At 62.7% G+C, this 112,727-nt stretch carries 113 protein-coding genes, 1 tRNA gene and 3 pseudogenes (2 of these 117 cut by a window edge); 54 read left to right on the forward strand and 63 right to left on the reverse strand.

Features of this window, described 5'->3' with window-relative positions:
- Together BQ7471_RS08130 and BQ7471_RS08135 are read right to left on the reverse strand one after the other, a co-directional pair.
- Positions 1–519 carry the 5' portion of a Fic family protein gene (locus BQ7471_RS08130; RefSeq protein WP_076466294.1) on the reverse strand. It extends 687 nt beyond the left edge of the window, so only the first 519 of its 1,206 coding nucleotides appear in the window; its start codon is at positions 517–519; its stop codon lies beyond the left edge, outside the window.
- A 141-nt stretch (positions 520–660) separates the two neighbouring features.
- On the reverse strand, positions 661–1,575 hold the full coding sequence (locus BQ7471_RS08135; RefSeq protein ID WP_235821273.1) for a patatin-like phospholipase family protein: 915 nt from the start codon (positions 1,573–1,575) through the stop codon (positions 661–663).
- A gap of 153 nt (positions 1,576–1,728) precedes the next feature.
- On the opposite strand from BQ7471_RS08135, the gene BQ7471_RS08140 reads away from it, so the two are divergent.
- Positions 1,729–4,020, forward strand: a complete 2,292-nt coding sequence (locus tag BQ7471_RS08140) for a S9 family peptidase (protein WP_076465471.1) — start codon at positions 1,729–1,731, stop codon at positions 4,018–4,020.
- A gap of 100 nt (positions 4,021–4,120) precedes the next feature.
- Here the strand turns inward: BQ7471_RS08140 and BQ7471_RS08145 are convergent, their stop codons facing one another.
- The 6 genes from BQ7471_RS08145 to BQ7471_RS08170 all read right to left on the reverse strand — a co-directional run bounded on the left by BQ7471_RS08145 (position 4,121) and on the right by BQ7471_RS08170 (position 8,990).
- Positions 4,121–4,855, reverse strand: a complete 735-nt coding sequence (locus BQ7471_RS08145) for a DNA alkylation repair protein (RefSeq protein WP_076465473.1) — start codon at positions 4,853–4,855, stop codon at positions 4,121–4,123.
- Positions 4,856–4,868: 13 nt separating this feature from the next.
- Positions 4,869–5,306 carry a hypothetical protein gene (locus tag BQ7471_RS08150; RefSeq protein ID WP_129583391.1) on the reverse strand — a complete coding sequence of 146 codons (438 nt, stop codon included), beginning with the start codon at positions 5,304–5,306 and terminating at the stop codon, positions 4,869–4,871.
- 75 nt (positions 5,307–5,381) lie between these two features.
- Positions 5,382–6,938, reverse strand: coding sequence for an alpha/beta hydrolase family protein (locus BQ7471_RS08155; protein WP_076465476.1), 1,557 nt, complete (start codon positions 6,936–6,938; stop codon positions 5,382–5,384).
- A 1-nt stretch (position 6,939) separates the two neighbouring features.
- On the reverse strand, positions 6,940–7,770 hold the full coding sequence (locus BQ7471_RS08160) for a hypothetical protein (protein ID WP_129583392.1): 831 nt from the start codon (positions 7,768–7,770) through the stop codon (positions 6,940–6,942).
- Between the two features lie 111 nt (positions 7,771–7,881).
- A complete protein-coding gene (locus BQ7471_RS08165) occupies positions 7,882–8,118 on the reverse strand; it encodes a YdeI/OmpD-associated family protein (protein WP_129583393.1) in 237 nt (78 codons plus the stop codon).
- A complete protein-coding gene (locus BQ7471_RS08170; RefSeq protein WP_076465479.1) occupies positions 8,115–8,990 on the reverse strand; it encodes a ribonuclease H family protein in 876 nt (291 codons plus the stop codon). The genes BQ7471_RS08165 and BQ7471_RS08170 overlap by 4 nt, the downstream gene beginning before the upstream one ends.
- 128 nt (positions 8,991–9,118) lie before the next feature.
- Between BQ7471_RS08170 and BQ7471_RS08175 the strand changes: the two genes are divergently transcribed.
- From BQ7471_RS08175 to nrdF, 5 genes are all read left to right on the forward strand, one after another.
- On the forward strand, positions 9,119–9,922 hold the full coding sequence (locus BQ7471_RS08175; protein ID WP_083663403.1) for an AzlC family ABC transporter permease: 804 nt from the start codon (positions 9,119–9,121) through the stop codon (positions 9,920–9,922).
- Positions 9,919–10,245, forward strand: coding sequence for a branched-chain amino acid transporter permease (locus BQ7471_RS08180; RefSeq protein WP_076465480.1), 327 nt, complete (start codon positions 9,919–9,921; stop codon positions 10,243–10,245). The genes BQ7471_RS08175 and BQ7471_RS08180 overlap by 4 nt, the downstream gene beginning before the upstream one ends.
- A 101-nt stretch (positions 10,246–10,346) precedes the next feature.
- Complete coding sequence (locus BQ7471_RS08185; protein WP_076465482.1) at positions 10,347–11,558, forward strand: ATP-binding protein; 1,212 nt, start codon at positions 10,347–10,349, stop codon at positions 11,556–11,558.
- A gap of 30 nt (positions 11,559–11,588) precedes the next feature.
- Positions 11,589–12,926, forward strand: coding sequence for an alpha/beta fold hydrolase (locus tag BQ7471_RS08190; protein ID WP_076465483.1), 1,338 nt, complete (start codon positions 11,589–11,591; stop codon positions 12,924–12,926).
- A 468-nt stretch (positions 12,927–13,394) separates the two neighbouring features.
- Positions 13,395–14,357, forward strand: coding sequence for a class 1b ribonucleoside-diphosphate reductase subunit beta (gene nrdF, locus BQ7471_RS08195; protein WP_076465485.1), 963 nt, complete (start codon positions 13,395–13,397; stop codon positions 14,355–14,357).
- Between the two features lie 504 nt (positions 14,358–14,861).
- Here nrdF and BQ7471_RS08200 read toward each other — a convergent pair.
- The 6 genes from BQ7471_RS08200 to BQ7471_RS11695 form a co-directional block, all read right to left on the reverse strand.
- Complete coding sequence (locus tag BQ7471_RS08200) at positions 14,862–16,475, reverse strand: glycoside hydrolase family 36 protein (RefSeq protein WP_076465486.1); 1,614 nt, start codon at positions 16,473–16,475, stop codon at positions 14,862–14,864.
- 117 nt (positions 16,476–16,592) lie between these two features.
- A complete protein-coding gene (locus BQ7471_RS11685) occupies positions 16,593–16,850 on the reverse strand; it encodes a hypothetical protein (RefSeq protein WP_083663321.1) in 258 nt (85 codons plus the stop codon).
- Between the two features lie 121 nt (positions 16,851–16,971).
- Positions 16,972–17,955 (reverse strand): ABC transporter substrate-binding protein, encoded by a 984-nt coding sequence (locus BQ7471_RS08205; protein WP_083663322.1) that lies wholly within the window; start codon positions 17,953–17,955, stop codon positions 16,972–16,974.
- A gap of 46 nt (positions 17,956–18,001) precedes the next feature.
- The gene (locus BQ7471_RS08210) at positions 18,002–18,904 is read right to left on the reverse strand and encodes a carbohydrate ABC transporter permease (protein ID WP_076465488.1); all 903 of its coding nucleotides are present in this window, start codon (positions 18,902–18,904) and stop codon (positions 18,002–18,004) included.
- A 2-nt stretch (positions 18,905–18,906) separates the two neighbouring features.
- On the reverse strand, positions 18,907–19,449 hold the full coding sequence (locus tag BQ7471_RS11690; protein WP_235821274.1) for a carbohydrate ABC transporter permease: 543 nt from the start codon (positions 19,447–19,449) through the stop codon (positions 18,907–18,909).
- Positions 19,450–19,452: 3 nt separating this feature from the next.
- Positions 19,453–19,785, reverse strand: a complete 333-nt coding sequence (locus BQ7471_RS11695; RefSeq protein ID WP_235821275.1) for a carbohydrate ABC transporter permease — start codon at positions 19,783–19,785, stop codon at positions 19,453–19,455.
- Between the two features lie 154 nt (positions 19,786–19,939).
- Here BQ7471_RS11695 and BQ7471_RS08220 point away from each other — a divergent pair, with 154 nt between their 5' ends.
- The 8 genes from BQ7471_RS08220 (at position 19,940) to pknB (ending at position 30,466) form a co-directional block, all read left to right on the forward strand.
- Positions 19,940–21,097, forward strand: a complete 1,158-nt coding sequence (locus BQ7471_RS08220; protein ID WP_076465490.1) for an ROK family protein — start codon at positions 19,940–19,942, stop codon at positions 21,095–21,097.
- Between the two features lie 154 nt (positions 21,098–21,251).
- A complete protein-coding gene (locus BQ7471_RS08225; RefSeq protein WP_076465491.1) occupies positions 21,252–21,953 on the forward strand; it encodes an FhaA domain-containing protein in 702 nt (233 codons plus the stop codon).
- Positions 21,950–22,450, forward strand: coding sequence for an FHA domain-containing protein FhaB/FipA (locus BQ7471_RS08230; RefSeq protein WP_076465493.1), 501 nt, complete (start codon positions 21,950–21,952; stop codon positions 22,448–22,450). The genes BQ7471_RS08225 and BQ7471_RS08230 overlap by 4 nt, the downstream gene beginning before the upstream one ends.
- A 1-nt stretch (position 22,451) precedes the next feature.
- On the forward strand, positions 22,452–23,738 hold the full coding sequence (locus BQ7471_RS08235) for a PP2C family protein-serine/threonine phosphatase (RefSeq protein ID WP_076465494.1): 1,287 nt from the start codon (positions 22,452–22,454) through the stop codon (positions 23,736–23,738).
- Positions 23,738–25,126, forward strand: a complete 1,389-nt coding sequence (locus BQ7471_RS08240) for an FtsW/RodA/SpoVE family cell cycle protein (protein WP_076465496.1) — start codon at positions 23,738–23,740, stop codon at positions 25,124–25,126. Before BQ7471_RS08235 ends, BQ7471_RS08240 begins: the two co-directional genes overlap by 1 nt.
- Positions 25,123–26,577: a peptidoglycan D,D-transpeptidase FtsI family protein gene (locus BQ7471_RS08245; protein ID WP_076465497.1), complete on the forward strand. Its 1,455-nt coding sequence runs from the start codon at positions 25,123–25,125 to the stop codon at positions 26,575–26,577. The genes BQ7471_RS08240 and BQ7471_RS08245 overlap by 4 nt, the downstream gene beginning before the upstream one ends.
- Entirely contained in the window at positions 26,574–28,484 is a 1,911-nt protein-coding gene (locus BQ7471_RS08250) for a serine/threonine-protein kinase (RefSeq protein WP_083663324.1), read from the forward strand. Before BQ7471_RS08245 ends, BQ7471_RS08250 begins: the two co-directional genes overlap by 4 nt.
- Positions 28,460–30,466 carry a Stk1 family PASTA domain-containing Ser/Thr kinase gene (gene pknB, locus BQ7471_RS08255; RefSeq protein ID WP_076465499.1) on the forward strand — a complete coding sequence of 669 codons (2,007 nt, stop codon included), beginning with the start codon at positions 28,460–28,462 and terminating at the stop codon, positions 30,464–30,466. Before BQ7471_RS08250 ends, pknB begins: the two co-directional genes overlap by 25 nt.
- Before the next feature lie 105 nt (positions 30,467–30,571).
- On the opposite strand, the gene BQ7471_RS11420 is transcribed toward pknB, so the two are convergent.
- From BQ7471_RS11420 to BQ7471_RS08265, 3 genes are read right to left on the reverse strand one after another with little or no spacing between them, the layout of a single operon-like run.
- Positions 30,572–30,724 (reverse strand): hypothetical protein, encoded by a 153-nt coding sequence (locus BQ7471_RS11420; RefSeq protein WP_162841041.1) that lies wholly within the window; start codon positions 30,722–30,724, stop codon positions 30,572–30,574.
- An 18-nt stretch (positions 30,725–30,742) separates the two neighbouring features.
- Positions 30,743–31,507 carry a class E sortase gene (locus BQ7471_RS08260; protein WP_083663325.1) on the reverse strand — a complete coding sequence of 255 codons (765 nt, stop codon included), beginning with the start codon at positions 31,505–31,507 and terminating at the stop codon, positions 30,743–30,745.
- Positions 31,500–32,249: a DUF881 domain-containing protein gene (locus BQ7471_RS08265; RefSeq protein ID WP_235821276.1), complete on the reverse strand. Its 750-nt coding sequence runs from the start codon at positions 32,247–32,249 to the stop codon at positions 31,500–31,502. The genes BQ7471_RS08260 and BQ7471_RS08265 overlap by 8 nt, the downstream gene beginning before the upstream one ends.
- 121 nt (positions 32,250–32,370) lie before the next feature.
- On the opposite strand from BQ7471_RS08265, the gene BQ7471_RS08270 reads away from it, so the two are divergent.
- Positions 32,371–32,634 (forward strand): cell division protein CrgA, encoded by a 264-nt coding sequence (locus tag BQ7471_RS08270; RefSeq protein WP_076465501.1) that lies wholly within the window; start codon positions 32,371–32,373, stop codon positions 32,632–32,634.
- 73 nt (positions 32,635–32,707) lie between these two features.
- Here BQ7471_RS08270 and BQ7471_RS08275 read toward each other — a convergent pair whose 3' ends face one another.
- Positions 32,708–33,328 (reverse strand): hypothetical protein, encoded by a 621-nt coding sequence (locus BQ7471_RS08275; protein WP_076465502.1) that lies wholly within the window; start codon positions 33,326–33,328, stop codon positions 32,708–32,710.
- 151 nt (positions 33,329–33,479) lie between these two features.
- Between BQ7471_RS08275 and BQ7471_RS08280 the strand changes: the two genes are divergently transcribed.
- Positions 33,480–34,001 (forward strand): peptidylprolyl isomerase, encoded by a 522-nt coding sequence (locus BQ7471_RS08280; protein ID WP_076465504.1) that lies wholly within the window; start codon positions 33,480–33,482, stop codon positions 33,999–34,001.
- Positions 34,002–34,100: 99 nt separating this feature from the next.
- Positions 34,101–34,955, forward strand: coding sequence for a rhomboid family intramembrane serine protease (locus BQ7471_RS08285; RefSeq protein WP_076465505.1), 855 nt, complete (start codon positions 34,101–34,103; stop codon positions 34,953–34,955).
- Positions 34,956–35,115: 160 nt separating this feature from the next.
- Here the strand turns inward: BQ7471_RS08285 and BQ7471_RS08290 are convergent, their stop codons facing one another.
- Together BQ7471_RS08290 and BQ7471_RS08295 are read right to left on the reverse strand one after the other, a co-directional pair.
- The gene (locus BQ7471_RS08290; protein ID WP_076465507.1) at positions 35,116–35,988 is read right to left on the reverse strand and encodes an HAD hydrolase family protein; all 873 of its coding nucleotides are present in this window, start codon (positions 35,986–35,988) and stop codon (positions 35,116–35,118) included.
- Positions 35,989–36,055: 67 nt separating this feature from the next.
- Positions 36,056–39,088 (reverse strand): type I restriction endonuclease subunit R, encoded by a 3,033-nt coding sequence (locus BQ7471_RS08295; protein WP_076465508.1) that lies wholly within the window; start codon positions 39,086–39,088, stop codon positions 36,056–36,058.
- A gap of 165 nt (positions 39,089–39,253) precedes the next feature.
- Between BQ7471_RS08295 and BQ7471_RS08300 the strand changes: the two genes are divergently transcribed.
- On the forward strand, positions 39,254–39,508 hold the full coding sequence (locus tag BQ7471_RS08300; RefSeq protein ID WP_076465510.1) for a type II toxin-antitoxin system Phd/YefM family antitoxin: 255 nt from the start codon (positions 39,254–39,256) through the stop codon (positions 39,506–39,508).
- Positions 39,505–39,891 (forward strand): type II toxin-antitoxin system VapC family toxin, encoded by a 387-nt coding sequence (locus tag BQ7471_RS08305; RefSeq protein WP_076465511.1) that lies wholly within the window; start codon positions 39,505–39,507, stop codon positions 39,889–39,891. The genes BQ7471_RS08300 and BQ7471_RS08305 overlap by 4 nt, the downstream gene beginning before the upstream one ends.
- Here BQ7471_RS08305 and BQ7471_RS11800 read toward each other — a convergent pair.
- The 5 genes from BQ7471_RS11800 to BQ7471_RS08325 all read right to left on the reverse strand — a co-directional run bounded on the left by BQ7471_RS11800 (position 39,875) and on the right by BQ7471_RS08325 (position 44,933).
- Complete coding sequence (locus BQ7471_RS11800) at positions 39,875–39,997, reverse strand: hypothetical protein (protein ID WP_268874468.1); 123 nt, start codon at positions 39,995–39,997, stop codon at positions 39,875–39,877. The two genes, BQ7471_RS08305 and BQ7471_RS11800, sit on opposite strands and share 17 nt — an antisense overlap.
- A complete protein-coding gene (locus BQ7471_RS08310; RefSeq protein ID WP_076465513.1) occupies positions 39,994–40,986 on the reverse strand; it encodes a GIY-YIG nuclease family protein in 993 nt (330 codons plus the stop codon). Before BQ7471_RS08310 ends, BQ7471_RS11800 begins: the two co-directional genes overlap by 4 nt.
- Before the next feature lie 5 nt (positions 40,987–40,991).
- Positions 40,992–42,188, reverse strand: a complete 1,197-nt coding sequence (locus BQ7471_RS08315) for a restriction endonuclease subunit S (protein ID WP_076465514.1) — start codon at positions 42,186–42,188, stop codon at positions 40,992–40,994.
- Positions 42,185–43,747, reverse strand: a complete 1,563-nt coding sequence (locus tag BQ7471_RS08320) for a type I restriction-modification system subunit M (protein ID WP_076465516.1) — start codon at positions 43,745–43,747, stop codon at positions 42,185–42,187. The genes BQ7471_RS08315 and BQ7471_RS08320 overlap by 4 nt, the downstream gene beginning before the upstream one ends.
- A gap of 217 nt (positions 43,748–43,964) precedes the next feature.
- Entirely contained in the window at positions 43,965–44,933 is a 969-nt protein-coding gene (locus tag BQ7471_RS08325; protein WP_076465517.1) for a nucleoside hydrolase, read from the reverse strand.
- A gap of 176 nt (positions 44,934–45,109) precedes the next feature.
- Between BQ7471_RS08325 and BQ7471_RS08330 the strand changes: the two genes are divergently transcribed.
- The gene (locus BQ7471_RS08330) at positions 45,110–46,366 is read left to right on the forward strand and encodes an ATP-binding protein (protein ID WP_076465519.1); all 1,257 of its coding nucleotides are present in this window, start codon (positions 45,110–45,112) and stop codon (positions 46,364–46,366) included.
- 87 nt (positions 46,367–46,453) lie between these two features.
- Here the strand turns inward: BQ7471_RS08330 and BQ7471_RS08335 are convergent, their stop codons facing one another.
- The 3 genes from BQ7471_RS08335 to BQ7471_RS08345 form a co-directional block, all read right to left on the reverse strand.
- Positions 46,454–46,873 (reverse strand): hypothetical protein, encoded by a 420-nt coding sequence (locus tag BQ7471_RS08335; RefSeq protein WP_076465520.1) that lies wholly within the window; start codon positions 46,871–46,873, stop codon positions 46,454–46,456.
- 85 nt (positions 46,874–46,958) lie between these two features.
- Positions 46,959–48,296 carry an FtsX-like permease family protein gene (locus BQ7471_RS08340; protein ID WP_076465521.1) on the reverse strand — a complete coding sequence of 446 codons (1,338 nt, stop codon included), beginning with the start codon at positions 48,294–48,296 and terminating at the stop codon, positions 46,959–46,961.
- Positions 48,293–49,060 carry an ABC transporter ATP-binding protein gene (locus BQ7471_RS08345; protein ID WP_076465523.1) on the reverse strand — a complete coding sequence of 256 codons (768 nt, stop codon included), beginning with the start codon at positions 49,058–49,060 and terminating at the stop codon, positions 48,293–48,295. The genes BQ7471_RS08340 and BQ7471_RS08345 overlap by 4 nt, the downstream gene beginning before the upstream one ends.
- Positions 49,061–49,250: 190 nt before the next feature.
- Between BQ7471_RS08345 and BQ7471_RS08350 the strand changes: the two genes are divergently transcribed.
- Positions 49,251–50,003 (forward strand): NADPH-dependent oxidoreductase, encoded by a 753-nt coding sequence (locus BQ7471_RS08350; RefSeq protein ID WP_083663405.1) that lies wholly within the window; start codon positions 49,251–49,253, stop codon positions 50,001–50,003.
- Between the two features lie 20 nt (positions 50,004–50,023).
- On the forward strand, positions 50,024–50,662 hold the full coding sequence (locus BQ7471_RS08355) for a hypothetical protein (protein ID WP_076466306.1): 639 nt from the start codon (positions 50,024–50,026) through the stop codon (positions 50,660–50,662).
- 16 nt (positions 50,663–50,678) lie between these two features.
- On the opposite strand, the gene BQ7471_RS08360 is transcribed toward BQ7471_RS08355, so the two are convergent.
- Genes BQ7471_RS08360 through BQ7471_RS08375 form a run of 4 tightly spaced genes read right to left on the reverse strand, consistent with a single transcriptional unit; the run spans position 50,679 to position 57,492 of the window.
- Positions 50,679–53,489 carry a cation-translocating P-type ATPase gene (locus tag BQ7471_RS08360; protein ID WP_235821277.1) on the reverse strand — a complete coding sequence of 937 codons (2,811 nt, stop codon included), beginning with the start codon at positions 53,487–53,489 and terminating at the stop codon, positions 50,679–50,681.
- Positions 53,490–53,544: 55 nt separating this feature from the next.
- Positions 53,545–54,015 (reverse strand): response regulator, encoded by a 471-nt coding sequence (locus BQ7471_RS08365; protein ID WP_076465529.1) that lies wholly within the window; start codon positions 54,013–54,015, stop codon positions 53,545–53,547.
- Positions 54,012–56,087: a sensor histidine kinase gene (locus BQ7471_RS08370; RefSeq protein ID WP_076465530.1), complete on the reverse strand. Its 2,076-nt coding sequence runs from the start codon at positions 56,085–56,087 to the stop codon at positions 54,012–54,014. Before BQ7471_RS08370 ends, BQ7471_RS08365 begins: the two co-directional genes overlap by 4 nt.
- A gap of 1 nt (position 56,088) precedes the next feature.
- Positions 56,089–57,492, reverse strand: coding sequence for an SLC13 family permease (locus BQ7471_RS08375; RefSeq protein WP_076466309.1), 1,404 nt, complete (start codon positions 57,490–57,492; stop codon positions 56,089–56,091).
- A 251-nt stretch (positions 57,493–57,743) separates the two neighbouring features.
- On the opposite strand from BQ7471_RS08375, the gene BQ7471_RS08380 reads away from it, so the two are divergent.
- Positions 57,744–57,830: transfer RNA gene (locus tag BQ7471_RS08380), tRNA-Leu, on the forward strand.
- A gap of 180 nt (positions 57,831–58,010) precedes the next feature.
- Here the strand turns inward: BQ7471_RS08380 and BQ7471_RS08385 are convergent.
- The 5 genes from BQ7471_RS08385 to BQ7471_RS08405 form a co-directional block, all read right to left on the reverse strand.
- Positions 58,011–58,217 (reverse strand): hypothetical protein, encoded by a 207-nt coding sequence (locus BQ7471_RS08385; RefSeq protein WP_076465532.1) that lies wholly within the window; start codon positions 58,215–58,217, stop codon positions 58,011–58,013.
- A 208-nt stretch (positions 58,218–58,425) separates the two neighbouring features.
- Complete coding sequence (locus tag BQ7471_RS08390) at positions 58,426–58,815, reverse strand: sigma factor-like helix-turn-helix DNA-binding protein (protein WP_129583396.1); 390 nt, start codon at positions 58,813–58,815, stop codon at positions 58,426–58,428.
- A complete protein-coding gene (locus tag BQ7471_RS11170) occupies positions 58,812–58,997 on the reverse strand; it encodes a hypothetical protein (RefSeq protein ID WP_129583397.1) in 186 nt (61 codons plus the stop codon). The genes BQ7471_RS08390 and BQ7471_RS11170 overlap by 4 nt, the downstream gene beginning before the upstream one ends.
- A 363-nt stretch (positions 58,998–59,360) precedes the next feature.
- Positions 59,361–61,046, reverse strand: coding sequence for a hypothetical protein (locus BQ7471_RS08400; protein ID WP_076465536.1), 1,686 nt, complete (start codon positions 61,044–61,046; stop codon positions 59,361–59,363).
- Positions 61,031–61,795: an ABC transporter ATP-binding protein gene (locus BQ7471_RS08405; RefSeq protein WP_076465538.1), complete on the reverse strand. Its 765-nt coding sequence runs from the start codon at positions 61,793–61,795 to the stop codon at positions 61,031–61,033. Before BQ7471_RS08405 ends, BQ7471_RS08400 begins: the two co-directional genes overlap by 16 nt.
- Positions 61,796–62,167: 372 nt before the next feature.
- On the opposite strand from BQ7471_RS08405, the gene BQ7471_RS08410 reads away from it, so the two are divergent.
- Complete coding sequence (locus tag BQ7471_RS08410) at positions 62,168–62,377, forward strand: cold-shock protein (protein ID WP_076465540.1); 210 nt, start codon at positions 62,168–62,170, stop codon at positions 62,375–62,377.
- Between the two features lie 354 nt (positions 62,378–62,731).
- Positions 62,732–62,953: a hypothetical protein gene (locus BQ7471_RS08415; protein WP_076465542.1), complete on the forward strand. Its 222-nt coding sequence runs from the start codon at positions 62,732–62,734 to the stop codon at positions 62,951–62,953.
- 256 nt (positions 62,954–63,209) lie between these two features.
- Here BQ7471_RS08415 and dnaB read toward each other — a convergent pair whose 3' ends face one another.
- Positions 63,210–64,574: a replicative DNA helicase gene (gene dnaB / locus BQ7471_RS08420; protein WP_076465543.1), complete on the reverse strand. Its 1,365-nt coding sequence runs from the start codon at positions 64,572–64,574 to the stop codon at positions 63,210–63,212.
- A 295-nt stretch (positions 64,575–64,869) separates the two neighbouring features.
- Here dnaB and BQ7471_RS08425 point away from each other — a divergent pair, with 295 nt between their 5' ends.
- The 5 genes from BQ7471_RS08425 to rplI all read left to right on the forward strand — a co-directional run bounded on the left by BQ7471_RS08425 (position 64,870) and on the right by rplI (position 68,240).
- Positions 64,870–66,282 (forward strand): MATE family efflux transporter, encoded by a 1,413-nt coding sequence (locus BQ7471_RS08425; RefSeq protein WP_076465545.1) that lies wholly within the window; start codon positions 64,870–64,872, stop codon positions 66,280–66,282.
- Positions 66,283–66,510: 228 nt separating this feature from the next.
- Complete coding sequence (gene rpsF, locus BQ7471_RS08430) at positions 66,511–66,801, forward strand: 30S ribosomal protein S6 (protein ID WP_076466310.1); 291 nt, start codon at positions 66,511–66,513, stop codon at positions 66,799–66,801.
- A gap of 50 nt (positions 66,802–66,851) precedes the next feature.
- Complete coding sequence (locus BQ7471_RS08435) at positions 66,852–67,433, forward strand: single-stranded DNA-binding protein (RefSeq protein ID WP_076465547.1); 582 nt, start codon at positions 66,852–66,854, stop codon at positions 67,431–67,433.
- 83 nt (positions 67,434–67,516) lie between these two features.
- The gene (rpsR, locus tag BQ7471_RS08440; RefSeq protein ID WP_006680614.1) at positions 67,517–67,759 is read left to right on the forward strand and encodes a 30S ribosomal protein S18; all 243 of its coding nucleotides are present in this window, start codon (positions 67,517–67,519) and stop codon (positions 67,757–67,759) included.
- A gap of 19 nt (positions 67,760–67,778) precedes the next feature.
- Positions 67,779–68,240, forward strand: a complete 462-nt coding sequence (gene rplI, locus BQ7471_RS08445) for a 50S ribosomal protein L9 (protein ID WP_076465548.1) — start codon at positions 67,779–67,781, stop codon at positions 68,238–68,240.
- Between the two features lie 92 nt (positions 68,241–68,332).
- Here rplI and BQ7471_RS08450 read toward each other — a convergent pair whose 3' ends face one another.
- Complete coding sequence (locus tag BQ7471_RS08450; protein ID WP_076465550.1) at positions 68,333–70,735, reverse strand: transglycosylase domain-containing protein; 2,403 nt, start codon at positions 70,733–70,735, stop codon at positions 68,333–68,335.
- A gap of 78 nt (positions 70,736–70,813) precedes the next feature.
- On the reverse strand, positions 70,814–72,346 hold the full coding sequence (locus tag BQ7471_RS08455; RefSeq protein WP_076466312.1) for a CCA tRNA nucleotidyltransferase: 1,533 nt from the start codon (positions 72,344–72,346) through the stop codon (positions 70,814–70,816).
- A gap of 230 nt (positions 72,347–72,576) precedes the next feature.
- On the opposite strand from BQ7471_RS08455, the gene BQ7471_RS08460 reads away from it, so the two are divergent.
- Genes BQ7471_RS08460 through BQ7471_RS08485 form a run of 6 tightly spaced genes read left to right on the forward strand, consistent with a single transcriptional unit; the run spans position 72,577 to position 80,599 of the window.
- Positions 72,577–73,113 carry an NUDIX hydrolase gene (locus BQ7471_RS08460; RefSeq protein WP_083663328.1) on the forward strand — a complete coding sequence of 179 codons (537 nt, stop codon included), beginning with the start codon at positions 72,577–72,579 and terminating at the stop codon, positions 73,111–73,113.
- Complete coding sequence (locus tag BQ7471_RS08465) at positions 73,114–75,423, forward strand: DUF6049 family protein (RefSeq protein ID WP_076465553.1); 2,310 nt, start codon at positions 73,114–73,116, stop codon at positions 75,421–75,423.
- The gene (locus tag BQ7471_RS08470) at positions 75,420–78,482 is read left to right on the forward strand and encodes a lipid II flippase MurJ (protein WP_076465555.1); all 3,063 of its coding nucleotides are present in this window, start codon (positions 75,420–75,422) and stop codon (positions 78,480–78,482) included. Before BQ7471_RS08465 ends, BQ7471_RS08470 begins: the two co-directional genes overlap by 4 nt.
- 41 nt (positions 78,483–78,523) lie before the next feature.
- Complete coding sequence (trxB, locus tag BQ7471_RS08475) at positions 78,524–79,564, forward strand: thioredoxin-disulfide reductase (protein WP_076465557.1); 1,041 nt, start codon at positions 78,524–78,526, stop codon at positions 79,562–79,564.
- Entirely contained in the window at positions 79,561–80,112 is a 552-nt protein-coding gene (locus tag BQ7471_RS11925) for an AAA family ATPase (protein ID WP_407922696.1), read from the forward strand. The genes trxB and BQ7471_RS11925 overlap by 4 nt, the downstream gene beginning before the upstream one ends.
- A 4-nt stretch (positions 80,113–80,116) precedes the next feature.
- The gene (locus BQ7471_RS08485; RefSeq protein WP_076466314.1) at positions 80,117–80,599 is read left to right on the forward strand and encodes a glutathione peroxidase; all 483 of its coding nucleotides are present in this window, start codon (positions 80,117–80,119) and stop codon (positions 80,597–80,599) included.
- Between the two features lie 7 nt (positions 80,600–80,606).
- On the opposite strand, the gene BQ7471_RS08490 is transcribed toward BQ7471_RS08485, so the two are convergent.
- From BQ7471_RS08490 to BQ7471_RS08500, 3 genes are all read right to left on the reverse strand, one after another.
- Complete coding sequence (locus tag BQ7471_RS08490) at positions 80,607–81,473, reverse strand: SDR family oxidoreductase (RefSeq protein ID WP_076465561.1); 867 nt, start codon at positions 81,471–81,473, stop codon at positions 80,607–80,609.
- Positions 81,474–81,555: 82 nt separating this feature from the next.
- Positions 81,556–81,873, reverse strand: coding sequence for a type II toxin-antitoxin system PemK/MazF family toxin (locus BQ7471_RS08495; RefSeq protein WP_076465563.1), 318 nt, complete (start codon positions 81,871–81,873; stop codon positions 81,556–81,558).
- Between the two features lie 2 nt (positions 81,874–81,875).
- A complete protein-coding gene (locus BQ7471_RS08500; protein ID WP_076465565.1) occupies positions 81,876–82,109 on the reverse strand; it encodes a YlcI/YnfO family protein in 234 nt (77 codons plus the stop codon).
- A gap of 111 nt (positions 82,110–82,220) precedes the next feature.
- Between BQ7471_RS08500 and BQ7471_RS11930 the strand changes: the two genes are divergently transcribed.
- The 3 genes from BQ7471_RS11930 to BQ7471_RS08510 are packed head-to-tail and all read left to right on the forward strand — an operon-like array spanning position 82,221 to position 84,222.
- The gene (locus BQ7471_RS11930) at positions 82,221–82,361 is read left to right on the forward strand and encodes an SEC-C metal-binding domain-containing protein (protein WP_129583398.1); all 141 of its coding nucleotides are present in this window, start codon (positions 82,221–82,223) and stop codon (positions 82,359–82,361) included.
- Positions 82,354–83,055, forward strand: coding sequence for a phosphatase PAP2 family protein (locus BQ7471_RS08505; protein WP_159438528.1), 702 nt, complete (start codon positions 82,354–82,356; stop codon positions 83,053–83,055). Before BQ7471_RS11930 ends, BQ7471_RS08505 begins: the two co-directional genes overlap by 8 nt.
- Before the next feature lie 48 nt (positions 83,056–83,103).
- On the forward strand, positions 83,104–84,222 hold the full coding sequence (locus BQ7471_RS08510; protein ID WP_076465569.1) for a DUF2974 domain-containing protein: 1,119 nt from the start codon (positions 83,104–83,106) through the stop codon (positions 84,220–84,222).
- Positions 84,223–84,335: 113 nt separating this feature from the next.
- Here the strand turns inward: BQ7471_RS08510 and BQ7471_RS10850 are convergent, their stop codons facing one another.
- Complete coding sequence (locus BQ7471_RS10850) at positions 84,336–84,641, reverse strand: MerR family DNA-binding protein (RefSeq protein WP_159438529.1); 306 nt, start codon at positions 84,639–84,641, stop codon at positions 84,336–84,338.
- Between the two features lie 49 nt (positions 84,642–84,690).
- Between BQ7471_RS10850 and BQ7471_RS08520 the strand changes: the two genes are divergently transcribed.
- The 4 genes from BQ7471_RS08520 to BQ7471_RS08535 are packed head-to-tail and all read left to right on the forward strand — an operon-like array spanning position 84,691 to position 87,884.
- Positions 84,691–85,653 carry an alpha/beta hydrolase gene (locus BQ7471_RS08520; protein ID WP_235821278.1) on the forward strand — a complete coding sequence of 321 codons (963 nt, stop codon included), beginning with the start codon at positions 84,691–84,693 and terminating at the stop codon, positions 85,651–85,653.
- Positions 85,650–86,183: a cyclophilin-like fold protein gene (locus BQ7471_RS08525; RefSeq protein WP_205408275.1), complete on the forward strand. Its 534-nt coding sequence runs from the start codon at positions 85,650–85,652 to the stop codon at positions 86,181–86,183. Before BQ7471_RS08520 ends, BQ7471_RS08525 begins: the two co-directional genes overlap by 4 nt.
- A 37-nt stretch (positions 86,184–86,220) precedes the next feature.
- Positions 86,221–86,712, forward strand: a complete 492-nt coding sequence (locus BQ7471_RS11935) for an Mbeg1-like protein (protein WP_407922697.1) — start codon at positions 86,221–86,223, stop codon at positions 86,710–86,712.
- Positions 86,643–87,884 (forward strand): ATP-binding protein, encoded by a 1,242-nt coding sequence (locus BQ7471_RS08535; RefSeq protein ID WP_076465573.1) that lies wholly within the window; start codon positions 86,643–86,645, stop codon positions 87,882–87,884. Before BQ7471_RS11935 ends, BQ7471_RS08535 begins: the two co-directional genes overlap by 70 nt.
- Positions 87,885–88,003: 119 nt before the next feature.
- On the opposite strand, the gene BQ7471_RS08540 is transcribed toward BQ7471_RS08535, so the two are convergent.
- From BQ7471_RS08540 to BQ7471_RS08585, 11 genes and pseudogenes are all read right to left on the reverse strand, one after another.
- Complete coding sequence (locus BQ7471_RS08540) at positions 88,004–88,423, reverse strand: hypothetical protein (protein ID WP_076465575.1); 420 nt, start codon at positions 88,421–88,423, stop codon at positions 88,004–88,006.
- A complete protein-coding gene (locus tag BQ7471_RS08545; RefSeq protein ID WP_129583400.1) occupies positions 88,420–88,860 on the reverse strand; it encodes a hypothetical protein in 441 nt (146 codons plus the stop codon). Before BQ7471_RS08545 ends, BQ7471_RS08540 begins: the two co-directional genes overlap by 4 nt.
- A gap of 158 nt (positions 88,861–89,018) precedes the next feature.
- A complete protein-coding gene (locus BQ7471_RS08550; RefSeq protein WP_076465578.1) occupies positions 89,019–90,704 on the reverse strand; it encodes an ABC-F family ATP-binding cassette domain-containing protein in 1,686 nt (561 codons plus the stop codon).
- Positions 90,705–90,891: 187 nt separating this feature from the next.
- Positions 90,892–91,182 (reverse strand): type II toxin-antitoxin system RelE/ParE family toxin, encoded by a 291-nt coding sequence (locus tag BQ7471_RS08555; protein ID WP_076465580.1) that lies wholly within the window; start codon positions 91,180–91,182, stop codon positions 90,892–90,894.
- A gap of 8 nt (positions 91,183–91,190) precedes the next feature.
- Positions 91,191–91,454: a type II toxin-antitoxin system RelB/DinJ family antitoxin gene (locus BQ7471_RS08560; protein ID WP_076465582.1), complete on the reverse strand. Its 264-nt coding sequence runs from the start codon at positions 91,452–91,454 to the stop codon at positions 91,191–91,193.
- A gap of 240 nt (positions 91,455–91,694) precedes the next feature.
- The gene (locus BQ7471_RS11365; RefSeq protein ID WP_159438530.1) at positions 91,695–91,838 is read right to left on the reverse strand and encodes a hypothetical protein; all 144 of its coding nucleotides are present in this window, start codon (positions 91,836–91,838) and stop codon (positions 91,695–91,697) included.
- A 349-nt stretch (positions 91,839–92,187) separates the two neighbouring features.
- Positions 92,188–92,391, reverse strand: a complete 204-nt coding sequence (locus BQ7471_RS08565) for a hypothetical protein (RefSeq protein ID WP_076463513.1) — start codon at positions 92,389–92,391, stop codon at positions 92,188–92,190.
- Positions 92,366–92,629 (reverse strand): DDE-type integrase/transposase/recombinase, encoded by a 264-nt coding sequence (locus BQ7471_RS11940; protein ID WP_407922686.1) that lies wholly within the window; start codon positions 92,627–92,629, stop codon positions 92,366–92,368. Before BQ7471_RS11940 ends, BQ7471_RS08565 begins: the two co-directional genes overlap by 26 nt.
- Positions 92,630–92,676: 47 nt before the next feature.
- Positions 92,677–94,110 (reverse strand): annotated as a pseudogene (locus BQ7471_RS11945) (IS110 family RNA-guided transposase).
- Between the two features lie 1,128 nt (positions 94,111–95,238).
- Entirely contained in the window at positions 95,239–95,604 is a 366-nt protein-coding gene (locus tag BQ7471_RS11190; RefSeq protein ID WP_076465583.1) for a recombinase zinc beta ribbon domain-containing protein, read from the reverse strand.
- Between the two features lie 63 nt (positions 95,605–95,667).
- Entirely contained in the window at positions 95,668–96,015 is a 348-nt protein-coding gene (locus BQ7471_RS08585; protein WP_456236391.1) for a hypothetical protein, read from the reverse strand.
- A gap of 233 nt (positions 96,016–96,248) precedes the next feature.
- On the opposite strand from BQ7471_RS08585, the gene BQ7471_RS11200 reads away from it, so the two are divergent.
- Complete coding sequence (locus BQ7471_RS11200) at positions 96,249–96,827, forward strand: hypothetical protein (protein ID WP_129583402.1); 579 nt, start codon at positions 96,249–96,251, stop codon at positions 96,825–96,827.
- Here the strand turns inward: BQ7471_RS11200 and BQ7471_RS08595 are convergent.
- Positions 96,824–97,189: a head-tail adaptor protein gene (locus tag BQ7471_RS08595; RefSeq protein ID WP_076465588.1), complete on the reverse strand. Its 366-nt coding sequence runs from the start codon at positions 97,187–97,189 to the stop codon at positions 96,824–96,826. The genes BQ7471_RS11200 and BQ7471_RS08595 overlap by 4 nt on opposite strands.
- 52 nt (positions 97,190–97,241) lie before the next feature.
- Here BQ7471_RS08595 and BQ7471_RS11495 point away from each other — a divergent pair, with 52 nt between their 5' ends.
- The 9 genes from BQ7471_RS11495 to BQ7471_RS10860 all read left to right on the forward strand — a co-directional run bounded on the left by BQ7471_RS11495 (position 97,242) and on the right by BQ7471_RS10860 (position 105,153).
- Positions 97,242–97,535 (forward strand): transposase, encoded by a 294-nt coding sequence (locus BQ7471_RS11495; RefSeq protein WP_205408276.1) that lies wholly within the window; start codon positions 97,242–97,244, stop codon positions 97,533–97,535.
- 48 nt (positions 97,536–97,583) lie between these two features.
- Positions 97,584–98,003, forward strand: coding sequence for a transposase (locus BQ7471_RS11500; protein ID WP_205408277.1), 420 nt, complete (start codon positions 97,584–97,586; stop codon positions 98,001–98,003).
- Entirely contained in the window at positions 98,000–98,155 is a 156-nt protein-coding gene (locus tag BQ7471_RS11950; protein ID WP_407922698.1) for a transposase, read from the forward strand. The genes BQ7471_RS11500 and BQ7471_RS11950 overlap by 4 nt, the downstream gene beginning before the upstream one ends.
- A gap of 149 nt (positions 98,156–98,304) precedes the next feature.
- Positions 98,305–100,161 carry an ATP-dependent nuclease gene (locus BQ7471_RS08605; protein WP_076465590.1) on the forward strand — a complete coding sequence of 619 codons (1,857 nt, stop codon included), beginning with the start codon at positions 98,305–98,307 and terminating at the stop codon, positions 100,159–100,161.
- A gap of 5 nt (positions 100,162–100,166) precedes the next feature.
- Entirely contained in the window at positions 100,167–101,894 is a 1,728-nt protein-coding gene (locus tag BQ7471_RS08610; protein ID WP_076465591.1) for a UvrD-helicase domain-containing protein, read from the forward strand.
- Between the two features lie 99 nt (positions 101,895–101,993).
- Complete coding sequence (locus BQ7471_RS08615) at positions 101,994–102,791, forward strand: hypothetical protein (RefSeq protein ID WP_076465593.1); 798 nt, start codon at positions 101,994–101,996, stop codon at positions 102,789–102,791.
- Positions 102,784–103,893, forward strand: a complete 1,110-nt coding sequence (locus tag BQ7471_RS08620; RefSeq protein WP_076465595.1) for a helix-turn-helix domain-containing protein — start codon at positions 102,784–102,786, stop codon at positions 103,891–103,893. The genes BQ7471_RS08615 and BQ7471_RS08620 overlap by 8 nt, the downstream gene beginning before the upstream one ends.
- 347 nt (positions 103,894–104,240) lie before the next feature.
- Entirely contained in the window at positions 104,241–104,723 is a 483-nt protein-coding gene (locus tag BQ7471_RS10855; protein WP_159438531.1) for a leucine zipper domain-containing protein, read from the forward strand.
- 76 nt (positions 104,724–104,799) lie between these two features.
- Positions 104,800–105,153 (forward strand): DDE-type integrase/transposase/recombinase, encoded by a 354-nt coding sequence (locus BQ7471_RS10860; RefSeq protein ID WP_083663333.1) that lies wholly within the window; start codon positions 104,800–104,802, stop codon positions 105,151–105,153.
- A 681-nt stretch (positions 105,154–105,834) separates the two neighbouring features.
- Here BQ7471_RS10860 and BQ7471_RS11370 read toward each other — a convergent pair.
- From BQ7471_RS11370 to BQ7471_RS08660, 4 genes and pseudogenes are all read right to left on the reverse strand, one after another.
- Positions 105,835–105,981 carry a hypothetical protein gene (locus BQ7471_RS11370; protein WP_159438532.1) on the reverse strand — a complete coding sequence of 49 codons (147 nt, stop codon included), beginning with the start codon at positions 105,979–105,981 and terminating at the stop codon, positions 105,835–105,837.
- A 955-nt stretch (positions 105,982–106,936) separates the two neighbouring features.
- Positions 106,937–107,379 (reverse strand): annotated as a pseudogene (locus tag BQ7471_RS11995) (IS1634 family transposase); the annotation flags it as partial.
- Between the two features lie 43 nt (positions 107,380–107,422).
- A pseudogene (locus tag BQ7471_RS10870) lies at positions 107,423–108,716 on the reverse strand (ISL3 family transposase); the annotation flags it as partial.
- Between the two features lie 689 nt (positions 108,717–109,405).
- Entirely contained in the window at positions 109,406–109,921 is a 516-nt protein-coding gene (locus tag BQ7471_RS08660; RefSeq protein WP_076465602.1) for a hypothetical protein, read from the reverse strand.
- Between the two features lie 291 nt (positions 109,922–110,212).
- On the opposite strand from BQ7471_RS08660, the gene BQ7471_RS11210 reads away from it, so the two are divergent.
- On the forward strand, positions 110,213–110,356 hold the full coding sequence (locus BQ7471_RS11210) for a hypothetical protein (protein WP_162493633.1): 144 nt from the start codon (positions 110,213–110,215) through the stop codon (positions 110,354–110,356).
- 26 nt (positions 110,357–110,382) lie between these two features.
- On the opposite strand, the gene BQ7471_RS08670 is transcribed toward BQ7471_RS11210, so the two are convergent.
- The 3 genes in view from BQ7471_RS08670 to BQ7471_RS08680 are tightly spaced (at most 16 nt apart) and all read right to left on the reverse strand, a layout consistent with a single transcriptional unit that may run on beyond the window.
- Entirely contained in the window at positions 110,383–111,309 is a 927-nt protein-coding gene (locus tag BQ7471_RS08670) for a PDDEXK family nuclease (protein ID WP_235821282.1), read from the reverse strand.
- A 16-nt stretch (positions 111,310–111,325) separates the two neighbouring features.
- Entirely contained in the window at positions 111,326–112,351 is a 1,026-nt protein-coding gene (locus BQ7471_RS08675; protein WP_083663336.1) for a ParB/RepB/Spo0J family partition protein, read from the reverse strand.
- Positions 112,335–112,727, reverse strand: partial view of a DNA adenine methylase gene (locus BQ7471_RS08680; protein ID WP_076465605.1) — the end only. 810 nt of this gene lie beyond the right edge of the window; 393 of the gene's 1,203 nt are visible here — the last part of the coding sequence; its start codon lies beyond the right edge, outside the window; it ends in the stop codon at positions 112,335–112,337. Before BQ7471_RS08680 ends, BQ7471_RS08675 begins: the two co-directional genes overlap by 17 nt.

Below are 112,727 nucleotides of genomic sequence, written 5' to 3' on the forward strand. Positions count from 1 at the left end.
AACATCCCGTCGGCCGATGACTACTTGCGTGTCTCGAAGACGACCGGACTCCGACTCCAGGGCGGTCCCCCGCATGAGAGCGCCCTGCAGATCCTCAAGCAGGCCACGAGTGATGTGCCGCCCCTCCGAGACCCATGAGTAACCTTTCTCAGCCATATTCACGTAATTGAGGATCTCCCTCATCTGCACAGTCGTAGTGGTGTCCTCATCAGCGGTGAGAACAGCATCGAGTGGCGCATAGGTTCCTTCAAGGGCCGAGGTCGACTGCGCTTCGGTTCGCAGTGAGGGCATGCGGAGGAGACGAGGATTGGGGAGTCGACGCGCGGTCGCATCGAGGGCGGCCAGCTCTCGCCCTGCTGCCGCAATGTCCCGGTAGGCGGCTCCGGACAGCGCGGGCTCATGCTCGGTCAACGGCGCAGGGATGAAAGCCTTGTGGGTCCATGCGCCGCGGATCGGGTCCGAACCGCTGATGTCGACGAGTTCTCCCATGTCCGCGTTTGTGAACATCACGAGATCCATGATGTTCATCATATACTCATTGTTAGACATGACGACTATGTGCTTTACACACAAAAGTCCCTTGTGTGCAAAGCTGCGTGCCACTATGCGCATTCTCAGTCATCCCGATGCGCGGAGTACTGTTCGTCGAGGAGTGACGCGTCAGAGCCCCAGGAACGCCTTGATGGCAGGCATTTCGCGGCGGATCTGAGTCTCGCCGGCCCTGAAGGCGGTTTCGAGGCGGTCGCGGCGCAGCTCCGTGTTGGAGATCGGCGCATCCTCGGGGAAGTAGAGGTAGGCGCGCCCCCGTTCCTCAAGTTCGAACATCTTCGCCCTCGTCGCGTTGTAACGCGCGGGTCTGGCGGCGACGCCCTCGTAGACGGCGGGCAGGTCCGCGAACTTCGCTTTGAGCATGGCGCCGACGGCGGGGCGCAGCGGGCCTTTGACGTAGTCGCGGGGCCGGGTCGCGATGATGAGGAACTTCTTGTATCCGTCGCGGATCGCCACATCGAGGGGGATGCCGCCGGAGGGACCGAGCGCGCCATCGACGTAGGTTTCTCCGTCGATGACGACCGGGGGCATGAGGATCGGCAGCGTGGAGGAGGCGCGTGCCCTCGGACCGAGGGTCTCAAGGGTGGACATCTCGTCCTTGGAGAACCATCGCATCTGCCCGCGGGTGGCGTTGAAGGAGCCAACGCGGGTGGTCGCCGGGTTCGCGGCGAAAGTGTCGATGTCGAAGGGGATCGCTCCGTCGGGGTAGCAGATGTCCTCATACAGATAGGCCGCGTTGAAGAAGCCCCTGCCTTTGAGGAAGTGTCCGAGTCCGGCGAATTGCGGGTCGTCAACGATATCGACGAATGTCGCGTAGGAGCGAGCGGGATCGCGGGAGACGTAATTGCACAGATGAGAGGTTCCGGCGGATATTCCCGAGACGTAATCGAAGTACAGTCCTTGTGCCAGCAGCTCGTTGACGACGGCAGCCGTGTAGGCGTTGCGCATCCCGCCGCCCTCGAAGACGAGGGCGGTGTCGGTGATATTCGACGTCAGGATTAGAGAGTTCAGTGCTGACTCAGCCACGCATCGAGCATATTCCCGCTTGCTGAAATTCCGCTCGTCGAGATCGCGAAATGAGTCGCGGACGACTGAGGGTTTCCACACATTCACCCCGCTGCGCATAGATCCGCCCCTACTCAGCTGCTCGTCCCGGTGCCGCCGGGTAGGCTCACACCCATGACTGACATGCTCGTTCCCCCCGTCGCGCCCAAGCGATTCGGCGTCCGCGTCCGCTCGATCCACGGCGACTACATCGACGACGGGTGGGACTGGCTGCGCGATGAGACCGATCCCGCGGCGATCGCTCACCTTCGCGCCGAAAACGAGTGGGCCGACCACATCTGCGCGCCGACCCGGGGCCTCGCCGACCGGATCGAGGCCGATGTGAAGGCGCGAGCCGCCCTCTTCGACGTCTCGGCCCCCGTGCGCAACGGCGACTACTGGTACTACTGCCGCTTCGAGGAGGGCAAGTCCTACGCGATCCACTGCCGTCTCCGAGCGGCCCACGGCCCGCTCGACTTCAACGACCCGGTCCCCTCCCCCGATCCCCGCATCCCCCTCGACGGGGAGAGCGTCCTCGTCGATGAGAATGCGCTCGCTGAAGGAGAGGAGTTCTTCCGCCTCGCCGATCTCGTCCCGAGCCCCGATGGGCGCCTCATCGCATGGGCGCGCGACACCGCAGGCGATGAGCGCTACACATGGGTGATCCAGGAGGCGTCCACCGGGCGCGTCATTGATGAGGCGGTGTGCGACGCGGGCTACGGGCTCGCATGGTCGGCCGACTCCGCATGGGTCCTCTACACGGGTCTGGACACTGCATGGCGCCAGTGCGAAGTGTGGGCGCACCGTCTCGGCACTCCGATGTCGGAAGACCTTCTCCTCCTCACCGAGCCCGATGGGCGCTTCGACCTGTGGTTCGACACCAGCGCCGACCCCGATCACGTCGTCATCCATTCGACGTCGACGACATCGGGCCGGGCGTGGCTCTGGCTGCCCGCCTCCCCCACGATGATTCCCCTTCCTCTCGTCGACCTCGTCGAGGGCCGACAAGTGGGGGTGGAGCCCGCAGGCGATCACCTCCTCATTGTGCACACCGCGACATCCAAGGAGGGGTCGCTCGCTGCGGCTCCTCTCCCCGTAGCCCCTTCCCCTCGCATGACGGCGGGACCGGAGCGCAGGCGCGCCCTCGTCGACCCGGCATCTGTCGGCGGGCTTGACCGCGCCCCTCTCGCGCCGAGCAGCGCGTGGGTGTCGATCCGCGAGGCGCAGCCGGGCGAGCGCATCGTCTCCGTCGCAGCCCACGAGCACTTCTGCGCGGTGTCGATGCGTTCGGGCTCTCTCACCCAGGTGGAGTACCGCGAACGCGTGCTCGCGCTGCAGCGCGACGACGCCGGAATGATCCTCGCCCTCGATGCGGCGCACCTGGGATGCGCGTGGGGGCCGGGTCGCTTCGTCGACGTGGAGTCGCCGACGAGGACGATTCAGGTCGCTCCCGGTTCGCGCTTCGAAGACCGTCAACTCCGCGTGTCCTACCAGAGCACGATCGTGCCCGAGACGACACTCGTCGTCGACCCTGCGAGCGGCGAGCGGCGGGTCCTCCACGTCCAAGACGCCCCCGGGTGGGACCCGAGCGTCTTCGTCGAAGAGCGCGTGTGGGTGACGGCCCGCGATGGCCGGACGCAAATCCCGGTCACTCTAGTGCACCGGGCGGACGCGACTGCGGACGGGTCGAATGCGGGGTGGCAGATCGGATACGGCTCCTATGAGATCTCCTACGATCCCCAGTTCGAGATTCTGCGCCTGCCGATCCTCGAGCGCGGAGTCGTCATGGCGATCGCGCATATCCGCGGCGGCGGGGAAATGGGGCGCGCCTGGTACGAGGCCGGAAAGGAGCGCGTCAAAGTCACCACATTCACGGATTTCATCGACGTGGCGCATTGGCTGGTGGAATCGGGGTGGGTGGCGACAGACCGCCTCGTCGCTGAGGGGCGCAGTGCCGGCGGCCTGCTCATGGGGGCGGTGCTCAATATGGCGCCCGAGTCGTTCCGCGTCATTGTCGCGGGCGTGCCCTTCGTCGACGCGTTGACGACGATCCTCGACCCGAGTCTTCCGCTGACGGTCGGCGAGTGGGAGGAGTGGGGTAATCCGATTGACGATCCTGAGATCTTCGCAATCATGAAGTCGTATACCCCGTACGAGAATGTCCCCGAAGGAGTGCGCCTCCCAGCGGTGATGGCGACAACCTCTGTCAATGACACGCGAGTCGGGTTCGTCGAGCCGACGAAGTGGGTGCAGCGCCTGCGCGAGGCCTCTGGGCACAATGACGACGAAGACGCGGCCCACGCCCGTCCGATCGTGCTGCGCACACAGATGGTGGCGGGGCATGCGGGCCCGTCGGGCCGACAGGCGAAGTGGACGGCTCGGGCCGAGGAGTTCGCCTTCGCCCTCGCGCAGGTCACCACCTGTTAAGCGACGGCCCACCCGCACGCACTACCCGCCAAAACGCACACAGTTTCTCACTGCTGTCATTCTCGGAGACACCGCGCTGCGCCTCTGACCTGGTCGGATATTATTCGGACTGTGCTGGGGCACCGCGATTGGACCGAGACTGTGTGCGTTTCAGCGTCGGAATGGTGGTTCTCACGCTGCGCAGCAGATCCTTCGTCTCGTCGGAGACACGGTAGGAGTCGATGCACTTGCCGATCGCCTTCCGACGGATCGGCGCCGCAAGCCGGTCCTCGACCAGCCACGCCAATGCATCGTCGGGCCGCTTAGTGATGGCGGTGGCGAAGTACCACGCGATCATCATCTGAAGGTAGTACTCCTCGGTGTCAATGCCTCCCACGAGCTCGAGGAATTCCTCTTTGAAAGCGCCTGTGAGGAAATGCTCCATGAGCACCCCGATGCCGAAGCGCCTGGTGTAGAGGTGGTCACTGTCGATCCATCGCCGGGCGGCGGCTTCAAGGGCGGAAAGGTCGGTGCCGAGCGCCTTGGGATTCATGGAGTCGCATACGGCCCAGTTGTCCACATAGGGCAGAAAATCGTCAACGGCCGCCAGGCACGCGGCGAAATCCTTCTCCTGGGTGATGAGCAGACCGTGAAGCATATTCTCATCGAAGAGGCGATGAGGAGTCGCCGCCATGAATGCGCGGGCCTCCTCATTCCGGGTGCGCCACAGCGTTTTGGCGAATGCGCGCAACTGCGGCGTCCGGGCCCCGAGGATCGTCGACGCATCGACTCCGGGAACGAGGCGGGCGACGAAGGCGGCGTTCTTCGGATCTGCGAGATGGTCGATGGTGATCATCCTCTATGCCCCTCTATTTCCCATACGCCTCGATGACTTCGTGGAACGTCGGGCTCGGGTTGGCGAACCCGAGATCGCTCTCCTCAAAGCGGAAGTACTCGTCGTCGTCGGCGACGACGTACATGTTGACATAGGCGTTGTCGCGGTCGGGGAGGACGGCCGCCGCAATGCGGTGCAATTCTTCGAAGGCGGCACGGGCGGCCGAGGGGTCGGCTGACGCGATGGAGATGCGGCCGTCGAGGTTGAGCGCCCCGGTCGGCCCCTTCCTTCCGCAGGTCAGGCGCACGTCGGTGACTCCTGGGATGGCGCGGGCGCCGTCGACGATGACAGTCTCCATCTGCGTGATCTCCTCATCAGAGACGTCTCGGTGGGGGGCGCACGCGGCGATCCACAACGACAGGACTCCTGCGAGGAGTGCGTACAGCGTGCGGATCATTCGCCGTCTCCCCATGACGAGCCTCCTCTCGATGCCGCCGCCGCGCTGTCCGCGACAACAGTCGCCCGGCGAACGCCCCCGATCCCATTATCAGTCGACGACACGGCCGAAAGGCACATTATACTGCTCCGTCCTCCTCGGGTCATTCGTGAAGAACTCGTCGATCTGCGGGTTCTCCCGCTGCCACTGGGTCATGAGGTCGCCGCCCGGAGTCCCGGGTCTCACCGAGTTCACGTAGGCGTTCTGATCATGGTTGTCGAATCCTGAGGCTGGGGATTCGAGATAGCCGTGAGTGATATTGTCGGCCGATCCGGGCCAACCGCCGAGGTCGAGCCGGGGAACGGGATCGCCGAAGTCTCTCAAGGGGTTCGACGCCCCGTGCTGCAGTGCGAGAACGGGGACATCGGACGGTATTTCCGCGCAGTCGATCGGGGAGCCGTAGGTCACCATGCCCTGGATGTTGTAGCGCGAGGAGAAGCCCTTGTCCGCGGCCATATTCGACGTGATGATGCCGCCTTGCGAGTGACCGGTCATAAGAAGCTGGGGGTGCTCGCCGATATTCGCATCCGGGTGCTCCAAGCGGTACTGCTCGATGGCATGGTCCACGGCCTGTTGCGCTGCTTGCGTGCCCGAACTCGTCCCATTCGCCATCCCCCACACATTCGCCGGCCAGTCGCGCCCGTTCGGGTGCCCGGTCCACCCCTCCCAGGTGTCGATCGCCGGTTCGGTTCCGGCAACTGCAACGATGAATCGGGTGGTCCCATCAGATCCTTCGACTGCCACGACCTGCACGCCGTCGTGGTTATAAGCCGAATTACCGAGGGCGAGAAGGTCCTGGATGGTCTGCGGTTCGACGGCGTCCCTCTGAGAGACGGGCTCGGGCTGCCCGGCCCACGGTTTTCCATCGTCGAAGAAGTTGAGGTCGCGTCCGGCGACGACATTGCCGACAGTTCCCGCACCTGTTGCCAGGACAAGACCGACCGAGGCGAGGATCTCCGCCGGCTGGGGGATACGACCCTCGGTGAAGATGCGCGTGAACTGACTGTTCAGCGACTGCCATGCCCTCGCATGCACAGCCATGCCGGCCGTGAATGCGTTCCATCGGTTCGCCAGATCGGTGGTGACGGAGTGGAAGAGGCTCTTGCCGTCGTCGATGCGATCGCGGGTCCACTCGATACCGTCCCGGACCCGGTCGCCGATCCAGCGAAGCCCATCGCGCGCCCGGTCACCGACCCACTCGATGCCGTCGGAGACGGCATCGATACCGTGGTAGAACCAGTCATCCCAGGCGCCCGGCAGGCCGGGATCACGGTCGGAGGATCCGCCACCGCCGTGTCGCGAGCCTGCCGGTGAACCGCCGGATGAGCCCGTGCCGACCCCGAGATCATTGGACGTGTCCTCCTGCGCGGACGCATTGGCACGAAGGGTCGCCCCGGCCTGGCGGATCGCGCGCGCCGAATCAATCATGGTGCGCTGGTGCCGACTGGTCCACATCGCGCGGAAGGCATCGGCATCGGAGCCGTCCCATGTCGTCGACCTCAGTAGATTGGACACCTCAGCGCGGATCGCGTCAAGAGAATCCGCACTCCTGTCGAACGCCAGCGCGGCTTGGCGCGCAGCGGCAACGTCCATTCCCAGGAGCACCATGTCATGCCTCCTCGTTCGCGCGCGCCGAGCCTTCGCGCGCGCCGCGCTCCATGATGTCGAAGCCGCCGAGGGCGAGCCATGTGACCGTGAAGCCGATGTCGCCCGGCGATACCTTCGTCACACATGCCGTGTCCTTCTTGCGCTCGAGGGAGTACAGGCCGTCCTCGCCGAGGACCCATGCCGTAAAAGCGATGCCCGATGAACCGTCGGGAGCGCCCGGCGCTTCAACGAGGGTCATGAGTGTGACGGTCGCCTTGGGCGTAAACGCATCGAAGACACTCGGGGACAGTCCCGGGACATCGAGTCCCTCACGAATCGTCATGAGGACGTCGGCGTCGACCGGCTGTTCGATGCGTTCGACGGCGCGCGTCTGCCGAGGAGCCGCCCGCAGGTCGTCCACGGGGGGAAGCGCGCGCCGGATGAGCTCCCACGGTCGACCGGGCGTGGTGACGGCGAACTCCATTTCCGGGTCGGCGCCCGTGGGCTCCAGTGAGCCGTCCTCGCCCTCGGCCACGCTGAGGCGGCGCGTGAGGCACGTGGTGACGTTCTCACCGAGGGACACATCCGCGATATACGCCAAGCCGTTGTAGGTCGATGCGACGCGGAAGGCGATCGGCGCGGTGAGGGTCTGGGAGAAAACGGTCCTCCACATCGGGTCGAGCACACCCGCCTCGACGGCGATGCCCGCGTCGACGAGTTCCTTCCACGAAGCGTCATCCGCTCGATCCGTCGGCCGCCCGATCTGGTCCTGCGCGGCCTGCGCAGCGACATTCCACGTCTGGGGCGTCACCATCCAGATTTTCATGGGGGGCTGCTGGGGGGAGTCATTCATGAGCGGCAGCCTAGTGAGAACCCGTCGGGCACGGCAATGGGGACTCCTCCCCGCGCCCGCGTCGATGCGTCCCACGGGTGGCGGTGCTAGGAGCGGACGCACGGGGAGCGCTCAGTGAGCGGAGGGAGCGTGCCTCATCTTCATGTAGACGCCGCCCACTTCCAGTTCGTTGAGCATCTGGTCGATGCGCTTCATCCGAGTTTCGGGGCGCTTGGCGCGTCCGATCCACGCGAGGTAGTCATTGCGCTGGTAGGCGGGCCGGGCGTCGTAGTCCTCACGCAGACCCCGCTCGTTGAGCAGGCGGGCGATGTCCTCGGGCATCTCCTGCAGGGGGCGCATCAGTGTCATTGGGACCTCCCGGAGACGAGTGTCGACTGGTGCAGGAGGATCTTCAGCCCGGCGTCAGTGGGGGTCCACACGGATGTTTCAGTGCTGGAGCCGCCCTCGAAACGCATCGTGTAGCGCACGCACCAGGCGCCCCCCGCTTCGACGGCGTTCATGGCGCTGATCGTCATGCCCGCGGGAGCGGGGCCTGCCATACCGCGCGCCGCGCGTCCATTCGGCCAAATCCGCGTCGCCCCATCGGCTTCGAGATCGACCAGGGCGTCGGCGTCGCCCGCCGCCCATGCGCGGATCATGTTCTTTTCGAGGGCGCTCACCGCTCGGGCGCCCTCGTCTGCGCGAACCGAGTCGCCCGCATCCAGCGTCGCTTCTCGACCGGGGGTGTCGCCCTCGTCGATCGCCCGCCTATTCGAAAAGCCGGGGCCGCGGGCGGGGACCCTGCCCGCCTGATACTCCTCGGCGCAACCTCGGGCGCGCTCGTCGGCCAGTTCGTTGAGCGCGTGCCCGGCGTGGCCCTTCACCCATTCGAAAGTGACGCGGCGCCCCTCAATGGCGCGGTCGATCTGTTGGATGAGTTCGAGATTCTTGATCGGCTTCTTATCGGTCTTGACCCACCCGCGCCGCTTCCAGCTGATCCTCCATTTCGACACGACATTGATCGCGTACTGGGAGTCGCACAGGATGTGCAGCTCTTCACCGCCGAGGCCCGCGGCTTCGGTCGCCTTGAGCAGTTCGAGGACGGCGGTGAGCTCCCCGAGGTTGTTCGTTCCCTCCGGCCAGCCGCCCGCGTCCCAGCAGTCCTCGTTGATGACCCATGCCCATCCTGCGGGTCCGGGGTTTCCGAGTGAGGAGCCGTCGGCGGCTGCGATGATCGTCATGGGGTCATGGTAGACGAGGGCGCCCGCACTGCAGCGAGTGGAGCACTGCGCCCGATGAGCGGGTGTTGACAAGGTCCATATGACGACGCCGGTGGTCCGACCGAATGTTGCGCGGACACAATGGGGCCATGTCCATCTCCGCCACTCCCCCTATCGATCCTGCCCACGGCGCGCCCGCCACCGGGCCGACGCCCGCAGTATCGACACGTCGTGAGATCGTCGAGGGCGTGCGGATCACCGCTCCCGTCGCCCTGGGGTACATCCCCTTGGGCATCGCCTACGGCCTGTTGATCTCTCAGACGAGCCTGCCCTGGTGGATCGGGGTCGCCCTCAATATCGCGGCGTTCTCCGGATCAGCAGAGCTCCTCCTCGTCTCCCTCATCGCCTCGGCGACGCCGGTCGCCTCCATCGCGGTGACGATCTTCCTCGTGAATTCGCGATACCTGTTCTACGCCTTCTCCTTCCCAATCTCGCTGGTGCACACGAAGCTCGGGCGCTTCTACTCGGCGTACGCACTCGTCGACGAGGCCTACGCCCTGTCCCTGTCGCGCCCCGGGTGGACGCACACCCGCATCCTCACGATGCAGCTGTTCCTGCAGGGGCTGTGGATGTGCTCGGGGCTGACGGGGCTGACGCTCGGCTCTCTCATCCCCGCGTCCATCGAGGGCTTCGACTTCGCTCTCGTCGCCATGTTCATCGCCCTCACTTTGGAGGCGGCGCGCTCACTGTCGGACATCCCCTCCGTCCTCTTAGCGAGTCTCGCCCTCACCCTCGCGTGGTTCATCGCTCCGAGTCAGTGGCTCATCACGGCACTGCTGATCTTCGTGGGACTCTTGGCCGCGCGCTTCGTGTGGCTGAATATGCGCGAGGCTCTTCCCTCGCTCGACGAGGGCGGCGCCGGATCTCCGGACCAGTCGGGGGCGGCGTCATGACTCCGACACTCGGCTACATCCTCACGGTCCTCATCGCGGTGTTCCTCGTCGACCTGGGGCTGCGGGGCATTCCCTTCCTCATTCTGGAGCCGCTGCGCGAGTCCCGTTTCGTTCAGACGATGGGAGTGTGGATGCCCGCGGGGATCCTCTTCGTCCTCGCCATCGTCTCCGTCCGGTCCAGCCTCGTCTCCATTCCGGGCAAGGCCTGGGCGACGATTGCGGCGAGCGCCATCACGGTGGCGGCGCACCTGCTGGGCGGGCGTCGCATGATGGTGAGCATCGCAGCGGGGACCCTGTCCTACGTGCTTTTCATCAACATCTAAACAGACCTGTTCTTGTCGATCATGATCGACAAACATGTCACAGTCATCGACTTTGTCGACTATGATCGACAGAGCGCGAGTACATCTGAATGGAGGCATCCATGGACAGACTCATCGATCGCCCGCGGTACCTCTCACGGATCCGCCCTTTCGTCGGCATCCCCGTCATCAAGATCCTCACAGGGGTGCGGCGAAGCGGAAAATCGACACTGCTGCAGATGCTCTCGGCGGAGATCTCCCAGTCGCATCCCGACGCGGTTGTCGTTCATCTCAACCTCGAGTCAGAAGCGGGCTTGTCGATTCGCACTCCGCAGAACCTGCTCGATGCTCTCCGTCACTGCGGCGCAGACTCCCACTCCCGGTCCTACATCTTCCTCGATGAAGTCCAGCGGCTCGAATCCTGGGAGGATGCGATCAACGCGATCCGAGTCGATTGGGACTGCGACCTCTATCTGACTGGATCGAACTCAACAATGCTGTCGAGTGAACTCGCGACTAATCTCGCCGGCCGCTACACAGAGTTCTCGATCCGCCCATTGGCGTTCGCAGAGTTCGCGGAACTCTATCCGAATGAGGCGGACCGGCACGCGCTATTCGAGGACTATGTCAGCGTCGGCGGATTCCCCCTCCTCAAGTACTTCAATCGTTCACTCGCCCCTTCCCTGCAGTATCTCCAAAGCGTTGTCGACACCGTCGTCGTGCGCGATGTCATCGAACATCGGAACATCCGCGACGTTGATCTCTTCCAGCGGATACTCCGATACTGCGTCGGCAATATCGGACGAACCTTCTCGGCACATTCCATCGTCCGATACCTCAAGAGCGAAGGGCGCACTGTCAGCGTCGACACGGTCCTCTCATACCTCGACTACTGCACCCAGGCCTTCCTCATCGAGAGGGTCCCCCGCTTCGACATTACGGGCAAGACGGTACTGCGCGCCGACGAGAAGTACTACGCCGTCGACCACGGCATCCGGTCGGCGATGGGATTCGACAACCGTACTGATATCGAACTCGTGCTTGAGAACATCGTCTACTCGGACCTGCGATCGCGCGGCTACGACGTTCACGTCGGATGTCGGGGCAATAAGGAAGTTGATTTCGTCGCTGTGAATGGTTCGAGCCGCCTCTACATCCAGGTGTCCTACCTCATTGCCCCGGAGCAGACTCGCGACAGGGAGTTCGGGGCGCTGGAAGCGATCGCGGACAACTACCCGAAACTCGTGCTCAGCATGGATCCCATGACGCAATCGCGCAACGGCATCGAACATCTCAATATCGTCGACTTCCTCCTCGACGAGGGCGCCGCCTGAGCCGATGCGCGTCGCGATAGGCTGAGTACCATGCGCACCGCCTCGTACATCCAGCACTCCTGCACCATCACCGAGCACCGCTTCGAGGTGCCCCTCGACCACCGCACCTCCTCACCGGGGGCGCCGACGATCGAGATCTTCGCCCGCGAGGTCGTGCGCCCCGGAGGAGAGAGCCTCCCCTACCTCGTCTACCTGCAGGGCGGTCCCGGATACGGGGCGCCCAGAGTCCAAGACTTCCGCGAATCCTGGCTCGGACGGCTCCTTGAAGACCACCGTCTCGTCCTCCTCGACCAGCGCGGCACCGGCCAATCCGGACGCCTGGACGCGCGCTCCCTCATCGAGGAGTCACGATTCCGCTCTGCCGACGGCGCCCTCGACGCCCAGCGCCTCGCCGACTACCTCATGTTCTTCCGCCAAGATCAGATCGTCTTCGACGCCGAATTCGTGCGCCGCGAGCTCGCGGGCGACGAACCGTGGTCGACGCTCGGGCAGAGCTTCGGCGGCTTCATCACGACCTCCTACCTGTCTCTCGCCCCCGAAGGACTGAAGAAATCCCTCATCACGGGTGGACTGCCCGGCCTCGTCCATGTCGACGACATCTACCGGCGCACCTATGCGGCCACAGCCGCCCGCAACCGCGCCTACTTCTCCCGTTACACGGGCGACGAGCAGACGGTGCGCGAGGTCGCGGCGCACCTGGCGGACACGGAGGAGACGCTTCCGACGGGCGAGAGGCTCTCCCCCGCCCGCTTCCGCATGATCGGCATGGGCCTGGGCACGACCACGAGGACGGATCTGCTCCACTACCTCCTCGAAGGGCCGTGGGTGAGCGTCAATGGGAGCCGTCGTCTGTCCTCACAATTTCTGGAGGCGGTCGGCGCTGAGATCGGAGTCGCTCCGATGTATGCGGTCCTCCAAGAGGCGATCTACGCCGGTGCGACCCCGGGGCTCGCGGGCACGGCGACCGCGTGGTGTGCGGATCGCCTCGCCGAGGAGGTCCCCGGGTTCGCGAAGGACGCCGACCCCCTTGACTCCTCCCAGCCCTACTATCTGACGGGCGAGCACATGATGCGCCGGATCTTCGACGAGGACCCCGCCCTCGTCCCCTTCGCCGGGGTCTGCGACATCCTCGCCGCCCGCACCGACTGGCCCACCGTGTATCTTCCCGAGGTTCTCGCGCATAACAGCGTGCCCGTCGCAGCATCCGTGTACTACGACGACATGTTCGTCCCGCGCGACCTGTCCGTGGAGACAGCTGAAGCGATCCGGGGCGCGCGCACGTGGGTGACGAACGAGTATCAGCACGACGGACTGCGCGCCTCGGGTACTGCGGTCGTGTCTCACCTGCTCGGCCTCGTCGCCGACTGAGCGGGCGCAGCGCAGGAGGGCTGTACGGGCGGGGCTGGTGCAGGTTTTGGTGACACTTGATGTGAGTTCAGGTGGTGCGTTTGTGGGAGGGATGTTGATCATGTTGAAGGTCTTGTCTTAGGGAGTTGTGTGGGTGGCTTGCGCGAGTGGTGAACCGCTCTGGCGGGTCGCGAAGGGATGTCGGTATCGCCGAGTCGTGTGTGCGCCGCTGGTTGCGCGCGACCGAACAAGGCGATGCCCTTTGGCTCGCCATGAGATCACCACACGAATTCGAAACCCTTGCCGCCTCAACCGCTGAAGCTGCATGATTCAACCAAGCAAACCGGACCAGAATAAAACCCACGAGGCTTCAGGACGATGAAGCACCGTCAGGAGCTTCACCCGTCCCGCCCTCGTCCATCGGGCAGATGCCGGGTACGCTTGACGTCGATCCGCTTTGTGGGCGGCGGTTATTTGTCAGGAGGACGCGTGAGCACGGAGCCGGTTTTCGAGGCCATCAACTGGAACCACATCGAGGACGAGAAAGACCTCGAGGTCTGGGATCGACTCACCGGTAATTTCTGGCTGCCCGAGAAGATCCCGCTGTCGAATGACATCCCCTCGTGGAACACCCTCCACGCCGATGAACAGCTCATGACGAACCGCGTCTTCACCGGCCTCACCCTGCTCGACACCCTCCAGGGCACGATCGGCGCGGTGTCCCTCATCCCTGATGCCCGCACGCCCCACGAGGAAGCGGTCCTGACGAATATCGCCTTCATGGAGTCCGTTCACGCCAAGTCGTACTCGTCGATCTTCTCTACCCTGTTGTCGACGGAGGATATCAACGCATCCTTCCGCTGGTCGGAGGAGAACGTTGCCCTGCAGAAGAAAGCGGAGATCATCAAGGGCTACTACGAGGGCGACGACCCGGCCAAGCGCAAGGTCGCCTCGACGATGCTCGAATCCTTCCTCTTCTACTCCGGTTTCTACGCCCCCATGTACTGGAGTGCGCATGCCAAGCTGACGAACACCGCCGACCTCATCCGCCTCATCATCCGCGACGAGGCCGTCCACGGCTACTACATCGGCTACAAGTACCAGCTCGCCGTCGCCGAATCCACGCAGGAGCGGCGCGACGAGCTCAAGGACTACACGTACTCCCTGCTCTACGAACTCTACGAGAACGAGGAACAGTACACCGAGGACCTCTACGATCCGCTCGGCCTGACCGAGGACGTGAAAAAGTTCTTGCGTTACAACGCGAACAAGGCGCTCATGAACCTGGGCTACGAGGCGCTGTTCCCCGCAGATGAAACCAATGTCAACCCTGCGATCCTCGCAGCCCTGTCCCCGAACGCGGACGAGAACCACGACTTCTTCTCGGGTTCGGGCTCCTCCTACGTCATCGGGGAGATCGTCGACACCGAGGATGACGACTGGGACTTTTGAACCTCCCCTTTCCCTACGGTGCGGCCTTGGTAACCGTGAGGGATATCAGGTCCGGTGCTGGTGCGGAGTCGTTGCCCAGAGTAATCGTGTGAATTCTGCGAGTCAGGGGGATCGAGATGGTCCGGATGGCTCGTTGCGACCAGCTTCCCGTCTAGATAGAGCCGCATCTTCCCTGGAGCCATTCAAAACCGTAGGTGTGCCCATTGGGCGCTGAGATCGCTTCCGTAGTTCCACTACGCCTCAGGATCTCGAAAATATCGACCTCGCCGGATTGACGCGCCTGCGTATTGGCATTCTCGGGCTGATCCTGATCAATCCATAGTTTCAGGCTCCCCTCAGACACCCGGTACCGAGCCTGCGTCCCCTCCGATGTCGACTAGTGCGGCAGGTAGTCACTCGTGAAGAGTTGATGTCGTCGCCGTTGAACTCTTCCGATGCCGCGAGAACATAGCCGCTGCGTTCGGAAGAGCCGGGATCGATGAGCCCCGTGGAAGCATCCATCAGTCACTTGACGAGGAGACGGTCCGAGATTCGTCCACGCGGATCGATCCACGGCTCGAAATCAATCCGCATCCCGTTAATGGTGAACACGTAGCGAGAGTCCTGGATGACCGTGGGCCGTCGCGCGCGGGTGCCCATTTCTGCGCAGGTCTGTCGCACCGATGCCCGCTCCTCATCGGTGAGCCACGCATCGGGGTCGGAGCATGAGAAATCGTCGCAGACGATCGACAGGTACCGCGTCATGGCGTTGGCCTGCGGGGATAGGAGCGAACCCCGAGTGCGCGCATACGCGACATCCGGGTCGATGCCCACCAGGGATTTCAACCAGGTTCTCGCCAGAGAATTGCGCAGCGCGTTACGCATCGCGGGGCCGCTCGGATCACGATGCCTGTCGGTGTTATCCCAGTAGGGGGCGGTATCCGGACCGACACGGATCGAGTCGACGAGCCCGAGAGAGGGCGCGACGACGGCGCCGGAGGCGAGGATGAACGCGTCTGCGGCTGCGGATCGAATGAGTTGGAGGGCCGTGCGATAGGCCACTTCGCGCGGAATATCCAGGTGGCGCACTCCCTCGATCGCCCCGGCATTGAGGAAGTCGAGCTTGAGATGCGCGTACCCCCACCCGTTGACCCGGGTGATCGTGTCCATCAGCCACCGGCGGGCACCGGGGTGTGTGACATCAAGGGAGAAATAATGCTGCCCCCAGTTGTGGCCCGCAACCGCGAGGCGTCCGTCCCGCGTATGCACGAAATATTCGGGATGTTCGGAGACGATAGGGGTACCACGAGTGGCGATCAGCGGCGCGATCCACAGCCCCGGTGTCATTCCCGCACCTCGGATGCTCGTCGCGAGTGATGCCATTCCTGCGGGGAAGTCGCCGTTCGGTTCCCACCATCCCACCGCTTTTTCCCAGCCATCATCGATTTGAATGACGTCGTAGCCGTTGCGGGCTGCGGGCTGCGGGCTGCGGGCTGCGGGCTGCGGGCTGCGGGCTGCGGGCATGATCTCATCTTCGATGGTGCGTTGGGTGATCTCTTCGAACCACGAGTACCACGATGACCACACGGCACTCGACGGATGGGGCTGATGGAACGCGTCGTCTGCCGTTGATCCCGCAAGGGCCTCAGCATACGCGTCCCAGCATTCGCGCTCGGGGCCGATCATCAAGAACCATCCGCTCACCCGGCCTGATTCCCCACAGTCGCGCGTATCGGCGTGGTCGGTGGACTCCTGGTCGAGCGGCGTTCCACGGATCTGGCCGGGCAGGAACGTGAGGAGTCCCGAATAATGTCCGAGTGATCCGATCAGGAGGCTCACGTCCTCACTCACACTCAGACAGGTCACCATATACGATCGGTGGAGTTCCTCGGAGTCGGTGACGGCGTCTTCGGCCGTCAGCGTTCGTTCCGGGTTGTTCCATACGCGCCACGGATCACGGTTGAGACGCCACCATGCGGTCGGGGACCATGACGTCCACCCGTGTCGGTAGTACTCCGTGTCAGCGGGCAGATCGTGTGCCACTGAGATCGTTGAGGATCCGCTCGTTACCGTGCGGCTCGTTGTCCCGTCGTGGAGAATCGCCCACTCCCCGTCATTACAGACAATGCGTATATCCATGCTGCCCTTACGTGAACTTGGCGCGGCGCCATTCATTGACCCCGGGGGTCCGGGCCGGTTGGGCGCTGTCATCCGTCACGCCCAGTCGCCCCGATTCCGCTGCGGATCGGCCCTGGTCTACTTGCTTGACAGGATCGAGTTGATCTTGTCGTTCAGGGGCGGAAGCACCTGTGAGGGCGCTGCTGTTCCGCGCTCGATCTGCTCAATGACCAGGTCGGCCTCCGTGTTGATCTCATCGGCCTTGAACGTGATCGGGTAGTAGGCCAAGGAGTCCGGCTGCTGCGCAATGTCCCAGTAGGCAGACACGTCGACTCCCTTGGCCTTGTGCGCGTCTGCGGCTGCCTGCGACTGCGCTTTGATCGAGGGGAAGACCACGGCTTCCTTCGCGACAATGGACTGGCACTTGTCGGAGGTGAGGAACTTGACCCACTTCCAGGACTCTTCGGGGTGCTTCGTATCCTTTGAGATCGAAGGGGCGATTCCGTTGATGATCGTCTTACGGCCCGCGGGACCGGCGGGCAGGGGGGGCGAATCCGAACTTCTGGGCGGTGGAGGAGGCCCACGTGTTGATGCGCCATGAGCCGTCAGGGACCAGGGCCGCCTTGTTCTGCTCCATCATCGGTTGCAGACCCAGGTTCCCAGCCTGTTCGACGGGGGTGACGTATCCGGCTTGGATCTGCTTTTGCCACCAGGTGAGGGCCTCGGCGAGCTTGGGATCGTCCAGTTGGTATTTGGTTCCGAAGGGGTTTTCGTCGAGGTAGTTGAATCCGTTGGACAGGGCGAGCCACGACCAGGGTCCCTGTCCGACGACGCCCCCGCCGCTTTCGAGGCCCCATCCGTAGGTTTCGACATTATTCTTGTCGAAGCCCTCCTCATCGCCCCGCACGCCATTCTTATCGATGGTCAGGTGCGCGATCAGTTTGCCGAAAGAGCCGCCGTCCTGCGGGTTCCAGTCGAGGTTTTTCAGGGAGGCGGGGTCAACGCCGCCGTCTTGGATGTCTTTGACGTTGTACACCAGACCGATCGTGTCCCAATCCTGCGGGATTCCGTAGCGTTTGCCGTCGTGTTCCCACAGGGACGCGAGGTTTCCCGTGTATTGGCTGAAGTCCACCGGATCGTTCGCGAGGTGGGGATTGAGGTCCGCCAGGACCCCCTTGCTGGCGAGTTCCGGATAGTGTGCGACGTGATTGGTGAATACGTCGGGCGCCGTCCCGCCGTTGAAGGCGAGGGATAGGTTCTGCCAGTAGTCGTCCCATCCGGACTGCTCGATCTTGACGTCAATCCCCGTCTCTTCTTTGAATTGTGCCGCGCATTTCTCGTAGACGGGCTTCTGGTTGGGATCCCAGAGGGCGTAGGTGATCGTCGTCCCTCCCGCTGATGGCTGGCTTCCCTCGGTGAGTTCGCTGGGGGTGCAGGCGGCGAGCGACAGTATCATCACCGCACTGGTGAGCACGACCGTGCTCTTGAACGGGGTTTTCATTGTGTTCTCTCTCCTTCGAGTAGAATTGTTCGCAGGATGGGGACTTCTATTTCGCCGATGTGAGCCCGATCGAACTCACGAGCTTACGGCCGAAGACCAGCAGCAGGAGCAGCATGGGGAGTGTCTGGAGTGCCGCGGCGGCTATCAGGCCTGCCCAGTCGGGCCGTGTCGAGGGTGACGCCTGCTGGAAGACGGCCAATGCCACGTTCAGCAGGCGCACTGCGTGTTCCTTGCCGATGAGCTGGGGCCAGAGGTATTCATTCCAGGCGAATACGGCCTGAATGATTCCGACTGTTGTGATCGGGGTCGCGCTCATGGGGACGATAATGCGCGCGAATGTGCGCCAATACCCCGCGCCGTCGATTTTTGCTGCTTCCTCAACCTCTTTGGGGATCGACAAGAAGAATTGTCGCAGGAAGAAGATGGCGAAGGGGCTGACGAAGAAGTAGGGGGCGAGGAGGCCAGGGAAAGTGTTGAGGAGATTGGCGTTCTTGATCAGAACGAAGTTCGGCAAAACGATGAAGATGGGCGGAATCATCATTCCGGTCAGGAGGATCGTGAAGATGATGTCTCTGCCCGGGAACCTCAGGCGCGCGAAAGCGTAGGCCGCCATTGTCGACGTGACCAGCTGGCCGAGTACGAGCAGTGACGTGAAGACCAGCGTGTTGCGCAGGTAGAGCCAGAAGTACATCTTGGCCCCTGCTCCGCCTGCGGCCAAGTCTTCTTCGGGTGACACGAGTCCCAGGACCCGCTTGAAGTTGATGAACGAGGCGTTGCGCGGAATGAGCGAGTAGTCGCCGTCGAAGATGTCGGCATTGGGCGTGAAGGCCGTCCTCAAGGCCCACACGAACGGCAAGAGTGTGACGATCAATAGGAGGATCAGCGCCATCCATCCCACGATCCTTCCCGGCCGGATCCGCCAGCGCTTCTTCTGTGTCAGGGTAGCCATAGTCAGTCCAAGTCCGTTTCGGTTGCTCGCGTCATTTTCAGCTGGAGAACGGTCATCACCAGGATGATCAGGAGGAGGACGACCGCCATCGCCGCCGCGTACCCCATTTGCCCCTGCTGGAAGGCTTTCTCGTAGATGTAGAAGTAGATGACCCGGGTTTTCCCGATCGGCCCGCCCTTCGTCGCGACCGCAACGGTATCGAAGATCTGGAACGAGCCGATCATCGAGACGACGATGACCATGACCAGGATCGGGCGGATCAGCGGCAGCGTGATCGAGCGGAATGTTCGCCATATCGACGCCCCGTCGAGCTCCGCGGCCTCGTACACCATTGCGGGGACAGTCTGCATTCCGGCGAAAATGAGGAGGGCGGTATAGCCCATGTTCCGCCACGAATTGACCAGTGCGACGGTGAAGATCGCCAGATGCGGATCGCCGTAGAACGCAATCGGTCTCGTGCCGATCATCGAGAGGAGGTGGTTGACGAGTCCGACATTCGGGTCCAGAACGAAGAGGGTGATCACCGCGACGGTGACGTTCGGCACGAGTCAAGGCACGAGGAGCAGGGATCTGATCACCATCGACTGGCTGATGCGCTGCATGAGGACTGCGATGCCGAGTCCGGCGACCGTCTGAGTCGCGATGTTCACAATGACGTAGATCAAGGTCGTGACCAGCGCGTTCCCGAAGTGCTCATCGCTGAGGAGCGCCCGGTAGTTGTCCAGTCCGATCCACCGTGCGGGGGGCAGTAAATCCCAATCAGTGAAACTGATCTGCACCCCGCGGATCATGGGGACAAGGTAAAAGACGATGAAACCTGCACAGGCCGGGACGATGAAGAGGTACGCGACTCGTCGCTCGGTCCTGCGTTGGCGGCTCATCCTTGAGGACTGTTCCACAGTTCCCTTCCCGCTCCTCGTGAGAGATGGGGCGTCATCGACCGTCTCACGCGAGCTCAACTACGCACATAGTTATAATATTATATTTATTAATGTGCAAGTGATTCACCCCTCAAAGCAGACAAGGCGGCCCGAGATGGCGCAGAAACGGCGCATCCAACGCAGGCACAACATGTTCACGGTCATCACCCGATGCGGCAGCGGCCCCCACACAATGGCGGAACTCGCCGCGAAAGCCGGAGTCACCCGCCCGGCGATCGAAGCCGTGATCGCGGACCTCACAGCCCTGGAGTGGCTCGAACCCACAGACGCCCCCAGCCAACGCGCCATCGGACGCCCCGCCGCCTACTTCCGCCTCAAACCCTCAACGACCTCGATCCTCGCCCTCGACATCGGGGCGCACCACATCAGCGCGATGCGCGCGACATACTCGGGGGATATCCTCGCCGAGGACTCGATGCCCATTGACGAACAGGTCCCCGCTTCGCAGCGACTACGCGTAGCGGCACGCCTCGCCCGCGATTTGACGGCGCACGCGCACAAACCGCTCGTGTGCGCGGTCGCCTCGCCGGGAATCATTGACGACAACACCGTTACATACTTCGGAGGCCGGGGCATGCCCGGATGGCAGGGACTCAACCTCGCCGACAGCCTCGGCCCCTCGCTCAACACCAGGGTCATCTCCTCGGGGGACTGCGCCCTCGGGGCGCGCGGGGAATCCTGGAAGGGCGCCGCCGCGAATGTCAGCGACGTCCTCTACATCCTCGCGGGACAGCGCACGGGGGCCGCTTCAGTGATCGACGGGCGGGTCCACGCGGGGCACGCGGGAAGCGCGGGCCTCATCGGAGAATTCCCCGAACTAAAGTGGCGCGAGCTCGAGGAAGAAACCTTCGCCTCGGCGCTCTACCCCGACGGGCAGCCCGTACGAGACGCGCTTTTCCCCCTCGCGGCGGGCGGCGACACCACGGCTCTGCGAGCCGTGCAAGAATACGCCGACCGATTGGCCCTGGGGATTGACGCCATGATTCTCGCAACAGCGCCCGAGTGCGTCGTCATCGGAGGACGATTCGCCGCCCACGCCGACCTATTCCTACCACGATTGATCGAGCGATCCGCGCAGGTGTGCCCCTTCCCCCCGAAGATCACCGCCTCGTCCCTGGGCGGACGCGAAGTGATCCTCGGCGCGATCCGCTACGCGATTGACGCCGTCACCGATCGGTTGGGTGAAATGGTCAGGGACTCCGACCGGTTCCCCCACGCCTCGCCGGACAGCCTATGGGAGGCTACTCACTAAAGGTCGATTCCCGCTGCTTCAAGGCCCAATTATCGATCCGCCGGTTAGCCAGCAACCCTCAAGGTCACAACAATGGTTAGACTATGGCTGGACGTGTGCGCCCACTAGGAAGGTACGTCGCGCGAAGCGCGCGGGGGAATGGGAAGAGACGACTATGAGCATCTTCGACCGTTTTGAGAACGCCGTCGAACGAGGCGTCAACGACGCCTTCTCTCGCGTCTTCAAGTCGGGGATCAAGCCCGTCGACGTGAACTCCGCTATTCGCCGCTCCATGGACGATTCCGCTCACGAACTCTCCTCGGATCGCACCATTGCCGCGAATCGCTTCGTCGTCCACGCCGCACAATCCGACCTCGACTCCCTTGAGGCGAGCCTCGACGTCCTCGCGGATGAATTCGCCCAACAGGCCACCGAATACGCGACATCGTGCGGCTATGCCCTCCTGGGCCCCGTCACCGTCGAATTCGTCGTCGACCCCCAGGAGATGACCGGTCAGCTCAGCGTCCAGTCCTCGAACCGGCGGGGCGCGGCAGCACCCGCGACCGCTTCCTCCCCCTCGCCCAAGCATCCGATCATCGACATTGACGGCGAGAAGTGGCTGTTGACGGAGCCCGTCACCGTCATCGGGCGCGGCTCCGAAGCCGATATCGTCGTCTCCGACTCGGGGGTCTCCCGGCGCCACCTCGAACTGAGGATCACTCCGACCGGAGTCATCGCCACTGACCTCGGCTCCACGAACGGGACCTTCGTCGAAGGGCACAAGGTCGAGGCGGCGACCCTCCTCGACGGGAATCGGATCGTCATCGGACGCACCACGATCTTCTTCTGGACGCACCCGGAGGACGGTGATCAATGACCACGGATCTCGCGTTCACAGTCTTTCGGATCGGCTACCTCATTCTCCTATGGATCTTCGTCCTCGGAGCGGTCAATACGCTGCGCCGCGACGTCTTCGGCACTGTCGTCACCCCACGCGGCAAGGGCCGCAAAGAGGCCGATCAGCGGCGCAGGGAGAGTCGGAAGTCCCGCCTCGCCGACCGCGCCTCGGGTGCGATGGACGAAGCGCCGCACAACATCCTCCTCACCGGCGGCCCCCTTGTCGGCACCGTCATGCCCCTGACGGGGTCTCCTCTCATCATTGGCCGCTCGCCCGCCTCGACGCTCGTCCTCGAAGACGAGTACGCGTCGAGCCGCCATGCGCGCCTGGCGCCCTCCGATGAGGGCTGGTGGATCGAGGACCTGGGCTCGCGCAACGGCACCTTCGTTGACGATGAGCGTTTGAGCGAGCCGCGCCTGCTCAAAGCCGGTGATGTCGTTCGCATCGGTCAGACGACTCTTGAACTGGTGAGGTGACATGCCGATCCAGCCCGTCGAGTTCCACTGCGCCGCCCGATCCGATGTCGGCCTGGTCCGATCGAATAACCAGGATTCCGGATATGCGGGGGCCAATCTCCTCGTCCTCGCCGACGGCATGGGCGGGCCCGCGGGCGGTGATATCGCCTCCTCTGTAGCGATCGCGCACCTCGTTCCCCTCGACACCGATTCTCATCCGGCCGAGTCGATGCTGCCCCTGTTGCGCGAGGCCCTCATGGATGCGCACGACGAATTGTCGGATCGCTCCTCGCGAGACAAGGACCTGAGGGGCCTCGGGACGACGTGCATCGCCCTCATGAGGTCGGGCAATAAACTCGCGATGGTCCACATCGGGGACTCGCGCGCCTATGTGCTGCGCGGAACGACCCTCACGCAAGTGACAACGGACCACTCCTTCGTCCAATACCTCGTCGAAACGGGGCAGATCACGCCTGAAGAGGCCGAGCACCACCCAAATCGCAATGTCGTCCTGAAGATCCTCGGCGACGCCCAAGCCGATGTCAGCCCCGATGAGACGATGCGCGAAGCGATTCTGGGAGACCGCTGGCTCCTCTGTTCGGACGGATTGTCCGGCGTCGTCTCCCCCGACACGATCGGCAACGTCCTCGCAGAGGTGACAGACCCCGGTGAGTGTGCCGAGGCTCTCACCCGTCTCGCCCTGCGCGCAGGCGGCCCCGACAACATCACCTGTATCGTCTGCGACATCGTCGCATCCGGCTCCTTCCCCCCGTCGACGCCGCAGATCGTCGGCGCCGCGGCGATCGATCGCCATGCTGAGAGCCGCGGAGGGGGCGGAGCCGCGGCCCGCGCCGCCGCACTGCGCAGGACGCGCCCCCTCGACCCCGATGATGACGAGGACGACCCGCAACCCGCATTCAGGCGGTGGCTCGCCCCGCTCGTCGTCCTCATCACTTCCCTGCTCATCATCGGCGCCGGGTGGCTCGGCTGGGCATGGACCCAGACCCAGTACTACGCCATCGGAGAGGACGGTTACGTCGTCATCTACCAGGGGATCCCCCAATCCCTCGGGTCCTGGCAGCTATCCCACGCCGTTGAGGTGACCAACCTGCCCCTCGCCCAGCTGTCGGCCGTGGACCGCGACCGACTCAAAGACCCGGTGATCCGTTCATCGCGCAACGAGATCGACACCTATGTCGAACAGCTCCGCGTCGCGGCTGCGAGGCGCTCCGCGGTCCTCCAGCCCTTGCAGAACCAGTCGGGATCAGCGCCCCAATCCGGCAGCGAATCCCAATCGGGGGCGGACTGATGGCCACAGTCTCCATCGCGCCCGCAAGGCCCAAGCGCCTCCTCGAGATCATCCTCATGATCCTCGCACTGGCCATCGGCATCGGCGGCTACGTCCTCACCAGCATTAACCGGACGGGGCACTTCCCCGGCAACCTCCTGCAGCACATCGCCGTCCTCCTGGCCCTCGCCCTCGTCGCCGAACTCGGCATGCACATCCTCGCGCCCTTCGCCGACCCCGTGATCCTCCCGATCGCCGTCGCACTATCGGGGTTGGGACTGGCGATGATCTACCGGCTCGACATGTCGTACGAGCTGCTCGAACAGGCAACGGTGGGGATGCGCCAACTGATGTTCGTCGGCATTGCAATAGCGGCGGCCGCTTTGACTCTCGTCCTCCTGCGCGATCACCGGATCCTCCGCCGCTACACCTACACCTTCGGCGTCATCTCACTCATCCTTCTGCTCCTGCCGATGATCCCCGGGCTCGGTCAGGAGACCTTCGGCGCCCGCGTGTGGATCCGCGTCGGGCCGATGTCATTCCAGCCCGGTGAACTCGTCAAGATCACGCTCGCGCTGTTCTTCGCCGGATATCTCGTCACCAATCGCGACAATCTCGCGATCGGAGGGCGCAAACTCCTCGGGATCCGCCTGCCACGCGCACGCGACCTCGGACCGATCCTCGTGGTGTGGATGATCGGCGTGGCGATCCTCGTTCTCCAGCGGGACCTGGGCACGTCGCTGCTTTTCTTCAGCCTCTTCGTCGCAATACTGTACGTGGCGACGAATAGGGTCTCCTGGCTCATCATCGGCTTCGTCATGTTCGTTCCCGCAGTGCTCGTGACGATCAGGGCATTCCCGCATGTCGCGAACCGCTTCACCGTGTGGATCAACGCCCTCGACAATGACGTGTACGAGAAGATCGGAGGCTCTTACCAACTCGTCCAGTCCCTCTTCGGCCAGGCGTCAGGCGGCCTCATGGGGACCGGCTGGGGCCGCGGATACCCGCAGCTCGTGCCGCTGGCGAACTCCGACTTCATTCTCTCCTCGCTCGCCGAAGAACTGGGGATGACCGGGCTCGCGGCAATCCTGCTGCTCTACCTCGTCCTCATCGAACGGGGCCTGCGCGCCGCGATCTCGGTGCGAGACGGCTTCGGCAAACTCCTCGCAACGGGTTTGAGCTTCTCCCTGGCAATCCAACTCTTCGTCGTCCTTGGCGGCATCACCCGCCTCATCCCCCTGACGGGTCTCACTGCGCCATTCCTGGCCGCCGGAGGCTCATCAATGGTGTCCTCGTGGCTCACCGTCGCACTCCTCATCCGGATCTCCGACGCCGCCCGTAGGCCTGCCGCGACCCCCTCCCCGTGGAACTCGGGAATCCACCCCGACGGTTTGGAGCGGACGCTATGAACCGTCAGATCCGCCGACTCTTCATCGTCATCCTCGCCATGTTCGCGATGCTCGGACTGGCCGTGACGAATAACCAGTTCCTCCAGACGCCCTCGCTCAACGCCGATTCGCGCAACGAACGCACGATCCTGCACGCCGCAGAAACAGACCGCGGGCCCATCATCGTCGGGGAGAGTGCCGTCGCCTCGTCGACGAAACTCGAAGGATCGACGCGCTTTCAGCGCTCCTACTCGCAAGGCCCCCTCTACGCCTCCGTCACCGGTTATTTCTCAGCAGCGTTCTCACAGGCGACTGGCCTTGAGGCGGCGGCCGAGTCCGTCCTCGACGGCCAATCCGATGCACTCCTCGCCCAGCGACTGCGCAACCTGTTCACGGGGGCGAATCGCCAGGGCGGCGGCATCGTGCTCACGCTGGACTCGACTCTCCAACAGATCGCAGCCGAACAATTGGGCGACCGAAAGGGGGCCGTCGTCGTCCTCAATGCGAAAACGGGAGCGATCCTGGCGCTGTACTCATCGCCGAGCTACGACCCCAATGCGCTCACCGCCTTCGACTCCGCTGCAGTCAATGACGCCTACGAAGCATTGGCGGTGGACCCCTCAGATCCCCTGTCGAATCGGGCGATTGCGGGCAACCGTTACGCCCCGGGTTCCACCTTCAAGATCCTCACGACGATCGCTCTCCTTGAAAACGGGGTGGCGACGGCGACGACGAATCTCGAATCCCCCGTGTCGACGGTCTTGCCCGGCACACAGACGACGGTGTCGAATATCGATTCGGCGACCTGCGGGGACGGCAATCCGACGCTGGAGGAGGCCTTCGCCCGCTCCTGCAACACCACCTTCCTCATCGCCTCGCAGAATCTCACCCACGATCAACTATCCGGTGTTGCCAAGCGCTTCGGTTTCGGCACCGCTTCTGCGATTCCCCTATCTGTCACCCCCTCCACCTTCCCCGACCAGACGGATCCCGCTCAGCTCGCAATGACCTCCATCGGGCAGTTCTCCGTCCAAGCCACACCTTTGCAGATGGCGCAGATCGCCCAAGCGATCGGCAATGACGGGACGATGATGACGCCCTACCTCATCGACAGGATCGTCGACGCCGACCTGCAGGTCCAGTCTGAAACCACGCCGAAGGCGCTATCCACCCCCGTATCCGCCGATGTGGCGAATCAGGTGACGGAGATGATGAAGTCCGTCGTCTCCGCGCCCTACGGCTCGGGAACGTCAATGGCCCTCGACGGCGTGTCCGTCGCCGCGAAGACGGGCACCGCCGAGACCGGGGTCGATGGTTTCGCCAACGCCTGGGCGGTCGGGTTCGCACCCGCGGACGACCCTCAGATCGCCTTCGCGGTCATCGTCGAGGGCGACGAGTCCGATCCTGCGCCCCATGGCGGCATCGTCGCCGGCCCGATCGCCCGTGCTCTCCTGGAAGCAGGTGTCAAATGAGCCCACAGCGCATCAAGAACTCAGCCGGTCACGTCCTCGGCGGACGCTATACACTGCTCGCTCCCATCGCTCAGGGCGGTATGGGTGAGGTGTGGAAGGCGCGCGACCGCGAAACCGGTCAACTCGTCGCCGCGAAGGTCCTCAAGTCGGAGCTGTCCGGAGAAGAACTCTCCTTGTCGCGGCTGCGCCTCGAGGCCCGCAATGCGATGAGCATCCAGCACCCCAATATCGCCAACGTTCAGGATTCTGGCGAAGAGGACGGGCGCGGCTGGATCATCATGGAGCTCGTTGAGGGCAAGCCCCTCACCCACTACCTGCGGGGCGGTTCGCGTATTGAACCCGTGGACTTGCTGCCGATCCTCATGCAGATCGCCATGGCGTTGGGGGCTGCCGCACAGGCGGGTGTCGTCCACCGCGATATTAAGCCCGCGAACGTCCTCGTCCGCTCCGATGGAATGGTGAAACTGACGGACTTCGGGATCTCACGAGCCTCCGACCAGGTGGATCTGACCGCCGCCGGGATGGTCATGGGAACGGCGCAGTACCTGCCCCCCGAGCAGGCGATGGGAGAGGAGGCGACCTCTATCGGCGACCTCTACGCCCTCGGAATCATCGCCTACGAGGCCGCTTCCGGTCGGCGCCCCTTCACCGGCAACACCCAGGTCGATATCGCATTCGCGCACGTCAACGACCCTGTTCCGCCCCTGCCGTCGGATGTTCCACAGCCTTTCGCGGATGTCGTGCTGCACCTGTTGGAGAAGGATCCCTCCAAGAGGCCGGAATCCGGAGTCGCCGTCGTGCGCGAATTGTCAGCTGCCGCAAGGGCGATGGGCATCCCCGTGAGCGCACACCCCCTTCCCGAGCCCAAAGCTTCGGGGGAAGTGGACGATCCCGTGTCCGCGGCGCTGTCCTCGCTGCCACCGGTGCGCCATGTGCGCAAGCGCCAACTCCCCGATTCGATGCTGCAAGAGCCCGCGGGCCTGCGCGATGAGCACCCGGCCGCCCCTTCAGTCGTCCCCGCCGAGACGAGCGCGCCCGAAGCCGCCGCGCCTGCCGTGTCAGCACCTGTTACCGCGTCTCCCGCTGCGTCAGCGCCCGTTGCCCCGGCGCCCGACGCTGCGAAGTCCCACGTTCACTCCGATGAGGCCGCCGCCAAGGCGCCTGCTCCCGAAGCGGGTCCCACACCCAATGACACCGCGGGGGGCGACCCGAACGCCCAGCGTCGCAATGCCCTCGTCGCCCGCCTGCGCGAGCGCGCACGGGCACGTGAAGAAGCCCGACGCGAAGAGGCCCCTCGCCCCCCCGCACCCCGCGAATCTGCGGCGGAGCCGCAAGTCACCCACCTGACGGGACTGGCGGCGGCCAGATTGCACGCCTCCGACGTCAAGCAGCCGCTGGAACGCACCCTTGACATGCCCCCCGAACTGCTGCCCGTGGCCGCGCGCAAGGGCCGTCTGCCCGAACCCGAGCTCACAATGCCGTGGCAGCCGACGCGCTCATCGTCCACCGTGTCGAAGCGTTCACAATCATCCAATCGGCGCAAGCACTCCGACGCGACCACAGCCTCCACGCACAGTGCATTGCCGCAGGGATTCCCAGAGCCCAGGAGTGGGACCCCGCGGCCCCTGCCGCAAGGAATGTGGTACGCGGTGTCGGAAAAAGCAGCAGGGCTGGCTCACGAGACCCCCATCGCGCCGACCGCCTATAATCGTTCGGTCGTCGCACCGCCCGTACCCCTGGGCAAGCGGTTCCTTCGGGGCATGCTCATCGCCCTCATTATCTGTGTCATGATCGCGATCGCCGCGTATTTCGTCCATAACAAGTTAGGCTCTCTCACGTCCATCATCGGACAGGGTTCACACGTTCACGAGGAGGTTCGGACATGGCTGACTCCGCTCGCCGTCTAGCAGGCAGGTATGAGGTGCGCTCACTCATCGGGCGCGGCGGCATGGCCGAAGTGCATCTGGGGTTCGACTGGCGACTCTCGCGCACAGTCGCGATCAAAATGCTGAGGAGCGACCTCGCACAAGACTCCGTGTTCCTTGCTCGTTTCCGCAGGGAGGCACAATCCGCTGCCTCCCTCAACCATCCGAATATCGTCGCCGTCTACGACACCGGCGAAGAGATCGTCACAGGAGCCAATGGGCGGGCCCTCTCCGTCCCCTACATCGTGATGGAATACGTCGAAGGGCACACCGTCAAAGAACTGCTCTCGGACGGCACCCCCGTGCCGATCAATGAAGCCATCCAGATCGTTTCCGGCGTCCTGTCCGCCCTCGAATACTCCCATGCCCAGCACCTCGTCCACCGCGATATCAAGCCGGGCAACATCATGTTGACCAACACCGGCAAGGTGAAGGTCATGGACTTCGGCATCGCCCGAGCCCTGACCGACTCCCAGGCGACGATGACTCAGACGAATGCCGTCGTCGGCACCGCCCAGTACCTCTCCCCCGAACAGGCGCGCGGCGAGCAGGTCGATGCGCGTTCGGACTTATACTCGACCGGCGTCGTCCTCTTCGAACTGCTCACGGGCCGCCCGCCATTCATCGGCGATTCAGCGGTGTCGGTGGCGTACCAGCATGTCCAGCAGCTCGCACCGACGCCCTCGTCGATCACCCCGGACGTGCCCGAGGCTCTGGACCGCGTCGTCATGAAGGCCCTCGCGAAGGATCGCGACGAGCGCTACACCTCGGCGGGCTCCATGATGGCCGACCTCATGCGCGCCTCCCATGACGGGCGGGTCAGTGCACCCGATGTCGCCGTGTGGGAGCAGCAGACGACGAAACTACCGCCAACGGAGGAAGTAGGACCCACCCAGACTCTTCCCGCTGCCGCTCTCAGCCCCTCCACTGCGACCTCGACGATCGCCGCGATCAATGGCGAAAAGGAGCAGAAGAAGAAGCACACCGGCGCCATTGTCGGCGTCATCGTCATCGCGGTCCTTCTCATTGCGGGCATCTGGTATGCGCTGACCAACACCGGCGGGCAGCAGACGGAGACGGTCGCCGTTCCCGCCAACCTCGTCGGCATGACTCAAGCAGAAGCGAAGTCGGCGATCGAGGCCGCAGGCCTCGTCTTCGCGATCTCGAGCGAAACGGTCTCCTCTGAGGAGGTCCCCGAGGGGAATGTTGCCGAGACGAACCCCGCGTCGGGGACCTCCGCTGAAAAGGGCTCAACAGTCGAAGTGAAACTGTCGAGCGGATCCGCGTCGGTAACGATCCCGGATAACCTCATCGGCATGAAGCCCGAAGAGGCCCAGGCGGCGATTGAGGCCCTTGGGCTGAAGTGGCGCACCTCATCAGAAAGGGTCGCATCGGAAAGTGTCAGCGAGGGCAGCGTCGCTGAACTCAACCCGTCTGCGGGATCCAAGGTGAAGAAGGGTGAGACTGTCACCGGCAAGCTCTCCTCGGGTTCGGATAATGTGACGATCCCTGACATCATCGGCATGACGCAGGATCAGGCTCGCGAGAAGCTCGCCGACGTGGGCCTGCAGGTCGGCTCCGTCGAAACCGCCGACGACCCCTCCCAGGAGCAGAACCACGTGACTACGACAGTCCCCGCCATTGGTGAAAGAGCGAAGAAGGGCGATTCGGTGACGCTGACACTCGCCTCGGGCAAGGTCGTCATCCAGTCCGGCATCGTCGGTATGGAGCAGGCCGCCGTGTCTGCGGCGCTGTCGAATCTGACGCTGTCGGCAACCGTGGAGGAGCAGTACTCAGACACGGTTGAGAAGGGATACGTCATTTCTGTCAGCCCCGGCGAGGGCTCGATCGTGCCTCAGCGGTCGACGGTGATAGTCACCGTGTCCAAGGGTAAAAAACCCGCATCGAATACCGGAGGCACGTCGAATACGGGGCAGACCGGGGGGACGAACTCCGGGCACTGACGCCGCGACTGAGAGGGAGGGAATACGCCCCCGCCCTCTCTCCATGAACCCGCTCGCCAGCCTGTACTCGCCTCCGATGGCAGCACGCGCGCGTTCCGCGAGCGCTCAGACGGCGGCGGATCCCAACTCGAAGTACTCCTGCGCCCAGGGGTACACCCAGGTGAACAGCACCCACACGGCAACCCCGACAAGGGCGGCGAATTCAATGACCTTCAGCCACACCGGGCCGGGCAGGTGCCGGAAAATCCATGCGTACACGCGTCGCTCCTTTCGAGATCAGCTAGCGGGTTCGTCGACGAGCTCGAGTGGAACGCCCGTGTCCTTCGGCGTCCACGACGCCAACTGGAGGTGGACGATGTAGCGCTCCGAATTGCCGTACTCGGGGTGACACGTCGTCATCGTCATCCAGCGCTCCGTGGGGGCCTGACTGAAGGTGATGTCCCCGATGACGGGGGCGACGACGCGGATATTCTCAGGGTCGTCGGCTGCGACGATCTCGTGGCTGCGCATCGTGTACACGAGGTAGTGCGTGTCGAGTTCGACGATGACCGAATCGCCGTCGGTGAGCCGGTCGATCCAGCGGAAGTTATTGCCGTAGGTGCGCCGATGGCCGGCGACGGAGAAGTTGCCGATTTGGCCGGCTTGCGCGGTCTCTTTGTAGTGGCCCGCGAATCCCTGGTCGAGGACGTAGGAGGAGGTCCCCTCGGCGAGCGGGATCTTCATCCAGTCCCACGAGGGGACGTGGATGAGGCCGTAGATCTCATTGTCGGCGATTTCCCTGTCGAATGGGGGCGGGTCGTCTGTGCGCACCTCTCCGGCATTCGTCGTCGTGGGCCGGTGCTCTTGGGAGTACTTCTCGATGGCGGCGGCCCGGGGTCCCTCGACCTGGTAGGACGTCCAGTACAGCTGCCAGAATGCGAATCCGGCGAGGACGAGGGCGGCGGTGATGAGCAGTTCACCGATGACCCCGAGGATGTTGGAGACAATGCTCGATGAGCGCGATGACCTCCCGGCGTGCGCCGCCCCTCGGCGTCTACTCATCATGGTCCACCACCTGTGCGTATGAATTCGTCGTCTTCGTGTTCGCGGCCGGGAAGGAGAGGTCGTCCGAGCTCTCCATTGTCCAGCCCAACCCGTAGAGTGTCACATATTCCTTGTAGTTGACGATACGAGGGTTGGAATTCACAGCATTCTTCAAGGAGTCGATGTCGCCGATCGCCTCGATGACATAGGGCGGGGCGTAGGACTCCCCATCGACGAGGATGACATTGCCGATGCATCGGATGACGGTTCTGCCGGTGACGCGCACCCCCTGAACGGTCATCGCTTCTGCCCCGCCGTTCCACAGGGCGTTCATGACGTCCTCGATGTCCTGCTGGTGGATGACGAGGTCGTTCGCGGTCGCACCCTCGGGGATCGAATCGAGGTTCGCGTCGGTGAGGGTGATGCGCACGCCCGGGCCGCTCACCGTGCGCGTCGAAATGCCGGGCACAGTTGTCGAGGCGGCCGGTTCGGCGTCGACGGAGTAGGCGGCGAGGTCGGCGCGCAGGCCCGATACTTGGGCGTCGAGGTCGGCGACGCCCTCTTGGGTGGACTTGACGAGGGCGACGAGGCTCGCGTCATTCGCCTCGGTGTCGCGGTTGGTCGAAGCGGAGACGGCGAAGAGCATGCCGGAGGCGATGGTGACGATGAGGATGGAGGCCGCTGAGCGCGCTGAGAGTCGTCGCGATGAGCCCGCGGCCATCTTTCCCGTGTCGGAGTGCGACGATGACGGGTCGGTCATTGCACCCTCCTCCGTGTCGAACTTTTGCTAGCCGTTACTGGAAGACTACGCTACGAATGGTGTCGTTTCCGCGACACGACCCGGTAATCAATACCATCGGATACAAGTGTCAAGGAGTGACGTGGCTGAGTCGAAGAAGCGTAAGAAGAACGGCAGGGAAGCCGCAGACGATACCGAGCTCCATGCATGGACCGAGGGCATTCCGCTGAGCCCACGCTGGTGGGCGCCCGCATTCGTCACCCTGCTGATCCTCGGCCTGGTGTGGCTGATGGTGTACTACATTTCCGGCGGCGCCTACCCGATCCCCACCATCTCCTGGTGGAATATGGTGATCGGCCTGGCCATCATGTTGGTCGGCTTCCTCATGACCCTGCGCTGGCGCTGACGCGCCCGCAATAAGAGGGGCTCGGACGGATTCTCATCCGTCCGAGCCCCTCTTGTCAGTGAGCTGTCAGGCGTCAGTCCTCATCGAGGGCGGCCTGTGCAACGCCCTCGACCTTCTCGGCCTCGGTGGCGGGGACGAAGGAATCGGTCTCGAGATCGGCCCAGTACTCCTCCGCCCAGGGATCCTCAATGGGCTGGCTGCGCTTCCACAGGATGTAGCCCGCTCCGGCGATGGTCCCCGCCAGGGCGGTCCACCCGATGGCGCGCAGGAAGCGGCGCTTCTTGCGGACCTTGCGGGTAGGAGTGGTCAGTGCGACCTGGGAGAGTTCGCCGGCACGGCGCGCGCGGGCGGCGAGAGTGCCGTCGCTGGTGAGGGCGGCCCCGCCCTCGGCGACTGCGCGGTTGATGCGGGGCAGATAGTCGTCGACGACGACGACCCGCGCCTGCTCAATGGCGGGCTTCGCCCTGTCGAGGGCGGCCTGCGCACGCACCGCCGCATCATCAACGGCAGGGGTGGCGCGTTCGATCGCATGAGCGAGGGCGGCCTGTGCGCGCGGCGCCGCCCAGTCGATTCCCTGTTCAGCGAGGTCGGTGGCCTTGACGGCCACTCGGCCGGCGTGCAGTGCGACGGCGTCGCGCAGCTGCAGAGCCTCTAAGCGAAGCTTGTCCGTGTCGAAGTTCGGCGTATTGGCCATGATGTCTCCGAATCTGTCTGGAGTGGTGGAGGCGCCGCCAGACGCCACTTCCCTCTATTGTGCTACGAAGTGATGTGATCTGCAGCCCACGGGAGGACTTCTTTTCGACGCTCGTCATGCTTGCCGCCCTCGTTTCTGGAACGATGGAGCCATGGAAGCAACACTGCACACCTCAATGGGTGACATCACCCTGGAACTGTTCCCCAACCACGCGCCGAACACGGTGAACAACTTCGTGTCCCTCGCACGCGGCGAGCGCGAGTGGGTCGACCCGTCGACCGGCCAGAAGACGACCCGCCCCCTCTACGACGGCACGATCTTCCACCGCGTCATCTCGGGCTTCATGATCCAGGGCGGAGATCCGCTTGGCACCGGAACCGGAGGCCCCGGATACCAGTTCAATGATGAGATTCACCCCGAGTTGAACTTCAACGAGCCCTACCTGCTCGCCATGGCGAATGCGGGCAAGCGCATGGGCAAGGGGACGAACGGCTCCCAGTTCTTCATCACCGTCGCCGCGACGCCCTGGCTGCTCGGTAACCACACGATCTTCGGGAAGGTCACCGACCAGGCCTCGAAGGATGTCGTCGACGCGATCGCGACGACTGCGACCGGTCGCAATGACCGCCCCGTCCAGGATGTCGTCATCGAGTCGGTCACCATCACCGACTGATCGCCTGTGAGTATGCGCCGGGGCGGGGCCGTCGGCTCCGCCCCGCGGCGTCTCACCCGGCGTCCACACCGACCTCGTCACCACCGCTGAGGAGCCCCCATGTCGATGCCCACCTACGGACAGCGCTCGAACCCGAATGCTGCGCCGGACTGCCCGCGCCATCCCGGCGCCCGTTCCATCGACTACTGCAAGCGCTGCAATCGCCCCATGTGCATCGACTGCGCGATCCGCACCGAAGTGCGCTCCATCTGCGTCGACTGTGCGGGCAGGTCGAAGCGCCGACTGTCGGCGCGCGGCCCCGTCGTCACGAACGCGATCATCGCGGTGTGCGTGGCCCTCTTCGCCCTCGGCTTCATCGCCCCCGCCATTGACAGACTCCTGCTGTTCACCCCGGGCTCGGCCTACCTCCAGCCGTGGCGCTTCCTCACAACGGCATTCCTGCACTCCGGCCTCTTCCACATCGCCTTCAATATGCTCGCCCTGTTCTGGGTGGGCAGGCCTCTGGAAGCGGCGTTGGGGCATTGGCGCTTCGCCGCCCTCTACATTCTCAGTGCGATCGGCGGCTCGTGGGCGGTCCTCGCCTGGGGAGTCGTTCAGCCCTCTACTCTGCTCGCCGCCACCGTCGGCGCTTCGGGCGCAGTCTTCGGGCTCTTCGGAGCCGTATTCCTGCTTCAGCGAGAAGCGGGCCTCGATACGAGGTCGGTCGCCATCCTCGTCGGCGTGAACCTGCTCTACGGCTTCATCGCGTCGGGCGTGTCCTGGCAGGCCCACCTCGGCGGCCTCATCGCGGGCCTCGCCGTCACGTGGGTGTACCTGCGCATCGGGAGGCCCCGCCCGGGTGTCACCGCCCGCGCCCAGGAGCGCAAAGCCATCTGGACGACGCTCGGCATGTTCGCCGCCCTCGCCGGACTCATCGCCCTCACCTACCGGGTGATCTTCGAGGTCCTCGGCTGAGGCTCGCGAGCCGCAGAATTCCAACAATCCTTCATTTTCACACGGGTTTGTCCACTGTTTTCACGCGCGCCGCTCCGCATTGGAACGACCCTCGTGGAATTACATACGTGTTGTTCATCCCCAGGTGTGTACACAGCTGTGGATAACTGTGCGGCCCTGCTCAGTCGAGCCCGATGAGCGTCCTCAACACGGTCACGACGCCGCCCTCGTTATTCGATGGCGCGATGTAGCGAGCAGCCCCGATGACATCCGCGTGACCACTGGCCATTGCGAATGACCAGTCGGCCTCGTCGAACATCGACAAGTCGTTGTGGAAGTCCCCGAAGGCGGCCGCACGCTCGGGCCCGATGTCGAGGGCCTCGCGCAGGGCGCGCACCGCGCAGCCCTTATCGACGCCGCGGATCTGCAGGTCCGCCCAGTTGAGCCCGGACACCGCGTACTGGTGAGTGTCGGCAAAGCGGGCAAGGGTCCGCTCAGCCAGGGGCAGCACCGGATCGAGGCACATGATGGCGAGTTTGACGATGTCGTCGTCAATCTCACCGCTCTCCATGGCGCGCAGCACCGAGTGCTGGTCCTCGATCTTCGCAGTGCGGTGGTAGTAGGGCATGACTTCATCGACGAAGCGATCGTCCGTGCGCTCCACATAGGCGGATTGCTTGCCGCACAGGACCAGTCCTCCGTCGATCCCGGTGGCGACGGCCTCGCGGACGAGGTCGATCGCCCGGTCGATCGTCTCGTGGTCGACGGGGCTGGAGGAGACTTCCTCCCCTCCCCTCATGACGATCGCCCCGTTCTCGCCGATAACCGTCATATCGGGACGATCGGGGAACAGATCGAGCAGCGTCCACGCCTGGCGCCCCGAGGCGGGTGCGAAGACGATGCCGCACCGGTCGAGTTCGTCGAGGAGCTCGTCGAGGCCGTCGGGGAAGTTCTTCTCGTCATCGAGGAGGGTCCCGTCCATGTCGACGGCGACGAGGGCGAGGTCGCAGGAGTCGGCGACACCGGTGAGGTCAGTGGGCTCAGGAAGCGTCATACCCATGATTCTCCCCGATCTCCATGTCATCGTATGCTTCCGACACCTCTGGAGGCATTAATCTCCCTTAGGCTCCGAGGAACCTATCGAGGTAGGCCTTGAGTCTGGCAATGACGCGGGCCTTCTTCTCGGCGCGGGACTCCCCGTCCGCGGCTTTGGCGAAGCGGGAAATCGGCGGGAGGATCGACAGGATCTCCGTGCCGTCCTCGGCAACGAAGCCGCGCTCCAGGGACTTGGCGAGGAATGCCCTGGCCTTTTCGGGCTGCAAGCGCTCGGAGGCGATGATCTCCTCGGCCTCCGACGTGCGAGCGGCCCCGAGGATCGCTTCCCAGAGGGCCCCGCCGTCCTGGCCGAGGGTGAAGGATTCGAGGAAGCGTTCGATGAGGTCGCGCTTGGAGTAGAGCGAGGGGCTGGCGTTGACCATTCGCGAGAGGTCGGCGCGGATCTCCTTGTCCTTGGCATCACCGTGCAGGGCCTTGTGCTCTTCGACGAGGCGGATGATGTAGTCGACGTTGACCTCGACCTGTTTGACCAGTTCAATCTCGAAGATGAGGTCATCGTTGATCGGGACCTTGTCCTCCCCCGCCCGAGGGCGTATCTCGTTGTACAAGTCGACATAGACACCCCGGTAGTCGTCGAATTCGCGAGGCTCCATCGGATCGTCGGCGGCGAAGTCGTCGAAGGAGGTGAGGATGTTCCTCAGCCTGAGGAGCGTGGAGAAGGTCGCGATGAAGGCCTTCTGCTGTTCTTCTGAGAAGATCAACCGATCCGTCGGGAAGCCACGGACTTCGTCGACGGCGCTGATGTACTCCCCGAGGTATTCGCCATAGGGGCGGATGAGGAAGGAGCCCCCGCCCTCCTTATTGCCGAAGAGGGCGATCGCCTCGTCGACCTGATCCTTGAGGTTACGGAAGCAGACGATATTCCCGTAGGACTTCACGGCGTTGAGGATCCGGTTGGTCCGTGAGAACGCCTGGATGAGCCCGTGGGTGCGCAGGTTCTTGTCGACCCACAAGGTGTTGAGGGTCTTCGAATCGAAACCGGTGAGGAACATGTTGACGACGATGACGAGGTCGATCTCGCGCTCGCTGAGGGACTTCGCGACGGCCTCGTAGTACCCCTCGAAGCCCTGGGCCGAAGTGTCGTAGTTCGTTCCGAAGGCGCGGTTGTAGTCCTCGATCGCACGGTCAAGGAAGGCGCGGTCGTCGGCGCTCAAGGCGCTGGGGTCGACGCTCTCCTCTCCGAGGGCGTCTCCGGGCGCTTCGGCGTTGGGGGCGTAGGAGTAGATGATGCCGACGCTCAGGCGTTCATCCGGAGGCAGGTGCTCCTGCTGGCGGGCGAATTCGGCGTAGTAGTCGCGGGCCGCGGCGATGGATTCGGTGGCGAGGAGCGAGTTGAAGCCGCGCAGGCGCTTCTCCCCCATCGTGTAGGAGGCGTGGCGCTTCGTCTTCTGGTCGAAGTGCTCGCGGATGTAGGCGACGACTTGGGCGATCCGACGCGGATCCCGGTAGACGGCGGCGGTGTCGATGCCGACGACCTGCTGGTCCTGCACCTGTTCGCCGTGGTGGAAGGTGTCGATGTAGTCGACGCGGAAGGGCAGGACGTTCTTGTCGGCGACGGCGTTGAGGATCGTGTAGGAGTGCAGCTGGTCGCCGAAGGCCTGCTCGGTGGTGCGCAGGTGGATGCTCCCGCTTCCGGCGTTCTCGGCGAAGATCGGGGTGCCGGTGAATCCGAAGAGGTGGTAGTTCGTGAAGGCCTTCGTGATCGCCGTGTGCATGTCGCCGAATTGGCTGCGGTGGCATTCGTCGAAGATGAGGACGACGTGCCCGGAGTAGATCTCGTGTCCGCGATGTGAAGCGACGAAGTTCGAGAGCTTCTGGATGGTGGTGACGATGATCGGGACCTGCGGGTCGTTGATCTGGGCGGCGAGCTGCCTGGTGGATTGATTGGCCGACACTGTTCCAGCAGCGAAGCGGTTGTATTCGCGGATCGTCTGGTGGTCGAGGTCCTTGCGATCGACGACGAAGAGGACCTTGTCGATGTCGGGCATCCCGGCGGCGAGCTTCGCGGTCTTGAAAGAGGTGAGGGTCTTGCCCGATCCGGTGGTGTGCCAGATGTAGCCGCCGGCCTCAAGGGTGCCCGGGGTCCTCTGGATGGTGGAGGTGCGGATCCTCTGGAGGATCGCCTCGGTCGCGGCGATCTGGTAGGGGCGCATGACGAGGAGCTTCTGGCCGACGGTGAAGACGCAGTATCGGGTGAGGATCGCGAGGATCGTGTGCTTGGCGAAGAAGGTGCGGGTGAAGTCCTCGAGTCGGGTGATCTGGTGGTTGCGCGCATCCGTCCACCATGAGGTGAATTCGAAGGAGTCGGAGGATGCGGCCTTGGCCTGTGGGCGTCCGGGACGATCGTCGGTGATGTGGTCTGCGCGCGTCGTATTCGAGTAGTACTTCGTGTGGGTGCCGTTGGAGATGACGAAGATCTGCACGTATTCGAACAATCCCGAGCCCGCCCAAAAGGAGTCGCGCTGGTATCGGTTGATCTGGTTGAAGGCCTCTTTGAGTGCAACACCTCGGCGCTTGAGCTCGACATGGACGAGGGGCAGGCCGTTGACGAGGATCGTCACGTCGTAGCGGGTGTCGTGAGCGCCGCCCTCTTCGACGTACTGGTTGGTGATCTGGAGCCGGTTGTTGTGGATGTGCTGCTTGTCGATGAGGGAGATGTTCTTCGTCTCTCCGTTGTCGCGGATGAGGACTTGGACGTGGTCCTCTTGGATGCGGCGGGTCTTCTCGAGGATGGAGTCGGAGCGCCCGGCGATCTTCTCGGCGAAGAAGCGCTCCCATTCGGAGTCGGTGAAGGCGTAGTGGTTGAGGGCTTCGAGCTGGGCGCGCAGGTTGGCGATCATCGCCGCTTCGGAGTCGAAGACGATGTACTCGTAGGCCTGCCTTCTCAGTTGCGCGATGAATTCCTTTTCGAGGGCGACCTCGGACTGGTAGGAGGTGTCGGTCTGCGGGGCGGGGTCGAACTGCGCGACGACGGTCGCCTCGTCGCTGAGGACGATCGGCTCGATCCGCATCGAGGGGTTGAAGGCGGATGAGTTCATGAGGACCCCACTTCATGTTCTGCCGACTGGACGCCGAATGCGTGCAGCACGTCTATTGGTGCGTTCAGAGTGTTTCACACCGCATGGGCATCTTCGTCCCCGAGACGGTCAACAGGGCGGGACAGGGATCAAGCGACCGATGCTACGGAATGCTACACTTGTGACATGGGCGCGAATCTCATCAGCCAGCGCGAGTTGCGCAATGACAGTGCGGCAGTGCTGCGCCGCGTGGAGGGCGGAGAAGATCTCACGGTTACTCGCCGCGGTGTTCCCGTCGCCCGTCTGTCGCCCTATTCCTCGCGCGAGGAGCTCGTATGCCTCAAGCCCGCGACGAAGAGGATCCGCTTCTCGAAGCTGCGCAGAGTCTCCTCCACCGTCCTGTCCGAGCAGATCCTCCAGGATCTTCGGGACGAACGATGAGGTGGTACATCGACACCTCCGCCGCCCTCAAGCTCATCAAGGAGGAAGCCGAGTCAGCAGCTCTCGCAGCCTTCATCGACGAGGGCGGGGCCGATCTCGTCGGGGGAATGCTCCTCGAAACGGAGCTGCGCAGAGCGGTTCACCGCGATCCGGCGCTAACGCAGGGAATGGTATCGGATCTTCTCGAGGGGATCGCATTGTTTGATATGCCCCGTTCGCTCTATTCGGAGGCCGGCCTCATCTCCGGGACGTTCCTCCGTTCCTTGGACGCGCTGCACATCGTGACCGCCGTGCGCTGCGGTGCCGACCTCATGCTCACCTACGACGAGCGCATGGCCGAGGCTGCGCGGACCTCCGGACTGCGCGTCATCGCCCCGAGGTAGACCGCAAAGCCCGGGGCACCGGGAACTCATCTGCGACGACGGTCGACTCATCGCTGAGGACGATCGGCTCGATCCGCATCGAGGGGTTGAAGGCGGATGAGTTCATTTGCTCGTCTCCTGATCGCTTGCCGTCCCGCGTTCTTCCCAGTCGCCGTAGCTGAGGCCGTCGGTGGTCTTCCAAGCGTTGCGGCCATTACGCGTGCGACCGCACACGATCGATGCTGCTCCCGAGGGCGATGCGAATGGGATGTCCCGGGCGGCCACGCCGTTCGATCCTTCGAGCAAAATCGACCCGTCTGCGACGAGCTTGCTGAAGCGCGCTTCTATGGCTTGATATGCGCGTTTCGTCGACTCCGTACGAGCCTTTCCACCCACTTCGGCCACGAGTATCGAGCCTTCGAGCAGGACGAACTCACCGCCGACGAATTGCGCGCGCGCGTGGACACCATGCTTTGGAAGATCCAGGTGGAAGACCGGCGATTCAGCGGAGTCTGTTCCACCGATTTCCACCGACGAGGACGGGGCCGCGAGTCCTACAGTGGGTTCATCAAGATGTCCGTCGGCCCGCCTCGGAGGCTTGGAGGAACGGGTCTTGAACACGGAGATGCCGAGGACGGGCAGGACCTGGCGGATCTTCTCGATGAAGGCTTCGGCGTCGGAGCGCTGGGCTTCGGAGAGTTTGCGCAGTTGCGGGGTCTGCTTGTTGTCGTCGAGGCTGGAGCGCTCTGCTCGTTTCGCGATCTCGACGAGCCGGGATTCGATGTAGCCCCAATGCCCCTCGTTGAAGGAGTCGTCGAGGCTGGACACGAGGATCGCCCGATCCCACCACTCCTTCTTCTTGTCATGGTCGAGGAAACGCCGAGAGAAGTCCTCGGTCTTCCCGATGTAGCAGCGGGTGTTGTCGATCGATTCCGGGTCGTCGCCGAGCAGCAGGTAGACGCCATTCCTATGTGACTCTTCTCGAGCGAGCAAATCGGACAAGCGTGAGCGAGGCCCGGAGAGGATATGGCCCGTCCAGGACGCGACGTCGGCGGTGATAATACCACCTGCCTCGCCGTCAACGAGGAAAAGCTCGATGTGCTTGCCGTGGGCCATGGGGGTCACTTCTTCTCGGGGAAAGTGAGGAGTTTGTCGCGGTAATACTCGTACTGCTTGCGACGCGCAGCAATTTCTGCGGGAAGACCCGAAGAAAGGTCATTGACGAGAGCGTCGAAAGAGTCGAGAACATCAGCAATGCGGCGCTGAACATCGAGGGGCGGAATCGGAACAAGAATTCGCGACAAACTCGAGGGAGAAATACGTTTAACCTTTCCCTTGGAAATCAAAGATCTTTTCTGTCGATCAAACACTTCAGAGCGAAGGTAATATGAGAGGTATCGTGAATCCTCTCCCGTATGCCATGCAGCAGAATCATCATGATAGGCGACATTCCGTTCTCCAAGCCAGGCGACACCTCGTCCAAGATCCCCCACAGTTTCACCAACACATGCAATGATCACATCTCCAGGACTTGCAAACCGCAAAGAACTCTCAAGAGAAGAATCGAGAAAGGTAAAGTGATTCCGAGCAACCGCCCCGTAAGAGGTATAGATCTCTCCATAATGAATTGCCGGAATTCCTGAATCGCGCATATCGGCCATCGTAAACCTACGCCCTCGACAAATTAAACCAACTTCACCCATCGATTTCCACTCCACCTCGAAGGGCGGCAGGCCGAGAACGCTCGTTCGCCCCGCCTCCCTGGCAGATTCAAAGTTCAAGAGTTGATCCCGATAGAAGGCATACTGCTTCCTTCGAGCTTCCAGCTCGGCTTCCAGCTCGGCTTCCAGCTCGGCTTCCAGCTCAGTGAAGGAATCTAATATTCTCACAATCTCACGCTGAATCTCCAGCGGAGGAACAGGGACTCTCAAACCCTTGAGGATCGCTTGAGTTAAGCTCGGAACTCCTCCCGCCTGATTTAGATTCTCCAAGTGCAACTTAGCAAGGAAGTAATAGAGATACTTCGACTCGATCCTCGAACCAATGACCGTATAATAGATCGTATCTACCGCCCAAAATGGCTCGTCAACGAAATAGAGCTTATTCAAAGACCCCTTCCTAGGAATTAAAACTGAGGGACCGTCATATACCGCACGATCAACAGACGTCATGATTCCGCCTGAACCAAACACTGGGACATTCCCGGGACCAAGTTGCTTATAGTCTGATCCGTTCTTGATCTGAACGAGTTCACCCAACGGCCGGTACTCCACCCCGTCGGAGCAGAGCTCCCGCAGCATCTCATCGATGCGGTTCATCGGGCACCGCCCTCGAGGTTTGCGACGATGGCGTCGATCTTCGCACGCAGCTCAGACTGCCTGGCGACGATTCCTTCGATCTCACGGTTGAGCTCATGGATGTCGATCTCTTCCCGCGTGTCTTCGGGTTCCACATAGGAGGAGACGGACAGGTTGTAGGAGTTTTCAGCGATCTTGTCGGCCTCGACAAGAGAAACGACATGCTCGATCGGCTCGCGTTTATCGAGAGTATCGACGATGAAGTCGCGGTGCTCGGCGTCGAGAACGTTCTTGTTCCCTCGCCTCATGAATTTGTCGGAGGCGTCGAGGAAGAGCACCGCATTGTCTCTCTTCGACTTCTTCAACACGATGATGCAGGTCGCAATCGTCGTGCCGAAGAACAAGTCCGGCGGAAGCTGGATCACTGCATCCACGTAGTTGTTATCGATGAGATACTGGCGGATCTTCTGCTCGGCCCCACCGCGATACAGCACCCCCGGGAACTCGACGATCGCGGCGGTGCCATCAACCTTCAACCAGTGGAGCATGTGCATGGTGAAAGCGAGATCCGCTCTCGACTTTGGCGCCAGAGCTCCTGCGGGCGCGAATCTGGAATCATGCAGGAGCGCCGGGTCATCCTTGCCGATCCACTTCGTCGAATACGGAGGATTCGACACGATCGCATCGAAAGGCTCGAAGTCCCAATGCGCAGGATCGATCAGCGTATCCCCGAGTGCGATATCGAAGTCCGCGAAGTTAATGTCATGGAGGAACATATTGATCCGACACAGGTTGTAGGTCGTCAGGTTGATCTCCTGGCCAAAGAATCCCTCAACATTGTCAGGACCGATGAGCTTCGCGAACTTCAGCAGCAGTGACCCTGAACCACACGCCGGATCGTAGACCCGCCCAATCGATTCGCGCCCATCCAAAGCGATGCGCGCAAGAACCTCGCTGACCTCTTGGGGTGTGAAGAACTCACCACCTGATTTGCCTGCGCTCGAGGCATACATCGTCATCAGATACTCGTAGGCGTCACCGAAAGCATCGATCGTCGACTCCCCGTAGGACAAGTCCATGTCCCCGATCGCGTCCAAGATCCTCACGAGCTTGAGGTTTCTTTGAGCAACAGTGTTGCCGAGCTTGGGCGAATTGACGTCAACGTCGGCGAAGAGGCCCTTCATGTCCTTCTCCGCTTTGGTCCCATATGAGGATCGCTCAATGTTCGCAAACACCATCGACAGGGTCTCGTTGAGGTTCTCATTGTGAGGCGCCCTCGTACGGACATTGACGAAGAGCTCGGAAGGACGAATGAAGAAACCCTTCTCACTCACAATATCTCGGCGGAATTCCTCATCTTCGGCGTCCGCATCGGGCAGCAGCGCATAATCGAATCCCGTGTTTCCTGATTCCGCCTCGCCCTCGTTAATGAAATCCGTAAGGTTCTCAGAGATGAAGCGGTAGAAGAGGAAGCCGAGCACGTAGGCCTTGAAGTCCCAGCCGTCGACACTGCCGCGCAAGTCGTTGGCGATCTGCCAGATGGTCCGATGAAGTTCAGCACGCTGGGCGTCAGTGCTCACGGCAAGCCTTTCGAGGAAGGGGAGGTGCCATCCAAGTCTGTCACCAGAACACTCCGGAGCCCTGCTAACAGGCCGGTGGAGCCGCTTTTCGTTCAGGCGATCCTCAGCGCGAGCCGGGTGGGTTTCCGGGATCGGGCAGGGGATGCTCCGCGGCCTCGGTTCCACCATCCTCTCCCGGCTGCTCCCCTCCAGGGCCTTCCCCCGCCGCCGTCCTGTCTTACTCGTCTCCCCCGGCGTCTGCCGTGATCCGCCCGATCAGATGATCCGCGAGGGGCCGGTCGGTGTCGAGCACCATGCGGACATGGGCGCCCTCCTGGTCTTCCTGGCCGAGTCTGCTCCCTCGCAGGTCCGCGATCGTCTGGCCGCGCCCCGGCCCCTCGGTGTCGTCTACCTTGACCTCCACCCACGGGGAGTCGAGCGCCCGCACGGTCCCGATGGCGATCGCTGCGGCCAGGGGGTCGTGCAAGGGGGCGCAGCGCCGACCGAATTGGGGTCGGTAGAAGTCGTAGTAGAGGTCGAGGATCCGCCCGAGCGACCGCGCGAAGGGCCTGTCCGAAGCGAGGAGCCGCTCACGATGAGACTCCTCCAGGACGTTCTCGAGGGTGACGTCCAGGCCGATGAGGGTCACCTCCCATGGGGCGCGGATGACGAGTCTCGCGGCCTGAGGGTCGCAGAAGATGTTCGCCTCGGCGACGGGCGTGACATTGCCCGGGACGAGGGCGGCGCCGCCCATGGCGACGACCCGTTTCACCCGCTGCGCCAGGTGCGGATCCGCTTCGAGGGCGCGCGCGATGTTCGTCAGCGGTCCGAGGGCGCAGATCTTCAGCTCGCCCTCGTACTCGTGGGAGAGCCGCAGGATCATCTCGACGGCGCTTTCGCCCGTGGGTGCGAGATCGGCTGCCGGCAGTTCGACGTTCCCGAGGCCGTTGGCGCCGTGAACGCGAGTCGCACGATGCGCGTATTCCCTTTTGAGATAGCGGCTCTCCCCCACCGCGAGCGGCACCTCCGCTCTTCCCGCGAGGGCGAGGAGGCGCAGCGCGTTCCCGCTCGCCTGCTCAACGTCGACGTTGCCGCAGATCGTACCGATGCCGAGCAGGGAGGCCTCCGGGGAGTTCAGCAGATAGGCCAGCGCCAGGGCGTCGTCGACGTCCGGATCGCAGTCGACGTACAGGGGGTGCTTCATCATCTCGGAATCCTTCGTCGCTACCTGGTTCGACATTATTACGAGCGGCGGAGAGGTGTGCTTCTCGGGTGCCGAAACGGTGCAGAACCGCAACGAAGACCTTGCAGAACCGCAACGAAGACCTTGCAGAACCGCAACGAAGACCTTGCAGAACCGCAACGCACGCTTAGACTGATGCTATGAGCGAGGCACTTATTCGACGCAATTCTGCGGATCTTGCCGAGGAGATCCTCTCTGACACCCCGGTCCTCAGCGTATCGGGAGCGCGCCAAGTCGGGAAGACGACTCTGGTCTCGCAGCTCATCAAGAACCGCCCGGCTCACACCGTGAACCTCGATGATGCCGCGACCCTTGCAGCGGCGAAGAGCGACCCGGATGCCTTCGTGCGCCAGAATCCCGGTGGCGTTCTGGCGATCGACGAGATCCAACGCGCCCCCGAACTCTTCAGAGCCATTAAAGGCGCTCTTGAGGAGGACCGACGCCCCGGCCGATTCATCATCACCGGATCCTCCAACCTCTCGACTCTGAAGGGGGCGGAAGAGAGTCTCGCCGGACGAGCCGAGACTCTCCACCTCAGGGGTTTCAGTCAAGGCGAACGCCACGGATTCGTCGAGGACTTCCCCCGATTCGCCTGGAACCTGGATACGGAGAGCAGCGGCATGGAGATCCCGCCCCTCTCCCGCTCCGACTACTTCTCCCTCCTCGCCTCCTCCTCATTCCCCGGGATCGCCAATGTCGGCGAGCGGCGCCAAGAGCGTTGGATCAATGCGTACACGGAGCGAGTACTCTCGAAAGACGCGTCCGAGCTCTTCGGCCTTCAATACCCGGATCGCCTTTCGAAGCTCCTGAGCCTCATCGCCAGAAGTGGCACGAGCGAATTTGTCGCCGCTCATGCGGCTCGCGAACTCGATCTCCCTGAACGCTCCCTGCCCTCCTACATGGAGGCGCTCAACTCGGTCTTCCTCATCGACATTCTGCCCGCATGGGGACGCAATCTCAGGAAACGGGCGATCTCCAAGCCGAAGGTCTTCGCTCAGGATCCGGGCCTTGCGGCCGTCCTCGCCGGCGTTGATTCGCGAGCTCTTGAAACACAGAGCCTCAGTCCCCTCTCCGGCGGCCTCATGGAGTCCTTCGTCGCCACAGAACTCCTCAAGCAGCAGACGTGGTCAGCGAAGAGGTTCGTCCTCCACCATTTCCGAAGCTCCTCCGGACAAGAGGTGGACCTCGTCCTCGAAGACCGGCGGCAAATCGTCGTCGGCATCGAGGTCAAGGCCGCAATGTCAATCTCTCAGAATGACTTCAAAGGGCTGAAATTCCTCAGAGAACAGCTCGGTGACCAATTCCGAGCGGGGATCCTCCTGCATGCCGGCAAACAGATACTTCCCATGGGAGACCGCCTCTGGGCGATGCCAATCTCGACGCTGTGGAGCGTGTGAGCACTCTCTTCTTAGAGAAGTTCACGGGGATCAGGGCAGGGCCCGGCACCACGAATGCGGCGCTTATGCGGAGAGGGCGCCGGTCGCTCAGCGGGCCCCTGGCACGATGATGAGGGTGAAGCTGATGGTCTGGCCCGTCGGATCGGTGAGGGTCACCGTCGTTTCGCCCTCGGCGAGCGGGTGCACACCGGGGTTGTGGGTCACGGAACCGTCATCGGTGCCCGGCACGAACTCCGCGATCGTCTCATCGTCGAGGGCACCGGTCCACGCTGCCGCATCGTCACCCTCAGGGACGACGAGGACGAGTTCACGCTTGATGGGCACCTTCACTGTCGAGCCGTCGAGAGCGGCGGGCTCTTTCATGATCGGCGGGAGAGCCTCGGTCGTCGTTGCAGTCTGCGTGCCCGGCGTCGACTGCGTCGCCTCGGGGGCGGAGGAGCAGCCCGCCAGCATCACGGTAGCGATTGTTGCGGCGGCGCACAGCGTCGTGAAGGATCTCTTAATCACGGGTGATATGGTAACGCTTCTCATGCCCTCTTCATAGACGTTGTCATTCTCATGTCTGTGCTTCCCTCCGTCCGCCGAGTCGTCCCTAGTCGCGCAGCAGGTGAGAACGCAGCGCCCTCGTCGACTCCGATGCCGCCAGAATCACCCCGACCGCCGCAATGAGGAAGCCCCCGAGGGTCGAGACGATGAGCAGCAGCCCTCCTGTCGGTGCGTCGCCGAGGATCGGAGTGAGGAACACCAACCCCACGCCCATTGCCCCGCCGATGATGAGGGTCGCCGGGATCCCAACCTCGCTGCGCCTGGCGCGGTCCACGAGCGAATTCGGAGCACCTGCATACGACAGCGCCCTCGTCTCGGAGATGGTATCGAGGAGTCGCACCGCCTGATTCACCGCCGTCGACACCGCCGCGAGGACGACCGTCATGGACAGGGTGAGGAGCAAACCCGTGTGAATATCGCGCCCCACCATGGCCTCTTCCGGCTGCGCCCCCTCGCCCCCCGAGTGCACAATGATGGAGATCACCGGGTAGAGGCAACCGACGATAAAGCCGACGAGAGCGACCGCACCAAACGAGCGCCACACGGAGCGCGGATCGTCTGCGAGCCTCCTGCCCGCGATGAGCATATGCGGACGGCGCGCCAGCGTCGCCATGATCCTCCCGAGGAGCCCCACCGACCATGCGCCCACCGCATTGACCCCCGCCAGAATGAGCGCAAGGATCGAGCAGATGACCGCCACGGCCACCGCCTGGGGGAAGGCGTTGACAACGCTGCCGCCCACGATCCACGCAACGACAAGCACCACGACGAGGAGGACCATCACGGGGGACACGCGCTTCGCATTCGCGTGGCGCACCACGCCCAGCGGCGTCACCGCCACTTCGCGCACCGCTATCCACGCGCTGAGTGCCACGAGCACCGCCATGACGGCAGCGGCGAGGGCGAGCCCAGCGACCCCGACCCACATCTCCGCGACCCCCAGCGGGCGGTTGTGGAAGCTCAGCAGCGACCATGCGGGCAGAGTCACCGCGTAAAGGACGCTCCCCACGCCGATGCCGATCAGGGTCTGGATGAGGGAATCGGCGACACACGCGACCCTCATCTGCGAGCCGGTGACGCCGATGAGCCGCAGAATCGCGAGATGTTCAGAACGCCTGCTCATGCCGAGCCGGACAGCGGCCGCCCCCATCGACAGGATCGGAACGATGAGGAGCACGGCGGCGAAACTGGATAAGAAGACGTAGAGCTCGCCGTTGCCCATCCCCAGATCCATCGCGCGGGCGCGCTCGCGGAATGCGAGGACGCCGCCGACAACGGCGAGCAGCATCGCATGGGGGACGGCAACCGACGCGATGGTGAGTGCCGAGGTCATCGGGTCGCGCCCCTTGAGCAGGGTCTTCGTCGCAACTCCGATGGCACTCATCGTGCACCCCCCGCGAAGGGATCGGCAGCGAGGATGCGCCCGTCTTCGACTCGGATGATGCGCCCGAGTCTGTCGGCGACTCCCGGATCGTGGGTGACCAGGACGAGTGTCGCACCGGACCTCACGCACGCCTCGCACAGCACTCTCATCACGTCGGCTCCAGTCTTCTGATCAACGGATCCCGTCGGCTCGTCGGCGAAGACGACGCTCGGCGATGTGACGAGGGCGCGGGCAATGGCGACCCGCTGGGCCTGCCCGCCGGACAGTTGCCCTGGACGGTGCGGCCCCAGCCCGTCGAGCCCCAGGCCCGCGAGGATCTGGCGCGCCGCACTGATCGCAGAGGTGCGGGAGTGCCCATTGAGCATGAGAGGCAGCGCGACATTCTCCTCGCATGACAGTTCCGGCAGGAGTTGACCGTCTTGGAAGACGAACCCGTAGGAGGACAGGCGGAGGCGGGAGTTGCGCGCATCACTCAGCCCTGTGACATCGGTGCCGCCGACGATGACCCGACCGGATGTGGGGCGGATAATGCCCGCCAGGCAATGCAGGAGGGTCGTCTTACCGCTGCCGGAGGGCCCCATGATGGCGACCTGCTCTCCGGAAGCGATGTCGAGGTCGACGCCGACGAGGGCGGGGACGTCGACGCCGCCCCGCATATACGTCTTCGTCAGGCCGCGAACGCTGATCGCTCCCGGACCTGCAGTGGGAGTCGAAGCGGTGTAGGAGGGCGTGTGATGCGGACTGTACGGTGCGTGAACTGTCATGAGTCAATTCTCTGACGTCTCGTTGTCACGCCTCTATGAGGTATCCCCCCGCTTGTGCCCTGGTACTACCCCGAGGAGATCACCCATCCGGACCCTCGCGCCGGAGTCGGGGCAGGAGCACAATGGAGGGGAATGGCCCCAGAAAGGACGCCCCATGATTGCCGACCTCATGACCCGCGACACTGCTCCTATCGAGAACTCCACGATCGAGTGTCAACTCTCCCACCGAACGATCCGCGCATTCACCGATGAGCCTCTCACCGACGAGCAGATCACGACTCTCCTCGAGGTGGCCCGCCACACCGCGTCCTCGTCCTTCCTCCAGCAGTGCACGATCCTGCGCGTCACCGACCCGGTCATTCGCGAGCAACTCTACCTCGCCTCCGGTCAACCCTATGTGGGCGGGGATCGCGGCGAGCTCTTCGTCTTCATCGCCGACCAGTACCGCAATTCGAGGATCCGCGCCGAGGGCGGCGTGGACTCTGCGCCCCTGCACACGATGAACCTATTCCTCACGGCGGCCCACGATGCCCTCCTCGCTGCGCAGAACGTCGTCGTCGCAGCAGAATCGCTGGGACTGGGGACCTGTTATCTCGGGTCGATCCTCGCCGACCCCCGCAGGGTCATCACCGCCCTCGACCTTCCCACCCTCACCTTCCCCATCCTCGGCCTCCTCGTCGGCCATCCGGATCAAGAACCGCAGTTCAAGCCGCGTCTGCCCCTGGAGGTGATTGCCGGTGAGAACACATACCCGGTCGTCGACTCCTACGCGGATCTCATCGCCGAGTACGACACTGTGATCACCCGCTACTACGATCTGCGGGATGCGTCCACGCGCGTCGAGTCCTTCACGAATATGGTCCGCACCTCCATCGGCACGGGGGGCGCGCATGTGTCGCCGATGCTCGACGTTCTGCGCGAACAAGGCTTCGCGCTGCGCTGACACCGCTTAGCATGGGTGCCATGTCCTCGCCGGGGTTCCCCGCCTACGTGTTCATCGAGCGCCACAGCGCGAATGCGGCTGTGCTCCACCCATTTCCGGAGCACACTATCTCCACCGTGCGCGACGCCCTCGCTGACGCGGACTACGAGATATCGATCCTGTCCGGGACCGAACCTCCCGCCGGGGAGGGGATCTACTTCAGCGATGAGCCCTTCGAGGATGAGGTCCTCGGCAGCCTCGCCGATGCGCTCACATTGCGCGGCATCGGCGCCTACGCCTATGCCCTCTATGAGGACTCCCTGGGCCCGGGGATGGGATCGATCGCAGTGTTCACCCGCGTCGGCGCCGCCTTCCCGAGGGAGGGAAACCGCGTCGTCCTCACGCATATGTGGGTCGGCGCTCAGGGCGGCGCCCCTACGGCAACAACCTGGATATTCGGTGCGCCGAGCGACCTGGAGGAGGCGAATGTGCTGCTGAGTTCGCGCTTCGACACCGAACCGGTCCACGATCTTGAGGGCATGTCCGCGATTGAGATCCGCCACCCCGAATTCACCGCCGGGGTCCTCACCCCGGCGCAGATCATGGACGCCATCTTCCAGATCCTCGGCGCCTCTGGTTTCGAGGGCCCCGCCTTCTGCTTCGACACGAGTAGCCAATAGTCCCCGTCGCGCATTTTCAGGGGGACAGTCGCCGACGCATCAGCCCAGCCGCGAGTTTTCGCGCCTCGTCGACCCACAAGACGAGGGAGGCGAGGGCGACGCAGACGATCCAGTGATGCGCATTGAGGTGCGCGGTGTGGAAGGCAGCCTGCGCGAGGGGCACTTCGACGACTCCGACCTGCAAGACGACAGCAAAGCCAATGGCCCCCCACAGCCACCGATTGACGAAGAGATTCGACAAAGCGCTGATCTCGTCGGAGCGCGAGTTGAGGGTGTTGAATAGTTGAGCGAAGACGAGGGTCGTGAATCCCGCAGTCCGGGCGACTGTGAGAGAGTCGGAACCCTCGATGAGGCCGCCCGGTGAGAATACGTCGATCGCCGTGAGTGAAGCCGCCGCCATGACCACGCCGACGAGGAGGATCCCGCCCCACATCCGCCGGTCGATGATCGTGTCGGAGGACCTGCGCGGCGGTTGTGCCATGAGGTCGCCCGTCGCCGGGTCGACGCCCATCGCCAAGGCGGGAGCGGAATCGGTGACGAGGTTGATCCACAGGATCTGTGTCGCCAGCAGCGGCACGATGACGGTCCCTGACTCCGATACGAGGCCGAGGGCGGGGGCGAGGGCGACTCCCGCAAAGACCATCATCACCTCCCCCATATTCGACGAGAGGAGGTAGCGCAAGAATTTGCGGATGTTGTCGAAGATCCTACGGCCCTCCGCAACGGCATCGACAATGGTCGCGAAGTTGTCATCGGCGAGGACCATGGCGCCCGCCTCCTGCGTCACCTGCGTACCCGCAATGCCCATGGCGACGCCGATATCCGCCTGGCGCAGGGCGGGCGCGTCATTCACGCCGTCGCCAGTCATGGCGACGACGCATCCGTCGGCCTGAAGGGAGTGGACGATGCTCATCTTGTGGGCGGGGGCGACCCTGGCGTACACGTCGACATCTCGGACGGCGGCTTGGAGCTGCGCGGGGGACATGGCTGATAGATCAGCCCCCGTCAGGACTCGACTCCCCTGCTCCGCGATACCGAGGTCGGCGGCGATTCTGCCCGCTGTTGCGGGATGATCGCCGGTGATCATGAGGACGCGGATCCCCGCTCGGTGGGCGTCGGCGATGGCGTCGCGGGCCTCTGGGCGGGGCGGGTCGATGATGCCGACGACGCCGGCGAGGGTGAGCCCCGTTTCAAGGGATTCATCCGCCTGGTCGAAGGGGTCTTCAGCGTCGAGGATCCGATAGGCGACGGCGAGGGTGCGCAACGCCCTCGCACTCATCTGTTCGACTTCGGCGAGCATCGTGCCGCGCTGTTCGGCGCTGAGGGGGACGGAGTCGGAGTCGACTCGGATATGCGTGCACCGGTCGATGAGGACATCGGCTGCGCCTTTGACGATGAGTGAGCGCGACTGGTGCTTCGCGTCGTATTCGACGACGCTCATGAGTTTGCGCTCGGAGGTGAAGGGAATCGTTCCCTGGCGGGTAAAACGACCATCGCGCCCGCCGTCAACGCCGAGTTTCTTCTCCGCGACGAGGAACGCTCCTTCGGTGGGGTCGCCTAGGACAATCCATTCGCCCCGCTCATTCGTCGTCAGTTCCGCATCCGAGGCGAGCACCCCGCCTGAGAGCACCACCGTCACCTCGTCACGCTGCGCGCCGGTGAGCACGGGGCTGTCCATGACGTGGTCGCGATCCGCGTCGGGGCCGACATCGCCCTCGGGGGCGTATCCGATGCCGGAGACGACGGTCGCCCCGGAAGCGGTGACGACCTCTTGGATCGTCATTTCGGAACGGGTGAGGGTCCCCGTTTTATCCGAGCAGATGACACTGGCCGATCCGAGTGCCTCGACGGAGGTGAGGTTCTTAACGAGGGCGCGGCGCATCGCCATGCGCCTGACCCCCATGGCGAGGACGACGGACAGGATCGCGGGCAGCCCCTCCGGGACGGCGGCGACAGCGAGGGAGACGCCTAATAGGAGAGCGTCGACAATATCGTCGAGGGTGGACGCCCCTGACACGATGAGCATGACGACGATGATGATGACCGCGATCGCTCCGACGATGATGCCGAGGGCCTTCGACACCCGGGTGATCTCCCTTTGAAGCGGCGTCGGCGCCTCGTCGACGGAGTCGAGGAGGCGCGCGATGGCTCCCATTTCGGTGTCCGCGCCCGTCGCGGTGACGACCGCGAGCGCGGAGCCCCTCGCCACTGACGTACCCCGATAGACCATATTCGTCCGTTCGGCGAGGGGCGCGTCGGGGTCGATCGGCGCGCTCTGCTTGGCGACTGCCTCAGCTTCCCCTGTGAGAGCCGATTCGACGACGCTGAGGGCATCGGCGCGCAGCAGGCGCGCGTCGGCGCTCACGCGGTCGCCCTCGGCGAGGACGAGGAGATCCCCGACGACGATGTCACAGGCGGGGACCTGGATCCGCTTGCCCTCTCGGATGAGGGTGGTCGTCGCCCTCGTCATTTCGGATAGCGCGGCGACCGACGCCTGCGCCCGGGACTCCTCGACGAGGCCGAGGACGGTGTTCACGACGATGACAATCGCTATGACGAGGGCGTCGACGGGAAGACCGTCGGAGCCTTCGAGGACCCACGCGACAACGGATATGCCGATCGCGATGAGGAGCAGCCCGATGAGGGGATCAGCGAGCTGGTCGAGGGCTTTGCGCCACAGGGGCTCAACCGGTTGGGCGGGCAGTTCATTGGGCCCATCCGCCTCAATTCTGCGCTGCGCCTCGTGGGCACTCAGTCCGCGCACCGGATCCGACGCGCACGCCCGGACGACGGCGTCGGCGTCCGCAGTGTAGGCCGTCGCGTTCACATCGCTCACCTCCTCACGGACCCTGCTATCTGCGGGCCGACCGCCCGCACCTGTGTCAGCGGATCGACTCCATTACACGCACCGCGTCGAGGAGGGGCATGTAGGGCAGGGGATCGACCCCCGTTTCGAGAACGTAGTCGGTGAGCTGGGTGCGCACGACTTGGCGCAGGTTCTCGGGCGTCCACGGTTTGGCGATGTAGTAATCGAGGCCGGCCTGGTTGACGGCGCGGATCGTGTCGTCCTGGTCGGCCTGTCCTGTGACGAGGACCGTCCTCGTGGCAGTGAAGCGCGAGTCGTTGACGAGTTCGACGAGGAAATCGACACCGCTTTTGCCGGGGAGTCGATGGTCGGACAGGACGACGGCGAGCTGGTCGCCGTCGCGGGCGATCTCCTCGACCGCGTCCCATGCGTCCTCCACATCCTGGGCGGTTTCGAGGCGGGCCTTGGACCAGAAGTCCTCGAGGTCCCTTTCGAGTGCTTCGCGGACGTCTGCTTCATCCTCGAGGGACAGGATCGTCAGGGTCATGGTTTCTCCTCGGTGTGAGTGGAGGTCGGAGCTGCAGGAAGGGTGACGGTCATCACCGTACTCCCCGGGCGGGAGGTGATGTGCATATCGCCGTCATGATCGGAGATGATGGACCGCACGATCGACATCCCCATGCCGAGGCCGAATCTCACCCGGCCCGCTTTCGTCGTGAAATGCGGTTCGAAGATCTTCTCAAGAAGCGCCTCGGGGATCCCCGGGCCGTTGTCGCTGATCGTCACCTCGACGTTGCCGGCGCGCGCTGCGACGTCGATGGAGATCTTCGCGGGGGCGTTGCCGCGCGAGACCTCCGCGTCCTCGCCGCCATCGCGCCGCACCTGCACATCGTCCATCTCGTCGTCGATGGCTTCGGCGGCATTGACCAGCAGGTTCGTCCACACTTGCTGAAGTTTTGAGGGGTGTGCGCGAACAAGGGGGATGTCCGTGTAGTGGGTGGATACGTCAATGCCGCGCAGTTTGTACTTCGTCAGGCGCAAAACGTCGTCGATGCCGTTGCGGACGTCGACTTCTTGAAGGTCGGCTGCCTCGGGGCGCGCATAGCCCTTGAGGGATTGGGTGAGGTCGATGACCCGCTCGGAAGCGGCCAACACGGAGCGCAGGGAGGCCCCGATACGAGAGCCTGATTCGAGTAGTTCGAGCTCGGCTGGACGCAGTGTGCGCAGCTTCTTCGCCTGCGCGGGATCGGTGATGCCGATGCGCACCAGCCTGCGGGCGAGTTGACGATCCCCTTTCAGGACATCCATGAGTGCCCTGACCTGTGCGCGTTCATCGGATGTGGAGGAGGGGCCCGCATTAAAGGCATCGCGCATCGCGACACTCGCCGATTCGAGCGCGGGCGACGCGCCGAGGAGGCGCTCCACGTCCTCACGCAGGTGCGATGCGGAGCGGGCGAGGGCCGTCACGGGGTTGTTGAGTTCATGGGCGATACCGGCGGACAATTCGCCGAGCATGGCGAACCTGGTCCGCTCAACAAGCTCCGCCCTCGTATGATGCAAATCCTCGAGGGTGGAGGCGAGGCGCGCCCTCTCGGCTTCGAGGTCGGCGGCAAGCATCGCATTCTCCAGGTGGAGGTCCTCGGCGCGCATGAGCCTGCGTGTGAGGGATTGGATCGCCAGCGCCGCGAGGGGCGAAGCGAGTTCGGGCTCTTCGAGGAGGACGATTTCAAGCTGCTCGTGAGTGAGGCGCACGACTCTCGCCGTCGTCGTGGTCGTCGCCGTGAAGAAGGCATTCTCCCCGCGTGCGAGGGTGACCAGGCCGATGAGGGGGCCCGATGACGCCAGGTGTGCGAGGACCTCCCCGTGGGAGGAGTCCCTGTGCAGCGACACATCCCCTTCGAGGATGAGGTGGACGGCACAGGCGGGCTCCCCCTGGACCGCAAGAGCCGTACCCGCGGGGATCATGAGGCGGGGGCGACGGCCCAGAACCCTTTCGACCCCGTCGAGGAGTTGGCGGACGACTTCGTGTTCTGACAAGTCGAGGCCCTCCAGGAGCGGGCCCTGGACGGCGTTGGGAGGAGGGGGCCCGATGAGTGCGCGCACACCGGCGAGGGTGCGCCCATCGGCGACGAGGTGACGGACCATCGCCGAATAGGACTGCCCAATGAGCAGGGGCACGGTCCAGGGGACGGACACGACGGAGGCGAGCCTTTGCGAGGTCGTCGCCTTGGCCAGGTCGGAGTGGGACTCCTGGTCGGTGACGACGAGCCATCTGGTCGGTTCGAGGATCGGCATGTCGTCCATGCGGGCGAGGACGTCGTCGATTTCGGGTACTTCGGAGGTGATGAGCCCCAGGACGACGTGATCCGCGGGCCCCAGACTCGCGTTGTACGCATCGATCTCTCCGGGCCCGTCGATCCGGTCGAGGCACAGGTTCGGGAAGGCAAACGCCATGTCTTCGGTGAGGGAGCGAGCGAGGCGACGCGAGTCGTCGCCGATGACGAGGATGTGGACGTGAGCGCCCTCGCGGTGGCCGCTTTCTCGCACATCGGTGCGCCGCCACACGTCCGAGTTCTTCAGGGTGATCCCTGCGGCGGCCTCGCCCTCGACGATCGCCATATTAGATCACCCCGAGGGGACCCCACGTCAGCGGTGCGACGAACGCGAGGAGGAGGACGCCGACGACTCCGACGACGACTCCGACGACGACCATCTCCCGTGTGGGCGTGGTTCCCGTGGAGTATGCGATCGCATTGGGCGGGGTGGAGATCGGCAGGCACATGCCGAGTGAGCAGCCCAGGGCGAGGACGATCGCGATCTGCGCCGCCGGCATCGACACCGACGCCGCCAAGCCCATGCCCATGGGGACGAGGAGGTTCGCCGACGCCGAGTGGGAGATGACATTGGAGGTCACCCAGCCGATGAGGGCGAGGGTGAGGATGAGCAGGAGCATCGGGATGGCCGCCCACTGGATGGATCCGAGGAGCCATGCGTCCAGGCCGGTCGCGCCGACGCCGCTGCCCAGGGCGATACCGCCTGCGACGAGCCACAAGACCGGCCAGTCGAGGGCTCGCAGGTCGTCGCCGCTCATCACCCTCGTCACCATGAGGGCGACGACTGGCAGGAATCCGACGACATTCGAAGAGATCCCGTGAAGGGCCTCCGTCATCCACAGGAGGATCGTGATGATGGCGACGACATAGAAGATCTGCGCATTCTTCGAGGTGTCGAATGTCGCTGATGTGTCAATGGTGAAGGAAGCGTCCTTGGGGACGTAGCGCCAAGAGATGAACAGCCAGGACACGACGAGGACGATGAGCATGAGGGGGACGGCGGCGAGCATCCAATCGAGGAAGGTGATGGAGACGCCCGCCGCTTGCAGTGCACCCAGGGCGATGGCGTTGGGCGGGGTGCCGACGGGAGTGCCCATGCCGCCGACATTCGCGGCGACGGGGATCGACAGGGCGATGCCGGTTCTCGCCCTGCCCTCGGGCAGTCCGAGGATGACGGGCATCATGACGGCGAACATAGTCGCGGTGGTCGCAGTGTTCGACATGAACATGCTCATGAGTGCCGTGATGAGCATGACGCCCATAATGGTCAGGCGCGGTTTGCCGAGGAAGGGTTTGAGCAGAACCGCGGATAGGGCGCGGTCAACCTTGTACTTGGCTGCACCGTCGGCGAGCATGAAACCGCCGAGGAACAAGATGATGACAGGGTTGGCGAGGGCGCCGAAGAAGACCGTGTACTTCGGGGCGTCCTCGCCAACCGTGAGCAGTGCATGGTCGGAGACGAAGAGGACTTCTAAGAAGATGACGAGGGTCGCGGTCGCAGCGAGGGGAATCGCTTCGGTCACCCATAGGAGGATCGCCGCGAGGAAGATGCCGAACATGCGCGATCCTTCGGCTTCGAGGCCGGGCAGGCGCACGAAGAGGAAAATCACGATGGCGAGAACGGCCCCGACTTGACCGAAGAGTTTGACGGGGTTGACCTTCTGGTGTGGTCGCTTCTGTCTGGTCGACATGTTCTTCGCGGAGCGCGGGTTGACCGACAGCGGTGTGTGGGCAGTGGGTGTCATTCACAAGACCTCGTCGTCTTCATGGGTGATCGTTGTGCCAGTCTATTCGAGTTCTCGCAGGATCTGCGGGATTTTCATACTCGTCGACACCGATTGTTAACAGTTGTTGTTCGAGTCGTGGGCCACGGTTTTCCGGCACCGCCGCGTATGGACGTCATTTGACGCGGGCGCAGGATTGCTCGTAACCTTCTTCAAGCGCGCGAGTGGCGGAATAGGCAGACGCGCACGGTTCAGGTCCGTGTCCCAGTGATGGGGTGGGGGTTCAACTCCCCCCTCGCGCACCAGTACTTTTCCGCAGTATTCTGCGAAAAAACCGAGGTACTCAAAGTATCGAAGCTACAGCGGAGACTACAGGTGCCTGCGCAAGAAGCGATCTTAGCTCTTCGTTGACCGGTCTCGGCTGACGCGCTGCGAGTTGATCTGCGTGCCTAAGCCCTCTCCGATCGGCCTCAAGGACAAGACACTCATCTTCCAAGTCCAGTACCGGCTCGCCCCCCGGCCAGGCCCCGATATCCGACCGTTTCGAGACCTATCGGCAGACCCTCGACTTCTGCGATCTCATCGATCGGATCTGCCCTGTCGCGGCCCGTCAGATCCGCGAGGCCACGATCCGTGATGCCGAGGCTGAGACCACGACCTGCGCCCGAGCCTCCGAGGAGTTCTGCGAGCATCTGGCCTCCTACGCCGAGGAACGTACGATCATCAAGTAGCGGCGCATGTGGGACCGTTACATCGCCGAGAGGCTCGATCCGTGGCCAGTCGGTCAGGTATCGCGCAGTCTGGCGTGTTCTTCGCGTTCGGCTTCCTTCTCTGCTTTTTCGCATTCTGGTATTGCAGAACAAGGGCGAGCTCTCTGATCGGGCTGTAGGCTCCTGTCGTTCAGGCGTGGGCGAGCTGGGAAACACGGCCCTTGGTTACGCCGAGAACGGTTGCAATGTCCTGCATCGTCAGGCCTTCCTCGCGAAGCTGAGCAACTGCACGCACTTGTTCGGCGCGAGCGTGTTCGCGGGCGGTTTCAGCGGCTTCGGCTGCGGTCTTGACAGCGTCAGCGGCCTTCTTGACGTCGCCGTTGACGGCGAGGACGATCTCGGCGGCGCGCAGTGCGTCATCGTCGAGTTCTTCGGCCCACATGGCGACGAGGTCTTCGGCCATGGCCTGCGCTTCAGCAAGGGTCTTTCCCTGCGTGTACTGGGTGCTCCCGTTGATGGGGGTTTCGACGGCCCACCAGCGGCCGTCGCGGTAGACGCGGGCGATGATCTCCACGGTCACTTCTCCTCCATGCTCTTGATGATTCCTCGTGCGGTCCCCTCTGACACCTCGCGGTGCCGGGGAACCATCGTCACTCGTTTGCCGATGCGGACCTTCGTGTGGTTTCCGCCTTCTGTCATGCGGGAGGCCGGGGTGAATGCCGATTCTCCGATCGGGTGGATCTCAGGAAGAGACGAACGCATCTACGACTCTGCCCCTGTCTTCGACACTCGCGTCGTTCATGACATGAGGTGCGCATGCTACCGCGCCGGCCATAACGGTGCGGCGCCGACCGTCCAGTTGAACATCTGGGACTTCATCGAGCCAGAGGAGTGAATGTATGTCGTGGGTGAAGCTCGGCAATGAGTCGGACATGAATCCGCGGTGCTGACATGGTCATCATCCTTCCGCGGAATCAGACCCTCCACCACACCCAGGACGATCCGCTTCAGGGAATTGCACCGCAAGTCCGCACAATTGTGAACTTTTCTCCTCAACGACATTCAAAAGAGCTAAAGACACTGGTAACAAAAGTTCATTCAGCATCGGCTGGTTGTGTGAGCCGCTCAGTGCCCGGGCCATGAGCGGATCTTCGTGAGGATCGCGACATCATTCGCGTCCCACAGCCTCCCGGCAACCCACACGCCCCCGACAGCGATGATCAACGCCCAGGGAACGGACACGAGCGGGCCCGCCCATGCGGCGATCACCCCGGCCTGGGACAACGATGTGGAAATGATGACCGGAAGTCCCACGAGCAACGCACCCAGGAGGGCGGCGCTTTGAATGAGTATCGTCGCCATCATGTGACCGGTGCCCCGAGTCGACATGGGCGATGTTCCTGGAGGTTGAACCGGGTAGACCCATACCGAGCCGACGACCAGGGCAAGGGCAGCCGAGCACATCAGCAAGGCGATCGCCATCGCCACCAGGTTCGCGGTGTCACCGGGCCCCCTCCCCGTCAGGAGCGCGTATGCGAGTACGCCAGCGACCATGAGCCCCGCAGAGATGGGCAGAGAGCCCACTAATCGACCCGCGCGCTCCTGTCGCCCGGTGATCGCCGAGGATACCGAGATCCACAGCGAAGTCGAATCATACTGGGCGAGGCTCCCGATGACGGTGCCCTGAACGATCGGCATGAAGTAGAGCCAGAATATGCTCAATCCGCCGGGCATTCCAGCCATGCGGTCCCACATCACCGCCAGAATGATGAAGAGCATCGGACTCGTCAGGGACACCACGAGGCGCGCGTCTCGCACCCAGTAGCGCGCGGTCCGGGCCGCCATGGACGCGGTCGGGCCGCTCAGACCCATCATCTGCCACCACTGGACGCGCGGCAGGTAGTCGTGCGCCGCACGAGCGTGAGCCTCGTGAGCGCCCTCCTTCGACGGGTCGATCAGACGCCGCCCTTCGGCGATGGCGTCGCGTGCGCTCTCCGACACCGGGTCCGCGACCCCCGTCATGGCATCGGCGAGGACGCGCAGCCACAACCGGAAGCCGACAGCGAGCGTGAGTACGGCGAGGGCGAGGCGCGCTGCGGCGGTGAGCCAGTCGCCCTCGGCGATGGCGGCAGGCACGCCGAAGGCCGCGCCGAATGGCGTCCACGCTCCGATGCGCGCACTGCGCACGACGGCGTCGGGGCTAAAGTCGCGCACCAGCCATTGGATCCACAGTCCGGCAGGGGCGAGGACGAGGATGAAGAGGGTGGAGGACACTGCGGCGCTCATGTCGCGACGGGCCGAGGTCGCCCGCAGTCTTGTCCCGATCCACGTACTCAGGGCGCGGGCCCAAGTGAAAGCGGTGGCCAGGGCGAGGGGCGCGACGAGTAGGGCCGCCAGCGCGGCAGCCGGATTCCCGGCGACCGCCCAGCCGAGGGCGGGCAGCAGTGACAGGAGCGTGGAGAGGATTCCCGCGACGCCGACGCCGGTGGCCGCCACGAGTCCGGATGCGAATCTGGGGGACGGGTCGACATAGGGAGCGAAGCGCTCGGGATCCAAGGTGTTGTCCATTCCGAAGAACACAGCGGGCACGACCCACCAGGCCAGGACGAGCCCCGCGCCGCCCAGAGTGAGCACTGCGAGTGGGACTTCGGCGTCGCCCCAGAGGATCGACCCGACCACGGCGACCGTCAGGCTCGCCACCATGCCCAGTGCGTACACGAGTCCGAGGACCACCATGACGAGGACCCACGTCTGTCGGGTGAAGGTATTCCAGGTCATCTTCGCCTTCAGGGCGATCAGTTGCCGAACCACGACAGCCCCTCTTCGGCTCGGCGCCCGCCGACGAGTTGGGCGAATCGATCGTCCAGGCTCATCCCGGCGGCGACCTCGTTGGTCGTGCCTGCGGCGACGAGGCGCCCCTCGTTGATGACGGCGACGTGAGTGCACAGGGATTGAACGGTTGCCATGGCGTGGCTGGACAGGATGACGGTGCCGCCCCCATCCACGAAACGGGTGAGGATGGTGCGGATATTCGCGGCGCTGACGGGGTCGACGGCCTCGAAGGGCTCATCGAGGACGACGACCTGCGGCCCGTGGATGAGGGCGGATGCCAATGCGATTTTCTTGGACATTCCGGCTGAGTAGTCTCCGACGAGTTTGTTCGCGGCTCCGGTGAGGTCGAGGGCGTCGAGGAGTTCTGCTGTTCGGCTCCGCGCAGTGTCCCTGTCCAGGCCGCGCAGCATGCCGACATGAGTGAGCAGGTCCGCGCCGGAGAGTTTGTCCAGCAGACGCATCCCATCGGGCATGACGCCGAGGAGGCGACGGGCCCGCGCCTTCTCGGTCCACACGTCGACTCCCTGGACGAGGGTGGTACCCCGGTCGGGGCGCAGCAGGCCGGTAGCCATGTTGAGCGTCGTGGTCTTGCCCGCCCCATTGGGGCCGACGAAACCGTAGAAGGAGCCAACGGGCACGTCCAGACTCAGGTCGGCGACGGCGAGCAGATTGCCGTAGACCTTGACCAGTCCCCGGATGGCGAGTGCTGGGTGCGGCGAAGCGTCCATAGGAACTCCAACATAATGATCAACTATTTCAATGCGGGTCAGCGCATGCTTTGCCTGCCGGTGCGGGATGCTCGTCGTGTTCAGGTTACTCCCCCCATTCCATCCATCGGTTTCCACAGTCCATCCTGTGGGTTCCCCTGGTTTCAACCGGCGGGGACGACATTGATCTCATTCCGAGGTATCAACCACTTGTTGGACCATGGTGCACCGATGAGGGCCCCGGTCGATTAGGATGGTACGCGTAGTCACACAGTTTCATTGCAGGACTTGCTTTTTACCGGGCGGTTGCACGAGGTTGGGTCACTATGCCGGATCGGCACCCGGTCCGGTACACCGCCCCTGAGGGGCACATTTGCAGATTGGAAAAACCCCATGACCACCGGTGTCGTGAAATGGTTCAACGATGAGAAGGGCTATGGCTTCATCACTCCCGATGACGGCTCCGCCGACGTGTTTGCTCACTTCTCCAACATTATTCAGGAGTCCGGCCGTCGCACCCTCTTCGAGGGCGCCACGGTCGAGTTCACCACTGCTCAGGGCCCCAAGGGCCTGCAGGCGGAGAACATTCAGCAGCTCGGCTGACATTCTCATACGCCGGTCCTCCGTGCACTCCTCGTGCACGGAGGACCGGTTTTTCTCCGCGTTGACTTGTCGATAACCCTCCGCCTACGACTGGGACTTTCAGCCTAATTTCACCAAAAACTCTGGAAACGTTTCCGCCAATGATGATAATTTGTCGGACGACCCGGCGATTATGCAGGTCAAAGGCGTGTCTCATCGCTCACACGGAATGGACTCCCCCGCCTCGCACTGCTACCGTATGAGGTGCTGAACAAGGGGGCACAAAGGCCCAGACCTTCGAAGCAACATTGACACACTGCTGTGCGGGGCACAGTCGGTGCTTTCGCAACAGCACTGACTGAAAGAAGAATCCTCATGGAACACATCGTCAAGTCTGAGATCGCCATCGCCTCCTGGCAGAAGACCGCTGATGTCTCGGCTCTCGTCGCGACCGTCGTCCTCCTCGCCGTTCTCGGCGTCGTCGCCGCCATCAACGCCTCCTCCCCCGTGTCGATCGTCATCGCGGCCCTCGTCGGCCTCTCCGCGATCCTCTTCATCCCCGCCGCCTACGCGATCTCCCGCAACGAGAAGCACTGAGCAGATGATTCGGGGCGCGCAAGGATGCGCGCCCCCCATGACCGAGCGTGACACATGTGGCGTCACGCTCTTTGTTTTGCCCAGTGACACCCCGTCCTCGCCGCGTACATCATCTGGGGTTTCTTCCCCCTCACTTCCACCAGCTCTCACCCGCCGGAGCCGTCGAAGTGATCGTGCATCGCGCAGCGTGGGGGTTGCTCGCATGCCTCATCGGACTGGCCCTATGAGCATGCTTCACGCGCATGACGGGTTGACCCTATTCTGCGACGTTCTCTCGGCGCATGGCATCGGGATCCTCTCGGCGCGTGTCGTTGACGAAGCGTGCCATATGCCCTTGGAAAAGGACTTTGATCGTCGCCGTCGAGCCATTGCGGTGCTTGGCGACAATGATGTCCGCCTCACCAGGGCGCTCACCCTCCGAGTAGTACTCGGGGCGGTGGAGCAGCATGATGATGTCCGCGTCCTGCTCGAGGGACCCGGATTCGCGTAGGTCAGACATCATGGGCTTGCGGTCGTTGCGGGACTCTGAATTCCGGTTGAGCTGGGCGACCGCCACCACCGGAATCTCGAGGTCCTTGGCGAGGAGCTTGAGGTTCCTCGACATCGCGGACACTTCCTGCTGACGCGATTCGACCTGGCGTCCACTCGTCATGAGCTGGAGGTAGTCGATGACGACGAGGCCGAGGTTGTGCTGCTGCTTGAGCTGGCGGCACTTGGAACGGATCTCCGTGATCGTCATATTCGCCGAGTCGTCCACGTACAGGGGGGCCTCTGCGAGCTTCGACACGGTGCCCGACACTTTTCGCCAATCGTGCTCGGTCATGGAACCGGACTGCATCTTCGACAAGAAGACCCCCGATTCGGCGGAGAGCATGCGCATCGCGATCTCCTGCTGGCTCATCTCCAGGGAGAAGATGAGCGAGGTGATGCCGTGGCGCACGGATGCTGATCGGCAGAAATCGAGGGCGAGCGTCGATTTCCCCATGGCGGGGCGCGCGGCGACGATAATCATCTGCCCCCCGTGCAGGCCCTGGGTGAGATCGTCGAGGGTGGTGAAGCCGGTGGGAACCCCGGACAGCCTGCCCTGGTTCTCCTGAATGTCTTCGAGGTGCTCGAGGATGTCGTGCGCCATCGACTCCATCGAGATGTAGTCCTTCGAGGTGCGCTCCGAGGAGACCGCGTAGATCTCCGACTGGGCCTGTTCGACGATCTCCTCGACTTCGCCAGCATCTGCGTAACCGAGTTGGACGATGCGGGTCCCAGCAGTCACGAGGCGGCGCATGATGGCCCGTTCGCGCACGATGCGCGCATAGTATCCGGCGTTCGCAGCGGTGGGCACCGAGGCGATGAGCGAGTGCAGGTAGGCGGCGCCGCCGACGCGCTGGAGTGTCCCGTCGCGCTGGAGCTTCCCGGCGACAGTGATGGCGTCGGCGGGCTCGTTCTGCCCGAAGAGGTCGACGATCGCATCGAAGATGATCTCATGGTTGGGCATGTAGAAGTCCTGGCCGCGGATCTCCTCTGTGACGACGACGATCGCATCAGTCGTGAGCATCATGGAGCCGAGGACGGACATCTCCGCGTCGATGTCCTGTGGTGGTGTGCGATCGAAATCCCCCGCCATGCAGCCCTCCGTGCCCCGTCCCAATCCATGCGCTCCGCGCGCGTACACATGCCTGGAGGGTAGCGCCTCATCGCGTCGAATACCCACTCTCCGTGCACACGTGAATGGGGATGGAGTGTGGATGAGGTGTGGACACTGCGGCGTGTCGTCCACATGCCATGTGGACGACCACGAAACGCAAAAACATCAGAATTTGGAATTCGCTACACTTTGTGGCTCTATTGCCACACTCTGCGCACCCCACTTGTCCACAGATGTGTGCACAGAATGTGGAAAAGAATTGGAGTTGCAATCAGTGGATAACGACGAACGCCGCCCACCGAACCCTCAAGCGCCCCTCGAAGGTGCGCCCTCGACCGCGAACAGCGACTTTTCGGTAGTATCCCGCCAAATCTTCGCACTCGCTCTGCCCGCCCTCGGCGCTCTCGTCGCCGAGCCGCTCTTCACCTTCATCGACTCGGCAATGGTGGGGCACCTGGGGACGGCACAGCTCGCGGGCATGTCCCTCGCCTCTCAGATCATCCAGACCGTCGTCGTCCTGTTCATCTTCCTCGCCTACTCCACAACCTCGCTGACGGCGCGCGCCTTCGGAGCCGGGGACCCCGGGCGCGCCGTACGCGCAGGCGTTAGCGCCATATGGCTCGCCGCAGGACTGGGGATCGCGAGCGCTATCGGCCTCGTCCTCGCCACCAGTCCCCTCACGAAGGCGATGACGGTGGACGGCTCCCTCCTGCCCCACGCGAACGCCTATCTATGGGCCAGTGCCCCCGGCCTCGTCGGGATGCTCATGAGCTTCGCAGCCGTCGGCACCCTGCGCGGATTCCAGGACACGACGACTCCGCTGATCGTCACGGGAGTGGGAGCGGCGGTCAATGTCGCGCTCAATGCGCTGCTCATCTACGGGCTCGGGTGGGGAATCGCCGGCTCGGGCGCGGGCACGTCGGCGACCCAGCTCGCCATGGCGGGCGTCTACTGCACGATCATCGCCCGCAGGGCGCACCGACTCGCCGTCCCCCTGACCCCGGACACCTCGGGGATCTTCGCCGCCGCAAAGGACGGGGCTCCCCTCATCGTGAGGGGACTCGCATTGCGCATGGCGGGCCTGGCGACGATCTGGCCCGTGTCGCGGCTCGGCTCAGAGCCCCTCGCCGCCTACCAGGTGGTCCTCACCGTGTGGACGCTGACGGCTTTCATCCTCGACGCCCTCGCCATTGCCGCGCAATCCCTCGTCGGGCTCGCCATCGGACAGGGGGAGCGCACTCGGCTGCGCACACTCTTGCGGGTCCTCGCCCTGTGGGGAGCGGCAGCGGGAGCACTCCTCGCCGTCCTCGTCGCCATCGTCTCCCCGCTGTTGCCCCGCCTCTTCGGATCCGAGGCAGGGATGTGGCCGATCGCAACCTGGGGCCTTATCGCCGCAGGGTTCGGACTGCCCTTCGCGGCACTCGTCTTTATGCTCGACGGGGTGCTGCTCGGGGCGGGGGACAATAGGTTCTTCGCCGTTGCGGGTGTCCTCCAGCTGCTCGTCTACCTGCCCTCCCTCGCCTTCATCGACTCTATGCGCCAGGCGGGAGCCTCCGCGCAGGTCGTCGTCGCCGCCGTGTGGTTCGCCTACGGATTCGTCTACATCGGGGCGCGCACCGTCTCCAATGTGTGGCGCACCTGGTTCACGCCAGTCATCCTCGACCCCCCTGCCCCCGCAGGGCGATAAGCGGTTCGAGGGCTCGGTGCCCGATGAATGCGGATCTGCGGAAAGCGGCTGAGGACTCTGAGCGGGCAAGTGGAAAAGACGAGCCGGGGGCACTAGAGTTGACCGTTGGACTGTCATCGCCTCCCAGCAGTGGCGGTTCACGCGCGGGTCACATGGCCCTCGCACATGCATGACCCTCCTGTCACGGACCGTCCGTGACCGTAAAGACCAGAGGAGGTGGGACACAACGTGCGTAACTATGAACTGATGGTGATCCTCGATCCGTCGATCGACGAGCGCGCCGTCACCCCCATGATGGAGAAGTACCTCGAGCCGGTCGCCGCGAATGGCGGCTCCGTCGAGAAGGTCGACGTCTGGGGCAAACGTCGTCTTGCTTACGACATTCTCAAGCGATCCGAGGGAATCTACGTCGTCATCACCATGACGACGACTCCCGATGTCGCACTCGAGCTCAACCGCCGCATGGGCCTCGACGAGGCCATCCTGCGCACCAAGCTCCTGCGCCCCGACGCCCACTGAGCATCTGGCGAGAACCATCCCACCCACCTGCACCGACCCAAGGAGTCGATATGGCCGGAGAAACCGTCATCACGATCGTCGGCAACCTGACTGCTGATCCGGAACTGCGCTTCACGCAGTCCGGTGCGACAGTTGTCGACTTCACCGTTGCTTCAACGCCCCGCACCTACGACCGCAATGCCGGCGAATGGCGCGATGGGGACACCCTGTTCATGCGTTGCTCCGCGTGGCGGGACATGGCGGACAATATCGCCGAGTCCTTGCGCAAGGGCATGCGAGTCATCGTCCAGGGTCGCCTCACCCAGCGCTCTTTCGAGGATCGCAATGGGCAGCAGCGCACCGTCGTTGAAATGCAGGTCGACGAAGCCGGACCGAGTCTGCGTCGCGCCAAGGCGACCGTGGAGCGCGTCCCACCCCAGGGCGGCTACGCCCAGGGGGGCTACCAGGGAGGGAACCGTGGTGGCGCACCTGACTCCGGCTACCAGGGCGCCAACCGTGGTGGATCGAATCAGGGCTACCAGGGTGGTGGTTCTCCCCAAGCCAGCTACGGTGCTCCCGCCGGCGGCACCGTTGACGATCCGTGGCGCGCATCCTCGCAAGGCGACGCCGCATTCGGTGAGCCGCCGTTCTGATCGGCCCGGCAACTCCGCGCTGATCAGACACTCAGACATCAATGGAGTGGGATCGCGTCCCACTCGGATCCAAGGAGACCATCATGGCGAAGCCTCAACTTCGCAACAAGCCCATCAAGAAGAAGGCCAACCCGCTGAAGTCAGCCAAGATCGAGTCGATCGACTACAAGGACACCGCGCTCCTGCGCAAGTTCATCTCTGACCGTGGCAAGATCCGCGCTCGTCGCGTGACCGGCGTGTCCGTCCAAGAGCAGCGCCGCATTGCCCGCGCAGTGAAGAACGCCCGCGAAATGGCGCTCCTGCCCTACTCGTCGACCGGCCGCTGATCGGGAAAGGATACAGACTATGGCTACCACCAAGCTCATCCTCACCCATGACGTTGCGGGCCTAGGCAATGCCGGCGAGGTCGTCGAGGTCAAGTCGGGCTACGCCCGCAACTACCTCGTCCCCCGCGGTTTTGCGACCAAGTGGACCAAGGGCGCACAGAAGCAGATCGACCAGATCGCCGCCGCACGCCGCCGCCACGAGATCGCAACCGTCGACGATGCGCGCGAACTGCGCGACGCCCTCCAGGGCGCCGGGATCGTCACCCTTACCGGCAAGGTCGGCAATGCGGGCCGCCTCTTCGGCGCCGTATCCGCAGCTCAGATCGCCGACGCGGTCAAAGAGCAGCTCGGCCTGACGATCGACCGTCGTCGCATCATCATCGCCGCCCCGATCAAGACGGTCGGCGACTACACGGTGAGCGTCAACCTCCACTCTGAGGTGTCTGCGAACCTGAAGATCCGCGTCATCGCGGCGAAGTGATTCTTCGCATCGACTGATGCGAGTGAGCGATTCGGGCTCCCAGCATCGGCTGGGAGCCCGAACTCGTTTCAGCCGAGAATCTTCTTGCGGCGCTACCTGGTATTCGGGTTCGCCTGGCGGTTCTCATTCCCCGTGTCCGTACCGGGGTTCTGATTCCCACCGTTTCCTCCACCGGAGTTGCCGGCATCCGACGAGCCACCGTTGCCCCCGCCCCCCGGATTGGTGTTCGCACCCGAATTGGAATCGTTGCCGGCGCCCGTGTCCGGATTCGTTGTATCAGGTTCGGGGCGTGTGTCGGTGGACGGAGTCTGCGGCTGGTTCTGCGTCTGCTGATCCGCGGGCGCTTGGCCCCCAGATTGCCCGATCTGACCCGACTGCGGCACTGATTGGGGCTGTTCGACCGTCGAAGTGGACTTGCGATTCGTCGACACCTTCCAGTCGAAGTCGGTGGCGGTAAGAGTCCCCGTCGCAACCTTCATATAGGAGATCCACACATCGACCGGCCAATCGCCGCCGTGGAACTGGTTGAGTCCGCCGACATTATCGAGCGGCACCGCATTGCCATTCTCATCGGATTGGTACATGGACACGGCCGTCACCAGGCCGGGGACAAAGCCAACGAATTGCGCGGACCTCTGCTCCTGCGAGGTTCCGGTCTTGCCGGCGGCGGTGAACTTCGGCAGCGCCAACGCGACCGCCTCCGCCGTTCCATCGCTCTCGGTGACCGCCTCAAGAGCAGGCATGATCGAGGAGACGTCCTCGACGGTGAAGGCCCTCTTGCTCGTTGTCGGCGCCTGGTAGACGGAGTTGCCCCGAGAATCCGACACCGAGCGAACGATATGCGCATTGATGCGCGACCCGCCGTTGGCGATCGTCGAATACGCGGTAGACAAGTCGATGTTGTGGGGGGCCGCGAATCCGAGGACATTGAGGAGCGTCGGTTCCAGTCCGACCGTGTCCTCGGGGATCCCCGCTTTGATCGCCGTCTCCATGGTGGCGTGCGCGCCGACCTTCTCATTGAGTGCGACGAAGGCGGTGTTGATCGAGTACGAGGTCGCCTTGACGAGGTCGACAGTCCCGAAGGAGTACCCTCCGTCATTCGTCACCGCTGATTCGATGCCCTTGAAGTATTGGGGCGATTTACCCGAGAAGCGGTCCTTGACGGAGCCGCCGTTTTCAGCGTTCGCGAGCAGCGTGAACGCCTTGAAACTCGACCCGGCCATCGCGATGTCCTGAGTCACCCCGTTCTGTTGACGGCTCAGGTAGTCCGCCCCCGCGTACTCGGCGACGATCTCACCCGTCTTGGGATCCACGGAGGACAGGGCGACGTGCATACTCTTCGGATCCCATCCGGAGATCGAGTTCATCATCTCCGCTGCGGCGACTGCCGCGTCCTGGCGGTCCTTGTCGATGGTGGAGGTGATCTTCAATCCGCCGGTCGCGATCGCCTCCTCGGTGAAGGCGCCCGACGCGAGGAGCTCGGAGCGCACCTGTTCGATGAGGTACCCGGTCGGACCGGACATCGATTCGTCAACCTGCGAGGACGGGTCGACCGTCTGGGGGAAGACCGCCGCTTTGGCGTCTTCAGCGCTGATCCACCCGTCCTCGACCATGAGCGAGAGGACCCGCTCGAAGCGCTGCCTCGCCTGATCCTCGTCGACTGCGGGATCCCAGGCGGAGGGTGCGGGAATGATGCCCGCGAGCATGGCCGACTCCGCCAGCGTCATCTGGGCTGCGGGGTGGCCGAAGTAGGCCCGTGACGCCGCCTCAATGCCGTAGGCCCCGCGGCCGAAGTAGATCGTATTGAGGTAGTTGCCGAGGATCTCATCCTTGGACTGTTCGCGGTTGATCTTGATGGCGAGAACCGCTTCCTTCGCCTTTCCGAGGTAGGACGTCGTCTCCCCGACGTAGTAGCGCTCCACGTACTGCTGGGTGAGAGTGGAGCCGCCCTGCCTGCTCCCCGTCGTGAGGTTGTTCAACAGGGCACGGGCAATGCCCTTGAAGTCGATCCCGGAGTTCGTGTAGAAGGTCCTGTCTTCGCTGGCGACGACCGCTTTGCCGACGTAGTCGGGCAGCGTGGCGGTGTCGATGATATTGCGGTTGACGTCTCCAAAGCTGCCCATGGTGGTGGTGCCGTCGGAGTAGTACAGCGTCGTCTTCTGCGCGAGGGCGAGATCATCCGCTTCAGGGATCGACAGCCGCGAATAGAGCGTGAGGAATGCGCCCATTCCCGCGATGAGTACGGCGAGGAATACGAAGAGCAGGCCAAGCCCGATCTTGCGCCCGATATGACGCGAACCAGAGCCCTTACCCCGCTTCTTGGAGTTCGGCGCCGTGCCCGTCGCCGACTTGCGAGAACCGCCCGAGCGCGCAGCCGCAGACGTCGAAGAACCCTCGCGCGGGCGGGCCGCGTCGGCGCGCTTGGGCAGATGTGAGGACCGGGAGCCGGATCCCATGATCTCGTTCCAGCCCATTCTCCCGTCAGATTTCGCCACGAATTCAGCCTTTCAGCAGGGGTCTGTTCCTCCAGCCTACGCAGTAATCCTGCGAAACGGCCGAATTCGTGACGGGTTCTACTCCCCTTGGGAGGCCTCGCGTGCCTTCTTCGCAGCCTGTTTGCGGGCCCTTTTCGCGGCGGTGATCACCTCCCAGCGCGCCTGCTGCGCCTCGTATTCGGCGGCGACATCGCGGACCTCGTCCGACGCCCACCAGGCGAGCAGTTCTTCGCGCGCGGCTTCCTCGCCAAGGGGACCGCGGTCCATCCGCAGCGTCATGAGGTGATCGAGCGCCATCTTCACGGCGCGTGACGGGCGCAGCCCGAGGATCTCCATCACCTGGTCCCCGTCGAGGTCGGGGCGTATCGCATCGAGTTCTTCCTGCTGGCGCAGGGCATCGATGCGGGCTTCGAGATCGTCATAGGCGCTCGACAGCATGAGGGCCTTGCGGCGGTTGCGCGTCGTGCAGTCAGCGCGGGTGAGCCGGTGGAGGCGTTCGAGCTGGTCCCCGGCGTCGGCGATATAGCGCCGCACCGCCGAATCGGTCCACGTGGCCTCGCCGTATCCGTGGAACCGCAGGTGCAGGCCAACGAGCTTCGACACCGCTTCCGTCGTCGCCTTGTCGAACTTCAACGCCTTCATCCGCGAGCGCGTCATCTTCGCGCCCTTCATCTCATGATGGTGGAAGGACACGGTGCCATTGGGTTCGAATCGCCTCGTCGCAGGCTTGCCGATGTCGTGCATGAGGGCGGCGAAGCGGAGGATGAAATCGGGGGCGGGCACCGGGCCGTCCGGACCCGTCTCCAGGTCCATCGCCTGTTCGAGGACGGTGAGGGTGTGCTCGTAGACATCCTTGTGGCGCCGGTGCTCATCCACCGTGGACACGAGGTTGGACAACTCGGGAAGCACGATGTCGGCGACCCCCGTGTGGACCATTAGTTCGAGTCCGCGCCTGGGGGCGGGAGAGAGGATGAGACGTTCGAGTTCGGCGCGGATCCTCTCCGCGGAGACGATCTTGAGCCTGTGAGCCATGGCCTCCATCGCGTCCATGACGTCGACATCGACGTCGATCTCGAGTTGTGCGGCGAATCTGGCGGCCCTCATGATGCGCAGGGGGTCGTCGTCGAAGGACTGCGTCGGCGTGACGGGGGTCCTCAGCCGTGATTCGGCGAGGTCGTCGAGGCCGTGGTACGGGTCGACTAGCACCATGGCGGGCAGTCTCATCGCCATCGCATTGACGGTGAAGTCACGCCTGGTCAGGTCCCCTTCGAGGGTGTCCCCGAAGGATACTTCCGGTTTGCGGGAGCCGACCTCGTAGGAGTCGGTACGGTAGGTCGTCACCTCGACGGTGATGTCGCCCCTGCGCGCGCCGATGGTCCCGAACTCTTTGCCGATATCCCAGACCGCCGACCCCCATGTGGACAGGATCTCCTCGGTGCGGTCGGGAAGCGCGGAGGTCGCGAAGTCGAGGTCGTGGGGGGTCGCTCCGAGGAATGCGTCACGCACCGGACCCCCGACGAGGGCGATCTGCTCTCCTGCGTCGTCGAAGATCCGCCCGAGTTCGAGGATCGCGGGAGGAAGTGCGGCGAATGTGCGGTGAGCATTCGCCATGAGCGTCGGGATATCGCGCGATTCGCGGGCGGCGTCGACGTTGCTCCCCCGCTGGGGGGACGAATCGGAGGGGGAGACTCGGGCTGACTGTTGAGGGCACATCACCTCTAAGGGTGCCACGTCGACGGGTGCAAACTCCACGCGCAACGACCATGACTTTGGTGAGGCGACCCACGTCTACACCCCCGGTCTTCGTCGAGATAGTCGCTCCGGGCAACTAGAGTGGACCTATGCCTGCACGTCCGACGGATTTGAAACCGGGGGTCCCCAGACCCCCGCGTCGTGATGTATCGTCGCGCGCAGTCCACTCGCATTCGGCGCATCTTCCCGTGTCATCCGAAACCTCAGCGGGGGGCATCGTCGTCGATGTCGTCGACGCCATCCCCTATGCGGCGATCATTGCGCGGCGCAATCGTGCGGGCCGCATCGAATGGTGCCTGCCGAAGGGTCATTTGGAGGCCGGTGAGACCGCGGAACAGGCAGCATTGCGCGAGGTCGCCGAGGAGACGGGCATCCACGGCCGCATCATCCGCCATCTCGCGAGCATCGACTACTGGTTCTCGGGGGCAGACCGCCGCGTCCACAAGGTCGTCCACCACTACCTCATGGGATACGTGTCGGGGACAATCACCGTTGAGAACGACCCCGATCACGAGGCGGAAGAGGCCGCGTGGATGCCGCTCCAGGACTTGACCCGCCACCTCGCGTATCCCAATGAGCGCCGGATCGTCACCCTTGCACTCGATCTGTTGTATAAGGATGCGTAAATGAGGCGGCCCTACTACCTGCGCGCCGCGGCACGACGCTGGATTCGCACGGGTCTCGCCCTCGTCCTCGCAGTGGCGATGACCGGTTTCGCCGCAGTGGGCCTCCTCCCCGAGGCGGCATCCAGGGCAGCCGATTCGACTCCGTCACTCTTCGCCCAGGCCTCCTCCCACAACGGCATCAGCGTCGTCATCAATGACCTCCAGCCCCGGATCCTCACCACCGAAGAGGAGCTCGTCGTTTCGGGGACCGTGACGAATACGTCAGATCAGGTCCTCACGACTCCCGCGCTCTTCGTGTCGATGGAGTCGTGGACGCCGGTGTCCGTGGACGCCCTCGCCACCATGCTCAATTCGCCGGGTGCGACGGGCGTACCTGTCAGCATCGACAACCTCTCGCAGGATCTGGGGGTGGGGGCGTCCACACCTTTCGAGATCCACATCCCCTTCTCCCAACTGCCCCTGTCCCTGGACTCCGAGTGGGGGCCCCGCGTTGTAACGGTGTCCGCCCACTCCTCCGGATCGTCGGGCTTCGACCGGTCGATCGCGATCTGGGATTCGGGTGAGGATCTTGCAGGAATCGAGGTGTCTACCCTGGTCGCGTGGACTTCTGAGAACACGACGGGCACGTCTGCGGAGAGGCTCGCAGTCCAGCGGATCGCGCAGATGACGGGGGCGACTCTCGCCATGGATTCGCGGGTGATCCCCCGCGCCAAAGTGTCGGATGTATCGCAAGAGCATTCCGACGACTCCGCCCTCTACGGCGAGTCAGCAACCCACCACGCCAAAGTGTCGGATGTATCGCAAGAGCATTCCGACGGCTTGAACGCACAGTCGTTGAGCCGCGAGGATCAGCGCTTCTTCTCCGCCCTATTCACCACCGCCCCCCAGGTCGTTGCACTGCCCGATGGGGATGCGGATCTGGGAGCGCTCGTTCTAGCAGGCAATGAGAGCCTTCTCGCCAGGGCAGCCGATTCCCTCGCTTCATTCCCCGATCGCACAGTCCCCGCATACGAGGACGATGCCGCCTCCGGACAGTCGGCGGGAGGCGAACAGTCGGGAAGGGCCGAGCAGTCGCAATCCGACGCGCAGTCGGCTGATTCCCAGTCGGGCGCGCAGTCGGCGAACAACCCTGACCAGGATGCTCCCTCTTCCCCCGCGCTCCTATCCGCGACGAGTACGACACAGTTCCTCACAGATGTGGTGTGGCCCTCCGCCGACTCCTTTGGAACGACACAGTTGGCCGCCCACTCGGATCGGGTCACCATCGCACCCGTCGGTGCTCTCCAACCCGATGACGACCTCGACTTCACATCGCTCGCCATCGCAGAAGTATCGACCTCGACGGGCGAGACCTCCCTCGAAGGGGAAAGCTGGGACACCGCCACCGTCCTCGTTCAAAATGATGCGATCGCCAGCCTTCTGGGCTGGTCCACATCCTCTCGGGCGGATGCGCTCGACGCCGAACAGGGTCTCGCCGCAGTCACCGCGATCATTACCCGCGAGCGCCCCTATTCGCTGCGCACCGTCTTCGCGGCCGTGCCGCGCACGACCACGGTGACCAACGGCCTCACCGATCGGCTTACCGCTCTGCTGTCGCAGCGCTGGGTGACCCCCGTCCCCCTCCAGGACATGATGCGGTCAACGCCCACCGACGTGGAGAGGACGATCGTCGAACCCGGGTCCCTTGCTGAGGACTCCGACAGGGCACTGACCACTCTCAATGATGCGTTCGCCTCGGTCACGCCCCTCGCGCGAGCGACCAGTGATCCCCAGGCGGTTCTGTCGGATGTGGAGGAGGGCGTCCTGCCGACGATGAGCGCCGCGATCAAACCGGATGAGCAGTTGACGAGGGCGTCTCAGTTCAGCGCATCGGTGTCGGTGCTGCGCCAGAAGGTGACGGTCGAGCCCTCGGCGGCGGTGAACCTCATCAACAAGTCCGCACAATTCCCAGTCCTCGTGCGCAATTCCTTGGACTGGGACATCACCGTGTCCGTCACCCTCAATCCCTCGGACCCGCGTCTTCAGGCGATGAATGCGACGACGGCGACCATTCCCGCGGGAGCTGTCACGACGGTGGAGGTGCCGGTGACGGCGATCGGCTCGGGCGACATCGAAGTGACGTATAAGGTGTCGACGCCCGATGGAACGATCCTCGACGATTCGCAGAGGGTTCTCGTCCGGATGCGCGCAGGGTGGGAGGATGCGTTCACGATGGCGGCGGCCGGGATCTTCGGATTGCTCTTCATCGCAGGGCTCACGCGAACCGTGAGGAAACGCGCCGGAGCGCGTCGAGTATTGGAGAACCCATGACCGAATCGGCAGGCAAGTCCTCGCTCCTTCGAGCCAGCGCCATCATGGCGTCGGGCACGATGGTGTCGCGCATCCTCGGTTTCGTCCGCTCCGCCATGCTCATTGCGGCGATCGGAACGGCCGGCGGCGGCGTCTCCGCCGCATTCCAGACGGCGAACACCCTTCCGAACACCGTTTTCAACCTTCTCGCGTCGGGCGTCTTCGATGCGGTCCTCGTCCCCCAGATCGTCGGCGCTCTTAGGCGCAGACATGACGGGCAGACATATGTCAATCGCCTCCTCACTCTGGCCGGCACCCTCCTCTTCGTCGTGACGATCATCGCGATGATCGCCGCCCCCCTCCTCGTCTTCATCACCGCTGCTGGATACGACTCCGAGATCCGAACGCTCGCGATCCTCTTCGCACTGCTGTGCCTGCCCCAGCTGTTCTTCTACGGCTTGTACAACCTGCTGGGCGAGCTGCTCAACGCCCGCGGGGTCTTCGGCCCGTACATGTGGGCGCCCGTGGTCAATAACATCGTCGGTATCGCCGGACTGGGCGCGTTCCTCATGCTGTGGGGGACCGCCGATGGGCGCATCAATGTGGCGGACCTGTCATCCGCGCAGTTCTGGTTGCTCGGCGGTTCGGCGACCCTCGGCGTCATCGCACAGGCGCTCGTCCTCGTCATTCCAATGCGCCGCGCGAAGGTCCGTTTCACACCGGACTTCCACTTCCGCGGGACCTCCTTCGGGTCGACGTCGAAAGTCGCGGGATGGACATTCGCGACTCTGGGGGTCAGCCAGATCGGCGTCCTGTCGTCGAGTAACCTCTCTGCACTGGCCGACGCCTATGCGAAGGCGCACAACGTCCTCATCCCGGGGATCCTTGGATCGACGACTGCGTTCATGGTGTTCATGGTCCCCCAGTCCCTCATCACCGTGTCGTTGACGACGGCGATCTTCACCCGCATGGCGAATTCGGTCGCCGAGGACGACGACCGGGGAGTGGCCGACTCCTACCATCTGGGCGTCAAGACGATCACGTCATTGACCCTGCCCGCTGCGGCGATCCTCATGGCGGGGTCGGTCCCCATGATGCAGATGGCGGCGTATGCCGAGTCGAATCAGAGTCTCGTCGTCGGCTATGCGTGGATTCTCACGGCCTTCATGCCCGGAGTGGCGTCGACGGGAATGGTGCTGATGAGTCAGCGCGTCTTCTTCGCGTACGAGGACGTGCGCCCCGTGTTCCTCATGGGGATAGGCCCGACTATCCTTCAAGTCATTGTTGGCTGGTCCCTGTACTTCTTGACGGGAGCGGCCTGGTGGGTCGCCGGGGCCGCTCTCGCTGAGACGGTGTGCCGCCTCGTTCAGGGTATCATTGCAGTGGTGTGGGTCTCGCGCAGGAATGCCTACGTCGATCAGTCGATGCTGTTGCTCTCCTATGCGGCCTTCCTGGTGAGCGCGACAATTGCGGGCGCTGTGGCATTCGCCGCGCTGAGCGCCGTCGGTGTGACGACTCCGATCGCCTCATCCATCGTCCGATTCGCGATCGCGACCCTCAAACTGGTGATGGTGGCGGTCGTGACATCCCTCGTGTACATGCTGGTCCTGCGAGCCATCTCCCCCGAGCAGTCGGCGTTGACGATCGCCCCACTGTTGGCCCGCCTGCGGGTTCCAGCCCGTCTGCGCGCTATCCTCGCCGCGCCGATCGCGCAAACCCCTGCAGAGGCGGGGATAATGGCCGAGGTGGATTCTTCTTCAACGGAGGGTGATATGAACGAGGACGAGGAACTGATGCCTGTCGATCCTTTGGCGTCGGACTCGGACGGGTCGGCGAAGCCCGTGGATCGCGATGCGCTCGTCCACTCCCTCGAGTCCCATTCCTCTGCATCCCAGGATCAGTCCCTGCTGTCATTCGATGACGTCCTCGCGCGCGATGGCGATTCCCTCACCGATGACGATGGCGTGCTGTCCCCTCCGCTGCCCCCCATGCCGCACGAGCCGGAGGCGCCCGGAGACGATGCTCCCGAGACCGAAGCGCCCGGAGCCCAGGGGGCGGGCGCATGGTTCGCCGCCGCAGGAGCCTCATTATCGGCATGGGCCGTCAAGGCCCGCGATGGCGCATCGCAGATGGCCGCCAGGACGAAGGCCTCCCTCGAGGAGGCGACGGCCAAAGTCCGCACCCCCTCACAGGCGGATTTCGCGAATACGCCGCCCGCGCAGGAGCCCGCCTCCGATCCGGTCGACGATATGCCCCCGCGTCCTGACGCCGAGAACGCGCCTCCCCCGCTGCCCCACGACGGCCTCGATCTCAGCGGTGAGGAGCTCACGACGACCGTTGATGCCCCGATCGTCGCCTCCCGGTCCTTCGATGAGGCGATGCGAGTGGCTGACAATGCTCCCAGTGATGCCCATAGCGGTGATGGTCCGGTGTATTCCGCTGATGGGCACCGCCTCATCGATCCGACGAAGCCGACGCTCATCCTCGCCATCGCCATCACCGTCGTCGGCGCAATCTGGGCGATCAACACGGCCCTCGCCCCCGTGGGCGAGATCGACTTCGCCCAGTCCCTGGCGAGCGCCGCCTCATCCTCGGCGCAGTCCGGCGACAAAGAGTCCGTGGACAAGCCTGGGCCGTCGGCTGTCGTCGCGCCGCGGATCACCGCCGTCTCCGTCCTGTCGTGGTCCGATGACAACGGCGACCATCCGGAGACCGCAGTCAACATGATCGACGGTGACGGCTCCACGTCGTGGCATTCGCGCTATTACGAGTACAACCAATTCGCCGACGATTCGAATGTCACGATCCTCGTGAAACTCGAACAGGAGGCCACCGTCTCCTCGGTGACCCTGGAGATGGATCCATCGACATCGGGCGGAGAGGTCGTCGTGCGCAACGTCACAGACACCTCGAATCCGAGAAGCGGAACAGAAATGACGACGTCGGCGTTGTCACCTACAACGACGATCACGCTACCCGAGCCCGTGACGACCAGCGCCATCGCACTGTCATTCAGAACGATGCCGACCTCCGTCGATGGTCAATCATGGGCGTGGGTGCACGAGTTGAGCGTCAACTGATTTCGTCCGACCGGCTCTCGCCGATAACAGATTGGTTCTCCATGTCCTTCTCCTTCATCCCCAATGCCCTCGCCGTTGACGTCGACGCGACCGATTCCGTCGAGACCAGCGCTGAAGCGCGCGTCGATGTCACCGCACCGATCCCCGCTGATGCGCAGATCCACGAGGTCGTCATCGTCGGTTCGGGTCCGGCCGGGTACACGGCCGCGATCTACACGGCGCGCGCAGGACTGCGCCCCCTCGTCCTGGCGGGGGCTGTAAGCGCGGGCGGCGCTCTCATGAACACGACCGAGGTCGAGAACTTCCCCGGATTCCCCTCCGGCGTCCAGGGTCCCGAACTCATGGACTCGATGCGCGAGCAGGCGGAGAGATTCGGCGCCGACATCCGCTTCGAGGACGTCGTCACAGTCTCCCTCGCGAGCGATGTCAAGGCCGTGGCCACCGATGATGAGGTGTTCTACACCAAGGCGGTGATCCTGGCGACAGGTTCGGAATACCGGCATATGAACGTCCCCGGCGAGGACCGGCTCTCGGGGCGCGGAGTGTCCTACTGCGCGACCTGCGACGGGTTCTTCTTCAAGGACAAGGCCCTTGCCGTCATCGGCGGCGGCGACTCCGCCATGGAGGAGGCGACCTTCCTGACGAAATTCGCCTCGAAGGTGACGGTCGTGCACCGCCGCGATGAGTTGCGCGCCTCGAAGGCGATGGCTGATCGCGCCCTTGCCGACCCGAAGATCGAGTTCGCGTGGAATGCCACGGTGGACGAGGTCGTCGGCGACGAGACGGTCACCGCCCTTACCGTGAAGTCGACGCTCGACGGTTCGACGTCGACCCTGGCCGTCGACGGAGTCTTCGTCGCCATCGGGCACCTGCCGCGCACAGGCTTCCTCAAGGGCCAGGTCGACCTCGACGAGGCGGGCTACATCGTGGTTGACAATCCCTCGACGCGCACGAACCTGCCCGGTGTCTTCGCCTGCGGCGACGCCGTCGATCACACGTACCGTCAGGCGATCACGGCTGCAGGTTCGGGCTGCCGCGCTGCTCTCGATGCCGAGCGCTGGCTTGCCGACCATGCGGACTGAGACGATTCCTCCAATGCGCCGAATGCGGTAAACCGTCAGATAACACTGCCTTCACAACGATGGACGATGCCCTCACTCGTCGTTACTCGACCGACGACCCCGAAGGATTCCTCCACTCCGCAGGGGACGGGTTACTCGCCATTGATGAGATTCAGCGCTGTCCTCAGTTGATCCTGCTCCTGAAAGCAGAGGTTGATCGTGATCGAGGTCCGGGCCGTTTCCTCCTCACAGGGTCGGCGAACTTGCTGCGCATCCCCGACGCACCAGACTCGCTGACGGGGCGCGCCCTCACTATTCGCCTCCACCCATTCAGCCAAAGTGAGAGCACCGGGCGCCACGACGATTGGGTGAGTCGCCTTCTCAGTGGACTGCAATGCCAACCGTCGTCGACAGCGGACTCACGGCAAGAACCTGTTGTCCATGCCCCTCACCGCACTCTGGGACTCGTGATTTCCCGTTGCCGCAATCTATGTCAGCAGAATGATCGTGCGTGTCGCAGACGTTGCTCGCCCCCGACATGCGCATGCGAGGACGATAGTGCACGATGAGGGCATGACGGACTTCTATGACTTTAGTGCAACGCGCATCGACGGCACCGAGCAGCCCATGTCCGACTATCGCGGACAGGTCGTCCTCGTCGTCAATACGGCGACCCAGTGCGGCCTCACGCCGCAATTCGACGGGCTCGAGCGCCTGTGGACGACGTACCGCGATCGGGGGCTCATCGTCCTCGGATTCCCCTGCAATCAATTCGCCGGCCAAGAGCCGGGCGACAATGACGAGGTCGAGCAAGTGTGCCGCATCAACCACGGCGTCACCTTCCCCCTCTTTACGAAAATCGAGGTCAATGGCGGTGGAACGCATCCGCTGTGGGTGTGGTTGAAGGAGCAGGCCCCGTCGGCTCTCGGCAGGGCGATCAAGTGGAACTTCACGAAGTTCCTCATCTCCCGCGATGGTGAAGTCCTCGATCGTTTCGCGCCGACGACTGCGCCCGACGCCTTCGAGAAGGAGATCGTCTCCGCGCTGGACGCCTGAACTGCCGCTACTGCGCGCGCAGCACGTCTTCGAAGGACAAGGGGGCCCTGCCGGTCACTTCTTCGACATCATTCGTCACGAGGTCGAGTTCCCCGCGCGCGATCGCGGTATAGGTGGAGACCCAGGCGTCGTACTGCCACTGCGGGGCGGGCCATTTCTTCCGCGACTCATAGGCCTCGTCAATGGTCTCGTCGTGGTAGGTGATGCGCCGTCCGGTGACGCGGCTCATCGTCGCAGCGACATCCTCCATCGTCAGGGCCTCGGGCCCCGTCAGGTCGAGGGTGCGCCCCTCGTAGTCGGAGGCATTCGCGATGACCGCCGCTGCGACTCGGGCGACATCCGCCCTCGCAACCGCTCCGCAGCGGCCGTTCCCGGCTGGGCCGCGAATGACGCCGTCCTCGCCCGCGAGTTCGGCGAAAAAGTCGAGGTAGAAACTGTCGCGAAGGAAGGTCCATGTCATCCCGGAGGCGCGGATCGCCTCTTCGGTGGCGCCATGAGTGCGGGCGAGGGTGAATGTCGATGAGGCGGACGCCCCCTGGAAGGACAGGTAGATGATGTGGGAGACTCCCGCAGCCGCTGCGGCCGCGACGAATGCGAGATGCTGGGAGAGCCGCTCTTCGGATTCTGACGCGGACACCATGAACAGCACATCAATGTCGGCGAGGGCGGCGCGCGACTGTTCACTGTCCTCGTAGGAGCAGGCGACGGCTGTGGCTCCCTCAAGGGCGGGTGCGCGCGAGGGGGTGCGCGCGAGAAGGGTCAGTGGGATCCCCCGATCGGCGAGGCTGCGGGCGACCATGCCGCCGATCTGTCCGGTCGATCCGGTGATCCCGATGCGGGGCTGGGCGGAGGTGTTCGCGGGGCGGGTCGTCATGCCACTATCCTCCCACCATCGCCGCCTGAGTGCCGCGCAGTCGGTCGATCAGTCTTAGGCGGGGATTTGTCCTGCGTACACGTCACTCGGCGTCCAGTGTGATCTCCAGGTCGTACGCCAGAACGAGTGCCCGTGCAAGGCTCTGCTCCTGCTCAGCGGTGAGGCAGCCGATGAATCGTCCGATCAGGTTCTTCGGGATGGTGACGACATTGTCCACAGCGATCGCGCACCCGTGGTCGAGACCATTGAGGGCGCCCACGGGCACTTCGCTGGAGAGCCCTTTGAGTGTCGTTGTCATCGGAGCGACAGTCACCTTCGTCATGGTTTCGAGGGCGAGGTTGCGGGTGAGAATGACGACGGGACGAGTCTTATCGAGGTGGGCGAGGCGGATTTCTCGCATGGTCAGTCTTCGAATACGGCGGTCGATGCCGTCCAGGTGACGAGGCCGTCGAGGTCATCCTCAGTTCCTCGGGAGGCGAGGATCTTCGCATCTTCATGGGCTGCCCGGTGTCGGATCTCCCTTTCGACGGCAGAGGCGATGAATGAGGCGCGACTCTTCTCATCACCCCGGGCGACTGTCTCGTCGAGGTAGGCGACGAGCTGGTTCGGCAGTCGGATTGCGATCTGTGTCGTCACGGTTCTAGCGTACAGTGCCGCCCCAGTTTGGGATTCTTTTGTAGCAAGCGGCACCCACGGCGCACAGGTCTTAATGGGATCCCCGCGACGACTCCCCGCTACTGTGAGACTATGCAGAACGCTCGACGCGACAGCTCCGCTCCCTGCCCGTGCGGGTCCACTGCGCGCTTCGCCGACTGCTGCCTGCCGATGTTCGAGGGCGAGCCCCGGCGACGGTGGATGAACGTCGATGGGCGGATTCACCGTGCATGAGCCCCGAATTGCGTCGCGTGCGTCGGCAGCGCCGGGCAGGCTCGTCGTCTGGGGCGCCGTCCTCGTCGTATTCGTCATGTTGCTGGGCACGACCGTCACTCTCGCGCCCGTCGTCGCACTCGATCAGTCGATCTTCGAGTTCTTCGTCGACTCGCGTTTCCCCATGGCCACGGCCGTCATGCGCGGGGCGACCGCTCTCTTCGCTCCCGGGGTCGCCGTCGGCGAGGCTGTCGTCGTCGGCGCGGTCGTGTGGTGGATATCGAAGTCGATACGGGCCGGACTCCTCATCCCCATCGCCATGGGCTTCTCCTCTGCGATGACCTCCCTGGTCAAGATCCTCCTGGGCAGGGTCCGACCCCCTGAGGATGCGCGCCTGGTGGTGGAGTTGTCCCATTCTTTCCCCTCGGGGCATACGACTGCGGCAGCGTCTTTCGCCGTGTGCGCGGCGATTCTCGCCCTGACTTCTGCGAGGGTGATCGCCTCGGGTGCATATGCGGCCTCATATGGACGCGTGATCGTCGTGTGGGGCTGCGCATGCCTGCTCATCGTTGTCATCGCAGTGTCGCGCCTGTACTTGGGGGCGCACTGGTTCACCGATGTGGTCGGCGGCGCTGCTATGGGAACCGGCGTCTCCCTCATCTGTGCGGCACTGCTAGTGGGGCGCCACCGCCTGATTCCCCGCGAAGGGGGATAGGCTTGACTATCCGTGTTGTGCGGGGCTGATCAGCGGGAAGGGATACCGGTGGACACGATCGTCTCCTATGCCGAGCGGGCATTCGACCCGTTGAGCGTCGAGTCCTTCACTCCTGTCGACTCCCTCATCTTCTCTTGGTTCACCCACTTCGAAGTCTCCTCATGCGTTCCCGAGGTGTGCTCGCCCTCGGGCGCTCCCATTCGCGATCTCCTCCTCGCAGAACATTTCGGCTCCTACTTCCCGAGTCTGTGGGATCCGGATAAGAGTCGCCAACTCCTCGTTGCCCTCGCCGCGAGCCCCCGATTCAGGGAGGTGAGGGTGTCGAGATGCGTCGAGCAGATCGAGGACGCCGAACAACTGCAATTCGCCGCCTGCACCTTCCTCATCGGAGACGACCTCGCCTGCATCGCATTCAGGGGGACCGACCGCACCCTCGTCGGTTGGAAAGAGGATTTCAATATGGCGTTCCAGTGCCCCGTGCCCGCACAGGTGGCGGCCGCCCGGTACGTTCGCGAATTCGCAGCGGCCTCGCACCGTCAGATCCTCATCGGTGGGCATTCGAAGGGCGGAAATCTTGCGATCTATGCGGCGGCCGCGAATCGGCGCGAGGCGGGCGACAGGCTCGTGCGGGTCTACTCCCATGACGGGCCGGGCTTCTTGACCGAGTACTCGACGAGTGACGATCTTGTCGCGATCGCGGACAGGATCGACAAGACGGTCCCCCAGTCGTCGATCGTGGGAATGCTCCTCGATCAGTCGAATGACGTGCGCATCATCAAGAGCACCCGGATCGGATTGTGGCAGCACGACCCCTTCTCGTGGGAGGTCGAGGACGACGATTTCGCCCTCGTCAATGAACTCACGGCGGATGCACGCCATATTGACAACACACTGAGCGCATGGCTGGCAGAGCACTCCCAGGTCGAGCGGGAACGCTTCGTCAATACGATCTACAGCCTCATCACCCTGCCCGGCGTGCGCACAATCGACGACCTCATTGAGCAGTGGCCCACGCTCCTGTCCGCCATCGGTTCGGAGATCGCCGCCCTGGATCCGGATACGAAGACGTTCATGTGGGACATGCTCAGGGGCCTGGCCGAAGCGGGCTTCCAGCAGCTGTCTACGACGATCAAAGAACTGCGATCTGCGAAGGAAGGAGCGCAGTAGCGGTGCTGGGAAGCCCCGGGGCGTGAGGTCGGTGAAGCGATCGGTACCAGCGGCGCGCGTACGACAGGAATGGATCGGAAACCCTGGAATCGAACGGAGATGCGCTCGACTGCTCACTCCTGCCGTGAACCGGCGAGGTACGCCTGGACAGCCCGGTGCCGCGCTGGGATCTTGTCGATGGGCAACGACCCCACGGCGCTCTCACTCCCATTGGCGACGGCCTGTTCGTAGTACCAGATCTTGTAGTCCAGCACATCCAGCACCCGCTTCAGTTCCCTGATGTCCTGCTCGACCACTTTGCGACGTCCGCGAAACAGGGCAAGCCGGTCACCGAGGGTCGCATCGCCCTCGACCACCATGTGCATGAAGTCTTTAATCTGTTTGATCGACAGGCCCGATCGCTTCAGACACTCGATCACACGGCAGGCCTCAATGTCTGTGTCTACGAACACTCGTCGACCGCTTGACTTGACCGCCGACTGGGACAAGACATTCCCCCGCTCCAGTGCCGTCCGCCATCACAAGGTCAGCTTCCACAATCGCTTCGGGATTGAACTGGCGGCCGACCTCTACATCCCCAAGGACGCCTCGGCTCCCCTGTCGGCCCTCGCCGTATCTGGACCCTTCGGAGCCGTCAAGGAGCAGGCCTCGGGTCTGTACGCCCAGCACATGGCGGAGCGCGGATTCCTCGCCCTCGCCTTCGACCCCTCGTACACGGGAGAAAGCGGCGGCACCCCCCGCCGCGTCTCCTCCCCCGACATCAACACCGAAGACTTCTCGGCGGCTGTCGACTTCCTCGCCGCGCGCGACGATGTGAATGCCGACGCCATCGGAATCATCGGCATCTGCGGATGGGGCGGTATCGCCCTCAACGCTGCGGCGCTCGATCCCCGTATCAAGGCGACGCTGGCGTCAACCTCGTACGTGATGACCCGCGTGGCAACGAAGGGATATTTCGATTCCGAGGACACCACCGAGCATCGCATGGCTGCACGGAGGGCGCTGGCTGCGCAGCGCACCGAGGATTACATCACGGGCAGTTACCAGCGCTCCGGTGGTGTCGTTGATCCTCTGCCCGAGGACGCTCCGCAGTTCGTCGTCGACTACCACTCGTACTACAAGACGCCGCGCGGCTTCCATGAGCGCTCCGGCAACTCCACCGACGGGTGGAACACCACCTCGAACCTGTCGTGGATGAACACCAATCTTCTGCAGTTCGCCTCCGAGATCGAAAGTGCCGTCATGGTGTTGCACGGAGAGTTGGCTCATTCGCGCTACATGGGCGAGGGCGCCTTCGAACTGCTCACGGGCGACAACAAGGAGCTGGTCATCGTTCCCGGCGCGAGCCATGTCGATCTCTACGACGGTGGGGACTCCGATGCGATCCCCTTCGACCGGATCACCGACTTCTTCACCGAGCACCTCGGATGAGGCTCACTGTCCTCGGCCTCGTCGGCGCTATGGCGCTCGGACTGACGGCCTGTCAGTCGACTGCTTCAACCGAGACCGCGGACTCCGGCCGATCATTGATACCGACCTCCCCTGAGACCGCACCCACGGACGCCGGTGCGCCATCCGCCCTGCCACCCCTCGACGAACAGGAGTACGCGGACATGATCATCACCGTCAACGGGCATGCATTACCGGTGACGCTCGCCGACAACGCGTCAGCCAGGGCGCTCACAGAGCTGCTGGCCGGAGGCGATATCAACGTCGCGATGAGTGACTATGGCGGCTTCGAAAAAGTTGCGTCATTGCCCGGGCCTCTTCCAACGAGCGACGAGCAGATCACCACCCAACCGGGCGACGTGATCCTCTACCAGGGCGACAAACTCACGATCTACTACGACACCAACTCGTGGCATTTCACCCGCCTGGGAAGGATCAACGGCATCACTGCCGAGGAGCTGCGCGAAGCCTTGGGCGAGGGCGACGTCACCGTGACACTGTCGAATCCCTGACCGGGCGGGACAACCTCGTTCCCGAGGAGGTGCGAACCTGGGTCCCCTCCAGCACGACCCCTTCTCCTGGGTCGTCGAGGGAGAGGATTTCGCGAGGGCGAACGGGTTCAGCTTCGACGCGCGCAGGATCGACGCGATCGTGTCGGCCTGGCTGGTGGAGCACACGCCCGAGCAGCGAGAACTCCTCGTCGACGCGACCTACTCGCTTATCACCCTTCCCGAGGTCGAAACCGTCACCGACCTCGTCGACTCCTGGCAGCAGGCCATTCCCACGGTGCGCGAGAGGATCGGGGCACTCAGGGCGAAGCAGAAGCAGGGGTCTAAAGTCATTAAATCAATGTTGACCTGCGCAAATTATGCAGCGAAACCACGAAAACGCTTCAGCGAATCTACGGATTTACTCCAGCGAAACCACGAAAATAGCGCAGCGGAACCACGAATTCGGTATAGACTGAGGCCATGGACCTCATCAGTCGACACGCCGAATCCCTCGGGCGGGACATGCTCGGCGCCTTCCCCGCCGTTGTGATCTCCGGCGCCCGGCAGGTCGGGAAGAGCACGCTCGCCGGCCGACTCGTCCGCAACATCCCCCATCTCGCGGTGACCTTGGATGACGAGAGTACTCGGGCGGCGGCCCAGGCTGATTCGCGCGCATTCGTCGAGCAGTTCACCGAAAGCACCCTCGTCATTGACGAGGTGCAACGCTACCCGGAGCTCCTCCTCGCGATCAAAGCGAGCATCGATCGCAATCGCCGGGCCGGACGCTTCCTCCTCACGGGCTCCGCCGATTTGCTCAACGTCAAGGGGCAAACCGATTCCCTGGCGGGACGGGCCGTCACCTTGAATCTTCGAGGGTTCAGCCAAGGCGAGTTGGCCGGGCGCACCGACGATTTCGTTGCTATGGCGGCCAGCGGAGAGCGTTTCACCTCCACGACCACATGGGCCCGTCCGGACTACGCGCGAGCCTTGGCGTCCGGCGGATACCCGGAGATTCAACGCATGCCGGATCGCATGCGCACCGTCTGGATCGATAGTTACATCGACCGCATCCTCACGAGGGACGCGGTCAGTCTGCCCTCGGGGGGACGAGCGTCTCGAATCCGAACCGTCCTGGGACTGCTCGCCGCTAATCAGGCAGGTGAACTCGTCAAAAGCCGCGTCGCCGAACAGGCGCGCATCCCCGCGAATTCAATCGACGCCTACCTGGATGTTCTCCGTTCCGTCTACCTCGTCGATCTCCTCCCCCCGTGGACGCCGAACCTCACCAAGCGCGAAGTCGGTCGCCCCAAGGCATTCGTCACCGATCCCGCCCTCGCCCTGCGTCTCACCCGGCAGACCGCGTCCCAACTCGAGGACCTCGCCTCCGATACGATCGGCAGCCACCTGGAGGCCTTTGTCGCCGGCGAACTCCTCAAGCAGCAGGCGTGGAGCACCGAGGAGTTCACCCTCTTCCACTTCCGGGACCGCAACGGGGTCGAGGTGGATCTGGTGCTCGAGCTCGGAGACGGCCGCGTCATCGGTGTTGAAGTCAGGGCGTCGAGCACGTATCACACGGAGCATTTCAAGGGACTGCGCGCTCTTCAGGACAAGGTCGGCGATCGCTTCATCGCGGGATACGTTCTCGGCATGGGCGAACGTCGCTTCGACTTCGCCCCCGGCCTCTACGGCCTGCCCGTCTCCGCGCTGTGGGAGTGGCACTGAGGCGAGCCTGACGCTTTGCCGCGGTCTGCAGGCCAAGATGAAACGCCGTACAGCCCAGGGTTTGATACGCCGTTTAAGCCGCCCTGTCACCAAACGACGACAACGGCCCCGCTTCTCCCTCAGACGAAGGCTTCCAGGGATTCGGGATGCGCCGCCACAGCGGGCAGGTGCTGTGGGCCCGCGAGTTTCAGGACGATCCCCTCCGGGTGGACCTCGCAGTAGTCGAGGAACATATCGACGGTCGAGTCCGCATCGACGGGCATGGAGAGATCAGCCTCTTCACCCGTTTCGAAAGCGCCTTCCTTCCGGATGAAGGGGAGGAGAACAACGGAACCACGAGTGCTGATGAAGACGTTCGCGTACCCTCCGGCGGCGCGGACGCGCGCGAACAGTGCGCTCACCGGCTCCTCACCGAGGGCCGTGACGATGAACTGTCGCCCGAGGTCGTTGACGGCAGGCAGGGCCTTCGGATTGCGTCCGAACTCATGCATGATCCTCTTCAAGAGCTCGCGTCGCTTCTCATCAACGGTGCGCCTCATCGTGCCATCTCCTCTCTGTGAATGATTGTATCAGCGAAGTCGATGAGTGCTTCGATCGCCCTGTCGTAGTAGTCCGTTACATCATTGATCGAGCGCAGCGGTGCGAATGGCTCGAATTGTTCATGGTCAGGGAAGGCGATTTCATCGTGGAAGTGAATCGAGCCGTGGTGCCTGCAGTCCGCTGAAGCGATCTTCTTCGGAGCGGAGAAGCTCTCAACTTCTCCCCACATGACCGCCGCATAGAAGTCGGCGATACGTCCGTTGAGAGTCCACAGACGTACTTCGATGGTCAAGCGGAAGTCGTCAGTCGGATGAAAGGAAATCAGGTCAACAGAATCAAGACAGGAGCGCTCGGGCGGTGTCCAAAGGACCGTCCGCTCCGCATCTGCGAGGCTGCGCTTCGCCTCGCGCTTCACCCGATGACGCTCTTTCATCACGACACGATGGTCGCACAGTCAATAGGCATTTCCGTCTTGTCCACGATTTCTGATCCGGCGAAGACGCTCGTAGCGGCTCGCTTGATCAAGCGTCGCGCATTCGAACCTCAACTGTGAAATCCTGAGTTCGCCAGATCTGAATTCGACGACCTGCCGATTCACGAATCGGAACACCCTGGATTCAGCTCTCCCCCGGCCGGCTCCAGCTCGATCCTCTCCCCCGTCCAGTGGTCGAGGAGCCATCGGTCATGGCTTGCGATGAGGAGGGTGCCGTTCCAGTCGGCGAGCGCCTTCTCCAGAGCTTCGATGGAGTCGAGGTCGAGGTAGTTCGTCGGCTCGTCAACGATGAGGATCTCGGGCGCTGCGGCGACGGCGAGGGCGAGCTGGACGCGCCGTTGGTTGCCCGCCGAGAGCTCCGCGACGCTGCGATGCCACATCGAGGGGTGGAGGATGCCCGCTCCGATTTCGCCGATGCCCGACTCCCAGGTCTCGGCATCCAGTCCGGGGTCGCCCGGTTGCGGGAGGCGCTGGGGAACGAGGGCGAGGCGACCGCCCAGGTCGACGGTGCCGGTCGAATCGACGGTCGGAGCACTGCCTGTTGCGATCCACCGCAGGAGCGTCGACTTTCCGGCGCCGTTCGCTCCGGTGAGGAGCAGGTGCTCTCCGGCACACACGTCAAGGGTGACGCGTGCGAGTCTGCCGGGAACGGCTGCATTCCGGATCGCGACGGCGACCGCGCCGCTCGCCTCCCCGACCGGCGGCAGGTCCATTGACAGGAGGTATTCGCGGGGCTTGCGGACCTCGCGCGACTCCAGGGCCTCCATCTTCCGGTCGTCGTTGCGGGTGCGGCGCGTCATGGTCTTCGAGGCCCGGTCGGCGAAGAACTTCCGCTGGAAGGGCGTCGCCTCTTTGAGGCGGACACCGCCCTTTTTGATGTCCTCGGCGGAGCGCCGGTGCGCGCGGATGGATTTCTTCTCCTCCTGTTGGGCGGCGTGGAATTCGGCGTGTCCGGCGCGGGCCTTCGCCTTGCGTTCAAGATAGTCGGCGTAGCCTCCCGCGCAGCGTTGGACGCCTGCGAGCGGGGCTTGGCCGGTCGCGGTGAGGAGCGCCTGCCAGGGCGCGGTATCGAGGTCGAAGAGGACGGTCGCGGTCTCGTCAATGAAGGCGCGGTCGTGGCTGGCGAAGAGGATCGGCCCGTTGAAGGCCCTGAGGAGTTCTGAGAGGTAGTGGGCGGCTTCGGCGTCGAGGTGGTTGGTCGGCTCGTCGAGGACGAGGACGGAAGGCGAGGCGAGGAGTGTGGCGGCGAGTTCGAGCCTGCCGCGCTGCCCGGGTGAGAGGGTCGCGAGGCCGCGGGCCTTCCCCTCCTGGCCTGCAAGGACAGCGAGGTCGAGACCCGCGAGGGTGGTTTCGATGCGCGCGTCGAGGCTCCACACGTCGGCTGCCTCCATGTGAGCGAGGAGGGAGTCGAACTCGCGGGCGAGGCGGCGTTCCTCGGTGGGCGCGGGGCCCTGGGCGAGGGCGGCGTTGACTTCGTCGAATCGGGTGGAGAGCGCTCGGACAGGTGCGGTCGCCGCATCGAGGTAGTCGCCGACCGTTCCGGTCATGGCGAGAACGTCGGGGGCGCGTCGAAGGCCCGCGGCCCCGCCCTCGACGCCCGTGATCTCAGCGGTGCCGCGCGTGGGGGCGAGGTCGCCGGTGACGAGAGCGAGGAGGGTCGACTTGCCGCAGCCATTCGGGCCGATCAGACATGCGCGCTCACCGTTGACGACGGTGAAGGAGACGCCGTCGAGAAGGGACTCGGCGGTGTAGGAGAAGGTGAGGTCGGTAAGGGTGATCGCGGGCACGGGGGCTCCTGGGCGCATCGATGCGGACATGGGAAGCGTGTCGGACGGGGCCGAAAGCGTCAGGCGATCATGGGGTTACGATATCCCAGGAGTGTGCACGAGGAGAAGGGCGGGCGTTTTCTCAGGCGAATGCAGGGATGGGCTCCGGTGCTGTCGCGGTCGCTCGCATGTGGGGCACCGAAGGAGGCTATCCGAAAATTTGGTCATGAGTTCCGGTGCGGAGGAAGACTGCAGTGTGACTACTGACCTGCCATACACACAACCAGTCACCAAGGTTTGCCACATGGCATTCTTGTGACCCGCACCATCGTCCTTTGAGTTCGTGCATGCGACGACGGCGTCGAAGCTCAGCGAGCGAGTTTTCGTCATTCGTCAGAATCAAGCGGACGACCTCTTTAAGCAGGTCAAGGTCAGCGTGCTTCTTCTTCAACCGCTTCACATCACGCTCGAAGTGCGAGGTGTATTCCGCTCGAAGCATGGGTTCCTTCAGATTCCAAGAGCCTCGAACATCTCGTCGGCATCAGCGAAGCGGGATGTGCCGCGCGCACCGATTTCGCGGGCTTCTTCGAGCGCGGCGAGGGACTCCGCATTCGGCTCTCCATAGCTCAGAGTGAGCGGAATGCGGTTTTCGCGCACGATCTGACGGTAGAAGGCACGCGTCACCGATGAGAGATCGAAACCGAAGTCCTCGGCGATCTCAGCGGCTCGCTGCTTTGTCTCAGCATCCACTCGCACGGTCACCGATACCATTTCAACCTCCCCTGTAAGACAGAATACCGCTTTTGTCGCACGTTCGACAATAGAGAGACCTGAAGCAACAAGCCGAACATTTCAGTTGCCTTCGGTCTGAGCTTCCTCACCCCGGGCCAACTTGGCCGACTAGTGACCCCATCCGATGGCCAAAAGACCCGAATCCCACAACACCGCGATCTCGCAGCGGCGCAGTGTCCACCTGGTAGCGGCAAAGTGACCGAAGATTCCAAAAAGTATTCAGGCGAATGCGGGCAAGGGCTCCGGTGCTGTCGCGATTGTGGGGTGGAATTGGGGTCCGGCTACTGCGATGGCTGTCTCCTCGGGATTCTGCGAGAGGTAGTCGAGCAGCATGTTGACGGCGGAGTCAACATCGATCGGCATGGTGAGTTCAGATGCTCCACTGGTGACGGCCTACCCTTCCAGCGGATGACAGGGGACGAGGACGACTTCCCACGGGGCCCGATGAAGATGTTCGCGCATCCCCCGTCCGCCCAAACGCGCGCAACTGGCTTTTTGTAATTTACGGTGGAAGATTGGCTTGGACCTTGCGGTGTTGAGGGGTGAGTGGTGGGTGTTGATTCGTCCTGGTTTTGTGAGTGTGGGTGTTTAAGCTGCTGAGACTTTTGGTTGGTTCCCTTCTGGGAGGGGTTTGGTGGTGGCAGGTTTCGTGTTCGTCGGGTGTTATATAGCTGATGGATTCGTGAATACGTTCGGTGTTGTACCAGTAGACTCATTCGGTGGTGGTGGCCTCGACGTCTTGCCAGGTAGGCCGGGTGAGGTTGTGGATGTGGGTCTCCTCACTTTTGTACAGGCCGATGGTCGACTCCATCAGCCCGTTATCGTAGGCATCACTGACTGTGCTGGTGGAGCCGGTCAGCCGCTCTCGAGCAAGCAGGGCCCACAGGCTCTCACTGGTGTACTGGGACCTTTGCATCGAAGTGGTGGATAATGCCCACAGGACTGAAGTGGGGGTTGGGGCGGGTTCGTACGCTGAGTGCTTGTCGTAGTGCGTCAAGCACGAAATCTGTCTGTTGTGATCGGGACACGGCGTATCCGAGGATTTTCCGGGAGCAGACGTCGGCGATGAAAGCGACATAGCACACTCCCTGCTGGGTGTAGACGTAGGTAAGTCTGCCACCCACCAGTGATCCGGCCGAGTAACACTCGACCACGCCCGCTTACAGTGGTCAGCGAATCAGGGGTGCTCCTATGTGGTGTGTCAAGCGGCGGTGGGTAGTTTTGTGGCTGGTTGTGGGTTGTAGGGGGTGCCGTTGCGGATCATGGTGTGCAGGGTGAGGATGCGGCGGTGGGCCAGGGCGAGGACGGCTTGGTTGTGTTGTTTTCCTTGGTCGTGTTTGCGCTGGTAGTAGGCCCGGGAGACGGGGTCGGAGCGCAGGGAGGCGAAGGTGGATAGGAACATGGCGCGTTTGAGTCTCTTGTTGCCGCCGTGGGAGACGTGCTCGCCCCTGATGGAGGAGCCCGATCTCCTGGTCACCGGTGCCAGGCCCGCGTAGGAGGCCAGCTGCTCCGGTGTCGAAGGTCCTGCCCAGGGTCTCGGCCAGGAAGACGGCGGCGGTCCTGACCCCGATCCCGGGCATGGAGGTCAGGACCTGGTAAAGAGGGTGGGCCTGCACCAGGGTCTCGACCTGGGCGGCGACATCAGCCCGTTGGGTGTGCAGGGCGATGAGCTGGCTTGCCAGGTGCGGCAGCACCACTGCGGCGGCGTCGGTGCCGGCGACCACCACGCTCTGGCGCTCCAGGGCTGAGACGATCTGGTCGGCCCAGGTGGCGTGCCGCCTGCATCCGTGCTTCTTGAGCCTGGCGTCAATCCTTGCCTTGCCCGCCCGTCTCAGTTCGGCCGGGGTGGGCCAGGCGGCGATGACCTCCAGGACGGCGTCGTGCTCCAGCCAGGGCCCCAGCACCTGCTCGAGGGCGGAGTGGATCTGGGTGTACAGACCCCGAATCCGGTTGGCCGTCTGGTTGACCTGGCGGGCCAGGTCCAGGTCGAAGCCAGTCAGCATCGACAAGGCGGCCGCGTCCTCGTCCGAGGTACTCACGGAGCGCAGGGTGTGGGGCATGGTCCTGGCAGCGTTGGCGATGATGGCAGCGTCCTTCGCGTCGGTCTTGGCGCTGCCCGGTGTCAAGTCGGCGAAGCTTGCGATTCTCGCGAACCAGGCGCGTGTTCTCCGCCTGAAGATCCTTCCCCTCACCGTTGCGCGTCTCTAAGTGTTCTCCCAGATCGCGTCCGCGAAGCCACCCACGAACCGTGCGAGCAGACAGCCCCACATCTCGCCGACCCCCACGGCTGCAAACCACTGAGACACCCCCCTCTACCCGCATCCGCTCCTCGGCCAGACGAACCGCCCGCTGGCGGAACTCCATCGAATTACTGTCATGCCACAACACCGATCCTTTCCCAAACCGGACCAGAACAAAACCCAAGACGCTTCACCCGATGGTAGCGGGCTGGTCGACCACCACCAGCACCCGTCCCTTCTCTCGTAGATGCTGGTAGACCTCGCGCAGCCGGTCCTCGTCGTTGGGCAGGGCCGTGTCACAGACCCTTCCGCCCGTCCCGGTTCAGGGCCGTAGCCCAGCGCTCTGCCTTGCCCACGTCGACGCCGATGAAGACCTCGACATCCTCGATATCCATCTTTCCTGCTGCCTCTGGCTTAAATGGGTGCGGGGCCAGCCGGTGGACGACCGGCCCCGCACCCACGCCTGCGAAAGACCTCACACCCAGTGGGCCGTTCCCCATTATCAGCGGTCACCAGCGCCCGAGTGCCGCGGGTGACAACACTCCCCGGATCATTGGAGACAGGGGCAAGACATCATGCCCGCAGCAACTGGCCCAACCCCCGGCACCTACCACCAGGGACCACCAACAAAGCAACGGGTATTGGATTGTCGACTGTCGTACGCGTGGATTTGCGCCGCAGGACACCCTAAATACCCAGCAGTCGCAGCAGCCGACCCGGCTACCGCCCTACATCCTCATCTGTGAAAAGCGCGTGTGGCTGCACGCCACAGCTTATGTCGACCGTAGACACGCCTGTTGCGTGTCCAGATGTCCACCAATCGGTTGGCATCATACGCGTCGCGCAACTCAACAGGTGTAGGCCCGAAGAGACGCGCCTGGTAGCGGTAAGTACGTTGCTGGTGAGATCTGGTATTGATTGTCGTAGAACTTGGCACATCCGCTCGATGGAAAACTGGTGCTGGTACGTGTGGAGGAAATCCACGATTATTTGCGTGTGCGGCCCGGCTCCGCCTGGGCGAAAAAGCCGAGGCCAACTTCAGGATCTCGTTGGCTTCCTTCAGTTGCTTGTTTTCTTTGCGCAACTGGGCAAGCTCAGCGTCTTTCTCCTGCTCGGTTTGGGCCGTGCCGGCAGCCTGTTTTGCTTCAGCATTTCCGTATCCAGTTGTGGAGGGTAGTTGGAGTGATATCCACCATGCCGCCGATCGTGCATCGGGCGCCTGCTTTAGTGGAACCACCTCCAGCGAGCGCCTCGTAGCACAAGCACAGCACACGCTCTATTGGTCTCCCTACCACACTTCACATCAGCCACGACCTGAAACTATCCCCCTACGTAAATCAACACCTCTCACAAACCCACGACACTTCAGACATCCGGGCGTAGGCGGCGACACGTTTGACTGCCTGTAGCGGTTCGCCATCGGACCTTCTGCCACTTAGGGGTCTGGTGGCGGGGATCGTTGTGACGGTGCGTGTCATCGCAGATGTCCTTTCTCATCCAGGCCGGTAGTGACGGTGGTGCCGTCAGTCGGGGAGATCTCGAGCCGATCGGGATACACCTACGTCGAGGTGTTCTGCGACCGCTTCCTCATCGAAGTGGTCGAAGCCGAGGATGTCGGACATGAGGTTTTCAAGCATGGTTTCGCGCAGGTTGTGGCTCCCGCACGGGTTGCTGTGTCCTTTGCAGGCGTTCTGGCAGCGCCAGAATTTGTAGTTGGGCATGGTTGTGCGCGTGCGGGTTTTGCGTTGATAGTTACACCTGCAGGCTGGGCAGGTGATCTTGCTTGTGAAGCACCCAGTGTTTTTTGACGGGGTTGCTGCCGGGCCTATTTCTCGACGGCGGGCGATCTCGGCTTGTACCGCGTCAAACACCTCAGGATCGATGATCACGGGCAGGACTCCTTCGACCCAGTATTTGGGTAGTTCGCAGGTATTGGGGCTTGACAGTTAATGTCATTTCGATTCTTGCAGGGTGTAGAAGTTGTGGCTGGCGAGATCAATGCCGTAGTGGTGGTATCCGGTATCAGGTTCGAAAGCGACATAGCGACGAGCCGTTACCGTCAGCCCCGCCTCAAGCAGTGCGATAGTGAGTCGGTCACGCTCAGCCAAGTAGTTACCTTTCGTAAATAGGCCGAGGCGTACTTCCTCGATCTCCACACCGGGCTGGTTGTCGGCGAACACGTCGAACAGGTCAGCTAAGGGCGTGGCAATGAGGTAGGTGTCCGGCAACGGTGTGGCGGTGAACAGGCCAACCTCAATCGGCAACCCAAGCCCGTCAGCCGCCACGGTGATGCGTTCCAACAATGGTATGGTGTGGTGGTCATGGTGCTACCTGGTTCATTCGTACGGTCAAGGGAGGACGTCTTCAGCCGCCGTATCAAGAAGGACGGAGGCGGCGTCGAGTGAGTCAATAAACGCAGCCGGTAGCTTGATCTGCGCGCGTGCCATATTGAGGTCCATTCGTATCAGCAAATCTGTAAAATTCTTGACAAGATCAGTTGTCAGTAATCAAAGCGAAATCGAGGAGCAAAATTATGTCGGTTGAACAGGTAGCCTTCGTAATTCCCCCACATATTGAAGCTGGTCTAGCAGATGGCAAGTTGGTTCGATATGGAGGAATTGTTCGCAACGAGACAGGACACATCGTTACTCACTTAAAAGAAGTTCCCCCTCCAAAGCTTGACAAAGCATTGGAGCGAGCCCGCAAGTTGGCCGCAACCAACAAGCGAGCTTTAGTAGCAGGGGTTGTAGTAACTGTTGCTCTAGTCGGTACGGCTATCACTGTCAAAACAATCAAGCAGAGAAAGCTAGGAAAAGCAGAAATACAAGTCCACAAAGCTCTGTCGGCTTATTTTGAAGCGATCGTGGCTCAAGATATGAATCTTTCTGTTATCGACAAACTCCAGCAAGCACTCGTGGACTTACGTGAAGTGACTGGCAAGCCAATCAATGAGCTTCTCGAGGGTGAGGCCTTAGATTCCCTCATTGAATACAGTCGAAATTTCATTCTTCGCAACTCTTCGGAACAACTACAACAACCTGAATTGGCACAGCTAACAAGCCTGGAAGATTATCTGGCTGAGCAGAGACGTATCTTCAGTGAAGCAAACTAATTAACAGCTTCTGGAACGGATTGGTGGGCAAGAATCTCGACATACCGGCCGATCACCTCGACTACGTCAATCACGAACTGGCCGTCATACGTGGTGATCTCCATCGCCTCAGTGACCTCTAGGCCGGGAATCACCCGAATCCGGAACAGGACGGTAGCATTGGTGTAAACAGCGCGGTTCACCCACGCGCTCGAGGCATGCCGTACTTCTCGATACGCCCGCACAGTCGCCACGATCCGATCGGGGCTGTTTGAAGAGCGGTGTGTGGGGGGTTCGGCTTGATTCGAAATGGAGATGGTCGTGACTGACGTGATCGAGTTGTTGGAAGAGGTGGTGATTGGTCTTGTGATGGGGAAGATCATCGATTAGAAGGGTTTCGCCGAGTGTTTGCTGGCGCGGGTGATAGAGCAAGGTGTGAGCCTGGTCGGCCTGGGAGGGCTGCTGAACCAGTTCACGAAGAATGTCCTCGAGATCGCGTTGAACGCCGAGCTGACCGAGCATTTGGGCTACGAGCATGGCGGGGCGCCGCCGGGGTCACACATGCGTAACGGCACCCGCTTGAAGATGGTGGTGACCGAGATCGGGCCGGTGGAGATCGAGGTTGCGTGGGATCGGGATGGGTCGTTTGAACCGGTGATCGTCCTTAAGTGCAAGCACCGCTTGGATGGCATTGACCAGATCGTGGTGTCGCTGACCGCGGGGGGCTGACGAGCGGGGAGAGTGCCGCGCACTTCGACGAGGTCTACGGGGCCAAGGGTGTCCAAAGACGCGATCAGGCGGATCGCGGAGAAGGTCACCGGCGAACTCGCCGAGTGGGCCTCTGGCCCGCTGGATGCGCTCTACCTGGTCATCTTCGTCGACACGATCGCGGTCTGCGACGGGCTCAAGGACCTACCCGAGGCGATCAACACGACCTGGGAACAGACGATGGTGCACCAGTGCATCGTCCACCTGATCCGCAACTCGTTCCGTTACGCCGAACGGCATCGGGACGCGATCGTGAAGTCTTTCAAGCTCGTGTACACGGCCCCATCCGAGCAAGCGGCGAAGGGACAGGTTCGAGGAGTTCGCCGCCGAGTGGGGACAACGGTATCCGGTGATCGTGCAGCTCTGGCGCTCTTCCTGGGCGCAGTATCGTGCCGTTCCTGGACTACGACGTCGAGATCCGGCGGGTGATCTGCACGACCAACGCGATCGAGTCGATCAACGCCCGCCACCGGCGAACCGTCAGGGCGTGCGGGCACTTCCCGAACGAGGCCGCGGCGATCAAGTGCGTGTACGTGGTGACGCGGTCGCTTAACCCCACCAGCAGTGGGAGGGCACACTGAATGACCAGATGAAAGCCCACACTGAACGCGTTCGCGATCACCTTCGCCGGACGGTTCGAAACAACCACCCATTAATGAAAACCACCAGATCCCACACACCACTCATCAGACAGACCCAAACCCAGAACGGTTCAGAAAGGACTTCAGTCATGAGGGTCAGACAACTTGAGATCGATAACTTTCGCGGAATCACAAAGGGACGTGTGGTCTTCCAGCAGCACACCTTGCTGGTCGGCGGAAACAATATCGGCAAGTCCACAGTGTGCGAGGCATTAGAATTGGTCTTGAGGCCAGAGCGCCTCTATCGTCGTCCAATTATCGACGAACACGATTTCTCCCACGATGCCTACCTTGACGACGAGGGTAACTCACGCGAGATTCGCGTTCGCGCCGTACTCACGGACCTTTCGGATGAGCAGCTACGCCGGTTCTTCCAGCACGTGCGACGCTGGGATGACGAGGAACTCTCCTTCATTGACGAGGAACCGGACAGCCTCCAATCTACTGATGGTGATGGAACTGTCTGGGCGCTTCCCATCATCTTCGTCGGGCGCTATGACCGTGAAGAGGACGACTTCATCGGGGACACGTTCTTCGATCATCCGCTACCCGAATTTGACGAACTCGATGAAGACGCGCGTGCATCACTCGGCTCGGGCCGCGCACAGTTCAACCGTGCGCACAAGCGACTCTGTGGCTTCATCTTCCTGCGAGCGCTGCGCACCGGATCTCGTGCGCTCAGCCTGCAGCGCGGTTCGCTGCTCGACACAATCCTCCGGCTCGGCGGTGAGGGCGCAGCGAAGATGTGGCAGGACGCGCTTGGGGCGCTGCAAGGCCTTGATCCGGCGATCGGAGAGATCGAACAACTCAAGGTCATCCGTGAGAACATCCGCACGCGCCTCGACAAGTTCGTGAACCTTTCTCCAGGTGAGAACTCTGTGGGGTTCTTCGCCTCAGACTTGACGCGCGAGCACCTACGCGAGGTCGTCCGACTCTTCGTCGCGACGCAACCAAGCAACCATCCGGTGCCGTTCGCCAAGCAAGGCACAGGCTCGATCAATCTGCTGGTCTTCGCGTTGCTGACGATCATCGCCGATCTGAAGGAACATCAATCGGTCATCTTCGTGATGGAGGAGCCTGAGATTGCGCTTCCTCCTCACACCCAGCGGCGCGTGACCAAGTACGTGGTACAGCAAATGGGACAGTCGATCGTCACATCCCATTCGCCCTACGTGATCGAGCAGTTCGACCCGAAGAACGTGGTAATCCTATCCCGTGACGGGGATACCTTCATCGGTGCACCAATCGATACCAAGCATGTCAAACCGAAGAGCTACCGTACGCAGCGCCGCCAGTTTGCCGAGGCAATCCTGAGCCGCGCCGTGTTCGTCCTCGAGGGACAGACGGAGATGGTCGCCGTGCACGCGGTCTCATCGGCGCTCGAACAGTTCCGCGACGATTACATACACGTCGATCTTGCTGGCGTCACCCTCTTCAACGCGGGTAACGACCGCGAAGTGCCGCGGTACGCTCCGATGTTCAAAGCTCTCGGCAAGCGGGTCTATGGCATGCGGGACAAGCTGAACGCCCCTGATGCAGGGGACGCGACGGAGAACATCAAGTCGTTCGACGAGTTTTGGGAGTCGCCGGAGACGGGCATCGAACAGATCCTCGTGAAGCAGGTTCCGACGCATGTGCTGCGGAGCTTCCTCGACGCAGTTGTGCAACGCGATGACTATCCGACAAGCCACCCCTACGTGCCCGAGCAGACTGCTGACGATGACCTGGCAACACTGGCAGCGAAGGTGCTGGAGGCCCGCAAGGGCGATGGGTACGGCTTCGGGTACAGTGGCACGCTCATCGAGCAATGCCAGACCGAGGCTGACCTGCCTGCCTTCATCCGCGATGCGCTTCTCACTATCAACGAACAGCTCCAGGACGAGCCTGAACTGGCATTGGATGACGTGGCTGCACCGGTGACCGAATCCGCAGAGCACGAGGAGTAATTGCTATGAAGGTGCAGCTCTCCAAGACTGCCCAAGGAGTGCTCGATCATGACTTTCCCGTCCTAGTAATCGGCGGCCCAGGCTCCGGCAAGACCACGCTGTCTCTTCTGAAAGCCCAGGCAACGCTCCCCGCCCTGTACCCAGGCCAGGAGATCCTCTTCCTCAGCTTCTCCCGAGCGGCCGTCCGGCAGGTAGAAATCCGCTGCCGAGACATCTTGCGATCGGAAGAGCGTCGCCAGATTGTGGTGCGCACGTACCATGCGTTCGCGATGGACATCCTGCGAGCGCATGGTCGTCTGCTCACTGGACGCGCTCCGCGCATTCTCTATCCCGGCGCCGAGAATCTCGTCAAGGCCGCCTTCGACGGCGACTGGAACGCTGAAGCCGAACACCTCGCGCGTGATGAAGGCCGCTACGTATTCAGTCAGTTCGCCGCGGCCGCTGCCCGACTCGTCACTGGCAGTGCGTCGATAGCGTCCCTGCTCGCCAACAAGTATCCCGTAATCATCCTGGACGAGTTCCAGGACACCGACGATGCGCAATGGGACCTGGTCAAGGCGCTCTCCGCACGCTCGAAGACCATGTTCATGGCCGACCCGGATCAGCGGATCTTCGACTACGATCCGCGGGTGGATCCAGAGCGCCTCAAACACCTGCGTACCCACCTCAATCCAGCCGAGTTCGATCTCAGCGGGGAGAATCACCGAAGCCCCAACGCTGGCATCCTGCGGTACGCCGACGCCGTGCTTACGAATCGACCTCTGCCGGACACCAAGGACGTGATCACGTGTTCGTACTGGCCGGGGGAATTCGAAAGCGTCGCCCACGCTGGCGTCGTCTGGATGCTCGACTCGCTTCGCAAAGCGGGTATTGCCCATCCTTCGGTCGTCGTACTCGCACGAACGAACAAGCTCGTCGGGAGACTATCGACGATCCTCGGGCAGGAACACAACTTCAACAGTCGGCAAATCAGACCCGTCGAGCACGACGTGCTGTGGGACGCCGACCTTACCGCAGCGGCCGCACTAGTGGTGGCCTCGGTTCTGGAGTGGCAAAGCCACCCCAAGGAGATTGCACTCGGCCAGACCTTCGACCGCATCGCCGACTACTTCGACGCGAAGAATGCTGCCAGGGCGAGCAAGACCGCCCGGCAGACTAGCGAGCGGTACCGGACAGCCGCTGATCAGGTGCGCAGAGGTGAGGCGCAGCGGTTGAAGAGTGCCAAAGTTCTTGCAGCCTCGTACGACAGCGGTCTGGTGCTTCGGGGTAATCCGGCACAAGACTGGGTGCGCGCGCGTGATCTGCTCGATGCCGGGAACGACTTGTCAGATCTGCTGGCAAAGGTCAAGTTCGTCCGGCTCTTCCGCGCAACCGACGAGATCGGAAGCCGACTCGCTTCTGCGTGGGATCTTCGTGGCAGCTACAGTAGGGCCACCGATCTGGTACGTCGTGCACTCCAGGCGAGTCGGCTTCAATCCGACCAGCGTGACCCTCGCGGTTGTGTGATCATGACGACTCACAAGGCCAAGGGCAAGGAATTCGACGGTGTCCTGCTCGTCGAAGGGAAGTACCAGGACAGCTTTTTCCGCGATACGGACACCGAGGCGCAGCGCGCCGCAGCACGGCGTCTACTGCGCGTCGGCATCACTCGGGCGCGACGCCAGGTGGTGATCGTTCGGCCGCAAGGCGCTCCGGCGCTTGTGACCCCAGCGGGTGCGTCCGTGTCGGCATGACGTGATATCCCTCTTCAAGAGTTGATCTCAAGCTACCGATGACACGCCGAAAGTAAAATTCAATACACCATATACTGACTGTGTGCTACTCTGGAAGGCGTGACCTCAGAAGACGATGCGCTGGAGAGCCTGGATCATTCCGGGCTGCTTAAGGTGCTCATGTGGGCTGCTTCCGCGGCGTTTGCTCGAACGGGGCAGGACTACGACGAAGATGCCGGCCATGATCAGATGATCATCGGCATCCACAACTTCGTGTACCTCCGCGACCTTCTCGACCGCGCGACCGCCAATGGGCGCTATACCCTTCCCGACGGAGTTAGCAATCTCGGTAAAGACATCCTCGGGCACGGCATCACGCCAGGAGCGCGGCGGGCAATGCCGCTACTTCCCCCTGATCGTGTCAGTCGAAGCGACTACAAGCGTTCGCCGGGATGGGCGGCTGACGGTTATCGCATACTGCTGCAGTCGTTTAAGTATGGTGAGGTCGATCACATCAAGTGGGGAGAACGGAGTGAGGCGAAACGGTGCTTGGCATCGCAGTCCTTCATCACCCAGGACACGCTCTTCTCGGATGAGGACTTCTGCCTGGAGACCATCACTGGGATTCCTGACGACGATGACTTCAAAGGAGTGACGCTCGTCGCAGCACACTCCTACGACCCGATCACCAGCAAGTTTGAGCTTTACATCGGTCAGAGCAAGAACCCCGAGTTCCGGGGAGATTCATGCTGGCACTGGCGTCGTCAGCTGCTTGGCGGCGGTACACCTCCTGAGCTGACAGGACGGGACCTGCCTCCTGTGCTTCCGGGTGATGCTCCTTCGACTCAGGTTGAGGAGATTGCTGTTCGCCTCAAGAAGGCACAGACAGGCGACGACACGGTTACTTCGAATGGCTAGCGCGGGACGCACGGCTCAAACGCTTGCCAACGCCACGTCGCTCTTCAACGGACGGCGACTGACGATGGCGCGACAACTCGCTGGCTTTCGGAAAGCTCGTCTCGCAGACCTGATAGGGATGTCGCCAGCATCGGTTACGGGCTGGGAGAGCGGGGCTAAGCAACCCAGCCGAGCAACAGTGGCCAAGCTGGCGTTAGCGCTGAGGGTCGATCCACAGTTCTTCGCCGGAGGAGCCCCTCCCCGCGTCGAGAAGCCACACTTCCGTTCGCTGCGTTCAACCCCGCAGATCGCTCAGGATGAGGCGGAAGCATACGGCCAATTCGTCACGGAAATCGCCGAACTCCTCGAGAAGGTCGTTGAGTTCCCCAAGACGTTGCTGCCCGATTTCCCCGTGGCTCCAGATGAAGCTGATGCTTCACCAGAGGAAGTAGCGCACGAAGCCCGGGACTTCTTCGGTGTCACACCAGGGCCGATCCAGCACGTCGTCCGGCTGACGGAACGCGCTGGTGTGGTCGTTGTGTTTAGCGAACCTGGCATCGCGGCGATTGATGCCTACTCCCTGCACACCGACATGCGTCCGATCATCGTGCTCAATCCTATGAAAGACGACTACTACCGACAGCGCTTCGATGTTGCCCACGAAATCGGACACCTGATCATGCACCAGGATGCTGAACCCGGCGGGAAGGTAGCAGAAGATCAAGCCAATCGATTCGCTGCAGAGTTCCTGATGCCAGCCGAGGAGATCGGGCCGCATCTTCCCACAACGACTGCTGGTCGGGGCTGGGCCAAACTCGCGGAGCTAAAGGAACATTGGGGCGTCAGCCTCGCTGCGCTTCTCTATCGGGCTCGTACGCTGGGCGTCATGGGAGACGTGACGTATAGGAATGCCATGATTCGGATGTCTCAGAACGGTTGGCGTAGAGCCGAACCCGGCAGAATCTCCTCCCTTGAAGCGCCATCGATGCTCCCTCGAGCCCGTGAAGTGATCAATGAGGCTGGAATTGAAGATGAACAGCTTTTGTCTGGTTCTGGTCTTCCCCTCAGTCTTTTTAATGTTGCTACATCACGTTTGCCAATGCTCTGCAATGGTCAGAGGTAGGCGATCGCCACTAGTTGTACTTCCTCAGGAGGTTGTGAACGGTGTAGATAAGTAGCTCTTCACAATTAAGGGTGTAGTGGTGGTGTGACTGGGGGGCGGCGTGTTGGTGACCGGGTGAGGGTCGAGGTCTTCCGAAGATGGAAGTTGTCAGACTGCCCATCCGAAAGACTTCGACGTGTCCCAGGCTACCTTCGCATTGCCCGACCTGACCACGTTCACCCGCCTTGACGAACTCGGTCTAGTTGTACTCGGCCAGGACGTTGGTGACACTGGCTTTTGACGAAAGGGGAGGACCTTCGGGTGGGGTGTGGATTGTCAACATTCACACGTGAATACCGGAGGTCCTCTTGTTACACTCTAAGGCCCGTCTGACTTTTCATGGGCGTGGGCTGCTCGTGCGCCGAGTCATTGTCGAGGGCTGGGCGGTTGCTCATGCGGCAAAGGCCCAGGGCGTCTCGCGCCAGTGCGCGCATCGCTGGATAAACCGTCACCGCCAACTGGGTGAGCAAGGTCTTCGTGATCGGTCCTCGCGTCCGTTGTCGTGCCCGTCGCAGACACCTGCCGAAGTCGAGGAACTGGTGGTAGCGACCCGGTTGCGCGAACGTGTCGGGCAAGACTGGATTGCTGCGATGACTGGTGTTCCGGCAAGGACAGTGAACCGGATCTGGCATCGTCACGGCATGCCGCCGCCGACTGATCTGGACCCGATCACTGGCCAGGTGATCCAAGCGTCGAAGACAACCGCGGTCCATTACGAGCATGATCATCCTGGCTCGCTGGTCCATACCGACGTGAAGAAGCTAAGCCGGATCCCCGACGGCGGAGGATAGCGGTTCGTTGGCGAGCCCAAGGGGCTGCAATCGGGGCACCCCTCGACAAGTCCAAGAGACACGTTTTAGTCCCAAAATGGGCTACGTCTACGTCCGCTCGGTGATTGACGTTCATTCCTGCGTGGTGTGCTCCGAGTTCCTTAACTATGAGAGGGGCCAGACCACCGTCGGAGTGTTCAAGCGAGCTGTGGGCTGGTACGCAGTATGCGACATCCGCAGAGATCAGGTCATATCAGGCAATGGCTCGGCCTACAGGTCGCGTGCGTGGACGCTCGTCTGCATCGCCCGAGGTATCGCGGCCAAGCGCATCCGTCCGTACGGGTCCCAGAGCAATGGCAAGATCGAACGTCTCCTCCACCCTGGCCGACGGCTGGGGCTGATGCCCGCCATTACCGCTCAGAAACCGAGCATCGAGAGGCCCTGTGACTAAAATTCACTTCTACAATCACCGTCGACCCCACACCGCCGCCAAGGCGCACGCCCATCACGAGGTTGACCAACCTCCCCGATCAGTACAGTTAGATCGGGCTCGGCCTGCACGCGAGAGTCACATCATTAGATTCGCAGGACGAATTCGAGCAGCGTGGCACTGGCTGATAAGGTTCATATGAATCCGCAATCGAACGGCCGGTCCTTACCAAAACGGTAGAGACGGGCGAACCGCAGATTTGACAGATTGTCTCCATCTGTGTCTCCTATATTAAATCGATGATCGCTAATTGAATCGCTAACGCTAGATTAATTCTAGCATATTGAGTCTTTCTCGTCAGGGGTTTTTGTTGAGATTGATGATGACCGGGGTTGTGGTGGTGATGTGGGTGATGGCCTGTGGGTCAAGGGGTGATGTGTTGGAGGGCTTTGATGTGTTTGAGCATGGCGTTGGCTCTTTTGGCCGGGGAGCGCAGAGGTGGTGTGGAGGTGGTTGGAGGTGGCATCGTCGGGGCAGGGTTTAGTGCCTTTGACGGGTGTGAGCACGCCGATGCCGATGCCGGTGTAGCTCTTGTCTGCCAAGGTTTTCAGCCCCTTGGGAGGCGGCCTTGTGCAGGGCGGACAGCACGTGGGCGCGCGCGGCGCTCAGGTCATGGGTTGATCCCGGGTCGACGGGTGAGACCTACACAGGGAACCCGGTGTGGTCGGTCAGGACCTCGATGTTGCCCCCGAACGCCTTGTGCTTGCCTGAGTACCACAGGTGGTGGCCGGTGCCCGGGTTGCGGGTTGCGACGCGGTCGGTGCGGATGAGGGTGCCGTCCAGGTACACGAACGGCTCGCCCCTAGTCCTTCAGGCCCCGCAGGACATCGGACAGCTGCGGAGCGCGGCTTGCGACGACCTGGAGGGCCTCGTCAGGTACCTGTGGGCGGTCGCTGGGGACACGCGTGCGTCGCGGGGCAGGGGCGCCACACCGGTGGCGTTGATACGCCAGCGCAGCAGCATCACGGCGGGCACGGTAGCGGACGACAGACACATTGAGGGTGGCACGATAGGACAGCACGCGGGGACCTCATACCTTCAGGGAAGATTCTTTGATCAGAACCCATCCTGGTCGTACTCCCCGCATGCACCCCCACACGACACACACCTTCCCCCAGCATCCCAACGACCAGGCCGAGCACGCACCCCACCCCCGGTGAGAAAATCTCAATGATCGCAGTGTTCCCGCTGATGATTCAAAAGTAGCAGAGGTTGTAATGGCGCTCGCTTTGGATCTCATCGCTCGAAATCCGCGGCTATATCCACATGGAGCGAGTCTATTCTCACGACTCATCGATATGCGCAATGTTGACGAGGAAGTATGGCTCGATCGAATTAAGAATCGAATGAGATCAGTATTGAACACAGAGATGCTCGATCTTTGGATTCAAAGACTGTTGATTTCTCGAAATAAGAAATCTTCCTATGTCAAGAGGCTCTGTTATCATTGTCCGACGCGCTCCAAGAAAGACGCATATAGGTTGTGGAATGTCGACTGGCTTAACTCTGATGCGCGCAAGATCGTGGAGGAGACTCCGATCGTGAATGTTGAAGTTGTCAGTAGTCTGAAGAGAGTGATTGATCCTGAAGAGCTTTCCTTGTTTGATGAGTATGACGGTTATTAGCTGAATCCAGGTCCGAGCTCCGCCCTCGCCCGTCGACACGCGAGCGTCAACACTCGACGACGCTGACAGCTAGGCCCCCGACCGAGGTCTCCTTGCACTTCGACCCGAGTTGGACCTCTTTAGTGTGCCAGCGCCACGATGATTGTTTGGACAGCGGGATCGAACTGAGGTGCGGTGGTTAAACGGTTTCCGTTGATGAGGATGGTGACGTCTTGGAGCGGGCGTAGAGTTCGGATGATCTTCTTGATGTTCATGCCGGTGGCGTCTTGGAAGTAGCGGGCGACGGCCAGGGCCGCCATGACCACAGTGAGGTGCGCTTCGATTGCGTCCCTGGTGTGGTGGAAGATCAGGCGGACTCGTAGGTCGGTTTGAACATGCGGAAGTGCTGCTCGGCGTGCCACAGGTCGTGGTAGCTGGCGATGACCTCATTGACGGACATCATGCTGGCTTTGATGTTGGTGACGTAGCCTTTCAACCCGACTAAGGAACGGGCTCTGGCGAGGGTTTTCTCGTCGATGCGGACGCCGGAGCGGATGGTGGTGACAAAGCGCGGGGATTTTGGGCCTTCTGTTGTTTCCGTGGGTCAGGGGCGGGTCTAGGTGGGGTGGGTGGTGTCCGCCGAGGGTGAGTAGGGCGAAGGTGGCGAGGTGGTCGGTGTTGTGGAATCCGTAGGCGATGCGGGTGATGAGTCGGATTTTGGTGTTGATGGATTCGATGCGCCCGTTGCTCAGGTGATGTTCGATGACGGCCAGGATGCGGGGTTTGTAGTGTCGGATGGCGCGTCCTAGGTCGACGAATTGTCGGATTCGGCACCGGCTTGCCCATGCTAACCAGCGATCTAGGGCTGTTTGAGCGTGTGCGTGGTCGAGGGTGAAGATGACGCGTAGGCCTTCTTTGAGCAGGTAGGCCCGGTACAGCTTGGGGTCGGTGCGCGCGATCCCGGCGAGTTTGGTCTGCTGGTTACTGGTGAGGTCTTCGGGGTTCTTCCACAGGGCATACCGGCAGTTCTTCAGCGCTTTGGCCGTCTCGGTGGCGGGCCGGGCTGGTGCGTTCTTAGCGGACCTGCCTCAGGGGCGTTTGGGCTCATTCTTGGCTGCCTTTCGAGCTTGGTTCCATGCTGGGCGGCGTACTTCGTCGAGCGCGTCGGTGGCCCATTCGACGACGTAGAACGGGTCAACGCATCACAGGGCGTTCGAGCAGCGTTTCTTGACGACCTCGTCAATCCATCGGGCGCCGTCTGCGCTGACATGGGTGATCGTGGCACACCTGCCCGTCTGGGATGCTTCGAGCTGGGTGAAGAAGGACTCTAGGGTCTTTGTGGTGCGCCCGGGAACCATCCACACCAAGCATCCCGTATCGTGGCATACGACCACGGTCAAATACTTATGACCCCCTTCTTGTAACTGATCTCGTCAACGCCGATACAGCCTAGGCCCGCGAAGAAGTCCACACCCTTTGCGGTATCGACCCACACCCTAAAGACAATGAATCCGACCGCACGCCAAGCGATACGCCTCAACTGACACACTGCCGACTTCGATGTCACGGTCGCCAGCCAAGCGACCTCAAAGTCGAAGAACCTCGCGTAACCAGCGCCGTGACGAGCCCAAGGCACCTAGGCGACAATCACCCCATGGTCGGAGCATCTCACACACGGCGCGCCAGCTTCGACCCAAACTCGGATCGTTCCCAAATCCAATCCCCCCCCCACCGGCGTCGTTCCTCCCCCTAGCCATACAACGGAACCCGCGCCCCGCATAAACCACACCGGGGTTTAAGGCACCCGGAAACCCGCACACGAACAACCAGCGCCCACTTAACCAAGTCGAAATCCGTGTCCTCAACAATCGTATCCTCATCGACTCCGAGGACCCCACACCATAAACTTGCTTCCCGCACGCCGTTCTCCGCATCTCGTAACTGACCTTCAACAAGCCAAAAACGCAGACCAGAAAACAGCATGCTCCCACCTAGACCCGCCCCACCACCTACAGATCAGTCACAAGAGCCGGATTTTGCCCGTTTTTGGCCGGCGACCACGGCCCGTGCTTTGTCCTCCTGGGCGGCCAGGGTCCGCATGTCACGGGCGGCTCGCTTAGCGGAATACGCCCATACCGTCCGCCATGAGCGCGGGGTGGCGTCCGGGTCCTACACCGGCTCGGCGCGGACCGTGACGGTGTTCTCTGGTGCGGCGTTCGCGTGGCGTGGGATCAAAGTGTCGATCACCTGCCCGTCAGCAAAGGGGTCCCTGTGCCAATAGAAGCGGGAGGCCAGGTCCCCGGGGGCCTTGGCGAGGCGCCGCCCCGACGATGAACCGTAGGCCCGCCGCATCCAGGTCACCCAGGTTCGAGGCGCTCATCACCGCGGCGTCAGCGACCACCACCATGTCCGCAACCTCGTGGCGAGTCTGGAAAGCGTCAATGGTAGGAGATCAGTATCTTCGTCTCGGCCGTGTCCCCTCCCAACACGACACCTCCAAAGGAAAGCCGACCCTCTCCACGAGGAGGCCAACCACAACCTGCGGATCCACCCGCCGTCCCTTCGAATATCCGACCTTGCGCAACTCGTCTTCCTTCTCCGCCTCGAAACTAGAGTGTCGTCACGTCGTATAAGACCAACGACAGGCCCCCACCCGAGGTAGCATGGGCGAACCACGCGCGCGACCCGACCCCGATAATCATCCCTATTCGCCCGCTGGAGGGCGTTGAAGTACGGACGCTCGAACACTCGACCCCCACCTCACCCAGGACACACACCACGTCCTGCTTCAACGACCGCTCGATAATCCGGGCAAACTCCCTGAATGCCTTATCGACGAGCTCATCGAACCCGAGACGCGCGTACGCGGATTCCAGAATCTCCCACAGCCAGCGCGACCGCTTCCCCGTGATCAGCTCTGCTCCCGGTGCCCCGGTGTCAAAAACATCCAACACCCCCTGATCCGGATGAAAACGCTCCTGCGCGACCTCAACAAGAGTGGCTAGCTCAGCCTCACTATGAGCCGTGCCGACATGCTCGATCAGCCGGTTCGTCCGCCCCACCTTTTCTACAATCTGCACAGCAGTGCCGCCACCGTTGCAGACTTTGCAGACGAAAGGGCTCACACCCCGATCCCACGACCCGAATAAGTGATCTAAACCAGCATCATCACACACCCTGACCAGCACAAACATGCACCGAATAAGCAAAACCCACCAAAGTTACAGGAGTCAATCCTAACTGCGAAGAGCCTCAAAACCCTGCGCCCCTACAAGAAATCACGGTCCGGATCGGTGGCCACGAACACCAGGCAGCACACCCCATTCCGCCCGAAACCGCCGCCCTTCTGAACGCCATTCACGGCGATCCAAATGACACACCCCGGTGGCACGAGTCAGGTGGAACAGTCCTTCCGCATGGCTAAGACCGACCTCGCCGTCCGAGCCGTGTTCCACCACGCCCGCGAATCGATCGAGGCCCATCTGACCATCGTGTTCACCGCACTGCCCTCCCCCGAGCCCGACGCCCACTCCATCCTCAACCACCTACCTGGTTACTAGAGAGATCCAAGTCAGGAAAAAGATCGTCACCGCATCAGGGCGTGACTGACCATGGTCTCCAGAGCGTCGTCGAGGTCGTCTGCTTCAATGAGCGATTCGAGCCCCTCGCGATCGATCATTACGACACACATATCTTGAGTAGAGAACCGGAGCTCCTGGAGTCTTGCATCTTCGGTAAATCCAGCGAGAGAGACAAGGAAAGCAATTCGCGAAGTACCTCGTTTCGTCTGAAGCTTGGTTAGTAGAACAGACATCATCTGCTGCGAGGCCTTCTCCGCTCGATTTTTCGCCTCAACCAACATGAAGGGCACGCCCGACTTTTGCCACACACGAGGGCTAAAATTGTCGATCTGAAGAACAAGGTCGATCTCTTCTGTCTCCGTTCTATAGTTCCGTTCAACCACTCTCAGATCGTTGACCTGCGCGAACAGAAATACGAGCAGAGCCTCCAAGCGTCGACCACGCTCTTGGGATGTTCCCTCTCCAACTTTCGCCCAGGCACTTCGGCCAATCTCACGTCGGGACTCCGGAGACAAAGGTACACCGATATCCGTTAGGGCAATCAGAATATTTCGAGGCTTGAGTTGTCGATAGTCAACGTAATCATCGACCACCAGCACTTCGGCTTCGATGCTCACGAGGAAGTTGGTGACGTCCGGTTTAAAGAGAGCGGCAATTGGAAGAGCCACGGTCACAGCAATATCACACGGGACGGCGAGCAGAAGGCGATCCTTCACGAACCGAGGGAGCTCCTCCTGAAGGAAGACATAGAGGAGGCGCTTCCGATCATTAGATACAGCAGATGGGCGCCATTTCTTGCTGCCCAGAGTTACCTCAACATCACGCTCCCAATCTCCTCCATCCGCCGATGCGCAAATCGCAGCGATGGTCGACTCAATATCTCGATAATCTACCCGCTTGCCGACAGCCGGATCGCCCAAAATGTCCTCCATGTCGAATTCCTTTGACTCAGGCGGATGTCGCATCGGCATTGAGGAGTGCAGTCAACTGGGCAATCAGATCATGTCCCAATCGCTTAACCTCATCGTTGTCTGCGGTGCCAGCGGTCTGCGAGAGGAGTCGACTGAACACAGCAATCATTGACGAAGTACGGCGACCAAGTCTATCTACTTCGACCATCATTTGGACAGTGTCCTCGTAGGCATCGTCAATGGTTACGTCCGACTTTTCGATGAGATCGCGAATAGACGCATCAATAGTTGATTCGCCAGTGCCGTTCTCTTCGGCATCTTGGGCTGCAAACCTAATGATCGGCGAAACTTTACGCAAACTCACCGTGTCAGTAATGACATGATCGAGTCTCTTCTGAACGAATGCCGCACTCACCTTATCTTCGCCGAACTCTTTCAAGATTGCCGGCCGCTTTCTCCTAAGGACATCGACGACATTCTTCTTCAACTCCCAGAAGAAGTTCAGCGGGATCGTTTCTTCACGAATATAGTTCTGCCACTCATCAGGCAGGGTCACGATATACCGCAACTGCCGAACTCGTTCCATTGAGAGCCCCGTAAGATCTCGCAACTCGGAGTCATTGGCTTCGCGCCCTTCCAGTTTCTCGATCTCTTTCGCGAGGCGTTGCAGCGCTTTGGCTGTAGGAATGTCACGCCAAGGCTCCCGGATCAGATGAATATTGAACATCTGTTGGAGCACTTCGCGCTCGCTGCGCTCCTTCGTGATGAGGGCAGGGATCGTCACATGCCCTAGATCCCGCGAACAACGGTAGCGGCGCTCACCGTCCACGAGAACATACTTGTCATTCCGTGGGTAGACAACGATAGGGACAAGTACGCCTTCCTGGTCAATTGACCCCGTGAGGCGATCAAGTTCATCTTGAGGAAAGTCAAGCCGGGGATTGGCATTATTCGGCACGATGTCCGAGATCCTTAGCTCGCGCAGCTCAGCAGTTGAGTTGAGTGACTGTTCGACTGCTACACGGTCGGTCGGCGTAACAGCTTCCTCAGAGTGTGCAGACATAGAGGTTCTCCGTTGCCAGTTTCTTAGATGTTCCTGTTGATCCACCCATTGTCGAGTGGTTTGCATTGAATGACAACGTGTCCACTTCCGCAAAATACTCGCCTGCGATGTCGGCAACGGTGAGGTCACATGCTGCTAGCAGTCCAGCGGAAGGGTAACTGACCACAAGCGGCACTCGCATTCTGGCGACGTTCCGACAAAGATCGTGGAATGAGGATACGACTGCGCTCTTCAACGAGAATCCGGTTGTAAAACGGTCTGAGCGATTGCGCCCCACCCCACTGGCGTCCGGATAGTCATATCTATAGAGCGTTTCATACACGTGGTAATAGCGGCTGTACTGATCTTTCGTATATGGAGGATCAGCGTAGACAAC

It is taken from the genome of Actinomyces mediterranea (genome assembly GCF_900155595.1).
Classification (GTDB): domain Bacteria; phylum Actinomycetota; class Actinomycetes; order Actinomycetales; family Actinomycetaceae; genus Pauljensenia; species Pauljensenia mediterranea.

Excerpts from the sequence above, each read along its gene's own strand:
- BQ7471_RS08140 (WP_076465471.1), top strand. The coding sequence starts at position 1,729 with ATGACTGACATGCTCGTTCCCCCCGTCGCGCCCAAGCGATTCGGCGTC.
- BQ7471_RS08145 (WP_076465473.1), bottom strand. The coding sequence starts at position 4,855 with ATGATCACCATCGACCATCTCGCAGATCCGAAGAACGCCGCCTTCGTC.
- BQ7471_RS08150 (WP_129583391.1), bottom strand. The coding sequence starts at position 5,306 with ATGGGGAGACGGCGAATGATCCGCACGCTGTACGCACTCCTCGCAGGA.
- BQ7471_RS08155 (WP_076465476.1), bottom strand. The coding sequence starts at position 6,938 with ATGGTGCTCCTGGGAATGGACGTTGCCGCTGCGCGCCAAGCCGCGCTG.
- BQ7471_RS08160 (WP_129583392.1), bottom strand. The coding sequence starts at position 7,770 with ATGAATGACTCCCCCCAGCAGCCCCCCATGAAAATCTGGATGGTGACG.
- BQ7471_RS08165 (WP_129583393.1), bottom strand. The coding sequence starts at position 8,118 with ATGACACTGATGCGCCCCCTGCAGGAGATGCCCGAGGACATCGCCCGC.
- BQ7471_RS08170 (WP_076465479.1), bottom strand. The coding sequence starts at position 8,990 with ATGACGATCATCGCAGCCGCCGACGGCTCCTCACTCGGAAACCCCGGA.
- BQ7471_RS08175 (WP_083663403.1), top strand. The coding sequence starts at position 9,119 with ATGTCCATCTCCGCCACTCCCCCTATCGATCCTGCCCACGGCGCGCCC.
- BQ7471_RS08180 (WP_076465480.1), top strand. The coding sequence starts at position 9,919 with ATGACTCCGACACTCGGCTACATCCTCACGGTCCTCATCGCGGTGTTC.
- BQ7471_RS08185 (WP_076465482.1), top strand. The coding sequence starts at position 10,347 with ATGGACAGACTCATCGATCGCCCGCGGTACCTCTCACGGATCCGCCCT.
- BQ7471_RS08190 (WP_076465483.1), top strand. The coding sequence starts at position 11,589 with ATGCGCACCGCCTCGTACATCCAGCACTCCTGCACCATCACCGAGCAC.
- BQ7471_RS08200 (WP_076465486.1), bottom strand. The coding sequence starts at position 16,475 with ATGGATATACGCATTGTCTGTAATGACGGGGAGTGGGCGATTCTCCAC.
- BQ7471_RS08205 (WP_083663322.1), bottom strand. The coding sequence starts at position 17,955 with ATGAAAACCCCGTTCAAGAGCACGGTCGTGCTCACCAGTGCGGTGATG.
- BQ7471_RS08210 (WP_076465488.1), bottom strand. The coding sequence starts at position 18,904 with ATGGCTACCCTGACACAGAAGAAGCGCTGGCGGATCCGGCCGGGAAGG.
- BQ7471_RS11695 (WP_235821275.1), bottom strand. The coding sequence starts at position 19,785 with ATGAGCCGCCAACGCAGGACCGAGCGACGAGTCGCGTACCTCTTCATC.
- BQ7471_RS08220 (WP_076465490.1), top strand. The coding sequence starts at position 19,940 with ATGGCGCAGAAACGGCGCATCCAACGCAGGCACAACATGTTCACGGTC.
- BQ7471_RS08225 (WP_076465491.1), top strand. The coding sequence starts at position 21,252 with ATGAGCATCTTCGACCGTTTTGAGAACGCCGTCGAACGAGGCGTCAAC.
- BQ7471_RS08230 (WP_076465493.1), top strand. The coding sequence starts at position 21,950 with ATGACCACGGATCTCGCGTTCACAGTCTTTCGGATCGGCTACCTCATT.
- BQ7471_RS08235 (WP_076465494.1), top strand. The coding sequence starts at position 22,452 with ATGCCGATCCAGCCCGTCGAGTTCCACTGCGCCGCCCGATCCGATGTC.
- BQ7471_RS08240 (WP_076465496.1), top strand. The coding sequence starts at position 23,738 with ATGGCCACAGTCTCCATCGCGCCCGCAAGGCCCAAGCGCCTCCTCGAG.
- BQ7471_RS08245 (WP_076465497.1), top strand. The coding sequence starts at position 25,123 with ATGAACCGTCAGATCCGCCGACTCTTCATCGTCATCCTCGCCATGTTC.
- BQ7471_RS08250 (WP_083663324.1), top strand. The coding sequence starts at position 26,574 with ATGAGCCCACAGCGCATCAAGAACTCAGCCGGTCACGTCCTCGGCGGA.
- pknB (WP_076465499.1), top strand. The coding sequence starts at position 28,460 with ATGGCTGACTCCGCTCGCCGTCTAGCAGGCAGGTATGAGGTGCGCTCA.
- BQ7471_RS08260 (WP_083663325.1), bottom strand. The coding sequence starts at position 31,507 with ATGAGTAGACGCCGAGGGGCGGCGCACGCCGGGAGGTCATCGCGCTCA.
- BQ7471_RS08265 (WP_235821276.1), bottom strand. The coding sequence starts at position 32,249 with ATGACCGACCCGTCATCGTCGCACTCCGACACGGGAAAGATGGCCGCG.
- BQ7471_RS08275 (WP_076465502.1), bottom strand. The coding sequence starts at position 33,328 with ATGGCCAATACGCCGAACTTCGACACGGACAAGCTTCGCTTAGAGGCT.
- BQ7471_RS08280 (WP_076465504.1), top strand. The coding sequence starts at position 33,480 with ATGGAAGCAACACTGCACACCTCAATGGGTGACATCACCCTGGAACTG.
- BQ7471_RS08285 (WP_076465505.1), top strand. The coding sequence starts at position 34,101 with ATGTCGATGCCCACCTACGGACAGCGCTCGAACCCGAATGCTGCGCCG.
- BQ7471_RS08290 (WP_076465507.1), bottom strand. The coding sequence starts at position 35,988 with ATGACGCTTCCTGAGCCCACTGACCTCACCGGTGTCGCCGACTCCTGC.
- BQ7471_RS08295 (WP_076465508.1), bottom strand. The coding sequence starts at position 39,088 with ATGAACTCATCCGCCTTCAACCCCTCGATGCGGATCGAGCCGATCGTC.
- BQ7471_RS08300 (WP_076465510.1), top strand. The coding sequence starts at position 39,254 with ATGGGCGCGAATCTCATCAGCCAGCGCGAGTTGCGCAATGACAGTGCG.
- BQ7471_RS08305 (WP_076465511.1), top strand. The coding sequence starts at position 39,505 with ATGAGGTGGTACATCGACACCTCCGCCGCCCTCAAGCTCATCAAGGAG.
- BQ7471_RS11800 (WP_268874468.1), bottom strand. The coding sequence starts at position 39,997 with ATGAACTCATCCGCCTTCAACCCCTCGATGCGGATCGAGCCGATCGTC.
- BQ7471_RS08310 (WP_076465513.1), bottom strand. The coding sequence starts at position 40,986 with ATGGCCCACGGCAAGCACATCGAGCTTTTCCTCGTTGACGGCGAGGCA.
- BQ7471_RS08315 (WP_076465514.1), bottom strand. The coding sequence starts at position 42,188 with ATGAACCGCATCGATGAGATGCTGCGGGAGCTCTGCTCCGACGGGGTG.
- BQ7471_RS08325 (WP_076465517.1), bottom strand. The coding sequence starts at position 44,933 with ATGATGAAGCACCCCCTGTACGTCGACTGCGATCCGGACGTCGACGAC.
- BQ7471_RS08330 (WP_076465519.1), top strand. The coding sequence starts at position 45,110 with ATGAGCGAGGCACTTATTCGACGCAATTCTGCGGATCTTGCCGAGGAG.
- BQ7471_RS08340 (WP_076465521.1), bottom strand. The coding sequence starts at position 48,296 with ATGAGTGCCATCGGAGTTGCGACGAAGACCCTGCTCAAGGGGCGCGAC.
- BQ7471_RS08345 (WP_076465523.1), bottom strand. The coding sequence starts at position 49,060 with ATGACAGTTCACGCACCGTACAGTCCGCATCACACGCCCTCCTACACC.
- BQ7471_RS08355 (WP_076466306.1), top strand. The coding sequence starts at position 50,024 with ATGTCCTCGCCGGGGTTCCCCGCCTACGTGTTCATCGAGCGCCACAGC.
- BQ7471_RS08365 (WP_076465529.1), bottom strand. The coding sequence starts at position 54,015 with ATGACCCTGACGATCCTGTCCCTCGAGGATGAAGCAGACGTCCGCGAA.
- BQ7471_RS08370 (WP_076465530.1), bottom strand. The coding sequence starts at position 56,087 with ATGGCGATCGTCGAGGGCGAGGCCGCCGCAGGGATCACCCTGAAGAAC.
- BQ7471_RS08375 (WP_076466309.1), bottom strand. The coding sequence starts at position 57,492 with ATGTCGACCAGACAGAAGCGACCACACCAGAAGGTCAACCCCGTCAAA.
- BQ7471_RS08385 (WP_076465532.1), bottom strand. The coding sequence starts at position 58,217 with ATGCTCGCAGAACTCCTCGGAGGCTCGGGCGCAGGTCGTGGTCTCAGC.
- BQ7471_RS11170 (WP_129583397.1), bottom strand. The coding sequence starts at position 58,997 with ATGCGTTCGTCTCTTCCTGAGATCCACCCGATCGGAGAATCGGCATTC.
- BQ7471_RS08405 (WP_076465538.1), bottom strand. The coding sequence starts at position 61,795 with ATGGACGCTTCGCCGCACCCAGCACTCGCCATCCGGGGACTGGTCAAG.
- BQ7471_RS08410 (WP_076465540.1), top strand. The coding sequence starts at position 62,168 with ATGACCACCGGTGTCGTGAAATGGTTCAACGATGAGAAGGGCTATGGC.
- BQ7471_RS08415 (WP_076465542.1), top strand. The coding sequence starts at position 62,732 with ATGGAACACATCGTCAAGTCTGAGATCGCCATCGCCTCCTGGCAGAAG.
- dnaB (WP_076465543.1), bottom strand. The coding sequence starts at position 64,574 with ATGGCGGGGGATTTCGATCGCACACCACCACAGGACATCGACGCGGAG.
- BQ7471_RS08435 (WP_076465547.1), top strand. The coding sequence starts at position 66,852 with ATGGCCGGAGAAACCGTCATCACGATCGTCGGCAACCTGACTGCTGAT.
- rpsR (WP_006680614.1), top strand. The coding sequence starts at position 67,517 with ATGGCGAAGCCTCAACTTCGCAACAAGCCCATCAAGAAGAAGGCCAAC.
- rplI (WP_076465548.1), top strand. The coding sequence starts at position 67,779 with ATGGCTACCACCAAGCTCATCCTCACCCATGACGTTGCGGGCCTAGGC.
- BQ7471_RS08455 (WP_076466312.1), bottom strand. The coding sequence starts at position 72,346 with ATGGCGAATGCTCACCGCACATTCGCCGCACTTCCTCCCGCGATCCTC.
- BQ7471_RS08460 (WP_083663328.1), top strand. The coding sequence starts at position 72,577 with ATGCCTGCACGTCCGACGGATTTGAAACCGGGGGTCCCCAGACCCCCG.
- BQ7471_RS08465 (WP_076465553.1), top strand. The coding sequence starts at position 73,114 with ATGAGGCGGCCCTACTACCTGCGCGCCGCGGCACGACGCTGGATTCGC.
- BQ7471_RS08470 (WP_076465555.1), top strand. The coding sequence starts at position 75,420 with ATGACCGAATCGGCAGGCAAGTCCTCGCTCCTTCGAGCCAGCGCCATC.
- trxB (WP_076465557.1), top strand. The coding sequence starts at position 78,524 with ATGTCCTTCTCCTTCATCCCCAATGCCCTCGCCGTTGACGTCGACGCG.
- BQ7471_RS08485 (WP_076466314.1), top strand. The coding sequence starts at position 80,117 with ATGACGGACTTCTATGACTTTAGTGCAACGCGCATCGACGGCACCGAG.
- BQ7471_RS08490 (WP_076465561.1), bottom strand. The coding sequence starts at position 81,473 with ATGACGACCCGCCCCGCGAACACCTCCGCCCAGCCCCGCATCGGGATC.
- BQ7471_RS08495 (WP_076465563.1), bottom strand. The coding sequence starts at position 81,873 with ATGCGAGAAATCCGCCTCGCCCACCTCGATAAGACTCGTCCCGTCGTC.
- BQ7471_RS11930 (WP_129583398.1), top strand. The coding sequence starts at position 82,221 with ATGCAGAACGCTCGACGCGACAGCTCCGCTCCCTGCCCGTGCGGGTCC.
- BQ7471_RS08525 (WP_205408275.1), top strand. The coding sequence starts at position 85,650 with ATGAGGCTCACTGTCCTCGGCCTCGTCGGCGCTATGGCGCTCGGACTG.
- BQ7471_RS08535 (WP_076465573.1), top strand. The coding sequence starts at position 86,643 with ATGGACCTCATCAGTCGACACGCCGAATCCCTCGGGCGGGACATGCTC.
- BQ7471_RS08540 (WP_076465575.1), bottom strand. The coding sequence starts at position 88,423 with ATGAGGCGCACCGTTGATGAGAAGCGACGCGAGCTCTTGAAGAGGATC.
- BQ7471_RS08555 (WP_076465580.1), bottom strand. The coding sequence starts at position 91,182 with ATGCTTCGAGCGGAATACACCTCGCACTTCGAGCGTGATGTGAAGCGG.
- BQ7471_RS08560 (WP_076465582.1), bottom strand. The coding sequence starts at position 91,454 with ATGGTATCGGTGACCGTGCGAGTGGATGCTGAGACAAAGCAGCGAGCC.
- BQ7471_RS11365 (WP_159438530.1), bottom strand. The coding sequence starts at position 91,838 with ATGCCGATCGATGTTGACTCCGCCGTCAACATGCTGCTCGACTACCTC.
- BQ7471_RS08565 (WP_076463513.1), bottom strand. The coding sequence starts at position 92,391 with ATGCAAAGGTCCCAGTACACCAGTGAGAGCCTGTGGGCCCTGCTTGCT.
- BQ7471_RS11200 (WP_129583402.1), top strand. The coding sequence starts at position 96,249 with ATGTCGGTTGAACAGGTAGCCTTCGTAATTCCCCCACATATTGAAGCT.
- BQ7471_RS08595 (WP_076465588.1), bottom strand. The coding sequence starts at position 97,189 with ATGATCTTCCCCATCACAAGACCAATCACCACCTCTTCCAACAACTCG.
- BQ7471_RS08605 (WP_076465590.1), top strand. The coding sequence starts at position 98,305 with ATGAGGGTCAGACAACTTGAGATCGATAACTTTCGCGGAATCACAAAG.
- BQ7471_RS08610 (WP_076465591.1), top strand. The coding sequence starts at position 100,167 with ATGAAGGTGCAGCTCTCCAAGACTGCCCAAGGAGTGCTCGATCATGAC.
- BQ7471_RS08620 (WP_076465595.1), top strand. The coding sequence starts at position 102,784 with ATGGCTAGCGCGGGACGCACGGCTCAAACGCTTGCCAACGCCACGTCG.
- BQ7471_RS10860 (WP_083663333.1), top strand. The coding sequence starts at position 104,800 with ATGGGCTACGTCTACGTCCGCTCGGTGATTGACGTTCATTCCTGCGTG.
- BQ7471_RS11210 (WP_162493633.1), top strand. The coding sequence starts at position 110,213 with ATGGCTAAGACCGACCTCGCCGTCCGAGCCGTGTTCCACCACGCCCGC.
- BQ7471_RS08670 (WP_235821282.1), bottom strand. The coding sequence starts at position 111,309 with ATGGAGGACATTTTGGGCGATCCGGCTGTCGGCAAGCGGGTAGATTAT.
- BQ7471_RS08675 (WP_083663336.1), bottom strand. The coding sequence starts at position 112,351 with ATGTCTGCACACTCTGAGGAAGCTGTTACGCCGACCGACCGTGTAGCA.